Annotated in this window: 108 protein-coding genes and 5 pseudogenes (2 of these 113 only partly in view); 59 read left to right on the top strand and 54 right to left on the bottom strand. The window is 69.5% G+C overall.

Features of this window, described 5'->3' with window-relative positions; all coding sequences use genetic code 11:
- From OG866_RS01600 to OG866_RS45200, 4 genes are all read left to right on the top strand, one after another.
- Window positions 1-671, top strand: partial view of a glycosyl hydrolase 53 family protein gene (locus OG866_RS01600; RefSeq protein WP_329331446.1) — the 3' portion only. 385 nt of this gene lie to the left of the window's left edge; the window shows 671 of its 1056 coding nt (coding positions 386-1056); its start codon lies beyond the left edge, outside the window; it ends in the stop codon at window positions 669-671.
- Between the two features lie 111 nt (window positions 672-782).
- Window positions 783-1859, top strand: coding sequence for a rhamnogalacturonan acetylesterase (locus OG866_RS01605; RefSeq protein ID WP_329331447.1), 1077 nt, complete (start codon window positions 783-785; stop codon window positions 1857-1859).
- A gap of 36 nt (window positions 1860-1895) precedes the next feature.
- Complete coding sequence (locus tag OG866_RS01610; protein WP_329331448.1) at window positions 1896-2759, top strand: GDSL-type esterase/lipase family protein; 864 nt, start codon at window positions 1896-1898, stop codon at window positions 2757-2759.
- Between the two features lie 87 nt (window positions 2760-2846).
- Window positions 2847-3245, top strand: a complete 399-nt coding sequence (locus OG866_RS45200; RefSeq protein WP_443063486.1) for a poly(ethylene terephthalate) hydrolase family protein — start codon at window positions 2847-2849, stop codon at window positions 3243-3245.
- On the opposite strand, the gene OG866_RS01620 is transcribed toward OG866_RS45200, so the two are convergent.
- Window positions 3242-3871 carry a helix-turn-helix transcriptional regulator gene (locus OG866_RS01620; RefSeq protein ID WP_329331449.1) on the bottom strand — a complete coding sequence of 210 codons (630 nt, stop codon included), beginning with the start codon at window positions 3869-3871 and terminating at the stop codon, window positions 3242-3244. The two genes, OG866_RS45200 and OG866_RS01620, sit on opposite strands and share 4 nt — an antisense overlap.
- 83 nt (window positions 3872-3954) lie before the next feature.
- Here OG866_RS01620 and OG866_RS01625 point away from each other — a divergent pair, with 83 nt between their 5' ends.
- Together OG866_RS01625 and OG866_RS01630 are read left to right on the top strand one after the other, a co-directional pair.
- Entirely contained in the window at window positions 3955-4659 is a 705-nt protein-coding gene (locus OG866_RS01625) for an ABC transporter ATP-binding protein (protein WP_329331450.1), read from the top strand.
- A 5-nt stretch (window positions 4660-4664) separates the two neighbouring features.
- Window positions 4665-7490 (top strand): ABC transporter permease, encoded by a 2826-nt coding sequence (locus tag OG866_RS01630; protein ID WP_329343870.1) that lies wholly within the window; start codon window positions 4665-4667, stop codon window positions 7488-7490.
- 231 nt (window positions 7491-7721) lie between these two features.
- Here the strand turns inward: OG866_RS01630 and OG866_RS01635 are convergent, their stop codons facing one another.
- A complete protein-coding gene (locus tag OG866_RS01635; RefSeq protein WP_329331451.1) occupies window positions 7722-8180 on the bottom strand; it encodes an SRPBCC family protein in 459 nt (152 codons plus the stop codon).
- Between the two features lie 122 nt (window positions 8181-8302).
- On the opposite strand from OG866_RS01635, the gene OG866_RS01640 reads away from it, so the two are divergent.
- Complete coding sequence (locus tag OG866_RS01640) at window positions 8303-8710, top strand: hypothetical protein (protein WP_329331452.1); 408 nt, start codon at window positions 8303-8305, stop codon at window positions 8708-8710.
- Window positions 8711-8749: 39 nt separating this feature from the next.
- On the opposite strand, the gene OG866_RS01645 is transcribed toward OG866_RS01640, so the two are convergent.
- Window positions 8750-9478: an SDR family oxidoreductase gene (locus OG866_RS01645; protein ID WP_329331453.1), complete on the bottom strand. Its 729-nt coding sequence runs from the start codon at window positions 9476-9478 to the stop codon at window positions 8750-8752.
- 75 nt (window positions 9479-9553) lie between these two features.
- Here OG866_RS01645 and OG866_RS01650 point away from each other — a divergent pair, with 75 nt between their 5' ends.
- From OG866_RS01650 to OG866_RS01660, 3 genes are all read left to right on the top strand, one after another.
- The gene (locus tag OG866_RS01650) at window positions 9554-9931 is read left to right on the top strand and encodes a MerR family transcriptional regulator (protein ID WP_329331454.1); all 378 of its coding nucleotides are present in this window, start codon (window positions 9554-9556) and stop codon (window positions 9929-9931) included.
- Between the two features lie 257 nt (window positions 9932-10188).
- On the top strand, window positions 10189-10950 hold the full coding sequence (locus OG866_RS01655) for a maleylpyruvate isomerase family mycothiol-dependent enzyme (protein ID WP_329331455.1): 762 nt from the start codon (window positions 10189-10191) through the stop codon (window positions 10948-10950).
- A gap of 589 nt (window positions 10951-11539) precedes the next feature.
- Window positions 11540-13429: a propionyl-CoA synthetase gene (locus OG866_RS01660; RefSeq protein ID WP_329331456.1), complete on the top strand. Its 1890-nt coding sequence runs from the start codon at window positions 11540-11542 to the stop codon at window positions 13427-13429.
- A gap of 211 nt (window positions 13430-13640) precedes the next feature.
- On the opposite strand, the gene OG866_RS01665 is transcribed toward OG866_RS01660, so the two are convergent.
- The 3 genes from OG866_RS01665 to OG866_RS01675 form a co-directional block, all read right to left on the bottom strand.
- On the bottom strand, window positions 13641-14663 hold the full coding sequence (locus OG866_RS01665; protein WP_329331457.1) for a LacI family DNA-binding transcriptional regulator: 1023 nt from the start codon (window positions 14661-14663) through the stop codon (window positions 13641-13643).
- 263 nt (window positions 14664-14926) lie between these two features.
- Complete coding sequence (locus OG866_RS01670) at window positions 14927-16051, bottom strand: GH12 family glycosyl hydrolase domain-containing protein (protein ID WP_329331458.1); 1125 nt, start codon at window positions 16049-16051, stop codon at window positions 14927-14929.
- Window positions 16052-16299: 248 nt separating this feature from the next.
- A complete protein-coding gene (locus OG866_RS01675) occupies window positions 16300-19218 on the bottom strand; it encodes a glycoside hydrolase family 48 protein (protein WP_329331459.1) in 2919 nt (972 codons plus the stop codon).
- Window positions 19219-19837: 619 nt separating this feature from the next.
- Here OG866_RS01675 and OG866_RS01680 point away from each other — a divergent pair.
- Window positions 19838-21586, top strand: a complete 1749-nt coding sequence (locus OG866_RS01680) for a glycoside hydrolase family 6 protein (RefSeq protein WP_329331460.1) — start codon at window positions 19838-19840, stop codon at window positions 21584-21586.
- A 157-nt stretch (window positions 21587-21743) separates the two neighbouring features.
- Here OG866_RS01680 and OG866_RS01685 read toward each other — a convergent pair whose 3' ends face one another.
- Window positions 21744-24629 (bottom strand): GH32 C-terminal domain-containing protein, encoded by a 2886-nt coding sequence (locus tag OG866_RS01685; protein ID WP_329331461.1) that lies wholly within the window; start codon window positions 24627-24629, stop codon window positions 21744-21746.
- Between the two features lie 106 nt (window positions 24630-24735).
- Complete coding sequence (locus OG866_RS01690) at window positions 24736-27669, bottom strand: GH32 C-terminal domain-containing protein (RefSeq protein WP_329331462.1); 2934 nt, start codon at window positions 27667-27669, stop codon at window positions 24736-24738.
- Between the two features lie 269 nt (window positions 27670-27938).
- Between OG866_RS01690 and OG866_RS01695 the strand changes: the two genes are divergently transcribed.
- The 5 genes from OG866_RS01695 to OG866_RS01715 all read left to right on the top strand — a co-directional run bounded on the left by OG866_RS01695 (window position 27939) and on the right by OG866_RS01715 (window position 33843).
- Window positions 27939-28973: a LacI family DNA-binding transcriptional regulator gene (locus tag OG866_RS01695; RefSeq protein ID WP_329331463.1), complete on the top strand. Its 1035-nt coding sequence runs from the start codon at window positions 27939-27941 to the stop codon at window positions 28971-28973.
- A 146-nt stretch (window positions 28974-29119) separates the two neighbouring features.
- Window positions 29120-30424 carry an ABC transporter substrate-binding protein gene (locus tag OG866_RS01700; protein WP_329331464.1) on the top strand — a complete coding sequence of 435 codons (1305 nt, stop codon included), beginning with the start codon at window positions 29120-29122 and terminating at the stop codon, window positions 30422-30424.
- A gap of 66 nt (window positions 30425-30490) precedes the next feature.
- Entirely contained in the window at window positions 30491-31426 is a 936-nt protein-coding gene (locus OG866_RS01705) for a carbohydrate ABC transporter permease (RefSeq protein WP_329331465.1), read from the top strand.
- Window position 31427: 1 nt separating this feature from the next.
- Window positions 31428-32300, top strand: coding sequence for a carbohydrate ABC transporter permease (locus tag OG866_RS01710; RefSeq protein ID WP_329331466.1), 873 nt, complete (start codon window positions 31428-31430; stop codon window positions 32298-32300).
- 76 nt (window positions 32301-32376) lie between these two features.
- Complete coding sequence (locus OG866_RS01715) at window positions 32377-33843, top strand: glycoside hydrolase family 32 protein (protein WP_329331467.1); 1467 nt, start codon at window positions 32377-32379, stop codon at window positions 33841-33843.
- 232 nt (window positions 33844-34075) lie between these two features.
- Here the strand turns inward: OG866_RS01715 and OG866_RS01720 are convergent, their stop codons facing one another.
- Window positions 34076-35050 (bottom strand): NmrA family NAD(P)-binding protein, encoded by a 975-nt coding sequence (locus OG866_RS01720; RefSeq protein ID WP_329331468.1) that lies wholly within the window; start codon window positions 35048-35050, stop codon window positions 34076-34078.
- Window positions 35051-35116: 66 nt separating this feature from the next.
- Window positions 35117-35926 carry an oxidoreductase gene (locus OG866_RS01725; protein ID WP_329343872.1) on the bottom strand — a complete coding sequence of 270 codons (810 nt, stop codon included), beginning with the start codon at window positions 35924-35926 and terminating at the stop codon, window positions 35117-35119.
- 214 nt (window positions 35927-36140) lie between these two features.
- Between OG866_RS01725 and OG866_RS01730 the strand changes: the two genes are divergently transcribed.
- On the top strand, window positions 36141-36377 hold the full coding sequence (locus OG866_RS01730; protein WP_443063487.1) for a hypothetical protein: 237 nt from the start codon (window positions 36141-36143) through the stop codon (window positions 36375-36377).
- Between the two features lie 718 nt (window positions 36378-37095).
- Here the strand turns inward: OG866_RS01730 and OG866_RS01735 are convergent.
- A complete protein-coding gene (locus OG866_RS01735) occupies window positions 37096-37788 on the bottom strand; it encodes a MerR family transcriptional regulator (protein WP_329331469.1) in 693 nt (230 codons plus the stop codon).
- Between the two features lie 278 nt (window positions 37789-38066).
- Here OG866_RS01735 and OG866_RS01740 point away from each other — a divergent pair, with 278 nt between their 5' ends.
- The 3 genes from OG866_RS01740 to OG866_RS01750 all read left to right on the top strand — a co-directional run bounded on the left by OG866_RS01740 (window position 38067) and on the right by OG866_RS01750 (window position 40396).
- Window positions 38067-38681 (top strand): DUF6230 family protein, encoded by a 615-nt coding sequence (locus tag OG866_RS01740; protein WP_329331470.1) that lies wholly within the window; start codon window positions 38067-38069, stop codon window positions 38679-38681.
- Between the two features lie 82 nt (window positions 38682-38763).
- On the top strand, window positions 38764-39222 hold the full coding sequence (locus OG866_RS01745; RefSeq protein WP_329331471.1) for a DUF6114 domain-containing protein: 459 nt from the start codon (window positions 38764-38766) through the stop codon (window positions 39220-39222).
- Window positions 39223-39973: 751 nt separating this feature from the next.
- Window positions 39974-40396, top strand: coding sequence for a hypothetical protein (locus OG866_RS01750; protein ID WP_329331472.1), 423 nt, complete (start codon window positions 39974-39976; stop codon window positions 40394-40396).
- A gap of 76 nt (window positions 40397-40472) precedes the next feature.
- Here OG866_RS01750 and htpG read toward each other — a convergent pair whose 3' ends face one another.
- The 4 genes from htpG to OG866_RS01770 form a co-directional block, all read right to left on the bottom strand.
- On the bottom strand, window positions 40473-42374 hold the full coding sequence (htpG, locus tag OG866_RS01755; RefSeq protein ID WP_329331473.1) for a molecular chaperone HtpG: 1902 nt from the start codon (window positions 42372-42374) through the stop codon (window positions 40473-40475).
- A gap of 105 nt (window positions 42375-42479) precedes the next feature.
- Window positions 42480-43235 carry a DUF4097 family beta strand repeat-containing protein gene (locus tag OG866_RS01760; RefSeq protein ID WP_329331474.1) on the bottom strand — a complete coding sequence of 252 codons (756 nt, stop codon included), beginning with the start codon at window positions 43233-43235 and terminating at the stop codon, window positions 42480-42482.
- Window positions 43236-43453: 218 nt separating this feature from the next.
- Entirely contained in the window at window positions 43454-43693 is a 240-nt protein-coding gene (locus OG866_RS01765) for a hypothetical protein (protein WP_329331475.1), read from the bottom strand.
- Window positions 43694-43948: 255 nt separating this feature from the next.
- On the bottom strand, window positions 43949-44473 hold the full coding sequence (locus tag OG866_RS01770) for an AAA family ATPase (RefSeq protein WP_329331477.1): 525 nt from the start codon (window positions 44471-44473) through the stop codon (window positions 43949-43951).
- A gap of 107 nt (window positions 44474-44580) precedes the next feature.
- Here OG866_RS01770 and OG866_RS01775 point away from each other — a divergent pair.
- Window positions 44581-44701, top strand: a pseudogene (locus tag OG866_RS01775) (transposase); the annotation flags it as partial.
- 107 nt (window positions 44702-44808) lie between these two features.
- On the opposite strand, the gene OG866_RS01780 reads toward OG866_RS01775, so the two are convergent.
- Entirely contained in the window at window positions 44809-45384 is a 576-nt protein-coding gene (locus OG866_RS01780; protein ID WP_329331478.1) for a CGNR zinc finger domain-containing protein, read from the bottom strand.
- 103 nt (window positions 45385-45487) lie between these two features.
- On the opposite strand from OG866_RS01780, the gene OG866_RS01785 reads away from it, so the two are divergent.
- Complete coding sequence (locus OG866_RS01785) at window positions 45488-46663, top strand: epoxide hydrolase family protein (RefSeq protein WP_329331479.1); 1176 nt, start codon at window positions 45488-45490, stop codon at window positions 46661-46663.
- Between the two features lie 90 nt (window positions 46664-46753).
- Here OG866_RS01785 and OG866_RS01790 read toward each other — a convergent pair whose 3' ends face one another.
- Both OG866_RS01790 and OG866_RS01795 read right to left on the bottom strand, forming a co-directional pair.
- Window positions 46754-47167, bottom strand: a complete 414-nt coding sequence (locus OG866_RS01790; RefSeq protein ID WP_329331480.1) for a VOC family protein — start codon at window positions 47165-47167, stop codon at window positions 46754-46756.
- Window positions 47164-47748, bottom strand: coding sequence for a dihydrofolate reductase family protein (locus OG866_RS01795; RefSeq protein ID WP_329331481.1), 585 nt, complete (start codon window positions 47746-47748; stop codon window positions 47164-47166). The genes OG866_RS01790 and OG866_RS01795 overlap by 4 nt, the downstream gene beginning before the upstream one ends.
- 274 nt (window positions 47749-48022) lie before the next feature.
- On the opposite strand from OG866_RS01795, the pseudogene OG866_RS01805 reads away from it, so the two are divergent.
- Window positions 48023-48415 (top strand): annotated as a pseudogene (locus OG866_RS01805) (PucR family transcriptional regulator); the annotation flags it as partial.
- Between the two features lie 95 nt (window positions 48416-48510).
- Here OG866_RS01805 and vanX read toward each other — a convergent pair.
- Genes vanX through OG866_RS01820 form a run of 3 tightly spaced genes read right to left on the bottom strand, consistent with a single transcriptional unit; the run spans window position 48511 to window position 51180 of the window.
- Entirely contained in the window at window positions 48511-49119 is a 609-nt protein-coding gene (vanX, locus tag OG866_RS01810; RefSeq protein ID WP_329343874.1) for a D-Ala-D-Ala dipeptidase VanX, read from the bottom strand.
- Window positions 49120-49142: 23 nt separating this feature from the next.
- Complete coding sequence (gene vanA-Sc, locus OG866_RS01815) at window positions 49143-50198, bottom strand: D-alanine--(R)-lactate ligase VanA-Sc (protein ID WP_329331482.1); 1056 nt, start codon at window positions 50196-50198, stop codon at window positions 49143-49145.
- A complete protein-coding gene (locus tag OG866_RS01820) occupies window positions 50191-51180 on the bottom strand; it encodes a D-isomer specific 2-hydroxyacid dehydrogenase family protein (protein ID WP_329331483.1) in 990 nt (329 codons plus the stop codon). The genes vanA-Sc and OG866_RS01820 overlap by 8 nt, the downstream gene beginning before the upstream one ends.
- A 127-nt stretch (window positions 51181-51307) precedes the next feature.
- Here OG866_RS01820 and OG866_RS01825 point away from each other — a divergent pair, with 127 nt between their 5' ends.
- Window positions 51308-52651: a UDP-N-acetylmuramoyl-tripeptide--D-alanyl-D-alanine ligase gene (locus OG866_RS01825; RefSeq protein WP_329331484.1), complete on the top strand. Its 1344-nt coding sequence runs from the start codon at window positions 51308-51310 to the stop codon at window positions 52649-52651.
- A 1-nt stretch (window position 52652) separates the two neighbouring features.
- Here the strand turns inward: OG866_RS01825 and OG866_RS01830 are convergent, their stop codons facing one another.
- Window positions 52653-53810: a lipid II:glycine glycyltransferase FemX gene (locus tag OG866_RS01830; RefSeq protein WP_329331485.1), complete on the bottom strand. Its 1158-nt coding sequence runs from the start codon at window positions 53808-53810 to the stop codon at window positions 52653-52655.
- Window positions 53811-54082: 272 nt separating this feature from the next.
- Here OG866_RS01830 and OG866_RS01835 point away from each other — a divergent pair, with 272 nt between their 5' ends.
- The 4 genes and pseudogenes from OG866_RS01835 to OG866_RS01850 all read left to right on the top strand — a co-directional run bounded on the left by OG866_RS01835 (window position 54083) and on the right by OG866_RS01850 (window position 56059).
- Window positions 54083-54979 (top strand): alpha/beta hydrolase, encoded by an 897-nt coding sequence (locus tag OG866_RS01835; RefSeq protein ID WP_329343876.1) that lies wholly within the window; start codon window positions 54083-54085, stop codon window positions 54977-54979.
- A gap of 1 nt (window position 54980) precedes the next feature.
- Window positions 54981-55156, top strand: a pseudogene (locus OG866_RS01840) (IS256 family transposase); the annotation flags it as partial.
- 48 nt (window positions 55157-55204) lie between these two features.
- A complete protein-coding gene (locus OG866_RS01845; RefSeq protein WP_329331486.1) occupies window positions 55205-55588 on the top strand; it encodes a VOC family protein in 384 nt (127 codons plus the stop codon).
- 45 nt (window positions 55589-55633) lie between these two features.
- A complete protein-coding gene (locus tag OG866_RS01850; protein ID WP_329331487.1) occupies window positions 55634-56059 on the top strand; it encodes a hypothetical protein in 426 nt (141 codons plus the stop codon).
- Window positions 56060-56111: 52 nt separating this feature from the next.
- Here OG866_RS01850 and OG866_RS01855 read toward each other — a convergent pair whose 3' ends face one another.
- Entirely contained in the window at window positions 56112-56678 is a 567-nt protein-coding gene (locus OG866_RS01855) for a TetR/AcrR family transcriptional regulator (RefSeq protein ID WP_329331488.1), read from the bottom strand.
- Window positions 56679-56826: 148 nt separating this feature from the next.
- On the opposite strand from OG866_RS01855, the gene OG866_RS01860 reads away from it, so the two are divergent.
- From OG866_RS01860 to OG866_RS01870, 3 genes are all read left to right on the top strand, one after another.
- Window positions 56827-58296 carry an MFS transporter gene (locus OG866_RS01860; RefSeq protein ID WP_329331489.1) on the top strand — a complete coding sequence of 490 codons (1470 nt, stop codon included), beginning with the start codon at window positions 56827-56829 and terminating at the stop codon, window positions 58294-58296.
- A gap of 81 nt (window positions 58297-58377) precedes the next feature.
- Window positions 58378-59262, top strand: a complete 885-nt coding sequence (locus tag OG866_RS01865) for a virginiamycin B lyase family protein (RefSeq protein WP_443063634.1) — start codon at window positions 58378-58380, stop codon at window positions 59260-59262.
- Window positions 59263-59330: 68 nt separating this feature from the next.
- Entirely contained in the window at window positions 59331-59678 is a 348-nt protein-coding gene (locus OG866_RS01870; RefSeq protein ID WP_329331491.1) for a YciI family protein, read from the top strand.
- Window positions 59679-59882: 204 nt separating this feature from the next.
- Here the strand turns inward: OG866_RS01870 and OG866_RS01875 are convergent, their stop codons facing one another.
- The 4 genes from OG866_RS01875 to OG866_RS01890 form a co-directional block, all read right to left on the bottom strand.
- Entirely contained in the window at window positions 59883-60299 is a 417-nt protein-coding gene (locus tag OG866_RS01875; protein ID WP_329343877.1) for a pyridoxamine 5'-phosphate oxidase family protein, read from the bottom strand.
- Between the two features lie 329 nt (window positions 60300-60628).
- On the bottom strand, window positions 60629-61192 hold the full coding sequence (locus OG866_RS01880; RefSeq protein WP_329331493.1) for a dihydrofolate reductase family protein: 564 nt from the start codon (window positions 61190-61192) through the stop codon (window positions 60629-60631).
- 56 nt (window positions 61193-61248) lie between these two features.
- Complete coding sequence (locus OG866_RS01885) at window positions 61249-62202, bottom strand: sigma-70 family RNA polymerase sigma factor (protein ID WP_329331494.1); 954 nt, start codon at window positions 62200-62202, stop codon at window positions 61249-61251.
- A gap of 102 nt (window positions 62203-62304) precedes the next feature.
- Complete coding sequence (locus OG866_RS01890; RefSeq protein WP_329331495.1) at window positions 62305-63735, bottom strand: endo-1,4-beta-xylanase; 1431 nt, start codon at window positions 63733-63735, stop codon at window positions 62305-62307.
- Window positions 63736-64521: 786 nt separating this feature from the next.
- Between OG866_RS01890 and OG866_RS01895 the strand changes: the two genes are divergently transcribed.
- Together OG866_RS01895 and OG866_RS01900 are read left to right on the top strand one after the other, a co-directional pair.
- Window positions 64522-65988 carry a non-reducing end alpha-L-arabinofuranosidase family hydrolase gene (locus OG866_RS01895; protein ID WP_329331496.1) on the top strand — a complete coding sequence of 489 codons (1467 nt, stop codon included), beginning with the start codon at window positions 64522-64524 and terminating at the stop codon, window positions 65986-65988.
- A gap of 796 nt (window positions 65989-66784) precedes the next feature.
- The gene (locus OG866_RS01900; RefSeq protein ID WP_329344595.1) at window positions 66785-66931 is read left to right on the top strand and encodes a hypothetical protein; all 147 of its coding nucleotides are present in this window, start codon (window positions 66785-66787) and stop codon (window positions 66929-66931) included.
- 205 nt (window positions 66932-67136) lie between these two features.
- On the opposite strand, the gene OG866_RS01910 is transcribed toward OG866_RS01900, so the two are convergent.
- Entirely contained in the window at window positions 67137-68102 is a 966-nt protein-coding gene (locus OG866_RS01910) for a glycoside hydrolase family 6 protein (protein WP_329331497.1), read from the bottom strand.
- A 122-nt stretch (window positions 68103-68224) separates the two neighbouring features.
- Window positions 68225-69835 carry a glycoside hydrolase family 43 protein gene (locus tag OG866_RS01915; RefSeq protein WP_329331498.1) on the bottom strand — a complete coding sequence of 537 codons (1611 nt, stop codon included), beginning with the start codon at window positions 69833-69835 and terminating at the stop codon, window positions 68225-68227.
- A 299-nt stretch (window positions 69836-70134) separates the two neighbouring features.
- On the opposite strand from OG866_RS01915, the gene OG866_RS01920 reads away from it, so the two are divergent.
- Both OG866_RS01920 and OG866_RS01925 read left to right on the top strand, forming a co-directional pair.
- Window positions 70135-71781: a glycoside hydrolase family 27 protein gene (locus tag OG866_RS01920; RefSeq protein WP_329331499.1), complete on the top strand. Its 1647-nt coding sequence runs from the start codon at window positions 70135-70137 to the stop codon at window positions 71779-71781.
- 88 nt (window positions 71782-71869) lie between these two features.
- Entirely contained in the window at window positions 71870-73108 is a 1239-nt protein-coding gene (locus tag OG866_RS01925) for a cellulose binding domain-containing protein (protein ID WP_329331500.1), read from the top strand.
- Window positions 73109-73225: 117 nt separating this feature from the next.
- On the opposite strand, the gene OG866_RS01930 is transcribed toward OG866_RS01925, so the two are convergent.
- Both OG866_RS01930 and OG866_RS01935 read right to left on the bottom strand, forming a co-directional pair.
- Window positions 73226-73690 carry an Lrp/AsnC ligand binding domain-containing protein gene (locus OG866_RS01930; RefSeq protein ID WP_329331501.1) on the bottom strand — a complete coding sequence of 155 codons (465 nt, stop codon included), beginning with the start codon at window positions 73688-73690 and terminating at the stop codon, window positions 73226-73228.
- 52 nt (window positions 73691-73742) lie between these two features.
- A complete protein-coding gene (locus OG866_RS01935) occupies window positions 73743-74849 on the bottom strand; it encodes a hypothetical protein (protein WP_329331502.1) in 1107 nt (368 codons plus the stop codon).
- A gap of 133 nt (window positions 74850-74982) precedes the next feature.
- Here OG866_RS01935 and OG866_RS01940 point away from each other — a divergent pair, with 133 nt between their 5' ends.
- Together OG866_RS01940 and OG866_RS01945 are read left to right on the top strand one after the other, a co-directional pair.
- Window positions 74983-76005 (top strand): LLM class flavin-dependent oxidoreductase, encoded by a 1023-nt coding sequence (locus tag OG866_RS01940; RefSeq protein WP_329331503.1) that lies wholly within the window; start codon window positions 74983-74985, stop codon window positions 76003-76005.
- Window positions 76006-76198: 193 nt separating this feature from the next.
- Window positions 76199-76540, top strand: a complete 342-nt coding sequence (locus OG866_RS01945; RefSeq protein ID WP_329331504.1) for an SCO0607 family lipoprotein — start codon at window positions 76199-76201, stop codon at window positions 76538-76540.
- A gap of 254 nt (window positions 76541-76794) precedes the next feature.
- Here OG866_RS01945 and OG866_RS01950 read toward each other — a convergent pair whose 3' ends face one another.
- The 4 genes from OG866_RS01950 to OG866_RS01965 form a co-directional block, all read right to left on the bottom strand.
- Entirely contained in the window at window positions 76795-77127 is a 333-nt protein-coding gene (locus tag OG866_RS01950; RefSeq protein WP_329331505.1) for a putative quinol monooxygenase, read from the bottom strand.
- A 137-nt stretch (window positions 77128-77264) separates the two neighbouring features.
- Window positions 77265-78296, bottom strand: coding sequence for a C40 family peptidase (locus OG866_RS01955; protein WP_329331506.1), 1032 nt, complete (start codon window positions 78294-78296; stop codon window positions 77265-77267).
- A gap of 262 nt (window positions 78297-78558) precedes the next feature.
- A complete protein-coding gene (locus OG866_RS01960; RefSeq protein WP_329331507.1) occupies window positions 78559-79533 on the bottom strand; it encodes a CU044_5270 family protein in 975 nt (324 codons plus the stop codon).
- Entirely contained in the window at window positions 79530-80126 is a 597-nt protein-coding gene (locus tag OG866_RS01965; protein WP_329331508.1) for an RNA polymerase sigma factor, read from the bottom strand. The genes OG866_RS01960 and OG866_RS01965 overlap by 4 nt, the downstream gene beginning before the upstream one ends.
- Before the next feature lie 455 nt (window positions 80127-80581).
- On the opposite strand from OG866_RS01965, the gene OG866_RS01970 reads away from it, so the two are divergent.
- Window positions 80582-81568 carry a hypothetical protein gene (locus tag OG866_RS01970; RefSeq protein WP_329331509.1) on the top strand — a complete coding sequence of 329 codons (987 nt, stop codon included), beginning with the start codon at window positions 80582-80584 and terminating at the stop codon, window positions 81566-81568.
- A 101-nt stretch (window positions 81569-81669) separates the two neighbouring features.
- On the opposite strand, the gene OG866_RS01975 is transcribed toward OG866_RS01970, so the two are convergent.
- Window positions 81670-82383 (bottom strand): TetR/AcrR family transcriptional regulator, encoded by a 714-nt coding sequence (locus OG866_RS01975; RefSeq protein ID WP_329331510.1) that lies wholly within the window; start codon window positions 82381-82383, stop codon window positions 81670-81672.
- Window positions 82384-82439: 56 nt separating this feature from the next.
- Here OG866_RS01975 and OG866_RS01980 point away from each other — a divergent pair.
- Window positions 82440-83575, top strand: a pseudogene (locus OG866_RS01980) (beta-galactosidase); the annotation flags it as partial.
- A 90-nt stretch (window positions 83576-83665) separates the two neighbouring features.
- Here the strand turns inward: OG866_RS01980 and OG866_RS01985 are convergent.
- Both OG866_RS01985 and OG866_RS01990 read right to left on the bottom strand, forming a co-directional pair.
- A complete protein-coding gene (locus tag OG866_RS01985; RefSeq protein WP_329331511.1) occupies window positions 83666-83842 on the bottom strand; it encodes a hypothetical protein in 177 nt (58 codons plus the stop codon).
- A gap of 56 nt (window positions 83843-83898) precedes the next feature.
- Entirely contained in the window at window positions 83899-84777 is an 879-nt protein-coding gene (locus tag OG866_RS01990) for an alpha/beta fold hydrolase (RefSeq protein ID WP_329331512.1), read from the bottom strand.
- Window positions 84778-84997: 220 nt separating this feature from the next.
- On the opposite strand from OG866_RS01990, the gene OG866_RS01995 reads away from it, so the two are divergent.
- The 4 genes from OG866_RS01995 to OG866_RS02010 all read left to right on the top strand — a co-directional run bounded on the left by OG866_RS01995 (window position 84998) and on the right by OG866_RS02010 (window position 89095).
- Window positions 84998-86521: an MFS transporter gene (locus OG866_RS01995; protein ID WP_443063488.1), complete on the top strand. Its 1524-nt coding sequence runs from the start codon at window positions 84998-85000 to the stop codon at window positions 86519-86521.
- 100 nt (window positions 86522-86621) lie between these two features.
- Window positions 86622-87191 (top strand): TetR/AcrR family transcriptional regulator, encoded by a 570-nt coding sequence (locus tag OG866_RS02000; RefSeq protein ID WP_329331515.1) that lies wholly within the window; start codon window positions 86622-86624, stop codon window positions 87189-87191.
- 118 nt (window positions 87192-87309) lie between these two features.
- Window positions 87310-88434: a 4Fe-4S binding protein gene (locus tag OG866_RS02005; protein WP_329331516.1), complete on the top strand. Its 1125-nt coding sequence runs from the start codon at window positions 87310-87312 to the stop codon at window positions 88432-88434.
- Window positions 88435-88525: 91 nt separating this feature from the next.
- Complete coding sequence (locus OG866_RS02010) at window positions 88526-89095, top strand: TetR/AcrR family transcriptional regulator (RefSeq protein ID WP_329331517.1); 570 nt, start codon at window positions 88526-88528, stop codon at window positions 89093-89095.
- Between the two features lie 24 nt (window positions 89096-89119).
- On the opposite strand, the gene OG866_RS02015 is transcribed toward OG866_RS02010, so the two are convergent.
- The 7 genes from OG866_RS02015 to OG866_RS02045 all read right to left on the bottom strand — a co-directional run bounded on the left by OG866_RS02015 (window position 89120) and on the right by OG866_RS02045 (window position 95430).
- Window positions 89120-89644 (bottom strand): TetR/AcrR family transcriptional regulator, encoded by a 525-nt coding sequence (locus tag OG866_RS02015; RefSeq protein WP_329331518.1) that lies wholly within the window; start codon window positions 89642-89644, stop codon window positions 89120-89122.
- Between the two features lie 91 nt (window positions 89645-89735).
- Window positions 89736-90065, bottom strand: a complete 330-nt coding sequence (locus OG866_RS02020) for a DUF1330 domain-containing protein (protein ID WP_329331519.1) — start codon at window positions 90063-90065, stop codon at window positions 89736-89738.
- 99 nt (window positions 90066-90164) lie between these two features.
- Window positions 90165-90860: an SDR family oxidoreductase gene (locus OG866_RS02025; protein ID WP_329331520.1), complete on the bottom strand. Its 696-nt coding sequence runs from the start codon at window positions 90858-90860 to the stop codon at window positions 90165-90167.
- Between the two features lie 125 nt (window positions 90861-90985).
- Entirely contained in the window at window positions 90986-92905 is a 1920-nt protein-coding gene (locus tag OG866_RS02030; protein ID WP_329331521.1) for a hypothetical protein, read from the bottom strand.
- Between the two features lie 302 nt (window positions 92906-93207).
- Window positions 93208-93642 (bottom strand): hypothetical protein, encoded by a 435-nt coding sequence (locus tag OG866_RS02035; RefSeq protein WP_329331522.1) that lies wholly within the window; start codon window positions 93640-93642, stop codon window positions 93208-93210.
- A 169-nt stretch (window positions 93643-93811) separates the two neighbouring features.
- Window positions 93812-94813: an ArsR/SmtB family transcription factor gene (locus tag OG866_RS02040; protein ID WP_329343879.1), complete on the bottom strand. Its 1002-nt coding sequence runs from the start codon at window positions 94811-94813 to the stop codon at window positions 93812-93814.
- A gap of 209 nt (window positions 94814-95022) precedes the next feature.
- Complete coding sequence (locus OG866_RS02045; protein ID WP_329331523.1) at window positions 95023-95430, bottom strand: MarR family winged helix-turn-helix transcriptional regulator; 408 nt, start codon at window positions 95428-95430, stop codon at window positions 95023-95025.
- Window positions 95431-95494: 64 nt separating this feature from the next.
- Between OG866_RS02045 and OG866_RS02050 the strand changes: the two genes are divergently transcribed.
- The 3 genes from OG866_RS02050 to OG866_RS02060 all read left to right on the top strand — a co-directional run bounded on the left by OG866_RS02050 (window position 95495) and on the right by OG866_RS02060 (window position 97926).
- Window positions 95495-96256, top strand: coding sequence for an alpha/beta fold hydrolase (locus tag OG866_RS02050; RefSeq protein ID WP_329331524.1), 762 nt, complete (start codon window positions 95495-95497; stop codon window positions 96254-96256).
- Between the two features lie 238 nt (window positions 96257-96494).
- A complete protein-coding gene (locus tag OG866_RS02055) occupies window positions 96495-97115 on the top strand; it encodes an SUKH-4 family immunity protein (protein ID WP_329331525.1) in 621 nt (206 codons plus the stop codon).
- 70 nt (window positions 97116-97185) lie between these two features.
- Window positions 97186-97926 carry a class I SAM-dependent methyltransferase gene (locus OG866_RS02060; protein WP_329331526.1) on the top strand — a complete coding sequence of 247 codons (741 nt, stop codon included), beginning with the start codon at window positions 97186-97188 and terminating at the stop codon, window positions 97924-97926.
- Between the two features lie 7 nt (window positions 97927-97933).
- Here the strand turns inward: OG866_RS02060 and OG866_RS02065 are convergent.
- The 3 genes and pseudogenes from OG866_RS02065 to OG866_RS02075 form a co-directional block, all read right to left on the bottom strand.
- Window positions 97934-98101 (bottom strand): annotated as a pseudogene (locus OG866_RS02065) (RNA-guided endonuclease TnpB family protein); the annotation flags it as partial.
- A gap of 182 nt (window positions 98102-98283) precedes the next feature.
- Complete coding sequence (locus OG866_RS02070; RefSeq protein WP_329331527.1) at window positions 98284-98637, bottom strand: hypothetical protein; 354 nt, start codon at window positions 98635-98637, stop codon at window positions 98284-98286.
- 36 nt (window positions 98638-98673) lie between these two features.
- Entirely contained in the window at window positions 98674-99261 is a 588-nt protein-coding gene (locus tag OG866_RS02075; protein WP_329331528.1) for a 3'-5' exonuclease, read from the bottom strand.
- A 94-nt stretch (window positions 99262-99355) separates the two neighbouring features.
- Here OG866_RS02075 and OG866_RS02080 point away from each other — a divergent pair, with 94 nt between their 5' ends.
- Both OG866_RS02080 and OG866_RS02085 read left to right on the top strand, forming a co-directional pair.
- A complete protein-coding gene (locus OG866_RS02080) occupies window positions 99356-100234 on the top strand; it encodes a hypothetical protein (protein WP_329331529.1) in 879 nt (292 codons plus the stop codon).
- 146 nt (window positions 100235-100380) lie between these two features.
- Window positions 100381-100914 (top strand): CbrC family protein, encoded by a 534-nt coding sequence (locus OG866_RS02085; RefSeq protein WP_329331530.1) that lies wholly within the window; start codon window positions 100381-100383, stop codon window positions 100912-100914.
- 44 nt (window positions 100915-100958) lie between these two features.
- Here OG866_RS02085 and OG866_RS02090 read toward each other — a convergent pair whose 3' ends face one another.
- Window positions 100959-101342, bottom strand: coding sequence for a hypothetical protein (locus OG866_RS02090; protein WP_329331531.1), 384 nt, complete (start codon window positions 101340-101342; stop codon window positions 100959-100961).
- Window positions 101343-101527: 185 nt separating this feature from the next.
- A complete protein-coding gene (locus OG866_RS02095) occupies window positions 101528-102181 on the bottom strand; it encodes an NADPH-dependent F420 reductase (protein ID WP_329331532.1) in 654 nt (217 codons plus the stop codon).
- Between the two features lie 74 nt (window positions 102182-102255).
- Here OG866_RS02095 and OG866_RS02100 point away from each other — a divergent pair, with 74 nt between their 5' ends.
- Entirely contained in the window at window positions 102256-102660 is a 405-nt protein-coding gene (locus OG866_RS02100) for a winged helix-turn-helix transcriptional regulator (protein ID WP_329331533.1), read from the top strand.
- A gap of 78 nt (window positions 102661-102738) precedes the next feature.
- Here OG866_RS02100 and OG866_RS02105 read toward each other — a convergent pair whose 3' ends face one another.
- Together OG866_RS02105 and OG866_RS02110 are read right to left on the bottom strand one after the other, a co-directional pair.
- Window positions 102739-103218, bottom strand: coding sequence for a hypothetical protein (locus OG866_RS02105; protein ID WP_329343881.1), 480 nt, complete (start codon window positions 103216-103218; stop codon window positions 102739-102741).
- A 192-nt stretch (window positions 103219-103410) separates the two neighbouring features.
- Window positions 103411-104625 (bottom strand): MFS transporter, encoded by a 1215-nt coding sequence (locus OG866_RS02110; protein WP_329331535.1) that lies wholly within the window; start codon window positions 104623-104625, stop codon window positions 103411-103413.
- An 89-nt stretch (window positions 104626-104714) separates the two neighbouring features.
- On the opposite strand from OG866_RS02110, the gene OG866_RS02115 reads away from it, so the two are divergent.
- From OG866_RS02115 to OG866_RS02125, 3 genes are all read left to right on the top strand, one after another.
- A complete protein-coding gene (locus tag OG866_RS02115; RefSeq protein ID WP_329331536.1) occupies window positions 104715-105476 on the top strand; it encodes a DeoR/GlpR family DNA-binding transcription regulator in 762 nt (253 codons plus the stop codon).
- Between the two features lie 127 nt (window positions 105477-105603).
- Window positions 105604-105915, top strand: coding sequence for a hypothetical protein (locus OG866_RS02120; RefSeq protein ID WP_329331537.1), 312 nt, complete (start codon window positions 105604-105606; stop codon window positions 105913-105915).
- A gap of 27 nt (window positions 105916-105942) precedes the next feature.
- Window positions 105943-106668, top strand: a complete 726-nt coding sequence (locus tag OG866_RS02125; protein ID WP_329331538.1) for an alpha-L-rhamnosidase-related protein — start codon at window positions 105943-105945, stop codon at window positions 106666-106668.
- Window positions 106669-106714: 46 nt separating this feature from the next.
- Here the strand turns inward: OG866_RS02125 and OG866_RS02130 are convergent, their stop codons facing one another.
- Window positions 106715-107158, bottom strand: coding sequence for a MarR family winged helix-turn-helix transcriptional regulator (locus OG866_RS02130; RefSeq protein WP_329331539.1), 444 nt, complete (start codon window positions 107156-107158; stop codon window positions 106715-106717).
- A 148-nt stretch (window positions 107159-107306) separates the two neighbouring features.
- Here OG866_RS02130 and OG866_RS02135 point away from each other — a divergent pair, with 148 nt between their 5' ends.
- From OG866_RS02135 to OG866_RS02160, 6 genes are all read left to right on the top strand, one after another.
- Window positions 107307-107867, top strand: a complete 561-nt coding sequence (locus tag OG866_RS02135; protein ID WP_329331540.1) for a quercetin 2,3-dioxygenase — start codon at window positions 107307-107309, stop codon at window positions 107865-107867.
- Window positions 107868-107872: 5 nt separating this feature from the next.
- Window positions 107873-108019, top strand: a complete 147-nt coding sequence (locus OG866_RS02140; RefSeq protein ID WP_314207512.1) for a DUF1427 family protein — start codon at window positions 107873-107875, stop codon at window positions 108017-108019.
- Window positions 108016-108315, top strand: a complete 300-nt coding sequence (locus OG866_RS02145; protein ID WP_329331541.1) for a DUF1427 family protein — start codon at window positions 108016-108018, stop codon at window positions 108313-108315. Before OG866_RS02140 ends, OG866_RS02145 begins: the two co-directional genes overlap by 4 nt.
- A 45-nt stretch (window positions 108316-108360) precedes the next feature.
- On the top strand, window positions 108361-109269 hold the full coding sequence (locus OG866_RS02150; RefSeq protein WP_329331542.1) for an alpha/beta hydrolase: 909 nt from the start codon (window positions 108361-108363) through the stop codon (window positions 109267-109269).
- 145 nt (window positions 109270-109414) lie between these two features.
- Window positions 109415-110311: an aminoglycoside phosphotransferase family protein gene (locus tag OG866_RS02155; protein WP_329331543.1), complete on the top strand. Its 897-nt coding sequence runs from the start codon at window positions 109415-109417 to the stop codon at window positions 110309-110311.
- 78 nt (window positions 110312-110389) lie between these two features.
- Window positions 110390-110737: a DUF6401 family natural product biosynthesis protein gene (locus OG866_RS02160; RefSeq protein WP_329331545.1), complete on the top strand. Its 348-nt coding sequence runs from the start codon at window positions 110390-110392 to the stop codon at window positions 110735-110737.
- Window positions 110738-110903: 166 nt separating this feature from the next.
- On the opposite strand, the gene OG866_RS02165 is transcribed toward OG866_RS02160, so the two are convergent.
- Entirely contained in the window at window positions 110904-111803 is a 900-nt protein-coding gene (locus OG866_RS02165; RefSeq protein WP_329331546.1) for a helix-turn-helix transcriptional regulator, read from the bottom strand.
- A gap of 215 nt (window positions 111804-112018) precedes the next feature.
- Here OG866_RS02165 and OG866_RS02170 point away from each other — a divergent pair, with 215 nt between their 5' ends.
- A protein-coding gene (locus OG866_RS02170) for an aldo/keto reductase (protein WP_329331547.1) crosses the window boundary here: on the top strand, window positions 112019-112866 show its 5' portion. 130 nt of this gene lie beyond the right edge of the window; only the first 848 of its 978 coding nucleotides appear in the window; it begins with the start codon at window positions 112019-112021; the stop codon falls past the right edge of the window.

The following is a 112866-nucleotide window of genomic DNA, read 5'->3' on the forward strand; positions in this document are numbered from 1 at the left end:
TGTTCGGCGACACCTGGAACTCCGTCGGCGTGCAGAACCCGCCGGCCGCCTGGAAGAACATGAGCTACAGCCAGATGCTCAGCGCGATCAGCACGTACGTGAACCAGACGATGACGGTCCTGAAGAACAACGACGTGCTGCCCACCTGGGTGCAGATCGGCAACGAGATCAACAGCGGCATCTGTCGCCCGGTCGGCAGCGTCTCCAACGGGGCGCAGATGACCGGTCTGCTCAACGCGGCGTACACCCAGGTCAAGGCGGTGTCACCGAACTCGACGGTGTGCATCCACCTGGCCCAGCCGCAGAAGTACGACGTGATGACGACGTTCTTCAGCCGCTTCGCCGCGAGCGGCGGCAAGTGGGACATGTCGGTGTTCTCCTCCTACGGCAGCGCCGACCTCGCCCCCGGGATCGTGGCGAACATGAAGAAGATCTCCGACGCCTACGGCAAACCGTTCCTTCAGAGCGAGTTCGGCGGCCGGGTGGACCGGGTCTCCTCCACCCAGGCGTCGCTGGTCGCCTACATCAAGGCGCTGAAGGCCAATGGCGGGCAGGGCCTCTTCTACTGGGAGCCGGCGTGCATGTCCCCCTTCACCGGCTACAACATGGGCGCCTGGGACTCCTCCACCAAGCGGCCCACCGCCATCATGAACGGCTTCACCCAGGCATGAGCGACCGGCCGTAACCCCTCCCCCACTCGCGCACGGTGGACCAGACGACGGGCGAGTACGCCGCCGCGTCCCGGCCCACGGCCAAGGACTGGAGATCAGATGGAGATGGGCATGCCATTACGTTCCTTCGGTAGGCGCACGGCCCGGCCGGGAGCGGCAGGCCTGCTGACCCTCGCGGCACTGACCGGCGCCGGATCGGCGCATGCCGGGACCGCTACCGCGCAGGCTCTGCCGGCCGGGTGCTCCGGCACCTCACCGATCACCTGTCACTACGCGGTCTCACCCGGCACCTACGACGTGACCGTCTCCGTCGGCGGCACCTCGGCGGGGCAGACCGAGATGTGGGCGGAGGCCCGGCGGCTGATGCTCCCGGCGACGAGGACGAACGCCGGAGCCACCGCCACCTACTCGTTCACCGTCAACGTGCGCCAGCCGGAGGGCCAGCCGACCGGCCAGGGCGGCACCGGAAACCCCGGTCTGGACATCCGGTTCTCGGGGACCGCCCCGCAGGTCTCGGCCGTCTCGGTGAAACCGGCGTCCCAGCCGCTGGTCGCCTACCTCGCCGGGGACTCGACCGTGTGCGACCAGCCCGCCGCCCCGTACACCGGGTGGGGCCAGATGATCACGACCGCGGTCCTCCCGGGTGCGGCCATCGCCAACTATGCGGATTCCGGGGAGAGTTCGGGGAGTTTCCTGAGCAACTCGGCACTGTTCCCGACGCTCTTGGCCAAGGTCAGGGCGAACGACCCGGTCTTCATCCAGTTCGGCCACAACGACAAGCAGACCAGCGCTTCCGCGTACCGGAGCAACCTCACCTCCATGATCACGCAGGTGCGCGGCAAGGGCGGCGTCCCCGTCCTGGTGACTCCGCCGGTCCGCCGGCTGTTCGACGGCAACCGCCTCACGCCCACGGCGCTGCATGTCAACGGCCTCGGCGTGGACCTCCCGGCCCAGATGCGCGCGGTCGGCGCGGCACAAGGGGTGCCGGTCATCGACCTGACGGCCCAGAGCAAGACGCTGATCGAGTCGCTGGGCCCGACCGCCTCCGCACAGCTGTATCTGCGCTCCTCCGTCGACGGCGTCACGGACAACACCCACTTCTCGCAGTACGGCGCGACCCGCATCGACGACCTGGTGCTCCAGAGCATCCGGGGCCAACACCTGCCCCTGGCCTCGTACTTGCGCTGACCCGTACCCGTAACGCCTCTCCCGGGAAGAAGACCGATGAAGAAGTTACGGATCCTCCTGACGACCGCGTTGCTGATCGCCTTGTCGAGCCTCGGCGTTCACACCGCATCGGCAGCCGACAGCACCGCGGCGCCCTGCGGCGGCGGCTCGCCCGCCACCGCTCAGGCCGCACGAGCCGCGGCCGAACCGGTCACCGTCTGGCTGGCCGGTGACTCCACCATGGCCAATCCGAGCGCCCGTTGCCCGGTCGGCTGGGGCAGCCAGTTCGCCGCCCTGTTCAACAGCGAGGTGACCGTCAAGAACCAGGCGGTGGGCGGACGCAGCATCCAGACCTGGCTGTACGACCCGAACGTGACCAGCACCAAGGGCGCCGACGGCGAGTGCGTCATCAACCCCGGGACGTACTCGGCCCGTTGGCAGGCCATGCTGAACGCGAGCACCGGGATGAAGACCGGCGACTACCTCTTCATCCAGTTCGGCATCAACGACTCGTCCTCGACCTGCCCCCGACACGTCGGCCCGGCCCGCTACCAGCAGTTGCTGACCATGATGGCGCAGGCCGCGCTGGCCCGCGGCGCACACCCGATCGTGCTCACCCCGGTGGCCGCCATCACCTGTTCCGGCGGTACGGCGACCAAGAACCGCGGCTTCGCCACCGAGACCTTCGCGGCCGGAGCCGCCACCGGAGCACCGGTCATCGACCTCCAGACCCTGAGCGTCTCGCTCTACAACAGCCTGCGCTTCTGCCCGAACAACGGCGACTACGGATCAGGTCCCGTCGGCGCCTTCTTCTGCGACGACCACACGCACTTCGAAACGTACGGCGCACAGCGGATCGCGGGGCTCGTCGCCGACGACGTACGCCGTCAGAACCTCCCGCTAGCCGCACATCTCAAGTAGCCCATGCCGTCTCCGTCTCGGCGTCACACCCCGCACCACACCCGCCGCGCCCTGTCATGCGCCCGTCACTCGCGAGAGGAACGCGCAATGCCCCCGTCCGTCACCGGGATCCCCGTCGCAGCGAAGCTCAGAGCGGTCGTGGTCATGGCCGTGCTCGGTCTCATCGCCGCCCTGTTCTCGCTCCAGCCCGCCTCGGCCGCGGACAACCCCTACCAACGCGGCCCGGACCCGACGGTGAGCAGCGTCGCGGCCCAACGAGGCACGTTCGCCACCAGCCAGATCAGCGTGCCGCCCGGCAACGGCTTCAACGGCGCGAAGATCTACTACCCGACCGACACCAGCCTCGGCACGTGGGGCGCGGTCGCGGTCGTACCCGGCTACACCGCCAAGTGGGACGCCGTCCTCGACCGGCACGAGGCCGGACGCAGTCTGTCGGTCGAGGCCCTTGCACCGTCACCCACGTACCGCAACTGCACACCTGGCTAGGCGGACTCCGTACGGTCCCCTCTCATCCCGCTGTGACCGCCGGCCTCGCCGGTGTCGCCCTGCGCCTGTGAGCGTGAGGGCTCCGACGGCTGCGCGCTCTGTGCCGTGGCGAGCGGGCCCAGATGCTGTGCGGCGCTGTCCAGCAGTCCCAGGTCTGCCTTGGTGTGCGCGATGGCGGCGTCGATCAGGACGGCGACCAGCGGCTCGGCGGCGTGGGCGCGGCGCTGCTGTGCCAGGCCCGCGAGCTCGGACAGGTACGTCTGCCGCTGTGACTCGATCAGCGTGGTCAGGGCCTGCGGCCCCAGCGCGACGGCGCCGAGCAGCTTCAGGAACAGCTCGTCGCGGAAGCCGCCGACGCGCACCCAGGCGGTGGTCGCCCACGAGCGCAGCTCGGCCTCGCCCGCCTCGGTGAGCGTGTAGAGGTTCTTGTCGGGCCGGTCGGCCTGCGTGACCTGCGAGCGCGAGACATAGCCGTCGCGGACCAGCCGTTCGAGGATCTGGTAGAGGTGACCGATGTTCAGGCCGCCCCACTGCGGGCCGACGGCCTCCTCGAACCGGGCCTTGAGTTCGTATCCGTGATTCGGTCGCCGGGTCAGCAACGCGAGCACGGCGTGGTGGAGCGGCATATACGTCCCTTCTACATTGTGACAATATACCGCTGCATTGCCGCAATGTATGTGGCGCGATGTACGAGGGCGAGGCTGCATCAATGGCTGTGAGCGTGGCGTTGCGCGGGGTGAGCCGGCGGTATCCCGGGCTGACCGCTCTGGACGAGGTCGACCTGGAGGTCGCGGCCGGCGAGGTGGTGATGCTGACCGGGCCGTCCGGCGCCGGCAAGTCCACCGTCCTGCATGTGACGGGCGGCATGGACCAGCCCGACGAGGGGCACGTCGAGATCGACGGCACCCAGTTGGTGCCCCGGGACCTGGACCGTCACCGGCGGCGTATCGGCTTCGTCTTCCAGCGCTTCCACCTGCTGCCCGCACTGACCGTGCTGGACAACGTGCTCGCCCCCGTCCTGCCGCGCAGGGTGGACTTCGACCGGCGTGCGCGCGGCATGGAGCTGCTCGAAGCCGTCGGCCTGGACCAGCGGGCCGACGCCCTGCCCTCGCAGTTGTCGGGCGGCCAGCAGCAACGCGTCGCCGTCGCACGCGCGTTGATCAACCGGCCGGGACTGTTATTGGCCGACGAGCCCACGGGCAACCTGGACAGCGTCATCGGACGGGAGATCATCGACCTGCTGATGTCGCTGCGCGAGCGCTACGGGATGACGATGCTGATCGCGTCCCACGACGCGGAAGTCGCCGCCAACGGCGACCGGGTGGTGCGTTTGCAGGACGGCAGGATCACCTCGGACCAGCGGGTCACGCCGTCCGGCGACGTGCTGGACCGGCTGGGGGGCCTGCGCCCGTGATAGCGATGATCCTCGATCAGCTCCGGCGGCGGCGCGGGCGCGCGCTGGCCCTGGCCGCCGGCATCCTGGTGGCGGCGACCAGTTTCACCCTGCTGACCGCGACGGTGAGCACGAGCCAGGCGACCACCGTGGGCACGGTACGCAAGAACGCGCGGTCCGCGTACGACGTCCTGGTACGCCCGCCCGACTCGCAGACGGACGTGGAGCGGCAGAGCGGTCTGGTCACGCCGAACTTCCTGTCCGGCACGTTCGGCGGCATCACCATGGACCAGTACCGGCGCATCGACGACATGCCCGGGGTCGACGTGGCCGCGCCGGTCGCCAACATCGGCTACCTCATGGTGGCGAGCACCGTCACCGTGGACGTGTCCCGCTTCCTGGACGGCACGGCGTCCCGGCAGATCCTGCGCATCAGCCCGACGCTCACCTCCGGACTCGGCACCTACCGCACCTCCGACGAGTACGTCTACCTCACCCGCTCCCCCCTGACGTCGGCGTCGGAGTCGGACGGCCTCTTCGAGTCCGACACCCTGGAAACGGGCGCGGCGGACAAGAGCACCCAGCGGTATCGGATCAAGGGGAAGTACGACGTCTGCTTCTACTTCAACTGGGACAAGTCAGAGCAGACCGAGTTCAACTTGGATCTGCCGTTGAAGCCGAACATCATCGCCGAGGACCTCAGGGACAGGTCGCCGTTCGACCCGGACCTGAGTTCGCGGATGAACTGCCAGTCCGGCCAGGACAAGGCCACCATCGACGTTCCGGTCAGTTACCCCGTGCTGCTGTCCGCCATCGACCCGGTGGCCGAGGACCGGCTGGTGGGCCTGGGCGACACCATCGCCTCGGGCCGGATGCTCACCGAGCAGGACAAGCCGTGGAAGGTGTCGGGCGCCAAGAGCGTCCACGGACAGCGCGACTCCTACATCCCGGCGCTGCTCAGCGACAACCCGCTGACCACCGGCACGCTCGACGCCACCGTCGAACGGCTCGACGTCGGCGACCCGGCCGCGCTGCCCTCAAAACTGGGCAACCCGACGGCCAGCAGCTTCGTCCGAGGCCTGCACGGCACAACGGTGGGCAGGACCCGAGTCGACCTGAGCAAGGGCTACCGGAAGGCACTGACCGAGGACTCGTTCGACACCGGCAGCTACTGGACGGTCGGCCCGGTCACCTACCGCCGGACCTCCGACGGCGACCTCGCCGCGCAGCCGCGGCCGCCGCAGAAGCCCAGCCTGTGGGTCACCAACTCGAACGAGCAGCCGTTCCCCAACGTCCCCGAGGAGAACCACCAGGGCACCCAGTACCGGAAGGTGACCAGTCACGCCGCCACGAACTGCATCGGACTGGGTACGTGCGACGGCGTGGACTCCGGACGCCTGCCCAATCCCTTCGTCCACCTGGTCGGCCGCTACGACACCGGCAAACTGCCCGGCTTCTCACCCCTGTCCGACACCCCGTTGGAGACCTACCAGACGCCACAGGTCACCGGCGCGGACAGCGCGACCCGAGCGAAGCTCAACGGCAAGCCGCTGCAACCCGACCGCAACCTGGGCGGCTACGTCAGCCCACCGCCCACCATGCTGACGACGATGCAGTCCATCACCGCGCTCACCAAGAGCCGCCGCGTCGCGGGCCTTCAGGACAAGGCGCCGGTCAGCGCGATCAGGATCCGGGTGGCCGGAGTGACCGGCGTCGACACCGCCTCCCGGGCACGGGTGAACGCCGTGGCCGGGGCGATCCGGACCGCCTACCCCCAGCTCCAGGTCGACGTCACCGTCGGCAGTTCGCCCGCACCGCAGACGGTGACGCTGAGTGCCTCGGCGCAGGTGACGGAGGGCTGGGTCGCCAAGGGCGTGGCACTGCGCATTCTCAGGGCGGTGGACACCAAGAGCGCGGTGCTCTTCGTGCTGGTCCTCGTCGTGTGCGCGCTCTTCCTCGGCCAGGCCGCGCTGGCCTCGGTGCGCTCACGTCGCAGCGAGATCGGCACGCTGCGCTGCCTGGGCTGGAGCCGTGGCGAAGTGCTCCGCCTGGTCCTCGGCGAACTGGCGGTGATCGGCCTCGCCGCCGGAGCCGCGGGCACGGTGCTCGCGTACGTACTGGGCCGAGTGCTGGGCCAGCCCGAAGCCGGCCCCAAGTCACTCCTCGTGCTCCCGGTGGCGCTCCTCCTGGCCACGGCGGCGGGACTGATCCCCGCCTGGCTCGCCACCCGGCTGGGACCGATGGAAGCCGTCCGGCCCCCGGTGACGGCGGCCCGCCGCACGCGCCCGGTGCGTTCGGTGGCCGGACTGGCCGTTCTCAACCTGCTGCGGGTGCGGGGCCGCACGCTGCTGGGTGCGGCAGGACTGGCGCTGGGAGTGGCCGCCTTCACGGTGCTGCTCGCCCTGACTCTGGCCTTCCGGGGCGAGGTGGCCGGGTCGCTGCTCGGCAGCGCCGTGGTGGCGCAGGCCCGCGAGGCCGACTACCTCAGCGTCGCCCTGTCGTTGCTGTTGGGCGCCGCCGGCGCCATCGACGTCCTGGTCATCTCACAGCGCGAACGCGCCGCCGATCTCGCGGTGCTGCGGGCGACCGGCTGGACCAACCGCGAGCTGGCGAAGCTGACCCTCTACGAGGGAATCGGACTGGCTCTGCTGGGCGGCCTGTCCGGTGCGGTGGCCGGCCTGGCCGGGGTACTGACCCTCGGCCGGGGCGTGCTGCACGGACACCTGTTCACCGTCGCCGGCGCCGCACTGCTGGCCACGCTCGCGGCGACCGCCCTGGTGGTGGCGGCTCTGACGGTGCCGATCCGGGGTCTGTCCCGGATCGCCCCCGCCCACCTGCTCGCCGCCGACTGAGCCGACCGCCGCCAACGCCGGCGGCTTCGCACAGGGGCCGCAAGACCCCGGCCGTGTTCACGGGCCGGGGTCTCAGCAGTCGACGAACGCACGTGATCGTCTGCCGATGGTCATCGGCGCCGGCGCGCAGAACTGCCAAGCTGTCTCCTGGAAAAAGACCGGCGGTTGTCCCCGGCAAAAGGACCAGTGGCTGCCGCCGGCAGCAGGACGGATGGCTGTCTCCGACCGAGTTCAGCCAGGCGAGATCGCCGTCTCCGCGGCAGCCTTGATCCGGGCCCCGAAGGCAGGCGCGTCCTTGCGGGCCGCGACCAGTGCCAGACCGACCAGCAGCCTGCCCAGTCCATGGCCGTCCAGGACGTTGAAGATGCGGACACGAGTCCTGCCATCGGGCAGGGACTCCAGGTCGTAGCCGCCCTCGCGCACCGTCACGCTGTTCTTGGACACCTCAGCCCAGCGGATCCTCACCGGAGCGTCCAGTGCGGTGATGCGGAACTCCCGAGCGGTCTTCATGCCGGCGTCCTTCACGGTGCTCCGGAAGACCGTGCCCACAGCGGTCGGCTCGTCCGGGACCCGCTCGATCCCGAGGACCCGGGGGCTGAACTGCGGATCGTTGCGCCCGTCGGCGAGGTAGTCGTACACCTCCTTCACGGGCCGGTCGATCTCGACGACCGCTTCGAACTGTCCGGACATGGGCACTCCTCATCGGTCGAGCCACGACGGATGCGCGACTTGCCTTAATGAGCGGTTCTGCCATGGCGGCACAGTGACCCTACGGGAGGGCGGGCCACCACGCGAGACATGCGGAGCCCGCGGTGCATGCGCGCAGGGAGCAGGCACGGAAGCCCTCTGTACAGCCCACCGAAATCCCACCCGGGACGGCCTGCGCGGAATGGGTCGCGGGGACCTCACGGGCCCACGCCGACTCGGGCGGCACGGCGCGCATCGCGATCGAGCTGCGGGAGTGGGGCGAGCACAGCCTGGTCATCGTGGACGAGCACCCCTTGCGGGAAGCGGCCATCACGCTCCACGACGTCGGATTCGACGCGCTGCTCCAGCTGCGCCACCGCACCGTGCTCGCCCAGCTCGCCCGGCTCTGTGAGAACCCGAAGCCGGACGAGCGGAACGTCCGCCCCAGGACGCACGCCCGTCAACCAGCCCTTGGGGGACACTACGGACGACGAGCGTGGCGACGATACGATCGAACTGCCCCTCGCCGCTGACGCCCATCACCGACTGGGACTTGTTTCAATCGGGACCCCTCACGCCGCCATCAGCGCAGCCAGGGCGCGGCCCATCGCGGCGTTGAACTCTTCCGGCGCCAGCGGCAGACGGGACTTGACGTCCCGACTCCACTGGTCGGCGAGGACCTCAGCGGAGCCCGCCTCGACACCGTCCAGCGCCGCGTCGGCCAGGTCCGACGGAGCGATCTTGTCCACCGGCCAGCCCGCGGCCATGTCGGTGTCGGCCAGGCCGAGGTGCACCGCCGTGACGAGCGTGCCCTGCTCGGCGAGTTCCAGGCGGACGCCGTTGGTCATGGCCCATGCGGCGGCCTTGGTCAGGTGGTAGGCGCCTGCGCCCTTGCCCCCGAACCACGACATGGCGGAGAGGAGGTTGACGATCGCGCCCCCGCCGTTCCTGGCGAGCGACGGCGCGAACTCCCGGATCATTCCCAGGTGGCCGAACATGTTGGTCTCCAGCTCGTGCCGCACCGCGTCCAGCGAACCGGTCACCAGGTCGGTCCCCGTACTGATTCCCGCGTTGTTGATGAGGAGCGAGACGTCCGGGGCGGCCTCGGCGGCGGCCCTCACGGATGCGGGATCGGTGATGTCGAGGGCCAGCACCTCGACCCCGGGCAGGTCCACGGTCTCCGGTCGGCGGGCCGTCGCGTAGACCTTGCGGGCGCCCCGTTCGAGCAGGCGCTGGGCGAAGGCGCGGCCCAGGCCGCGGTTGGCTCCGGTGACAAGGGCAACTGAGTTGTTGATGTCCATGCCCGGTACGCTAAAACCTGACGTTGACGTCAGAGGCAAGGGCTGCTCGTCAGGGCCGGAGTGAGAGGGATCACCATGACCGTCACCGAGACCGCGACCGAGCGGCTGATCCGCATCGGCGAGGTGGCGCGGGGTGCCGGCGTCTCGGTTCGCGCCGTGCGCTACTACGAGCAACAAGGGCTGCTCATCGCGGAGCGCAGCCCATCCGGCCAGCGCCTCTACCGACAGGACGCCATCTCCCGGGTCCGCTTCTTCCAGCAGATGTTCGCCGCCGGCCTGACCAGCCGACGGATCACCGAACTCATGCCGTGCTGGGACGCCGGGCACACCGACGCCGACCAACGAGCCATGCTGCGCGCCGAACGCGACCGCATCCAGGCCAAGGTCGATGATCTACAGGCCGCCCTGAACCGCCTCGACGAGGTCATCGCGATCACGGACACCCACCCCTAGGCGAAGCGCGCGCAAGCCCCGTACGAGTCGTGAAGTCGGCCGCCCACGATCAGCTGCACGGCAGTGGGAGCGGGCTGCGGCTCCGGCTCCGACAGTCCGAACGACGGGCCATTCCTCTTCCCCATGACTCGTTCAATGAGCCAGCCAGGAAGGGGACATGGCTACGGCCCGGCCTTCTATCAGCTGCTCCAACTCCCGCAGCTGACGGCCTGGAAAATCGGGTGCGGTCGGCTGAACTGGGGTGATAGGTAAGCGATGTGACAGACAGCCTCGAGTATTCCGCCCTGCTGCAACTGATCGACGAGCGGTCGGCCGCGTTCCGGAGCGCGGTTGCCGCCGCGCCCAGCCTTGACGCGCCGGTGCCGTCCTGCCCCGAGTGGACGTTGTCCGATCTGGTGCAACACCTGGGTACGGGCCAGCGCTGGTGGGCCGCGATCGTCACTGCGGGCCCGGCCGAGGCTCCGCCGGCCAAGGATGCCGCGAAGGCGCCGCGCGAGCCCGAGGCACTGCTGGCCTGGTACGCCGAGTCGAACGAGCTGCTCCTGCGTGCGCTGCGCGAGGCCGGCCCGGAGCGTGAGTGCTGGGCGTGGTGGCGCGCCGGTGTGTCGCCGGCGAATGCCTGGGGCGTTGCCCGGCGCCGGGTGCACGAGGTGCTGGTGCACACCTACGACGCCCAGCTCGCCGCAGGCGCCGTTCAGCCGATGCCGTCGGACGTCGCGATCGACGGCGTGGCCGAGTTTCTCGACACCTGCAACTCCACCCCGGCGGCCTGGCCGCACGAAGCCGCCACCATCCACTACCACGCCACCGAGGGCCGCTCCTGGCTCCTCACGTTGGACGACACCGGCGCCTGGCCCGCGCCCCTCACGGACGATGCCGCGCCCGCCTCCGCTTCGGCCACGGGCACGGCCGAGCAGCTGCTCCTCTTCGTCTGGGGCCGCCGCACGCTGAGCGACCTGAAGATCGAGGGCGACCAGCAGGTGTTCGAGCAGCTGATCGCCTGGGAGCCCGAGGAGTAGCCACTCGCCACCGTCGGCGGACGACCTCGATGACGTCCGCGTCGATGAACACCGCGGACAGCTCCGCCGGCTTCCGCGGGGGAAGCCTCGTCGCGTGCCCGTCCGAGAAGGAGTACCGCCGTGGGAGTACGCCCAGGGGCACACGAGTCCGCGGAGTTCCTGGCGAGCGTGAGCGCGAAGCCTTCGACGCGAACGGTGCCCCTGCCCTGTGGGCCATCCCCAAGGGCGCCGACCCCGCGATCAGGATCGCGAACGCCGATCCGACCGGCCTGCCGCCCACGACCGTCCACTACGGCGAGTACGAGACCCTCGCCGATGATGGTGTCGAACTCGGCCGCCCCTCGCGGGACTTCAAGGTCACCTCCGAGGTCCACCCGCTGCCCGAACAGCGGCACTCGTTCGTCCTTGGCGCCGGGCGCGTACCCAAAGGGGACCCGGCCAGGCCGCCGCATCACCGTGATGCCGGCGACCGGTACGCCGGTCTCCGGTGTCTTGCTCGACCATGCCGGGCGGCGTGCGGTACTTGTGTCCGGCACCGTTTCCGCAAGCAGCCCCACCACCGTCCCTCGAAGCCACAAAGGAGTGCGCGATGGGAACGTACGAGGATGTCTTCCGCTCCAGTACCGAGGACCCGGAGAGCTTCTGGCTGAAGGCGGCAGAGGGCATCGACTGGGATGTCGCTCCGCAACGCGCCCTGGACTCCTCGGGCGCGCCGTTCTATCGCTGGTTTCCCGACGGGCGGCTCAACGTCTGTTTCAACGCGCTCGACCGCCATGTCGCGGCCGGCCGGGGCGAGCAGCCCGCGCTCGTCTACGACTCGCCCGTGACCGACACCCGCCGCGTCTACACCTACGAACAGCTGAGGAACGAGGTGGCGGCATTCGCCGGCGCGCTCGCGCAACTCGGCGTGGGACACGGCGACCGCGTGGTCATCTACATGCCGATGGTGCCCGAGGCCGCCGTCGCGATGCTGGCCTGCGCACGCATCGGCGCTGTCCACTCGGTCGTCTTCGGCGGCTTCGCCCCGCGCGAACTCGCCCTCCGCATCGACGACGCCGCCCCCAAGGTGGTCGTGTCCGCCTCCTGCGGCATCGAGGGCAAGCGGGTCATCGCCTACAAGCCCCTGCTCGACCAGGCCATCGAACTCGCGGTCCACAAGCCGGAGAAGAGCGTGATCCTGCAACGCCCGCAGGAACACGCCGAGTTGGGGCCCGACGATCTCGACTGGGGCGATCTGGTCGCCGCCGCGGCGTCGGCCGACTGCGTTTCCGTCGCCGCCACCGATCCCCTGTACGTCCTCTACACGTCCGGGACGACCGGAAAGCCCAAGGGAGTTGTGCGTGACTGCGGCGGCTACGCGGTCGCCCTGCACTGGTCGATGGGGGCCGTGTACGACGTGGGCCCGGGCGAGACGATGTTCACCGGTTCAGATGTCGGCTGGGTCGTGGGGCACTCGTACATCGTCTACGCGCCCCTGCTGGCCGGCGCGACGACGGTCCTGTACGAGGGCAAGCCGGTCGGCACGCCGGACGCGGGCCAGTTCTGGCGCGTGGCCGCCGACTACCAGGTCAAGACCATGTTCACGGCGCCCACCGCCTTCCGGGCGATCAGGAAGGAGGACCCTAAGGGAACGCTCACCGCGGGCTACGACCTTTCCCACCTCCGCTACCTTTTTCTGGCCGGTGAGCGCCTCGACCCCGAGACGTATCACTGGGCGAGCGACCTGTTGGGTGTCCCGGTGATCGACCACTGGTGGCAGACGGAGACCGGCTGGCCCATCGTCGCCAACCCGGCCGGCATCGAAGTCGCTCCCCTCAAGCCCGGTTCCCCGACCCGCCCGCTGCCCGGGTGGGACGTCCGCGTCCTCGACACTTCGGGACAGCCGGTGCCCGCGGGCGTCGACGGTGCGATCGTCGTCAAACTCCCCCTGCCGCCCGGCGCGCTCCCCACCCTCTGGAAGGACGACGACCGCTACGTCGCTTCCTACCTCTCCACCTACGACGGCTACTACCTCACCGGCGACAGCGGCCACATCGACGACGACGGCTACGTCTTCGTCATGGGCCGCACCGACGACGTCATCAACGTCGCCGGACACCGGCTGTCCACCGGCAGCATGGAAGAGGCCCTGGCCGCCCACCCCGATGTCGCCGAGTGCGCCGTCATCGGCGTCGCCGACGCACTCAAGGGACAGATCCCGCGCGGTTTCGTCGTCCTCAAAGCCGGCGCCGACCGCGAACCGAGCGAGGTCGAGGCCGAACTCGTCCAACTCGTACGCGAACGCATCGGCGCCGTCGCCTCCCTCAAGGACGTCACGGTCGTCGCCGCCCTGCCCAAGACCCGCTCGGGAAAGATCCTCCGCAAGACCATGCGCGGCATCGCCGACGGCCGCGACGAACCCATCCCGTCGACGGTGGACGACCCAGGCGTCATCGAGGCCCTGCGCCCGGTCCTCCACCGCCCTGGTCACACCCCGTGAAGAGCTGACAGCGCCCGCACCTCGCAGGAACTGGCGGACGTCGGTATCCCAGCCAGGGCAATCGCAGGACGCGGAATTCCGCACTTTGACGTGCAATTGTCGAGCAAAGTGGCCTCGATGGCGACGTCGGTCAGGAATCTGCTCAGTCGGACCGGATGCCTCCACGGTCCTCCACGACGGCACAGGCATGACGCTGTCGGACGGAGGGCTGTCAGGAGGACTCCCGGACGACCAACTCTGTACGGAGTATGACGTGGCGCCAGGCCACGGACTGCTCCTCCATCTCCTCCAGCAGCAGCTTGATCATGGCCCGCCCCATCTGCTCCAGTGGCTGCCGCACTGTGGTCAGGGGCGGCTGGGTGCGCTGGGCCAGGGGAAAGTCGTCGAAACCGATGACGGCGACATCCTCGGGGATCCGGCGTCCGGCCGCGCGCAGTGCGTGCAGCGCCCCGGCGGCCGTGGTGTCCGAGGCGGCGAGGACGGCATCGATCTCGGGGTGGCGTTCGAGGAGTTCCCTCATGGCGCGGCGACCGCTCTCCTCCGAGAAATCGCCCTCCGCGACCCAGGACCGTGATGTGTTCTGGCCGGCCAGCGCCAGCGCGTCCTGATAGCCGCGCAGTCGGCACTGCGCGGCGTACATGTCCAATGGCCCGGTGATGGTGGCGATCGCCCTGCGGCCCTGTTTGAGGAGGTGGGATACGGCATTTCGGGCGCCACCCACGTTGTCCGCGTCGACGTAGCTCACGTACTCGTCACCCGAGCGACGCCCCATCAGCACAGTCGGCACCCGCGCCTCGGCGAGCATGTCCGGCAGCCTGTCGTCCGCATGCACCGACATCAGCAGCACGCCGTCGACGCGGCCTCCTCGCGCGTACTCCAGGAAGCGCTGCCGTTCGATCTTCGAGCGGACCAGGGTCAGCATCAGCTGCATCCCGGTGTCCGCCAGCGCATCGCCGAGTGAGCGGACGATCTCCGAGAAGAACGGCTCCGCGAACTGTCTCCAGTCCGGCTCGGTGAGTACGAGGGCCACAGCGTCCGCGCGCCGGGCGGCCAGGGAACGGGCCGCGAGATTGGGCACGTACCCGAGTTCTTCGATGGCTCGCTGGACGGCCCGGCGCGTCGACTCCTTCACACCGGCCGCGTTGTTGATCACCCGGGAAACCGTGCCCCGTCCCACCCCGGCGTGGGCAGCCACCTCTTCCAGAGTCGGCGCTCCAGGTCGTCGCCCGGTCATGACCACCTCTCCCACCCGCGAGATCACCGATCTTACGGGGCGGAGCACCTGGGCACATGGCTTCCGTACATGATCGACCGGGCTCGGCCGGAAAGGACAGTCTCGATCGTGGTGTCCGCTGCGGCGGAGCCCGCCGGAAGCAACCGCGGACCCGCCCAGCCGTAGACGTGTCAGCCGGGTGGATCCGCGGTGCCGGGGTGCGCGCGGTGGTACGCGGGCAGGCCCTCAGGACGGCCGGTACCGGACGGTCCGTACCGGTGTCCTCACGCGGTGGTGCAGGACGTGCCGTTGAGGCTGAACGTGGACGGCTTGGCGAAGGCTCCGTCATACGTACCCTGGAACCCGAAGGAGACCTGGCCGCCCGGTGCGATGGACGCGTTGTAGGCCATACCGCCGGCCGTCACAGCTCCTGACGAGGGGGAGATCCCGGCGCCCCACGCACTCGTGACCTTCTGCCCGGACGGCAAGGTGAACGCGAGTTTCCACGCGTCGACGGGCGAGGAGCCCGTATTGGTCACGGTGACGTCCGCCGTGAACCCTCCCTGCCACACGTTCGTGCCGTAGGCCACCTTGCAGGCCGACGAGCCGCCCGTACCTCCGCCGGTGCCGCCGCCGAGGTTCACACTGGAGGAGAACGAGTTGACTGCCAGCCCCGCGCCGTTCTGCCAGGGCTCGAAGCCTGCCTGAATGCTCGTCAGGTACCAGTTGTCCTGGGCGAGTCCGCGGGAGACAGCCTGGCGGACGAAGTCCATCACGTCGAAGTTCCAGCTGTCGATCGCCGACGGCGCGACGAAGGACAGGACGTCGTTGCCGCCGTTGTTGCCGGACCACACCTGCCACTGACGCCCGGCCACGGTGGCGGAACCGACGGGTGAGCCCACCGGCTGCACGGAGCCCACACGGTTGAACCAGATCATGATCTCGGTGCGGTTCACACCGTCGGTGCGGGGTGTCGGGTCCAGCCAGATGTCGTACGCGGCGTCGTAGACCGCACCGCTCACATAGCTGTAGGAGATGCCCGTGGGCGCGCTCGCGATGGAGCTGAGCCGGGCCGGGAGGTTCGTGCCGGGCGAACAGTTGGTGTAGTGGCAGCCGTTGTACACGGAGGGGTACGACTTCGGGGCACCGTTCGTCGGAACCGAGCCGTCGGCCTGGGTGATCCTGAATCCCGAGTCCGTGACGGAGATGCACTGAGTGGCGCTGGTCCCCCAGCGGTTGTTCTGCACGACGTAGCGGCCCTGGATGGTGGTGCTGCCGAACGTCTCGCAGATCGTCGTGTCGGCTTGCGATGCGGGGGCTGAGCCCAGCAGCGCCGCGAGTGCGACGAGAGCGGTCAGCACGGCGCCCCACAGGGCTCGTGTTCCTGACTTGTGCTGTACGGGTTGCATGCAGTTCCTCCGCGGGTGCTTTCAAGAAGTGGCAGAGCGTTGGCCAGAGATTTGGGAGCGCTCCCAAAATGCGGACCATCACGATTGCGTGCATGCCCCTGACAAGAGCGTGAGGGGTCGTCCTCTAGCAATTCGGGTGCGCCGTCACTGATTTCGGAGTGCCGGACAGCCCCGGGGGGCGGGGCCGTCCGGCCAGGTGACCCCGTCCGCCTGCGGCTGGGGTCATGTACGCGGAGCCGTGGCGGGGGCTATTCGAGGAGCTCCGCGTACGAGCCCATGGCCAGTGCGATGTCGGCCTGGGCCCAGAACCGGTGGTAGGTGAAGACGGGGGCGGCTCCGCCCTTCAGGTAAGCCTCGATCTTCGACCATGCCGGATCGTTCTTGTAGAAGGACCGGAGGGAAAGGAAGGTCGACGAGGAGTTGATCGCGTCACCGTTCGGCATGGTGCCGGTCCAGCCGCTCGGCACGTCGACGCTGTCATTGAACCTGCCGTAGTCGGTGCGGGTCTCGGGGACGGCTATGCCGAGGCTGTCCCGGTAGTTGTTCCACATGCCGTCCAGCAGGGCCTTCGCCGTCGACTTGGCCGTCGCGTCACCGGATTTGGCCCCGTAGTAAGCGAGCGTCTTGGCGTACGCGGCGGCCACGCCGACGTCGTTGGTGTAGTCAGCGACAGTCACGTGAAGTCCACTGTTGGAGCCGGGACTTGACGCGTTCCACGTGTCGGGCTTGCCCGACCACTGGAGCGTGGAGGGGATCTGGTAGGTGCCGTCCGGGTTGATCGTGGTCTTGGACAGCGCCCACTTGACCCACTTGTCGAGGACCTGCTTGGCCTGGGCGTTACCCGTCTGCTGGTAGAGCTCGGCCACCCGCTCCATCGACCACGCCTGGAACCCGAACCACTGGTTGGAGGGCGGGTCGTGGTAGACGGGCTTCTCGTCGTAGTACATCCCGTAGAAGGTCGGCGTGCCCGACGGCGGCGTGGCGTAACGGCCCTGCCAGCTGTTGGTCGCCCCGCCCGCGATGGCCCCCTCGTCCGACTGCAACCACCGGTAGAACTCGATCTGGCGTTGCAGTGACTTGCTCCAGTCGCCCGCGCCCGTCGCCGACTTGGGCTTCAGGTCGGCGTAGGAGCTGAGCGCATAGGCCGCGAGAGGGTTCTGGTAGCCGCTGTGGGCGTGACTGGAGCCGATGCGCCAGGCCCAGCCGGCGCTGGTGTCGGCGGCGCCGCCCCAGGCGTAGTACCAGGACAGCAGGTAGTGCAAGGCGTCCTTGCCGGTGCCGGCCGGGCAGGCGGTCGGGCCTACGCAGTTGCCGATCTTCTTGAAGTACTTGTCGAACATGGCGTACCGCAGGTAGTCGCCCATCTTGGCCGCCTTGGCGACGGTGGCCGACACGTCGCCGCCCTTGCCCTGTTCCTTCGCCCAGACGTCAGCCCAGTACGCGGCCTGCACGGCACGCGCGTCGGCGTCCGGTGCGTCCGTGTACTTCCACTGCTTGGCGTAGGAGCTGTCTCCGGTGAACAGGTCCAGATAGCCGTTCTTGCCGCCGTACTTGAAGGCGTCGCAGGTCGGCTGCGGCACCGTCTCCCAGACCGATTCCTGAGGACCGCGCTGGAAGGTGTTCAGGTACGACGCCCCGCTCGCCGTGGGGCCGGCCTCGCAGTCGCCGCCCGGCGTGTTGCCGAAGCCGTAGACGTTGTCCACGTCCTCGATCCAGTGCATGCCGTAGACGTCGTCCGTGCCGTACGCCGACTTCAGCTCGCCCGCGATCGGGTCCGTTCCGACGGAGACCGACGCATCGAGCTTCACCGGGTACTCGTTCGGTGTGTCCGCCTCCGGCGCGTAGGTGGCCGGCTTGGAGGCGTTGTAGAAGCCGCTGGTGGGCTGGTCGGCATGGGTGGGGATCATGTACTTCTCCATCAGGGCCCAGGCACCGTTGAACTTGGACCAGTCCCCCGTGACCCTGCCGTACATCGCCTGCAACCACAGCAGATAACCGTAGGCCTCCGATGTCGTCTCGTGGCCCTGGTCCGGCGCCTCGACGATCAGCGTCTCCACCGAGTGGTACGGAATGCCCTGCGGGGAGAAGTAACCGTTCGCAGGATCGGTGATCTTGCCGTAGAGGTCCAGGAAGCGCGCGTCGTACGTCTTGGACGCGGCCAGCTCCGTGACGGCGACGGTCGCCTTCGCGTAGCCGGTGGCTGTTGCCGTGAACGTGGCCGCGCCGGTCCCCGAGGAGTCCGCGGTCACGGTCACCTGCTGCGCGGTGTTCCAGTTGGACGGCGTGAAGGTCAACGACGAGCCGCTGGTCACGGACAGACCGGTGTTGCCGCTTGTACGCTCCACGCTCACGGTCACGTTCGAGGCCGGCTGCGTGGAGAGCTTCACCGAGAAGGTTCCCGTCTTGCCCTGCTGCACGGCGAGTTGGCCGGGCGACAGGACAAGGGCCGGCCCCGCCGCGACATTGACGCCGACCGGCGTGGACTCTCCGGAGGCGCCCAGGCTGTCGTACGCCTTCGCCACCAGGGAATGACTGCCCACGGTCAAATCTGAAACGGACAGCGAGTACGGGGCACTCGTGTCGGTCCCGAGCAGGGTGGTGTCGTCGTAGAACTCCACCTTGCTGATCGTGGCGTTGTCGGCGGCCACCGCGGTAGCGGCGAGCGGGACCGGGTCTCCCTTGGTGTAGACCGCACCCGGCTTGGGGCTGGTCAGCACGGTCATCGGGGGCTGGTGCGCACCGTTGCAGGGCGTGCCGTTGACCGCGAAGGAGGTGGGCGCGGCGTTGGTTCCGCTGTAGCCGAACTGTGCGCCCGCGGACACGGCGGCACCTGCGGCGATGGTGGCGTTGTGCGAGGCGTTCTGCACCGTGACCGTCTGGCCCGACTGCGACCACGTGCCGTTCCAGCCGTTCACGAGCTTCTGGTTGCCCGTGTAGCCGTACGTCACGGTCCAGCCGTTGATGGCGTCGGTGCCGCGGTTGGTGAGGGTGAGATCGACGGTGAAGCCGGAGCCCCAGTCGTTGGTCCTGTAGTCGACGCTGCACTGAACACCCGCCGCCTGAGCAGGCGTTGGGCCGGTCGCGAGCATGGACAGGGGAAGGGCGAACGCGGCTGCGACGGCAGTCCACAACCGCCGCGCGGCTCTGCGATTACGTCCGGGATCCATGTGCTGGTTCCTCCTCGCCGTATACGGCTCGGTGGGGGGTCAAGGCCTGAACCAGTGGGAGCGCTCCCATATTGAGGACGGACACCGTTCACGTCAATACGTTGAGGAGTTGAATCGTTCGAACCGATTCGCTGTACAAAAAACTTAGCAACCACCCTGTGAAACTGCGGCCGTTGGCGCTAGCGTCCGTCGCACCAGTGGGAGCGGTTCCATCACTAGGCGCAGCCATCACGATGCGCCCGGCTGAAAGGACTCGCTCATGCGGCACCCCCCGCACACAGCACCTCTCATCGCCGCCCCTGCGGGCTGCGCTCATTTCGGCCTCGTCGACGCCTGTGGCACACGGCGTTCGTCGGCGAACCCGCACACGGCTACCGCTTCAGCGCTGCCCAGCGCCTGACCGCAGGCCGCCCAGCACGCCATCACCCCAACACCTGTCCACCACCGGGCACATGGCCGCCGCGCAGTGATCCGACGGGACCGCTTTCACTCCGTGGGCATCTCGACCGAACGCCTGCCCCTGCCCTGATGGCGGCAGTTGCACCCTTACCGCTCCGGGCAGGCGATCGCCTGCCCGCGTTGGAGCCGCTCGCACCCAGAAGGAGAAGGAACTCCTCTCATGAGTCGCACAAGAATGTCACTGCTCACCGCGCTGGCCCTGCTCACCGGGACCTCCGGCGCCGCGCTCATCGCCGGGCCTGCCGGCGCCAGCACCGCGGCCGCGCCCTGCACGGTGGACTACAAGGTGCAGAACCAGTGGGACACCGGCTTCACCGCCGCCGTCACCATCACCAACAACGGCGCGGCCAAGTCGAGTTGGTCGCTGAAGTGGTCGTACGCCGGGAACCAGAAGATCAGCAACGGCTGGAACGCGAAGGTCAGCCAGAGTGGCGCCTCCGTCACGGCCGCCAACGAGAGCTACAACGGCACGCTCGGCACCGGTGGTTCGGCCAGCTTCGGTTTCCAGGCGTCCTACAGCGGGACCAACGCGATTCCGGCCACGTTCACTCTCGACGGCGTGGCCTGCAACGTGGACGGTGGCGGGCCGACCGACCCCGGACCGACGGACCCCGGACCTACGGACCCCGGGCCGACCGACCCCGGACCCGGCGGGTCGAAGGCGGCCAACCCCTATGTCGGCGCCAAGGTGTACGTGAACCCCGAGTGGTCCGCGAAGGCGGCCGCCGAGCCGGGCGGCAGCCGTATCTCCAGCCAGCCGACCGCCGTGTGGCTGGACCGGATCGCCGCCATCAACGGCGTCAACGGCGGCATGGGTCTGCGCGCTCACCTGGACGAGGCGCTGAAGCAGAAGGGGAGCGGTGAACTCGTCGTCCAGCTGGTCATCTACGACCTGCCCGGTCGTGACTGCGCGGCCCTGGCCTCCAACGGCGAACTGGGACCGAACGACCTCGACAAGTACAAGTCCCAGTACATCGACCCGATCACCTCGATCCTGTCCGAGTCGAAGTACGCGGGCCTGCGGATCGCCACCGTCATCGAGCCCGACTCGCTGCCCAACCTGGTGACCAACGCGGGCGGGACCAACACCACCACCGACGCGTGCGTGACCATGAAGAGCAACGGCAACTACGAGAAGGGCGTCTCCTACGCCCTGGACAAGCTCGGTGCTCTGGCGAACGTCTACAACTACATCGACGCGGGCCACCACGGATGGCTCGGCTGGGACAGCAACCTGGGCCCGTCGGTACAGGAGTTCGCCAAGGTCGCCACCTCCAACGGCGCGAGCATGAGCGATGTGACCGGCTTCATCGTCAACACCGCCAACTACAGCCCTGCCAAGGAGCCCAACTTCAAGGTCACCGACTCGGTGAACGGGCAGACCATACGCCAGTCGAAGTGGGTGGACTGGAACCAGTACGTGGACGAGCAGTCGTTCGCGCTCGGGCTGCGGGACAAGCTGGTCGCGGCCGGGTTCGACTCCGGTCTCGGCATGCTGATCGACACCTCGCGCAACGGCTGGGGCGGATCCGCCCGGCCCGCCGGCCCCGGCCCGCTGACCTCCGTGGATGCCTACGTCGACGGCAGCCGCGTCGACCGGCGCATCCATGCCGGCAACTGGTGCAACCAGAGCGGTGCCGGAATCGGTGAGCGACCCACCGCGGCGCCCGCCGCCGGGATCGACGCCTACGTGTGGGTCAAGCCCCCGGGGGAGTCCGACGGCAACAGCGCCGCCATCCCCAACGACGAGGGCAAGGGCTTCGACCGGATGTGCGATCCCACCTACGGCGGCAACGCCCGCAACGGCAACAACCCCACCGGCGCGCTGGCCAACGCACCGCTCGCCGGGCACTGGTTCTCCGCCCAGTTCCAGCAGCTCATGCAGAACGCCTACCCGCCCCTGCCGTAACCCTGTCCCGCGCGGCCCGGTACCACCGGCGCATGTGATCCCCGTAGTGCGCCAACTCAGCGGAAGGCAGGGCCCGGTCCCCAGTGAAGTCTGGGGACCGGGCGCGGTGGGTGTCCGAAGTTGCTGAACGGCTCGTGCGGTCGGTCGGGCTAGGTGGTCATCCGGTCATGTTGCCCATCTTCCAGATGGTCATGGACTTGACGGTGCTGCCGTCGCCGAAGAGGCGCAGGCCGAGGGAGTCCTGTCGGAAGGGGTAGGCGCGGGTGGTGATGGACTTGTGGTTGTTCGCGTACGCCTCGATCATCGAGCGGTCGAGGAACACGTCGAGGGTCAGGGTGCCGTTGGAGAGAGCCAGCGGGCCCTTGTGGATGCCGAAGCTGGGCTCGGCGCTGGAGTTGTTCCCGGACCGTGTCCGGTCCACGCCCAGCTGTCCCGCAGGGGCGTCGTAGAACAGGCGGGTCCGTTCCTCGTCTGAGGGACTGCGGAGCACGTCGAGGCCGAACATGTCGGCGCTGCCTCGCTCCAGAGTCAGCTTGATGTGGAGCATGTCCCCCTTGATGCCGGCCAGCCGGGTGTTGGCGTCGGCGAGGGAGGTCGGGGCGCTGATGTCCAGGAGCGGCTCGCCGGTGTGAAGGCGGGAAACCTCCTCCACGGGGCGGAATCCGAGGTCCCCGTCCGGCCGCATGGACAGCTCGATGGGCAGGCCCGCGTTGTGGGCCCAGCCGGCGTCGTAGTGGGCACGTTCGGTGCGTCGGTCCTGGGCGATGCTGAAGACGAGGGAGCGGCCCTTGTCGTCCACCGTTCCGCTGGGGCCGGTGAAGTGGTCGCCGTAGTCCATGAGCCGGGGCTCGGTGGTGTCGGGGGTCCAGCGGCGGGCCTGGGCGTCCCAGGTGCCGACCCAGTAGTAGACGTACTTGCTGCTGTACTCGCCGGGGCCGGCGGGGAAGGCCGGGTTGATGAGCAGGGCCCGGCGCTCGCGGCCTTGGGCGTCCTTTCCGATGGGCAGGAAGGTGGGCAGTTCCCAGACCTGGCCGGTCTTGGGGTGGGCTGCCACGTCGCCGACCATGAGGGGGCCGGAGTAGGTCCAGTCGGTGAGGTTCTTGGAGGTGTAGAGGAGGGCGGTGCCGCCGACGTCGGTGCCCGAGGTGGTCTGGATGCCGGAGCCCATCAGCTGGAACCAGGTGTCTCCCTCCTTCCAGACGAACGGGTCGCGGAAGTCGCCGAAGCGGACCTTGCGTCCGGCGCCGACGTTCAGGTCGGCGCTCTGGCTGGTGACGAGGGTGGGATGCATCTTCCACTCGACCAGGTCGCTGTCGGCGGGGTCGACGGGGCGGGCGAGTCCGGTCGCCTGGTTGGGGCGCTGGGAGTCGTTGCCGGCGGTGAAGAGCAGGACGGGCACGCCGTTCTCGTCGTAGGCGGCGTCGCCGGACCAGACTCCGTCGGGGGCCACGCTGTCCTCTGTGGGCGCGAGGGCGACGGGCAGGTCGCGCCAGTGGACCAGGTCCTCGCTCACCGCGTGTCCCCAGGCGATGTTGTGCCAGTAGGGGCCGTGGGAGTTGTGCTGGTAGAAGAGGTGGTACTTGCCCTTGTACTGGATGGGGGCGTGGGGTTCGTTCATCCAGTGGTTCGGGGCGGTGAAGTGGTAGCCGGGACGGTAGCGGTCACCGTCGTAGCGGGAGCGGTCCATCTCCATCCGCGCCTTGGGAGTGATGCCGCCCGCGAAGGTCTGTACGTCCTTCTGGTGCCCGGCTGTGACCGACGCCGGGGTGAGGGCGCTGTTGTGGACCTTCACCTCGTCGATGAGCCCGTTGAACATGTTGACGGCGAAGGTGCCGTTGATGATGGCGGGCTGGTTGTGGCGGCCGATGATCACGGGAACGTCGGCCTCGGCCAGCCGCGCGTTGGTGGGGATGGCGGTCTGGGCGACCTGCTCACCGTTGAGGAAGAGCCTGATGGCCCCCTCGCCCGGCGCGAACACGGCCGACAGGTGCGCCCACTTGCCCGCGGCCAGGGCCGCCGACTTCGGGACCGTCACCTCGTACCATGCGTCGCCGGTTCCGATGCCGAACTGCCACCTGCCGTGTCGGCCGACGCCGAGGGAGAATCCCCGCTTGGCCGCCTTGTCCTGCTGGTTGACGACGGCGGACGGCTTGCCGTCGTCGCCCCATTCGAACGCACGCGGCGCGACCCACGCCTCGACGGTCAGGCCGTCGGTGGACAAGTGCGTCTGCGACGCGGCCCGGGTGACCCAGGTGGAGTAGCCGTCGAAGAGCAGGGCGCCGGAGAGCACACCGTCGGCCTCGTTCTTCGGGCGCCAGAGCGGGTCGCTGTCCGGCTTGTACTGCGCGTCGTTGAAGACGTAGCTGATGGGGTCGGCGGCCTGGCTGACCTTCTCCCTGGTCGTGGTGCCATGGCCCTCGCTGAAGTCCCAGTGGGCGGCGAGTCCGCTCTCGGAGGGATCGGGTGCGGGGTCGGTGCCGACGCGGACGTCGTCGAGGTTGATGTGACCCCAGCCGCCGGTGGCCCTGTCCACGGCGGTGACGCGCAGTTGCTCGCCGAGGTGTTCGCGGGCGTCCCAGGTGACGCGGCGATACGCTTCGTCGTCGGTGCCGGTGGCTTTGTACAGGACGGTTCCGTCGAGGGTGGTCAGGGCGACGTGTAGATCGTTCTCGTTACGGCCGCCGGAGACCAGGACGCTGACCATGCCGGTGCCGGTGAGGGTGAACGGCTCGGACGTCACCGTCCCGGTGGCGGCGTCACCACCCGCGGCGAACCCCCACACGTGGTAGGAGCCCTGCTGGTTGAAGCAGCAGCCCCACCCCCAGCCCGGGGCGTCGGTGACGGCCCCGGTGAAGGCGGTTCCGGTGGTGGTCCAGCCGCTGAGGTCGCCGGTCTCGAAACCGGGGTTCGACAGGCTGGTTCCGGTCGCGTCGGCGCTCTGCGTCATCAGGGGAGACGTCAGGCCCAGGCATATCGCGAGCGCGAGCAGCAGCCGTATCAGACTGCTTCTGGTCGTGGACCGCGATGGTGCACGGGTTCGCATACGAACCTCCGTCGGTGTGGGGTGGGGTTGGTCGGGCGGAGCGGGACGCCGGCCCCGAGGCGCGGCACTGCCCGGGTGCTACGCGTATGTGGGGCGGGGCCGGGGTTCAGGAGCGTCGGACGGGGACGTTGACGTCGGCGACGTTGATGTGGCCCCAGCCGCCGTCGGCCCGGTCGACGACCTCGATGCAGATCCGGTCGCCGATGTGTGCGGAGAGGTCGAGGACGACGCGGCGGTACTGCTCGGTGCTGCGGCCGGTGGCCTTGGCCAGTACCTTGCCGTCGTCGGCCCGGACGGCTGCCGCGTAGAGCCGGTCGGGGTCGTCGCCGCCGGACACGAGCAGGTCGATCACGCCGTCGCCGCCGAGGACGACGGTGGTGGAGCGCAGGACGCCGGTGGCGCCGTCGCCGCCTCCAGAGGGGTTGAAGCCCCACAGGTGGTGGCCGGTCGGGTCGTCCTCGGTCTCGGCCTGGTAGAAGGGTCCGCCCCAGCCCCAGTCGGTGCGGGTGGTGACGTTGGCGTCGCTGAAGGTCGTGCCGGAGACGACGGTCCATCCGGTCAGGTCGCCGGTGGCGAAGTCGTGGTTGGGCAGTGCGTCGACGTCCGCCGGGCGCGGCGGATCGTACGCGGCGGGTGCGGCCGGCGTGTCGTAGGCGCCGTTCATGCGCCAGACGTCCAGGGACACGACGCGCGCCGATCCGCCCTCGCTGGTCAGGCGCAGGCCGGTGGCGTCCTCTCGGGTGGGGTAGACACGGCTGGTGATGCTGTTGGTGCCGTTGACGTACGCCTCCAGCATCGAGCGGTCGAGCAGGACCCTGAGCGTGAGGAGCCCGCCGTCGAGGTCCACGCTGCCGCCGTGGATGCCCTTGCGGACGTCCGGGTCGAGGCTGGAGCGGCCTCGGTCGATCAGGAAACGCCGCTCGACCGTGTCGTAGGTCAGCAGGGTCTCCTCGGTGCCGTCGGCGCAGGCCCGGACCGCCAGGGTGATCGTCCGTGCGCCGCGCGGCTCGATGACGGCGCTGATGTCCAGCAGGTCGCCGCGGACGTCGGCGAGGCGCCGGTTCGCTTCCGCCACCGAGGTCTGCCGGATGCGGGCGAGTCGCGGGCCCCGCAGACTCGCGGCCTCGGCGATCGGTTCGACCCCGAGGGTGCCGTCCTGGCGCAGGGAGACGGACACGGGCATGCCGGCGTTGTGCGCCCAGCCGGACTGGGCGTGCTGCTGCTCGGTGCGACGGTCCTGGGTGATGCTGAAGACCACGGACCTGCCGTCGGGGGTGACGAAGCCGGACGGGCCGGTGAAGTGCTCACCGAAGTCGAACTCGCGGGGCTTGTCGTGGTCGGGCACGAAGCGGTGCTCGCGCTTGTCGAAGGTGCCGATCCAGTAGTAGGTGTGCTTGACGGCGTTCGGGTTGAATCCTTCCCACCATGGAGAGATCAGCAGGATGTGCTTGCCGGTGCGCCCGCCGCGGGGGCCGGGGAGCGGGAGAAGCACCGGAAGCTCCCACACCTCACCGGGCTCGGGCAGAGCGGCGAGGTCGTTCCAGTGCAGCGGACCCTGGTACGTCCAGGGCCCTTCGGGTCTGCGGGCGGTGTGGAGCAGAGCGGTTCCGCCGTACTTGCGGGTGACCTGTGCGCCGTCGTAGTCGACGATGCCGCTGCCGACGAGCTGGTACCAGATGCCGTCCTCCTGCCAGACGAACGGGTCGCGGAAGTTCTCCGCCCACGCGGTTCCCGGGCCGGCCGGGAGACCGGCCGGGGCTTCGGTGACCGGTTCGGAGCGCATCGTCCAGGTGGGCAGGTCGGTGTCGGCGTCGGCCTGATAGGTGGACACGGCGAGCCCGGTGCGCTGGCGGTAGGGCAGCCGGTCGTCGCCGCCGGTGAAGAACAGGACCGGTCCGCGCTCGCCGTCGACGCAGGCGGAGCCCGACCAGATGCCGTCCGGGCCGGCCGAGTCCGCGGCGGGGGCGAGGGCGATGGGGAGGTCACGCCAGTGCACCAGGTCGGTGCTGACGGCGTGCCCCCAGTGGATCTGGCCCCAGAACGGTCCGAGCGGATCGTGCTGGTAGAAGAGGTGGTACTTGCCCTTGAAGTACACGGGCGCGTGCGGCTCGTTCATCCAGTGCCAGGGCGGCAGCAGGTGTAACTGGGGACGGTGCCGGTCGCCGTCGAAACGGGTCCGGTGGGGGGTCAGGTCCGGGCGGGGCACACGGTGACCGGGCAGTGCGGCGACCTTCTCGGCGTGCTCGCGCTGGGCCGTCGCGTCGTCCAGGGCGCCCGGGCGGATCACGAGGCTGTCCATCAGGCCCATGTACATGTTGGCGTGGAACTCGCCGTTGAGCAGGGTCGGACGGTTGTGCTTCCCGATGAGGAGCGGTTCGCCGGGAGCCGGCTCGGGGGTCTTGTCCGGGGTGGCGGCGGTGCCGATCAGGTGTCCGTCGAGGTAGAGGCGCAGTTGGTGGGCGGGCGGGTCGTAGGTGGCCGTGACGTGGCTCCATCTGCCCTTGGCGGCCGGCCGGTCCGGGGCGCCCTTGACCTCGATCAGGTCGGTGCCGAAGCCCAGCTGGAAGACGATCTGCCCGAAGCGGCGCAGTCCGAGCAGGAAGCCGGTCCTCGCGCCCGGGTCGTGCTGGTTGACCAGGGCCTGAGGCTTGCCGTCGATGCCGTGCTCGTAGGCGTAGGGGGCGATCCACACGTCGACGGTCATACCGCCGGCGAGGTCGAGCCCACCGGGCCCCTCGGCGGTGACGCAGGTGGAGTAGCCGTCGAAGTACAGGGCCCTGCCGCGCACGCCACGGCGGCGTACGGGGTCGCTGTCGGGCTTGTACCGGGCGTCGTTGAAGACGTAGTCCACCGGGGTGGCCGATCCGGAGACCGCCTCGCGGGTGAGGGCGCCGGACCGTTCGTCGAAGTCCCAACGAGCGGTGGGCTCTTGAGGGCCGGACCGATCGCCGGTGGCGGCGAAGGCGGGGGCGAACGAGAGCGGTACGACGGCACCGCCGACTGCGGCGGATACGACCCCAAGGGCTGTTCTTCTCCTCATGCTGCCTCCTGGGCTGCGTGACAGAGGGCGACCTGACGGCCTGCCAATTCGATTTAGGTGATGAGTCGGCATGGTTCGGGCGCCGTCGCCGCTAAAGCAAGAGCTAACGCATACGAATTTCGACTTCGCGCCACCCAGAGGTGCGCAAATCGCTATGAAAAGGCACCGTTACGCAGGCGAGATGTCCGGGGTGTTGACACCGCATGACAGGTGAAGCACTCTCATCGCATCTTGCTAATCCGATTTAGCCGAGCGGAGCTGATCCACCGATGTCCGAACGCCGCGTGACCATGGCCGACGTCGCCCGCGAGGCGGGCGTATCGCCGACGACCGCGTCGTTCGCCCTGTCCGGCCGCACCGACATGCGCATCTCCGACGCCTCCCGGGAACGGGTCCTGGAAGCGGCCAGGCAGCTGGGCTACCGCCCGAACGTCACCGCACGAAGCCTGCGGACGAAGTCCACGCAGACCATCGGACTCGTCTCGGACCGGATCACCACCACTCCGTTCGCCGGCGACGTCATCCGCGGCGCCATGGAGGCCGCCCGCGAGCAGGACCACCTGCTGTTCATCACGGAAGCCGGCGGCGACCGCGCCGCCGAGTCCTCGCTGGTCCACGCGCTGCTGGACCGCCAGGTCGACGCGGTGATCTACGCGACGATGTTCACCCGGTACGTCACTCCCCCCAAGGAGCTGTTCGGGCGCCGCGTCGTGCTGCTGAACTGCCTGGCCCCCGGCTTCGACGCGCCCTCCGTGGTCCCCGACGAACTGGAGGCCGGCCGGGACGCGGCCCGCGCCCTGCTGACGGCCGGTCACACCGAGGGCATCTGGGCGATCGGCGGCCACCAGGCCGTCCCGGCCACCCCCGAGGGGATCATCGCCGGCAACGAGCGCATGCGCGGCCTGGAGGAAGTGCTCCGCGAGGGCGGCGCCCGCCTCGACGGCGTCATCGAGTGCGACTGGGACACCCTGGACGGCTACCGGGAGGTGTCCGCCCTGCTGGCGGCCGGGACCCGCCCCCGGGCCCTGGTGTGCCTGGCCGACAGGGTGTCCTTCGGCGCCTACCAGGCACTGGGCGAGGCGGGACTGTCGGTGCCGGGCGACGTGTCGGTGATCTCGTTCGACGACCAGGACATCGCCTCCGTGCTGCGGCCTGCGCTCACCACGCTGAAACTGCCGCACCACCAGCTCGGACGCCTCGCCGTGGAACTGATCCTCCGCGGCGGGCCGCTTGAGGCGGCCGTACACCGCGTGCCCATGCCGCTGCGGGAGCGCGCCTCGCTCGGGGCCCCCGCCGGGCGGTGACACCGGCACCGCAAAACAGTCGTCCCGCCGCCCGTTCCGATGGTTCCGGAGCGGGCGGCGGGACGGCCACCAAGAACAGCGACCGTCGCAACCGGTCGCCCAGGGCGGGTCCTGCAAGACCCGCCTCCGTGAGATGGAGGAACCTCGTGGTGTTCAGAACAAGGCGCCTCGCTGCTGCGAGTGTAGCCGCCGCGGCGGCGACCGCACTCGTCGCCGGCTGCGCGTCCGGCAGTGGCGGGAACTCGTCCGGGGCCAGCGGTGACACGCTGACCCTGTGGACGCACAACGCCGGCAACTCGGCCGAGCTCGATGTCGTCAAGAAGATCATCAAGGACTTCAACGGCTCCCAGGACAAGTACACGGTCAAGTTGCAGTCGTTCCCACAGACCGACTACAACAACTCCGTCGTGGCCGCCGCCTCGGCCCGCAAGCTGCCCTGCCTGCTCGACGTGGACGGCCCCAACGTGGCGAACTGGGCCTGGGGCGGCTACCTGGCCCCCATCGACGTCGCCGGCAGCGAGGTCCCGGTGTCCGACCAGCTCGACAGCACCGTCGGAACCTACCGGGACAAGCTCTACTCCTTCGGTTTCTACGACGTCTCCTTGGCCTTCTTCGCCCGCAAGTCCGTCCTGAACGAGAACGGCATCCGCATCCCCACCATGGACAAGCCCTGGACCAAGGGCGAGTTCGACGCCGCCCTGGCCAAGCTGAAGAAGAGCGGCAAGTTCGCCTACCCGCTGGAGATGGGCACCGGAGGCAGCGGCGAGTGGTGGCCGTACGCCTACTCCCCACAGCTTCAGAGCTTCGGCGGCGACCTCATCGACCGCGACGGGTACAAGACCGCCTCCGGCACCCTCGACGGCAAGGAGTCCGTGGAGTGGGGCAACTGGTTCCGCTCGTTGGTGACCAAGGGCTACCTGGCCAAGAAATCCGGCGCCGACCCCAACAAGGACTTCCTGGCCGGCAAGAGCGCCATCCAGTGGGACGGCAGCTGGAACGCGGCCAAGAACGCCGAGAAGCTCGGCGACGACCTGGCGATCATCCCGCCGGTCGACTTCGGCAAGGGCCCGAAGATCGGCGGCGCCTCCTGGCAGTGGGCCATGAGCTCCACCTGCTCCAACAAGGACGGCGCTCAGGAGTGGCTGAAGTTCTCCCGCCAGACCAAGTACTTCGTCGACTACGCCAAGGCCACCAGCACCATCCCCGCGACCGACGAGGCAGCCACACAGATCGAGGACTACCGGCCGGGCGGAAAGTTCGCCGTGCTCGGCCGGTTCGCGCAGAAGTACGCGACGCTGCGCCCGGTCACCCCGGCCTACCCCTACATCTCCACCGAGTTCCAGAAGGCGGCCCAGGACATCCTCGCGGGAGCCGACCCCAAGACCGCCCTCGGCCAGGCCGCGAAGAACATCGACAACAACCTGAAGACGAACAACAACTACTCAGGCTGACCCGCCCCGGTCCGGTTCGGGCCCCCGACCGCACCGCCCGAACCGGACCGGCTCCCTGGAGATACCGTGACCACCAACACCGCAGCCCCCGAGCGGCTGCGTCCGGTCCGGCGAACCCGCACGAACAACGCCCGTCGCCGTGAGAGCCTCACCGCCCTCGGCATGGCCACCCCGGCCGTCGTGCTGCTGATCGTCTTTCTCGTCGTACCGGTCGCCCTCGCCTTCGCTCTGGCCTTCACCGACGCGAGGCTCATCTCGCCCACCCCGGCCCGCTTCGTGGGCCTGAGGAACTTCACCCAGCTCTTCGAAGACCCGGTCTTCTACAAGTCCCTGCGCAACACGGTGTACTTCGCCGTGGTCGTCGTACCGCTCCAGGCCGGCCTCGCCCTGGTCCTGGCGCTGCTCGTCAACGCGAAAGTGCGGGGCGTCAACTTCTTCCGCACCGTCTACTTCCTGCCGGTCGTCACCTCGATGGTTGTGGTGTCCCTCCTGTGGACCTTCCTCTACCGCGAGGACGGCCTGGTCAACCGCGTCATCTCGACGCTCACCCTCGGCCATGTCCAGGGCCCGGACTGGCTGGGTGACCCGGCCACCGCGATGCCCGCCATCATCTTGATGTCGGTCTGGCAAGGCGTCGGCTTCCACATGATCATCTGGCTGGCCGGTCTCCAGACCATCCCCGCCGAGCTGTACGAGGCCGCCGAACTCGACGGAGCCACCCCCTGGCACCGCTTCCGCCACGTCACCTGGCCCGGACTGCGCGCCACACGCACCTTCGTGCTCGTCACCATCACCATCGCGGCGTTCAGCCTCTTCACCCAGATCAGGGTGATGACCCAGGGCGGCCCGCTCGACTCCACCACCACCGTCGTCTTCCAGGCGGTGCGCACCGGCTACGACCAGCAGCAGACCGCCTACGCGGCGGCCATCTCACTGGTCTTCTTCCTGCTCGTCCTGACCGTGTCGCTCATCCAGCGGTTCCTGACCCGGGAGAAGGACTGACATGACCTCCCTCCTCAAGCGGATCAGCGGCCACGCCGGCCGCATCGTCCTGGCCCTGGTCTTCGCACTCCCCCTGCTCTTCATGCTGGTCTCGTCGCTCAAGACCGACGACCAGATCTTCGGCGACCTCGGCTCCCCGCGCGCCTTCCTCCCGGTCGGCGCCCTGTCGCTGGACAACTACACGGCCATGTTCGACCGGGTCCCCGCGGCACGGTTCCTGCTGAACTCCGTGCTGATCTCCTCGATCACGGTGGTCCTCGGCGTCATCATCAACAGCCTGGCCGCCTTCGCGCTCTCACGCATGCAATGGCCGGGCCGCAGGCTCGTCCTGACCACCGTCATCGCCACCCTCATCGTGCCGTTCGAGACCTTCGCGCTGCCGCTGGTGTGGTGGGTCAACCAACTGCCGCTGCTGCGCGTGAACGGCTTCCACCTGGAGTGGACCACCGGATGGATGGACACCTACCAGGTGCAGATCCTCCCGTTCGCCGCCAATGCCTTCTCGATCTTCTTCTTCCACCAGTTCTTCCAGAGCATCCCCAAGGAACTCGACGAAGCGGCGATCATGGACGGCGCCGGCTGGTTCACCATCTACCGCCGCATCGTGATGCCCCTGTCCGGCCCGGCCGTCGCCACCGTCGCCATCCTCACCTTCCTGCCCGCCTGGAACTCCTACCTGTGGCCGCTGATGGTCGTCCAGAGCGAGGAACTGCGACCGGTGATGGTCGGCATCTCCTACTTCTTCCAGCTCAACGTGGGCTGGGGCCAGATCATGGCCTACTCGTCCATGATCACCGTGCCGATCCTCGCCCTGTTCGTGGCGTTCCAGCGGTCGTTCGTCAACAGCATCGCCTCCACCGGCGTCAAGGGCTGACCCCCGCACCGCACTGACGGTTCCGCCGCGTCCTCATGACTTCCGTGCGCTTCGCACGCCCTGAGAAAGGCTCCGTGTGTCCACGTCGCCCGCCGACCCCCACCTGCCCGCGGTCCATCTGCGACCGCCCCGCAACTGGATCAACGACCCCAACGGCCTGGTCTTCCACGACGGCTATTACCACGTCTTCTTCCAGTACAACCCGCACGGCCCCCAGCACGCGAACATGCACTGGGGCCACTACCGGAGCCCCGACCTGCTCACCTGGGAGCCCCTCCCCGTTGCCCTCGCCCCCACGCCCGGCGGCTACGACGCCGACGGCTGCTACTCGGGCAACGCCGTCTCCGTCGAGGGCCGCATCGTGGCCTTCTACTCCGCCCACCGCGACGACCGCTGGTGGCAGCCCGTCACCACGGCCGCGTCGCACGACAACGGCCGCACCTGGGCCAAGCGCCCTCACCTGCTCATCCCCGAGCCACCCGCCGGCACCACCATGTACCGGGACCCCTACGTCTGGCGGCAGGACGACCGCTGGCGGATGCTGGTCGGCTCCGCCCTCGACGACGGCCGCGCCGCGGCGCTGCTGTACGAGTCCGACGACCTGGAGCACTGGTCCTACCGAGGCCCCTTCCACACCAGCGACACCACCGCCGGCACGGGCCCGATCGGCTGGGAATGCCCCCAGTACGCCACCTTCGGCGACCGAAGCGCCCTGATCCTCAGCGACTGGACCCCTCAGGGCGGCCCCAGCCACACCACCGTCATCACCGGCCGGGAGAACGACGGACGCTTCGAGGCGGCCACGGCTCCCGTGCCACTGGACCACGGCCCCGACTTCTACGCCCCCGCCCTGCTCAAGGCCCCCGGAGAAGACCGCTGGCTGATGTGGGGCTGGGCCTGGGAAGCCCGGGACGACGCCTGGACGCACGAAGCGGGCTGGGCAGGCGTCCTCACGCTGCCCAGAGAGATCAGCCTCACCGCCGACGGAACCCTCGCCCAGCGCCCCGCCCGCGAACTGCTGGCCCTGCGCGGCCCGCGCGTCCTCCACGGAACCGGCCACATCACACGGACCGAGCCGGCCGAACTCGGCCAGGTCAGCCACACCTTCGACCTCACCGCCGCCCTGACACCGGACCCCACCGGCACCAGCGGGCTGCGCCTGATCACCTCGACCGACGACTCCGAGTACCTCGACATCAGCCTCGACCCCACGACAGGCCGCCTCGTCGTCGACCGCACCCACGCCTCGCCGGACACTCGGGCACGGGGAGGGACGTACACCGCGCCGTGCCCTGCTGCGGCACGCCCCAACACCCCGGTCGAACTCCGGGTGATCGTGGACCGCTCGATAGCCGAGGTCTACCTGGCCGACGAACAGGTCCTCACCCTGAGGTTCTACCCGTCCACTGACGGACCGTGGCGGCTCCAGGCCCGCACGACAGGGGCAGGGCGCGGAGAGTTCGCCGTCGCGGCATGGAACCTGTCCGCGCATGACCTCCCGCAGAAGGCCCAGTTGGCGGGCCGGGGCGCACAACGCGCCTGATCCCCGGGGCGCACAAGCCCTGACGGCAGATACGTCCGCCTCGGCACCCAACGCCCTCACAGCGCCGTTGGCCGCGATCCGTGGCGCGGGGCGACAGCCCCGCGCCCTCCTTGAGAGGCAGCCAACCACCACGGCTCGGTCTGCCCCTGACCGGCCGGCCTTGCGTGCGCTGCCCGGTGAGGCCCGGCCAACACCGCTGCCGCTGTCGCTTCCTCGCTGGGCCGCCGACGGCTCAGGCAGCGGCCAGCTTCCGGATGCGCGGATGGTTCTCCAGTGCCCAGCGCACCGTCTTCGGCGGGCGCCCGAGCAGCGTCGCGAGTTGGTCGGTGGTGCCGCGATAACCGCCGCCGCCCATCAGCCTGGTCAGCGTCTTCAGATGCTCCGCGGTGTGCGGGAGCGCGCCCAGGGCGGTGTCGATGTAGGTGGCGTTCCAGGTCTCGACGTCTTCGGGAACGTAGGTGACCGGGCGTCCCAGTACGGCGGCGTAGTCCTCCGCGAAACCGTGCATGTCCTTCCACTCCGGGCCGTTGAGGTCGTAGGACTTCGCGATGTGCGGCTCCGGGTCGGTCAGGATCTTCACGCACAGCTCCGCCACGTCGTAGCCCGCGATGGGTGCGAGTCGGTGGTCGGCGAAGGGCAGGCGCAGTTCGCCCCGACTCAGCGGCTCGAGGGCCAGCCAGGTCATCAGTGGGTTCTCGACGAACATGGCGCCGCGGATGTTGACGGTCGGCAGGCCGGACCAGTCCAGCACCTGCTCCGCGACCCAGTGGGCCCGCTGCTGCGGTGACCAGTCGGCGATGAGTCCGCCGAGCCACGCGCGCCGTTCCTCCTCCGGCGCGGTCATCTTCTCGAACGTCATGAACGACTGCTCGTACTCGGAGATGTTGACGAACACCTCGATGTCGCCCTGGGCCCGCGCCGCTGCGGCCATCAGGCTGACGGCGTCGGTGTAGTACGGCGACAGGCTCATGCTGAAGTAGATGCGTCGGACGCCCCTCAGCGCGGCGGTGACGTCGGCGATGGTGAGCAGGTCACCGACGAAGACCTCGGCGCCGGCCTGGCGGAGCGAGTGCGCGCGTTCGTCGTCCTGGCGCACGAACGCCCGTACCGGGTGCCCTTGTTCGAGCAGCATGTCGACCATCGTGCGGCTCACTCCACCGATCTCCCCGGCGGCTCCGGTGATCAGGATGGGGTTGCGCTCTGACATCAAGGTGTCCTCTGGTTGCTGGGAATGGTGTGTTCGGACTGGGTGTTGGGTCCGAGCGCCGGTGCGTCAGCCGGACAGCTGGTTCATCTTGCGGATCTGCTTGTCGAAGACCGCGGCGGGAGCGAGGCGGCGCAGCAGGCGTGCGCGTCCGGCCAGGGGACCGGCGGTGTAGCGCGGCTTCGGGTCGGTCGCGGCCGCGACGATCGCCTGGGCGACGACGGCCGGGGCGTCGCCGCCCCTGACCGCGTCCGCCATCACGCGGTCGACGGTCTGCCGCTGCTTCGCGTACGCGTGCAGCGGGGTGTCGGGTTTCGCGCTGTTGGCCTCGAACCCGGTCCTGGTGTAGGCGGGTTGGACGATGAGTGCCCGGACGCCGTGGTCACGGACTTCGTGGTCCAGGGACTCGGTGTAGCCCTCGACCGCGTGCTTGGAGGCGGCGTAGGCGGCCATGTACGGCTGGGGCAGGAACCCGAGCACGGACGAGATGTTGATGATGCGCCCGCGCCCCTGAGCGCGCATGTGCGGCAGGACCTCGTTCACCATGCGCATGACGCCGAAGACGTTGGTGTCGAAGACGGCCCGGGCCTGTGCGACGGAGGTTTCCTCCGCCGCCCCCATCGAGCCGACGCCGGCATTGTTGACCAGGACGTCGATCCGCCCGAAGCGCTCGCTCACCTCCTGGACCGCTGCGGCGACCGAGGCGTCATTGGCGACGTCGAGGCCGAGGAGCGTCACACCGCCGAGAGGGGCGACGCCTGAGGTGTTACGGCTTGTGCCGACCACGTCGAAACCCGCCGCGACGAGGGCGAGCGCGGCTTCCTTCCCGATGCCGGACGACGCGCCCGTCACGACTGCCACCGGCTTGCCTGTCAGCATCATGGACTCCAGCACTCGTTGAAACCGATCGGTTTTCCCCACAGTAAACAGATCGGTTTCCGCATGCAAGTTCCAACAGGGAGGATGAGGGCATGGTCAGGGTCAGCCCGTCGGACAGGCGTGAGAGCGTCATCCGTGCGGCGATCACCGAGTTCGCGCGTACGGGCTACCGCGGCACCTCCACCGCGGCGATCGCCCAGCGGGTGGGTCCCGCTTGGCTTTCGAGCGGGCGGCCGACGGGGCGGAGGACATCGAGCAGGCCACCCAGGCGATGACGCAGGCTTACGCGCAGCTGATCTCACACCCCGAAACGCTCCTGATGCCGATGCAGGGGTATGCCACCGTGACGGCCGCCGAAGCGCAGGGCGATGAGCTGATCGGCGAGCTCGTCCGGGCCGACTGGATGAGCATCTGGGAAACCGTGCACCTGCCGCTGGACGCCGGGAAATGAGAGGGCTCCGGGAACGCGATGCGTCAGCGCACGCCTGCCGCGTCGCGCAGGGTGGTCACGGTGGGCGCGACGAGGCCGGTCAGGTTGTCGGCTGGACTCCCGCACGGGCAGGTGAGCCCCGATGCAGGCTCGACGACGGCCCGGGGGAAGGCCGTCGCCGAGCCATGAGGGTGTGCGCGCCCGTCGTCCCCGGCAGGGCGACGCACACCAGGGCCACTCCGAGCAGTGGCCCGTCTGGGATGACCCGCCGTCACACCGGCACGGCGGTCCCGCGCCGGGCGATTGCAGCCTGCACCGACGGGTGGGCGGTCGGCTTCGCCGGAAGCCTGGGGGGCGGAGCCGTCGATGGCCCCTCGGCGTCACGCGCGGAAGCCTTCCCCGCTCCTGCGGGTTCGAGCCTCGCCAGCACGGCGAGGAACCGACCGGTTTCGTCACTGTAAACCGATCGGTTTTTGTGCGCAAGCCTGAGCCGTGGGTCAGCCCCTGCCCGGCCCCGCCCTATCGAGGTACGACCCACAGTCGGCACTCACATCGGCCGTGCCGCCGACGGCAGGGCGCTGCCGGCGACCCGCTCGGCTTCGATCCGAGGCCGCTGCACAGGGCGGCTCGGTGACCTCCGCCGCTGGCGCGCTTCTGCGACCTTTCGGCGTCAAGGACTACCCCTGTCGCACTCCCCCGCCGCGGTGCCGTCGGTCGCCGCGGGCATCCGGTCGAGGACTCACGCTGCCGGATGCCCGGACCGTCCACACGTATGGCGATCATGGCGCCGGTGATTCGCGTCCTCCTGCGCGAGGCGCCGCAGCAGGCTGACGACCGGCTCGAACAGCACACTGAGGACCACCGCCCGCTCGGCCAGGGCGATCTGGTCCTCGATCCCTTCGAGCTGCGCGAGATCCAGGTCCGCGGTGGAGGTGGCGAGCCGCGCGTAGGGGATGAGGTCGTCGGCCGTGTAGTCGGTGCCGAGGTGGCTCAGTGCCGCGAGACTCTCGGCGAGCGCCGGGCGGTGCGGCGAGGCGTCGGAGATCCGCCAGCCCATGCTCTCGATGAGAGCCTCGACCCTCGCGGCGGCTCCACCGGGTGCCGCCTCCTCGACGGCACCCTCAGGACCCTCGCCGCCCCTCCCGCGCGTCGCCGCGGCAGGAACCGGCAGAGCATGGTGGACGACCCCCAGGGTCTCGAACGCGTCCAACGGCTGCTCGACCGCTTCGAGCACTTCCCGGGCGCGAGCGACGGACAGACCGCCGAGCTGGATGAGGGAACGGATCAGACGCAGCCGTTGGATGTGCTCCTCGTCGTACTCGACCGTCGTCGGGTTCAGTACGCGGCCCTCAGGGAGCAGCCCCTCCCGCCGGTAGTACTTGATGGTCGCCACCGGCACCCCGGACCGTCGACTGAGCTCCGAAATCTTCATGCGCTCCCTCACGCTCAACTGCCCCAGCAGTATCGCAGTTACCTGGGGTTGCACTCGTGATCTCGATAGTGCCAGTATCGGGCACTCGGTAGTACCACTATCGAGCGCTTCTTCGGCATGCCCGCTTCTCAGTGCGCGTGGACAACATGCTCCTGCGCGAGCGCGTGCAACGCCGTGGCCGCACCCGGCCGCAGCTCTTCCCCCTACCTCGGGCCCGGGCACCCGTGTCACCCCCGGATCCGGTCATCTCGTACGCCTCGACAACGGAGAACCTCACCATGTCCCAGCGCATCGGCAAGACCCACTGGAAGCGTTTCGCGATCGGTGCGGTGCCGACCGTGGCCGCCACCGCGGCGGTCGCCGTCTCCATGGCCCAGGGGGCACTCGCCGCTTCGTTCAGCATCTCCGGTTCCGACTTCAAGGTCTCGGCCGGGAAGTTGAGCGGCACCGGCTTCGGCAACTACGCCACGGTCGACGTCGCCAAGAACGGCAAGCACGTACCCGTCTCCGTCTCGTCCATCAAGGACGCGGAGGTCACCGACATGTGCCAGTCCGTGCCGGTGGACATCCCGGTGCTCGGGACCTACACGATGACACTGGAGGCCGGTGGGTCGGGCACACCGGTCAAGGCCAAGGACCTGTACATAGACATGACCGACCTCAAGGCCAAGAAGGGCACCTTCACCAACATCGACATCGGTGTCGCCACCGGTTCCATGACGAAGAGCCAGGTCAACCCGAAGGACAAGGTCGATCCCAACGGCTACGCCCAGGAGGCGGACAAGGTGGAGATCATCGACGCCCATCAGACGGTCTGGGCCACGACCGCGGGCACATTCGAACTGTCAGGCCTGCACATGAACATCGCAGCCGGTCGCCACGACTGCTTCTGAACTCGCTCCCGCTCTCTCCCCCCACACACACAGCCCCCCTCCTTCTCCTTCCTTCTCCTTCTTACGATCTGGGAGTTGCCACATGACGAGTGCCGACGCGCCTGCGCACCCCCACAGTGACAGCGGCTTCGCCCGCGCTCGCCGTGACTTCCGGGCCTGGCGGCGCACCCGCCCCTTCTGGGCGGGCCTGCTGGTGCTGCTCGCCGCCGCGCCGATCATCTACCTCCCGTACTTCAACCTCTCCATAGGCGCCCTGTCCGTGGCGATGTCGACCACTGCGGGTGCCGGGTCCCTGGTCATCGGCCTGACGCTGATCGTCCTCGGTGGACTCCTCTGGTTCCAGCCGATCATCAGATTCTTCGCCGGCTGCGTCGCCATCTTCCTCGGCGTGCTGTCGTTGCCCATCTCCAACTTCGGCGGGTTCTTCTTCGGCACACTGTTCGCGGCCACGGGCGGACTGCTCGCTCTGGCCTGGGGTCCGGTGGACGACGGCATACCCGGCGGCACCATCGCCTCGGAGGGAGAGCCGGCCAATGACTGACAAGTCACCCGACATCCGCGGCGAAGCCGTTGAACCCGTCTTGGTGCCGCCCCCGCGAGGCCGCCATGCCGTTCCCCGTACGTCCGCGCTCACCCGCCTGCGACTGCCGCTCGGGAAGGCCCTCGCACTGACCGCCCTGCCGACCGCCCTGGTCCTGGGAAGCCAGCGCCTGCCCGCCGTAGACGCAACTGCCACCGCGGCTCAGTCCGTTCCCGACGAAGGGGCCGACCGCGGTGTCGACTGTGCCCGTCCCGACGACACCGCATCCCCCGCCGCAACGTCCACTCCACCCACTCCACCCACTGCTCCCAGCACGCCCGGCGCCCCCGCCGCAGACGCTTCCGTCACGCCATCGGATCACGGGGCCGACGAGGGAGCCGCGCCCCTCCCGGGTCCGACGACCGCCCCGACCGCCTCGCCCAGCGCGAGTGCCGCTTCCACCGGCCTCGCCGACATCCTCGCCCCCCTCTTCCGCGGCGACACCGAGCAGCAGAGTCCGGCACCCCACACGAGCCCATCGCCGAGCCTGACCGCTCCGACACCCACTGCCACGGAGCCATCCGATCCGGCACCGGCGACGCCTCACGCATCACCCACCCCCAGCCACCGGACCACCGAGCCGCCCTCCCGGCCGACGCCCGCCCCAGGGGCCTCCCGCACCTGTGACATCAGCGATCTCAAGGCTCCCGAGGACACCGGTGCCGGCCGATTCGCCGCCGAGTCCTGGAACATGAAGGGGAGCCACCTCGCCTTGCGTGACCTTGTCTTCGGCGGCGTGGTGACCGTGGACACAGCCGCCGGGCCCAAGCGGGTGCTCAAGTTCTCCACGGCGGCCGTCACGATCCGGGACCTGAAGATGGCCGTACCCGTCGGCCCGCAGATCCAGCACATCGACGGAGCACCCGGCTCGACGTCCGCGCTGCGTGGCGACCGCATCACCATGTACGTCGAGAGCCTGACGGGCACCCTCTCCGGGGTCGAAGGCGTCCCGCTGCCCCCAGTCCTCCGCCTCCACCTCACACCCGAAACCGTCCCGGAGTGGCTCTACGACACGCTCGGGAAGCTCGACCTCAAGCTCCAACTCGGCTTGGACGACGCCGACATCGACCAGGCCGGACAGACAGGCGGAAAGCTCGTCATCCCAGGGATCCACGGGTACGGAACGCCCCGCTGAAGCCAGGGCCCTGACGGGCTTGCGCTTGAAAGCCGATCGGTCTCCCACGACGGAAACCGATCGGCTGCCTCGTGGCTCAGCGGAGCGTGCGCTCCAGCCGTTCCGCCACCAGCTTGACGAACCGGGCGGGCTCCTTGGGCTGTCCGCCTTCCGCGAGGACGGCGAGTCCGTGCAGCAGTTGGGCCGTCTCGACGAGCTCCGTCCGGTCCTCCTGCTCCGCGTAGGCCTGCCGCAAGCCACGGACGAGCGCGTGACCGGGGTTGAGTTCGAGAATCCGCTTGGTGACCGGCACCTCCTGCCCCATCGCCCGGTACATGTTCTCCAGCGCCGGGGTGAGGTCATGGGCGTCGGAGACGACACACGCCGGTGAGACGGTCAGGCGCGTCGACAATCGGACGTCCTTGACCTCCTCCCCGAGCTGCTCCTTCATCCACTCCAGCAGGCCGGCATAGCTCTCGTCCTGCTCCTCCCGTGCACTGTCCTCCTGTTCGTCGCCCTGGACGTCGAGGTCGATCTCGCCCTTGGCGACGGACCGCAGTCGCTTTCCCTCGAACTCGCCCACGGCGTCGACCCACACCTCGTCGACGGGGTCGGTCAGCAGCAGGACCTCGATGCCTCGGGCCTTGAACACCTCCATGTGCGGGGAGTTCTCGATGCTCTGTCGGGACTCTCCGGTCAGGTAGTAGATGTGCTCCTGACCGTCCTTCATCCGCTCCACATACTCCTGGAGCGTCGTCGGCTCGTCCCCGTCATGGGTGCTGACGAAGGACGCGACCGCGAGGATGGGGTCGCGGTCGTCCGGGTCACCGAGCAGTCCCTCCTTCAGCACGGCGCCGAACTCACGCCACAACGTGGCGTACTTCTCGGGGTCGTTGGCCTTCATCGCCTTGACCGACGACAGGACCTTCTTGGTCAGCCGTCGCTGGATCATCCTGATGTGGCGGTCCTGCTGGAGGATCTCCCGGGAGACGTTGAGCGACAGGTCCTGCGCATCGACGACGCCCTTGACGAAGCGGAGGAACGGCGGCAGCAGCGCCTCACAGTCGTCCATGATGAGCACGCGTCGGACATAGAGCTGGAGGCCGCGCCGGAAGTCCCGGGTGAACAGGTCGTGCGGAGCGTGCGCCGGGAGGAACAGCAGCGCCTGGTACTCGAAGGTGCCCTCGGCCTGGAACCGGATCGTCTCCAGAGGGTCGCGCCAGTCGTGGCTGACGTGCTTGTAGAGCTCGTGGTACTCGTCGGCCGAGACCTCCTCGCGCGAGCGTGCCCACAGGGCCTGGCGCGAGTTCAGCGTCTCCGGCTCGGCCGTCTCCTCGCCGTCGCCGGCCTCGGGGACGAGGCGGATCGGCCAGGTGATGAAGTCCGAGTACCGCTTGACGATCTCCCTGATCTTCCAGGTGGAGGTGTAGTCGTGCAGCTGGTTCTCGGGGTCGGCGGGCTTGAGGTGGAGCGTCACGGACGTGCCCTGGGGCGCCTCCTCGACCTTCTCCAGCGAGTAGGTGCCCTCACCACGGGAGGACCAGCGCGTGCCGCTGCTCTCGCCGAGGCGCCGGGTGACCAGGGTCATCTCGTCGGCCACCATGAATCCGGCGTAGAACCCGATGCCGAACCGGCCGATCAGCCCCTCCGCGCCGGCCTCGTCATGGCCCTCCTCCAGTTCCTTGAGGAGGGCGGCCGTGCCGGAGTTGGCGATGGTGCCGATCAACGTGCCGACCTCGTCGTACGACATCCCGATGCCGTTGTCCCGCACGGTGAGCGTACGGGCCTCCGGGTCCACGTCGATCTGGATGTGCAGGTCGGACAGGTCCACATCGAGACCGTCGTCGCGCAGGGCAGTCAAACGCAGCTTGTCGAGCGCGTCCGAGGCATTGGAGACGAGCTCGCGCAAGAAGACGTCCTTGTTCGAGTAGACCGAATGGATCATCAGCTGGAGCAGCTGACGGGCCTCTACCTGAAACTCAAACGTTTCGGTGGACATGGTTCGCGTGTCCCTCACAGGTCCCTGAGTCGCGGAATACGAGTGACAGTCACTCTAAAACACCACGTCAGGGTGTTTCACGTGAAACTGACAGCTCGTCACGCCTCAGTCCCGGCGGGCCGTGACGTCACCGTTGACCGTGGTCAGGGTCATCAGGCGGTTTCGGTCGGCGTCCTGGGCGTGGACATCGGTCATGGTGCGCCCGTTGTCGGTGCTCATGGTGACGCGGTAGGCCGGGGCATCACGGGCGACCGTGACGTCGACCGAGCCGTTGACGGTCCTCGCGGTCACGCCCGCGGGCGCGGCAGCGCACTGCATCTCCACATCGCCGTTGACGGTGCTCGCATACAGCCGGCCGACCTCGAGGGATGTCGCGCGCACCGATCCGTTGCGGGTGGTCAGCCGCAACGGGGCGTGCTCCTGACCGGAGTGGGTCACCGTCACATCGCCGTTGACGGTCGTGACGTCCAACGCGGCGGCGACGTCCACCACGTCGACGCCGGCGTTGCGGGCAGTGACGGTGACCTTCGCGCCGTCGGGGATCTTGACGTACGGCATCCGTGGGCAGCCGTGGTCGTCGGCGCAGTCCAGATCCAGGGTCCAGCGGTCGCCGTGGTGGGACCAGTGTCCGTCGATCCGGTCGTCCACGGTGATGTGGTCGCCGCCGGCCGGGCGCAGCCGTACTCCGTTGTCGGTGCTGATCACCACTTCGTCCCCGGACGCAGCCGCACGCAGTGCGTTGTCGGCTCGGGGGGCGTCGGTGCCACCGCTGTCGCAGGCGCCCGCGAACGACAGCGCCAGCAGCAGTACCAACGTCGGAGGCATTCGGTGCCGTGGGGCCATCACCTTCATCACCTTCATGCCCCTACGGTTGCCCCGCATCGACGAGGCCATGGCGGCGTGCGCGGTGTCGGCTGGACGGGCAGACAGGGGCAGGCCGAGGCCGGGCCCAACGCGTTGCGCGAACCGGCAGATTCCACACCCGGGGCAGCATGCCCGGCAGGTGGGCCCGCTGGCGCCGCCCCGGCGAAGCACCCCGGCCGGGTACGGCGGCCCGGATATTTATCGGCCTGGCAGCGTCAGGGGGTGGGGTTGAGGACGTTGCCGTTGACGCAGCGGTTGACCGTGTTGGCGTTCCAGGCGCCTCCGACGGGGACCACGGCGAGCTCCTGGAAGCAGACGGAGGCCGCGCTGAAGTTCCAGTTGTTGGCGGCGTTGACGCCGGGGCCGAGGTTGCTGTCGCCGTCATCGGCGTTGGCAGGGGCGGCAAGGGCGAGGCCGGCGACGGTGAGCACGACCAGCGAAATGATCTTCTTCATGCCCGGGCAACGACGACATCGGCGCCTGGGCGCGGCGTGCGCCCCAGCTGGCGCAGTGGGGGCGTGACCCACACACCAGTACATCCCCACCCGTCCCACAGATGGGGGGATCAACCGGTGCGAAGGGCAGGCGGCGTCGTGTCGGCGATTCGACCTCGGTGTGCCCGTCTTCACCGACGATGGACCAACCCCTCGACCGGATGAAGGACAACCACGCCACGAGGCTGATCACCCCGCATCACCGTGCCTCGGCCATCACGTGAGGGATGGCCATCGGTCGGCGGCCCACTCCAGCCATCCGGCCCACCCCGGAGGCGGACTTCCTACCTCATGCCCTTCGAGTTCCGTGGCATCGGGCTCCTCGAACAGCGTCCTCCAGTGCAGGAGGTCCGTCTCGCTCATCACGAACGTCTGATCAGGGGTGGTCGCCTGTCGATGGGCGATCCGAGCGCGTTGGGTCTCATGGTCCACCGGCACGTACACGAGTTGACAGGACGCGCCCACGGACATCGCCAACCAGCGGATCGCGGACCTCTCGTCGCGAGACCAGCATCCGAAATCCAGGACCACGTTCGTCCCCAGCTTCAGCCCCTCCAGACCCAGCCAGAGCAGCCGTCCTTCCAGCACATCGCGCTTCCCGGCCGGCTGCGGATCGCCGAACAGCGGGCGCATCCACTCATCCGGCGTCAGCCGCAGCGCGTGGTGCTCCTCGGCGAGCTGTCGCGCTCGCGTCGTCTTCCCGGCCCCGGGCAAGCCGACCGTCAGGAACAACATCGTCACGCCCAGATCTTGTCACGAAGGCCAAGTGATCACGGCTTCAGCCGAAGGCCGATCCAGGCCAGACGATCTGCCCCTGCACGTCCTCGCCGAGGACAACCTCGCCGCGGCGCCCGCGCGAGTGGGACACCAGGGCCGGCGCCGTCGAACTGGCCAGCCTCCAGCTCAGGAGCGGGAGTTACTTCCCGCACCGGCTTCTGGGAGCGACGTCGCCGGGCCGATCAGGCCCTCGGTGGTGGTCGCCGCCTTCCGCAACCGGCCGCACGAACCCACCTCACAGACGGACGCCCGCGGCGAGCATGGGCCGCCCTGCCGCAAGACCCGTACCGAGGTGACGATCACTCCGCCGATCTGGGGTTTTTGCGGTGGTTGGCATGGAAGCGCGCCTTCTTCTGACGATTCCCGCACGTGTTCATGTCGCACCATCTGCGAGTACGACTTTGGCTGGCGTCGAAGAAGGCGGCCCGGCAGGTGGGTGACGCGCACAAGGCCAATTTTCCGTCTCGTTCGCCGGCGATGATGCTGATCGCGTCGGCGGCGATCACGCCGAGGGCGTCCTCCACACGGGAAGTCGAGCTGAGCCGCCATCGCCGCTTGCCCTCGGCCGTCAGGATCGCCGCGGCCCGGCCCTGAGCGCTGGAGTCATTGATGACTTGGACAGCCGATGCGGGGAGAGCGTCCCCGATCGCGGCAGCTGTCGCGGTGGCGTGAATGGACTCCCTCAGTTCCCGAGCGAGGTCGAGCTGGGCAGTGGTGCAGGAGTCCACGGCGAGGCCGTTCACCGCCAGCCAGTCGATGAGTCGCTGCGGTGTGGGAATGCGCTCCACAACGTCGCCGTGACGCTCCGACAGGGTCCCCGTGAAGCTGGTGGCCAGCACGTTACCGAGGCGGAAGTCAGGGAACTCAGCACGCATGGAACCACCTTAGCCGGTTGCAGACAGGCATGAAGACACGCTAGAACCGTCTTAGCCGGTTCGCGATGGTTCGCAGCCGGTTCCGCGACGGCCAGGAGGCCCCATGCCCTGTCCAACCACCAGCGACGTGCAAGCATTTGAAGCCCGCGCGACTGACGCCGACCTCGACGATCTGCGCGCGCGACTGGCCGCGGCGCGGCTGCCGGAGACCGAGACAGTCCATCGCCCCGCGCCCGACCCGCGCCGATGGGAACAGGGCGTTCCGCTCGCTGATCTCGTCGATGTCGTGAACTACTGGCGTACCGGGTACAACTGGCGGTCGTTCGAAGAGCGCCTCAACCGGATCGGCCAGTTCCGCACGACCATTGATGATCTGGGAATCCACTTCCTGCACCGCCGATCCCCGCGCGCAGACGCCACTCCTCTGCTCTTGACGCACGGCTGGCCGGACAGCATTGCTCGGTTCATCGACGTAGTGGACGAGCTGGCAGATCCGAAGGACGCCGACGCGCCGGCCTTTCACGTCGTGGTCCCTTCACTGCCGGGCTTCGGTTACAGCGACAAGCCGACCACCACCGGGTGGGGAGCCGAAAAGATCGCGGCCGCATGGGTGGAACTGATGGGAAGGCTCGGCTACAGCAAGTTCGCAGCCCACGGCGGCGACTGGGGAGGGAACATCACCACGGTTCTCGGCGGCAGGTTCCCGGCGCACGTTCTCGGCATCCACACAACGTCCGCGGAGGCACCGCCCGGCTTGACAACGGACGGGCTGACCGCGGCCGAGCGTGAATGGACTGAGGAAACGCGCGATTTCTGGCTCCACCACGCGGCGTACGCGAAGCAGCAGGCGACCCGGCCGCAGACCATCGGCTACTCGCTCGTCGACTCACCGGTCGGGCTTCTTGCCTGGATCCTCGACAAGTTCGCCGAGTGGTCAGACACCGAGGACAGCCCGTTCGAGACGATTTCCCGAGACCGCGTTCTCGACAACGTCACCCTGTATTGGCTGACGCGGACCGGCGCATCGGCGGCCCGCATCTACTACGAGAGCCACCGATCGCTCGACCCCGAACTCCGGGTCGACGTCCCGTCGGCACTCACCATGTATCCCCGCGACGCCGAGAAGTGTCCGCGCCCCTGGGCACAGGAACGGTACCGACAGATCGTCCGGTGGACGTTGCCCAAAACCGGGGGACATTTCCCGTCGCTGGAGGTTCCGGAGTATTTCGTCAAGGACCTGCGAGATGGCCTCTCGGCAGTACTGGCCGCTCATCGGTGAACGCGGCTGGGTGCCGGCGCTCGATCACCGCCTGATCCGGCCGCGTCGTCCATGATCGGGAGTTGCACCGAGCAGCGTCTTACAGTCCCCTCAGGCGAAGTCCGCCGCGGTGATGCCGTCGGGATGTCCGGACGGCCACTCCACCAGCTCGATCCGGTAGCCATCGGGGTCTGTGAGCCATGACGTCTTCGGGCCATGAGGGCCACCGGGGTACTGGAGGGGTTCGGGACTCAGCCCGGCTTCGGTCAGCGTCTCCAGGGTGGTGGCGAGTCTCTCCACTTGAATCGCAAGGTGGTCGAAGCCGCTGCCCACGTCGACGGGTCCGTCGCCGGCGCGGTGTACCAGTTCGAGCGAGGCGGCTGGTTCGTCGGGGAACTTGAGGATCACGAGGTGAGCCCCCTCGCCGATCTCGACCCTGCCCAGTTCGGTGTAGCCCAAGGCGGTGTAGAAGCCGAGCGAGCGGTCCAGGTCGGTGACGCGGTAGGAGACGAAGAGCGTCTTCACGCGGCCTCCTCAGGTCGCAGCACCCGGTAGCGCAGATGCGTCACATCGCGGTCCTCAAGCCGTCGGACGAGGTCGAGTTCAATGTGATCGCCACCCAGGTGGTCGAACAGCCGTCGTCCGCCGCCGAGCAGGGACGGAACCAGGTGGATCTCCATCTCGTCCACCTGACCCGCTCGGAGAAGCGCTTGGGCCGCCCCCGCCCCGTGGACCATGACCGGCCGGTCCCCCGCGGCTGCCCGAGCCTGACGGGCGCAGTCCTCGACATCGGTGACGAAACGCGCGTGACCCGGTGGGACGTCCCCGTCATCCACCTGGTGAGTGAGTACGAAGATCGGCACGCCGTCATGATGGTCGCCCCGCCAGCGCCCGGCGAGTTCGAAGGTACGACGGCCGGAGATCAACGCGCCGGTCGCCAGCGCCTCGCGATAGACCTGGCCGCTGGGACCGTCGGACTCCCGGTCGTCGAGCCAGTTGAAGAGCCGTCCGCCGTCGCGTCCGAGCTCCTGTCCTGGCCGATCGTCAGGGCCGGCGATATAGCCGTCGAGCGACATCGACATGTACAGCCGAATCGGATTCTTCATCCTGGCCTCCATCTCTCCTGCATGACAGCGGGAACCGGGGGTTTCCTGATCCGCCGACGGATCGCGAATGTCAGAGGACAGAGGACAGACTTCAGGCAACCGGCAAACTCATCGGCCCGCCGCGCCGCCACGCCGCGGGCTGAGAGAGCAGGAGTGGCGAAGGCGTCGACGACCTGCTGTACGGCGGCGAGAGTGCTGTCGGCCGAGCCGGGGACGTCCGGCGCGGGCCGCGGCGAGGTGCGCCACGACCAGGGCGCGCAGACCGTGCCCGGCGTCCGCGGAAGAGGCCCTGAGCGCCCTGGAACTGGCGGAGCGCCTCGACCTCGACGAACCGGTCCTGCGCGCCACCGACCTGCTCGTCTACCCCGTCCTCACCCGCGACCGGCAAGCCATGGCCGACCTCGTGGCGAACGCGCTCGGCCCGCTCACCACCGCCCGCGGCGGCGCCCAGCCCCTCCTCGACACTCTCACCGCCTATTTCGACTCCGGCTGCGTCGCCGCCGAGGCCGCCCGTCGCCTCTCGCTGAGCGTGCGGGCGATGACGTACCGCCTGGAACGCATCCACCAGCTCACCGGCGCCGACCCGTCCCACCCGGCCCACCGCTACATGCTCCAGACCGCCGTCATCGGCGCCCGGCTACTGGACTGGCCGACCGTGAAGCTCTGACAGTGGAACCGTACGGCGGCAGCCGCTGCAACGTGCTCCCGCCCGCACAACGGGGGTGGTCGGGGAGGAAGCACAGCCCGGGCGTGCCGGGCGGCCTATGTGATGGGGAAATCGAAATAGGTGTCCGGATAGGGTTCATCGACGAGCGTGTAATGCCACCACTCGCGCTCGTACGCGCTGAATCCGCAGGTCTCCATGATGGACCGCAGCTGCTGACGGTTACGTGCTTCGACGCGGGTGATCCCTTGTGCGCCGTGGTGCGAGACGGGGTCCATCAGGTCGTGGTCGCCGCCCATGGGGACGAGTTCACCCGTGGCCCGGTGATAGAGCGTGAGGTCGACGGTGCTGCCCCGGCTGTGGCCAGATCTGGCGGCCACATAGCCCTGCTCGAACATCTCGGTCCTGCCGATATGGGGATAGTGCCGTGACTTCGTCCGGCCGTCCTCCTGCTGCTGCGCCCAGCGCAGAAAGCAGTCGACGGCGTGCTGCGGGCGATAGGCGTCCCAGAGCAGCAGGCCGAAGCCCAGTGATGCGGCCTGCTCCCGGGCGTTCTCCAGGGCCGCGCACAGTGCCCTCGTGCCGACGACTCGGTTGACCAGATATCCGTCCACCGGTTTGCCGGTGAAGTTGTCCCATGTGGCGTACTTGGCGTCCCAGCGTATTCCGGATGTCAGGTCGTCCACATAGACGAAGTCGTCCTTTATCGAATGGATCGGCTGCGTCGGCCTCATCGAGTCTTTCCCGTCAAGGCGAGGGAGACCGCCCGGTCGATCACCTCGGAGAGGGGGAGACCCGCGGCCGCCATCATCCTCGGATAGCGGCTGTACAAGGTCATGCCGGGGAAGGTGTTGACCTCGTTGAGGACTATTTCTCCGTCCTCCTTGAGGAACATGTCCACCCGCGAAAGACCGCGGCACCCCAAGGCGCGGTACACGGTCTTGGCCGCCTCCTGGACGAGCAGCCGTGACTTTTCCGGGATGTCGGCGGGAACGATGGCCGTGGAGTTGTCGGAACCGGTCTCCGGGTTGTCTTCCTGGTGGATCCGGAAGAATCCGTGCGAGAGCGCGATACGGTCCACCTCGCCCGCGACGAGATCCGAGTCGTTCCCGAGGAGGGCGCAGCCGATCTCGCTGCCGACGACGGCCTCTTCGATCAGCACCTTGGAGTCGTACTGCCGGGCCGCCAGCACCGCACTCGGAAGTTCCTCTTGTCGGGACACCTTGGTGACGCCGAAGGACGACCCCGATCGGGCCGGTTTCACGAAGACCGGATAGGTGAGCTGGGCGGGGTCGATGGTTTCGTCCGCGGTGACGGTCCAGAAGTTCGGCGTGGCGATGCCCGCGCTTCGGGCGACGACATAGGCCAGGGATTTGTCCATGCAGAGAGCGGAGCTCTGGACGTCGCAGCCGACGTAGGGGATGCCGGAGAGCTCCAGCAGGCCCTGCATCGCGCCGTCCTCGCCGAGGGTGCCGTGCAGCACGGGCAGTACGACGTCCAGCCGGATCGTTCCGTAACGCCCCTGCTCCAGCGTGAGAAGTCCGTGGACGTCGCTGTCCGGAGACAGTACGACGGGGCGGCAGTTGCCGTTCTCCCACCGCGCGTCGGGCCCGTCGCCGCCGTCGCCGTCGCAGAGCTTCCAGGCACCGTTCTTCGTGATGCCGATGTAGAAGGGTTCGTACTTCTCGGGATCGAGGTTCCGGGCCACCTCGCGCGCGGACTTGACGGAGACGGGGTGCTCCTCGGAACGGCCCCCGAAGATGATGCCGACCTTGAGCCTAGGCATGCTGATTCCTGCTTTCGAATGTCAGGCAGTTGGTGAGAGAGTTCTGCACGGTGTCGCGCAGGGCGTGATCCGTGTAATAGGCGGTGTGCGGGCTGATGAGCGCGTTCGGCAGCTCTTGCAGCCTCAACAGGGCTTTGCTTTCCAGGGGTTTGTCCCGGCAGTCGGCGTAGAAGATGCCTTCCTCGCCTTCGACGACGTCCAGCGCCGCGCCGCCCAGCCGGCCGCTCTCCAATTCCTGGAGCAGGGCTTCGGTGTCGATGAGCGCACCGCGTCCGGTGTTGACGATCAGCGCGTCGTTCTTCATCTGCGCCAGGCGCTGCCGGTTCAGCAGATGGTGCGTTGCCGCGGTGAGTGGTGCATGGAGCGTGACCAGGTCGCTGTGGCGCAGGAGTTCATCGAGGGGAACGTATTCGACAGCGGCGGCGGGGCGGGACAAGGGACGATGGTCATGAGCCAGGATGCGGCAGCCGAAACCACGCAGCCGGTCCATGACCGCGGCGCCGATACGGCCCGTACCGATCACCCCGACCGTCAGGTCGCGCAGTTCCTTTCCGCGTGCATCGCTCAGCCGGTAATCGTGCGTGTCGGTGCGCCGGACGAGGGATTTCGCGTCCCGTATCGCCATCAGCATGAGCATGAGCGTGTAGTCGGCGACGCTGTCCGGAGAATACGAGACGTTTTCGACCAAGATGCCGATGCTGTCCGCGTGTTCCAGGTCGATGTGGTTGTATCCGATGCTGCGCGTGGAGATATACATGACGCCGGCTCGACCGAGCGCACGCAGTGCGCCATGGGTGATCGGCGTTTTGTGGCCGACACTGATGCACCGGCTGCCGGAGGCCAGTTCGGCATTGGCTTCGGACACCGGTGCGTCGGTGATGGTCGGCTGCACACCGAGGCCGGGCGCCAACTCGCGGAACAGAGCGGCTTCGTCCGGGCCGCACCCGTACATGGTGATGCGGGTCGTTTCGCTGGGGGTCATGTCTGAAGTCAAGGCGGGGTGCTGTTGCCGGAACGTATGGGCTTTTCGATATGCCCGCGATACGTCCAACTCCCTTGACTGAGCACATGACTTACTCACTGCCGGACATGACCTCCGGGGAATCGGCGTGATCCCGCTCAGGCTCGCCGAGATCGCCGAGATCGTCGGCGGAACGACCGTGGGCGACAGCTCTGTGACCGTGACCGCGCCGGCCGTGCTCGACAGTCGGCAGGCCGATCCGGGTGGCCTTTTCGTCGCCTTCGCCGGCGCGCGGGCCGATGGCCACGACTACGCGGAACAGGCCGGGCGGGCCGGTGCGGTGGCCGTGCTCGGCTCCCGGCCCACGCCACTGCCCACCGTCGTCGTCAAGGACGTACGGAGCGCGCTGCACATGCTCGCCGCGCAGGTCGTGGCCCGGCTGCGCGAGGGACTGACCGTCGTCGCGGTGACCGGCTCGCAGGGCAAGACCGGCACCAAGGATCTGCTGGCGGCCGTGCTTTCGGAGGCCGGACCGACCGTCGCCACAGTCGGTTCGCTCAACAACGAGCTCGGTGTGCCGCTCACCATGCTGCGCGCCCAGGCGGCCACGCGGTTCCTCGTCCTGGAGATGGGTGCCCGTCATGTCGGAGACATCGCCGCGCTCACCGGACTGGTCGCGCCCGACATCCCCGTCGTCCTCAACGTCGGTGTGGCCCACCTCGGCGAGTTCGGGTCGCGCGCCGCCATCGCCAGGACCAAGAGCGAACTGGTGCAGGGGCTCGCGCCCGGCGGCACCGCCGTCCTCAACGCGGACGATCCCCGGGTGACCGCGATGCGCGCGCTCACGGACGGGCCGGTAGTGACCTTCGGCCGGGCGGCCCATGCCGACGTACGGGTACTCGACCTGAGTCTCGACCGGCTCGGCCGACCGTCCTGCACACTGCGGACCCCCACCGGCTCGGCTCACGTCACCCTGCCGCTCATCGGCGCCCACCAGGCACTCAACGCGGCAGCTGCCGTGGCGGCAGCGCTCGCCGCCGGTGTACCGCTCGCCCTCGCCACGGCGGCACTGACCACCGCCACGCTGTCCCCCTGGCGCCTGGAGCCCCGCGACCTCGCCTGCGGAGCGACGCTGCTCAACGACTCCTACAACGCCAACCCCGACTCGACCCGCGCCGCCCTGGACGCGCTGGCGGCCATCGAGGGCGAACGCCGCATCGCCGTACTCGGCGCCATGCTCGAACTCGGCGACGACAGCGAGGCCGAGCACCGTGGCGTCGGGACGTACGCCGCCGCCCGGGCGGACGTGGTGGCCGCCGTCGGCGAGGGCGCCCGCCCGATCGCCGACGGCGCGGGAGAGCGGGCGTTGGTCCTCGCCGACAACGACGCGGCCGTCCACTGGCTGCGCGATCACCTCGCCACCGGCGACGTCGTCCTGGTCAAGGCATCACGCGGGGCGCGCCTCGACGAAGTCGCCGCCGCGCTGCGCTAGTTCAGCGCCCGCGCCGCCTCATGTAGAGATCGAAGGCCCGGTAGACCATCGGCCGCAGCGGCAGGTCCCACTCGCCGACGTAGCGTACCGCCCGCCCGCCGGTACCGACCTTGAACCGGACCAGGCCGACGTGCGGGTCGTCGGCGTCGAGGGTCGGGGTGATGCCGCGCAGGTCGTAGACATCGCAGCCGGCCGCGAGGGCATCGCGGATCATTGACCACTGACAGGCGTGGGAGCCGCGCACCTCGCGTTTGTCGGTGGCGGAGGCGCCGTAGGCGTACACCGCATGGGTTCCGACGCGGACCAGGACGGTGGCGGCGACCAAGTCGCCCTGATGATGGGCCAGATAGAGCGTGATGCGTTCGGGGGCCTCGGCGCTCAGCGCCGCGAACATGGTCTCGAAGTAGTGCAACGGCCGGGGCGTGAAGCGGTCGCGCTGCGCGGTGTGGACGTACAGGTCGTGGAACGCCTTGAGGTCTTCCGGGCCCCCGGCGTCGGCCGTGACCTCGACGCCTTCCTTGGCCGCCCTCTTGATGTTCCGGCGCCACTGCTGGCTCATGCCCCTGAGCAGGTCGTCCTCGGTCCTGCCCGCCAGCGGGATCTCGTACTTGAACTGCGGATGCCCGACCCCGAACCCGTCCTGCGGGTTCTGCGGCATCCAGCCCGCCGCCCTGAGCTCGCTGCTCACGCGGGCCCCGACCGGATCGCCGCACTGGCCGGGCAGGTCGGTCAGCCGCCGGACTTCCGGGGCGGAGATGCCCTCCTTGACCTGGGCGGCGCTCCACATGTCGGTGACCACCGGTGGGCCGAGCCGGATCGCGAACGCGCCGTGCTGCTTGAGGTAGGCCGCCAACGGATCGAGCCACGCGCCGATCTCGCCGCTCCAGTCGATGACCGGGCCCTCGGGCAGATACGCCAGCGTGAAGCGGTCGAGCCGCGGCACCGGGCGGTGCAGGACGAGCCCGGCGCCGACCAGGCGTCCACCGTGGAACCAGCCGAGGGATTCACTGCGCCACTCGGTCTTGACGCGACCCCAGGCCGGCGTCTGCAGAAAGCTGACCGACCGCTGGTCCCGCACGAACGCCAAGTGCTCGACGGCGCTGATCGCCCTGACGACCGGAGTCCCGGCTGCTGCTCGTACTGTTTCGCTGGAGGACATGCCGGGAGTCAAGGCGGCGGGGTGTTGCCCGGGCGTATGCGGTTCTCGATACGCGGACGACATGTGGCGCCTCGTAACGTCAGTGCCGTGGGCGCGTCCTTCGCTTCCGTGTTGGAGGGTGGTGCCAGGCCCACCCCCGCCGGGGTGCTGGGCGGCTGGTTCGCCCAGCGGGCCGCTCATAGCGTCGGAGCATGACGGATGCCACGAACGACCAACGAACCGGTACTACCAGGCGGACGGCACTGCGCGGTCTGGGACTCGCGGTGGGAGGTATGGCGCTGGCCGGCGGGCTCGGAACCTCACGAGCGGCGGCGGCGCCACGTCGAGGGCCCACCACCTACGTGCTGGTGCACGGTACTCACAGCGCGGGCGCTTTCTGGATGCCGATCGCTCGAGAGCTGACCCTGCGCGGTCACCGCGCCGTGATGGTGGATCAGCCGCGACACGGGGCGGAGGCCTTCGTCCCGGAGTCGTACCAGCGGCAGGACCTCGACGCGATGGCGGTCGAGCCCTCGCCGCTGAAGGGACTCGGGCTGGAGGACTACGAAGCGCGCGTCACGGGTGTCGTGCGGCGCGCGGCGCACAACGGCCCGGTGGTGCTGGTCGGGCACAGCCTGGGTGGCGTATCGGTCAGCCGGGTCGGCGACGCCGTCCCGCACCTGCTTCACCACATCTGTTACATGGCGGCCTTCTGCCCCAGCCGTACGCTGCCCACCGCGGACGCCTGCACGGCGGCACCCGAGAACGCCAACGCCGTCAGCCCGGTCGAGCTGACAGTCGGTGACCCGGACCAACTCGGGGTGCTGCGGCTGAACTTCCGGACTGGCGACAGCCGTGCCCTGGCCCTCCTGAAGGAGATGATCTGCGCGGACTACCCTGACGCCGACTCCCGCCGGATTCTGGCCGGCATGCAGACCGACGAGCCCATCACCGCGTACGCGGGCCGAGCGGTCGGCCGAGCTGACAGCTGGGGGCGCATTCCCCGCACCTACCTGCGCTTCGGTCAAGACCGGACGATCGCCACCGCGCTTCAGGACAGGATGGTCGCGGAGGCCGACGCGCTCACACCGGGCAACCGCTTCCGTGTGTGTGACTTTCCCGAGGCGTCACACGTGGGCCCGCTGGATCCCGCCTCCGTCGCGGACGCGCTGGACGCACTCGCGGCATGACACCCGTGGTGCGGGCAGCCCCACGGCAGCCCTGGCGATGGTGTCCAAGCTGGTCGAGTCCGCTCAGGAACGGTGGCGCGGCCGATGACCGGGGCCCAACTGGTGGCCCTGGTCCGCGCAGGCGCCAGGTTCGAGGACGGCGTCCTGGTCGAGCGCAACGAACTCACCGCCGGCTGACCGCATCTCATCCGCGACAAGCGCGGGACCATGAGGCAGGCTGCCGGGATGAAATCTCGAACTCATGGCATGTGGTGGGGAACGGCGATCGAGGCGCCCGACCCCAGCGGCTTGGCGAGGTTCTACGCTGAACTCCTCGACTGGACCATCGGACACGAGGAACCCGGAACCACCATCGTCGCCGCCTCCCCGCAAGGGCCGTTCTTCGTATTCCAGCAGGCCGAAGGCTACCGGGCTCCGGTGTGGCCACCGATCGACGGCGAACAGCGTCCGATGATGCACTTCGACTTCCAGGTCGGCGACCTGGACTCAGCGGTCGCGGAGGCCGTCGCCCTGGGCGCCACGATCGCCGAGGACCAGCCGCGGGAGAACGTCCGAGTGCTTCTCGACCCCGCCGGCCACCCCTTCTGCCTCTGTCTCGACGAGGGATGACCGGCTCACCGACACTGGGCTCCCCTCACCGCGCCGGAGGCGCTGATGCCCGCTGCTGAACTGCGGGACCAGATCGACCGGGCCCGCCGCCTGATCGTCGATCACTTGAGCCACCCCGACGCGCTGCGCCGCCAGGAACAGCGGCTTGTTGCCTGGGGCGAGCCGGCCGGCGGTTTCCTGGAGACTGTCGGCTTCGTCCTCGGCCTTGCCCTGTTCCAGGCGCAGCGCGGGTCAGCCCAAGCGGCCTGTCCGCAAACAGGCCAGGCGATGTGGCAGAGCGTCACCCGCCTCCTTGATCCGCAAGCAGCCGGGCCGGACCTCTTCGCAGACCTGCCCACCGACCTCGATTCGGACGTCCGCCGCCAGATCCAGGCTCTGCGCCTTGCCTCCACCGGCATCTCCCCGGCCTCAACCATCCGCTGGGTACGCCTCCTCAGCACGGCATACGCCATCGCCGAGCACCAGGCCTGAGCAGGCCGCGGAGCCGCAGGGTGGGGGACCTCCGCGGTCGGACCCGGTGCGGTCACAGCAGTCGGTCGACCAGCCCGTCGATGTAGTCCGGCGTGAGCGGGACCATGCCGAACAGGACGCGGATGTACATCGGGGCCAGGATGTGGTCCAGCACGTCGAACGCGTCGGGTGCGTCCTCGCCGCGTTCGCGGGCACGATCGAGCATGGCCTGCAGTTGCCGGGTGCGTTCGGCGCGCAGGTCGGCGCCGGCCTGCATGCCCTGCTGACCGCTGCTCGACAGGGCGACGGCGAGGTGCAGCACCGCCGGACCGTCGGGTCCGGTGATCTCGCGGGCCACTTGGGCCGCGTACGTGCGCAGGTCGCCGTCGAGGCTCCCGGTGTCGGGCATCGGCGACTGCGCGTTGAGGCGGGTGAGCGCGACCTCGGCGAGCAGGGTTTCCAGGCTGCCCCACCGGCGGTAGATGCTGCTGTCGGCCACTCCTGCGCGGGCCGCGACCTCGCCGACGGTGAAGTTGCCGTAGCCGCGCTCTCCGACCAGGTCGGTGACGGCCTGGTGCACCTGCGCGCCGACGCGGGCGCTGCGTCCGCCGGGCCGCCGGGCTCGCTGTCCCTCGTTCATACTCCTCACCTTAACGCAGTTATCGCTTGCGTTTATGGCGCGCACCTCCCTACAGTGCTCTAACGCAGCCAGCACTTGCGTTAGGGAGTTGAGCTGTATCGCCGTCCGTACCGCCCTGGCCGGCGCGGACAACCAACGAGGGGGATCCATGGCCGTATCGCACGCGACGGCAGGCAGTCGGTCGAACCAGACCCTGCTGCTCGCGCTGACCTGTCTGGGCCAGTTCATGATCCTGCTCGACAACACGATCGTCGGGGCGGCGCTGCCCGACATGCAGCACCGGCTGCACACCGAGCTGACCGGTCTTCAGTGGATCGTCGACGCGTACGTACTGCTGGTCGCCATGCTGCTGATGTCCGGCGGTGTCTTCGCCGACCGGTTCGGCCGCAAGCGGGTGTACCTGACCGGCGTGGTGGTGTTCACGGCCGCGTCCCTGGTCTGCGCTCTCGCGCCCACGCTCGGCTGGCTGGTCGCCGGCCGGGTGGTGCAGGGCATCGGGGCCGCCGCGCTGAGCCCTGCCTCGCTGGCCCTGCTCACCGCCGCCTATCCCGTGCCGCAGGAACGGATGAAGGCGATCGGACTGTGGGCCGGATTCAGCGGGATCGGTCTGGCCGCGGGACCCGTGGCCGGCGGCGTGCTGACGGAAGCCTTCGGCTGGCCCGCGATCTTCCTGGTCAATCTGCCCATCGGTGTGGTCCTGCTGCTGGCCGGCCTGCGCCACCTCGGCGAGTCCCGTAATCCCAACGCCCCCGCGATCGACATCCCGGGCACGGTGCTGTCGGTGCTGGCGGTGGGATCGCTGACCTACGGGCTGATCGAGGGCGGCACCCGCGGCTGGACCTCACCGGTCATCCTGGGCAGCTTCGCCGCCGCGGTGATCCTCCTCGCGGCCTTCATCGCCGTAGAAGCCCGTCGTCGCGCGCCCATGCTGCCGCTGCGGCTGTTCGGGCAGCGCCTGTTCACCGTGTCCAACACCGCCATGGTCGTGGTGGGGTTCGCGCTCATGGGTTCGTCGTTCTTCTTCTCCCAGTTCTTCGTGTACGTCCAGGGCAGCTCGATCCTGCGCGCCGGCCTCCAGACCCTGCCGATGTCCCTCGCCATGGTGATCGTCAGCCCGTACGCGGGCCGACTCGCCGCCCGGTACGGCTTCCGCGTCGTGGTCACCGTCGGTCTGGCCCTGGCCGGAGGGGGGTTGGTGGCGCTGGGCATGGTGCACGCCGACACCGGTTACGGGAACGTGTGGTGGCGGCTGGCAGTCGTCGGCGTCGGCTTCGCCCTGACCCTGTCCCCCCTCACAGGCGCCGCCATCCAGGCGGTCAACCCGCAGGAAGGCGGCCTCGCCTCAGGGGTCAGCAGTACCACCCGGCAGATCGGCGCGGTGCTCGGCGTGGCGCTGCTCGGAGTCGTCGTCCGCACCCGACAGTCCGGCGGCGCCTCCTTCGAGACCGGCCTCAACAGCGCTTTCGTCGCGGCGGGCGCCGTCACACTGGCCACGGCCGTGTTCACGGGTCTGTGGCTGGCGAGGTCCCACCCCGCGAAGGGCCCTGCGGCGACGTACCGTTCCACCGATCCCGATACGGTCACCTCCTCGAACGAGGCATCTGTGAACAGCCGTTGACACCGGCGCCGCCGGCATCGCACGCATCTCCACCGAGCACGGAAACGGGAATCCCCTTTGAATCATGTGACCCAGGTGTCCATCGAAGAGCACACAGTGGCCGACAGCGCCGCAGGGCCTTACGCCCTCACCACGGGGCCGGACGGCGCCCTGTGGTTCACCCTCGTCCACAGTGGCCAGATCGGCCGGCTCGTCCCCGGCGAGGAGCCGACGCCTCACCGGCTCGACTCCGACAGCGGGCCGACCGTCATCGTCCCCGGCCCGGACGGAGCGCTGTGGTTCACCGAGTACCGGGCGGACCGGATCGGGCGGATCACCACGGACGGCGTGATCGACGAATTCGGCCTGCCCACACCCGGCTGCGGGCCGTTCGGCATCGCGGCAGGACCCGACGGAGCCCTGTGGTTCACCGAGACCGCCGCCGACCGCATCGGCCGCATCACCGTCGACGGCGGTGTCACCGAGTTCCCGCTGCCCGTCACCGGCGCGTTCCCTTCGGCGATCACCGCCGGCGGCGACGGCGGGATGTGGTTCACCCTCAACCAGGCCAACGCCCTCGGGCGGATCGGCATGGACGGCACGGTCACCCTGCATCCCCTGCCGACGGAGGCCGCGGCACCGGTCGGGATCACCGCGGGCCGTGACGGAGCACTGTGGTTCGTCGAGATCGCCGCCGGGCAGATCGGACGGATCACTCCCGACGGGAAGATCACCGAGTTCCCGCTGCCCGACCGCACCGCCCGACCGCACGCCGTCACCATCGACGGCGACGGCGCCGTCTGGTTCACCGAATGGGGCGCCAACCGCGTCGGCACGCTCACCTCCGACGGCTCCGTCACCGTCCACGACCTGCCCACCCCCCGCTCCGAACCGCACGGCATCACCGTCGGCCCCGACGGCGCCCTGTGGACCGCGCTGGAGATCGGCTCACTCGCCCGCATCGCCCCAGACGACGGCATCGCCTGAACAGGCCACCCCCTCCCCCATCCATCAACAGCAACGGTCGTCCGTAGGACGGCCGGAGAGGAGTTCCCATGAAATACGCGCTCGTGATCTTCGAGACGGACGAGTCGCGCCGCCGGATCCAGGAGGACCGGGCCGCGTACCGCAAGGAGTACGAGGGCTGGATCGGCGGACTCGCCGCGGCCGGAAAGCTGGTCGGTGGCGATGCCCTGGAGACCGAGCTCACGCCTCCCGCGACAGTGCGCACTGCGGCCGACGGGACGTCGACGGTGACCGACGGCCCCGCTCAGGCCGGCGAGGAGACCCTCGGCGGCTGGTTCATCGTCGACGTGGCCGACCGCGAGGAAGCCCTCGAACTGGCCAAGAGCCTTCCCACCCCGGAGACCGTCGAGATCCGCCCGCTCCTCGAATCCGCCTGAGCGACACCGGGGATTATCCCGACGGCACGACAGCGCCCGGCGGCCACAGGGCCGCCGCTGTCGTGCCGTCCGGCTTCGTCAGATCATGCCCTCCGGGACGGGCAGGCCGTCGCCGCATGGGAGGTCGTCGGGCGCACGTCAAGCAGCGTCCCGCGCCAGAACGTGCTCCGGCAGCGATCACGGGGAGCCGGCCGTCATGGTCGGTCATCCGGCGCTGGAGTAGCTCAGATCCTGTGCCGTGAGGGAGTCGGGAACCAGCCGCAACCACGCGGTTCCTCTCTCACTGGGGTTGTCGTGCAGGTAGTGGACGAAGCGTTCGTCCCAGCGGGACTCGTCCGTGCCCAGGTAGCGAACGAGCTTGCGTCGGCCTCGCGGTACGTCGAAGGGGACGAGCTCGGCATCGCCACGAGCAATCACCTGTTGGACAAGGCCCGTTGCGATGTCGCAGACGTCAACCACGAGGGCGACCCTGGGGTGTGACCTGACGTGGTCGAAGAGCCTGGCCCACGGTCCCGTCAAGACCCAGAAGGCTCCGTCCTCCCACAGGAACCACACGGGGCGCACAGCCGGCCCGTGGGTCGCGATACGCGCGGTGAGCGGCTGGCTGAGGAAGGAATCCACATCGAACGCAGGAGGAGTCACCCGTCTATCTTCTTCTCTCTGGGGTCGTGGAGATCACGAGAGCAGGATCATCATCCGCAGAAGGTCGATCCATGCGGATGCCCGGCAGCGGAGACGTCCCTTCGCCTGTTGCGATGAGAATTCCCGGCGCCAATGCCGGACACGTCCCCACCGGCAACGGTCGGTGGTCCGCCGGCGGGCGCGTTGCGCCGACCGGCCCAAGCGTCGGTAGTTGATCGCTTCGCAACGCTCGGGCGAGCCGGGGGCTCAGCGTGGTTCGTTCAGCGGTCAGGTCTCGGCCGGTCGTGCAGGAGCGCGGCCTACGACTGTCATCGGGCCGCCCTGCGGTAGCGCGTGAGGAGGGCGGCCCCGGACTGCTCAGCGGACAGGCACTCCCAATTGGTGTGGGGGCTTTCGGTGGGGAAGAGCCGTCGGCCTGTGCCGAGGACGGTGGGGAAGGTCAGTAGCCGGTACTCGTCGATCATGTCCGTGGCCATCAGCCGATCCACGATGCTCAGGCTTCCGGTGACGATCACCTCCCGGCGCTCGCGTTTGACGGCGTCGGCCAGGTCGCCGTCAAGGAGCTGGGAGTTCGACCACGCCGACAGGTCGGCGTCGGTCAGGGTGCGGGAGGCGACCAGCTTGGGCACGGCGTTCATCCGCGCGGCGAACGGGTCGTCGCGGCCCGGCCACAGCCGCGCGAACAGCTGCCACGTGGCGCGCCCGAGCAGCAGCACCCCCTCGTCCAGCGTGCGGCCGAGGCGGAACTTGTCCCCGGCGACCGCCTGGGGGCCGTGCCGGAACGCCCAGCCGCCCAGCGGTGTGCCGGCGGATCCGTCCGGGTCGGAGACGATCCCGTCCAGGGTGGTGAACTCGATGACGATGACACTCACGGTGAGACTCCTTCGGTTCGGTGCTCACCGGTACGTACCGGCCGCACCGCCCCGACTCATCGCTCGCGGCGAAACTCGTCCGCGTCGATCTCGCCCGGCAGGTCGAAGGCGTCGAAGACGCGCGGATCGGCGAACACGACGTTGTGCGCGATGCGGCCGCCGGTGACGGTGAAGACCTGAAGGGTGTGCAGACGGAGCCCGCCGCCCTGCTGCGGCGCGTACGCGGCGAGCGCCGGCTGCCCTCCGGCGGTCAGCTCCCGCATGCCCCAGCCGGTGCCCCGCATCGCGAACACCCGCTCCATGAACCGTCCGTAGTGGTGACTGCCCCTGAACCACAGCGGCACGGGCGGCATCTCCAGCACCGCGTCATCGGCCAGCAGCCGGACCAGCGCGGGCACATCCGCCGCCTCGAACGCCTCGATGTAGCGGCGGATGACCGCCCGTGTCTCGGGATCGTCCGGTTCGACGACGGCACCCGCGTCGCCCACGCCGGCGAGAGCGGCACGGGCCCGCTGCAACGCGCTGTTGACCGCGGCCACCGTGCTCCCCAGCTGCTCGGCGACCTCCGCGGCGCTGAACGCCAGCACCTCGCGCAGCACCAGCACCGCCCGCTGTCGCGCCGGCAGGAGCTGCACCGCCGCCACCCACGCAAGCCGCAGATCGGCACGCGTCTCCACATCCAAACGCGCGTCGGGAAACGGCTGAAGCCAGGGAACATCCGGGGCAGGGACCAGCGGCGCCCCGGGGTCGTCGCTCGGCACACCAAGCCCGGACGGCAGCGGACGCCGCCCGCGCCCTTCCAACGCGGTCAGGCACACGTTGGTCGCGATCCGGTACAGCCAGGTCCGCACCGACGCGCGTGCGGGGTCGTAGCGGTCACGAGCCTTCCACGCGCGCAGCAACGTCTCCTGCACCAGGTCTTCGGCGTCGTGCACCGAACCCGTCATCCGGTAGCAGAACGCCACCAGCTCACTCCGGTACGGCTCGAAATCCACAGGCTCATCATGCATACCGCACACCCGTCGTCGAACCGTCTGGCCGCAAGCACGGTATCGAGGCTGACGTCGGACTTCTCGCCCGTGACGGGCGAGAAGTCCGACGTCAGGGGTTCATCAGGTGCGGGTCCAGCGTTGGTTGCTGCCGTTCGAGCAGGTGTACAGCTGGATCTGGGTGCCGTTGGCGGTTCCGGCCCCGACGGCGTCGAGGCAGAGGCCGGACTGGACGCCGACGATGGATCCGTCGGAGTTGAGGCGCCATTTCTGGTTGTCGCCGCCCCAGCAGCTGTAGATCTGGACTTTGGCGCCGTTGCCGGTGCCGGCGGCGTCCAGGCACTTGTTGCCGTAGACCCTGAGCTCACCGGCCGCGGTGGAGGTCCACTGCTGGTTGGTTCCGCTGTTGCAGTCCCACAGCTGGAGCTGGGTGCCGTCGGTGGTGCTGGTGTTGGGCACGTCCAGGCAGCGGCCGGAGCCGACGCCCTTGATCTGTCCGCCGTCCGAAGGGGGCGTGGTGGTGCCGCCGTTGAGTGCGTTGAGGACGGCGGTGTAGGCGGGCTTCTTGCTGCCGTCGCCGTTGAACAGAAGCGGTGTGTCCTGCGATCGCCAGGAGTCGGTGTCGCGCACACCCCAGACGGTGATGCCGAGGCAGCGCGGGACGGCCAGGCAGTCGTTGGTCACGTTGGCGTAGGTCGTGGCCGAGGCGCCCTGGATGTCGAGTTCGGTGATGGCCACGTCGACGCCGAGGGCGGCGAAGTTCTGAAGGGTGGTGCGGAAGTTGCTGTTGTAGGGGCTGCCGCTGTTGAAGTGCGACTGGAAGCCGACGCAGTCGATCGGTACGCCGCGCTGTTTGAAGTCCCGGACCATGGCGTACATGGCCTGGGTCTTGGCCCAGGTCCAGTTCTCGACGTTGTAGTCGTTGTAGCAGAGCTTGGCGGCCGGGTCGGCGGCGCGCGCGGTACGGAAGGCGACCTCGATCCAGTCGTTGCCGGTGCGTTGCAGGTTGGAGTCGCGCCGGGCGCCCGAACTGCCGTCCGCGAAGGCCTCGTTCACGACGTCCCACTGGGCGATCTTGCCCTTGTAGTGGCTCATCACACCGTTGATGTGGTCGATCATCGCCTGGCGCAGTGTGCTGCCGCTGAGGCTCTGCATCCAGCCGGGCTGCTGGGAGTGCCAGGCCAGGGTGTGTCCGCGGACCTTCTTGCCGTTCTGCACCGCCCAGTTGTAGACGCGGTCACCGGCGGTGAAGCTGAACTGGCCACGCTGCGGTTCGGTGGCGTCGATCTTCATCTCGTTCTCGGCCGTCACCATGTTGAACTCACGGCCCGCGACGGTCGTGTACGTCGAGTCGCCCAGCCTGCCCGAGGCAATGGCGGTGCCGAAGTAGCGGCCGCTCTGCGCCGCCGCGGCGCCGAGTGTGCTTTCGGCCGCGTGTGCGGCCGGCGGCGCCAGCAGTGCGGCGACGGCGCCGAGGACGGCGATGAGCAGCGCGAGCGGCGCCGTGCGGATTCTCCGGCGGTCACCGGGTCCGGGTAGAGCGTTCAAAGCCATGGCTGTGCCTCCAAAATCGACATCACGGGATGGCTGACGCGCAGAGGGAAGTTCGACCCCGCGGTTTTGAGAGCGGGACGATTTCGACCGGCTTGTACGGCACTTGCCGGCCGGCGGGTGAGGTTCGGCGCGCGGCAGCGCTGGTTCGGCACAGACACGGGCACAGGCATGGGCACGGAGATACTCCAACGCGGCTCAGCCGGGAGGTGTCACACGGCGTCGCCTACCTCTCCGCGTTCACGAAGAGCCAGCTGCGCCGGCGAAACCTCACCGGAACGAACGGGGTGGCGCGGCACTGTTCGACATTTCGAACTCTGGTCGACCCTTGGTGAGGGATGATTGAGGCATTGACGGTGGATCGTCAATACATTGCACAGGGAAAGTTTCCACAGTCTGATCGAAACATTCGAATCGGGATCGAGCCGGGAAATAGATCTCGCGCGCCCCCATTGCTGGATGCGGCGAGACCCAAGCCGCCGTCAAGGCCGACGCCCGAAGCCCCCACTCCATCGCCACACCCCTGGTCAACGCCCTCGTATCGGAGCGTCGGGCCGCGCTCTGCCCGCGCGGTCCCGACCCACGCGGCACCTCGCCCCACTCCGGACGGGCGGATCCGATTGAAGACAGAACAGTGACAGGCCTTGACCGAAGCACCTCGCATTTCTATCTTGTGGCGTCGAAAGATCCGAGAACTCCTCGAATGTTTCGAAGAGTCATTCTTCCCCGGCACAGCCGCTCCGCGGTTCGCCGACGCCACCTCGCCCCGCCCCCTAAGGAGGCCCCCAGATGTGGTTGCGCCACCCGTTCACGGCCCCACTCAGACGCTTACTCGCCGTCCTTTCGCCACTGCTCCTTGTGGCGACCTTCCTCGGCGCTCAGCCCGCCAGCGCGGCGACCGTTGACCCCAACGCCTCGTACGTGCTGATCAACCGCAACAGCGGCAAGGCCCTGGACGTCTACAACATGGCGACCAACGACGGCGCCCGCATCACCCAGTGGACGAGAAACGACCAGAGCCAGCAGCAGTGGCAGTTCGTCAGTGCGGGCGACGGCTACTACCGCATCAAGTCCCGCCTCTCGGGCAAGGTGCTGGACCTGTACAACTGGTCCACCGCCAACGGCGGTTCGATCGTCCAGTGGACCGACCTGAACGCCACGAACCAGCAGTGGCGGCTGGCCGACAGTTCGGACGGCTACGTGCGGCTCATCTCGCGCCACACCAACAAGGCCCTCGAGGTGCAGGGCGCGTCCACCGCCGACAACGCCAACATCGTCCAGTACGACGACTGGGGCGGCACCAACCAGCAGTGGCAGCTCGTGAAGGTCGGCGCCGACACCCCCGGCGCGTGCGATCTTCCGTCGGCCTACCGCTGGTCGTCAACGGGCGCCCTGGCCCAGCCCAAGTCGGGATGGGTGTCGCTCAAGGACTTCACCGTCGTCCCCTACAACGGCAAGCAACTCGTCTACGCCACGACGCACGACACGGGGACCAGTTGGGGTTCGATGAACTTCAGCCCGTTCACCAACTGGTCGGACATGGCCTCGGCCAGTCAGAACACGATGTCGTCCTCCACCGTCGCACCCACGCTCTTCTACTTCGCGCCGAAGAACATCTGGGTGCTCACCTACCAGTGGGGCGCGACCGCCTTCTCGTACCGGACATCGAGCGACCCGACCAACCCGAACGGCTGGTCGTCCCCGCAGGTGCTCTTCTCCGGAAGTATCTCCGGCTCCGGAACGGGTCCGATCGACCAGACACTCATCGGTGACGGCACGAACATGTATCTGTTCTTCGCCGGCGACAACGGCAAGATCTACCGGGCGAGTATGCCGATCGGGAACTTCCCGGGCAGCTTCGGGTCGACCTCCACCGTGGTCATGAGTGACACGACGAACAACCTGTTCGAAGCCCCGCAGGTGTACAAGCTCCAGGGCCAGAACCGTTACCTCATGATCGTCGAGGCGATCGGCTCGCAGGGCCGCTACTTCCGCTCGTTCACGGCCACCAGTCTGAACGGCACGTGGACGCCCCAGGCCGCGACCGAGAGCAACCCCTTCGCCGGAAAGGCCAACAGCGGCGCCACCTGGACCAACGACATCAGCCATGGCGAACTGATCCGCACCACCGCCGACCAGACCATGACCGTCGACCCCTGCAACCTGCAACTGCTCTATCAGGGGCGCAGCCCCAGCTCGGGCGGCGACTACGGCCTCCTTCCCTACCGTCCAGGGCTGCTGACACTGCAACGCTGACGGCATGACACAGGTCCGGCTCCCGTCAGGGAGCCGGACCTGTGTCATCGCGTCACTTCCGGCCGACGCAGGTCCGAGGCGGCAAACCGCTGTGCCTCCGTGCCTCGTACGTGGGCCATCGCCTCGGCCGCCGGGGTGGCGGGGCGGGCCGCGGCATGGGCGAGGAGGATGCGGCGGGTGGAGGCCGGACGTCGGAGGCGAACGGGAGGAGAGGTACGTCGCTGCGTCGGGTGGTGAGAGCCAGGCGGGGGCGAGCGCGATACCGAGACCGGCGGCGACCATGGCGCACGGAGGGATGGGTACGCAGGGGCGAGACGGCGGGGACCACCAGCACGGTGGGGTCGTCCAGCAGGTGAGTGAGGGCGAGCACCGGATCGTCGAGGCGGCTCCATTCGTAGTCCCAGAAACGGCTACGACGGATACCGCGTGGCAGCCGCTCGATGAGGGACCGAAGGACTGGTTCCGGTCACCGGCGAGAAGACGCGCCTGGTGATGCGCAACACCGATAGCCGCGCGGTTCTCTGAGGGTCGTCGACACCCCTGGAGGCGCCGGCACCGGGGACGTCACCGCGCGGCCGTGTTCATGCTGCCGGATGGCAGGTCGCGGTTGGGGCCCTGAGCGCGATGCGCCACGGCCAGGTCGCCCATGCGCAGGAGGAGGCCAGACTGCGCGCCACCCTCGGTGTGCTGCGCGAGGTCGACGAAGAAACTCCCGCCGCTCCCCCACCCGGGCTGTCCAGGATCGACGAGCTGGTCGCCTCAACAGCCCGAGCGGGCCGACCAGGACGACCTGTACGTGGCCGCCGACGGGCGCGTCGCCCCCCTCCTCGCCTGCCGCCGACTACGGCCCGACGTGGTGCTGATGTACATCCACACGTCCGCCATGGACGACCTCGAAGGCGCCGACGAGCGGCAGGCGGCGGTGCAGGTGGTCACGCGCTGACTACGTGCGACCTGATCGCCGCCGGGTGCACCGACGACGTGATCGCCGCGCGACTCGTGGTCTCACCTCTGACGGTGAAGACCCGTGTCAGCCGCATCATGGCCAAGCTTGGCGCGCCCGGGACAGGTCCCAAGTCGTCGTCCTCGCCTATGAGTACCGCAGGGTCACCCCCGGTTGGCTCACGGACTGACTCCCCCGTCCTGGATCAGTATCCGTAGATCATCTTGTAGGCCGCCTCGGGGAGGAACTGTCCCGCCCTGGAGCCGGTTCCGATGCCGCAGTTGCCGTCGGACTCCCCCGGCGTCTTGATCCACAGGAGCATCTCGGCGCCTCCTCCCGTCCGGGTGGGCGTGCCGATGCGGCGGCCGGAGGGGTTGCACCACTGGCCGTTGGAGCCGTTTCCGTTGCGGCTGGTGTCCACGACGAAGGGCTTGGTGTAGCCGTAGCGGGCGCTGAGTTCACGGTTGACGGCGTCGCCGAAGGCGGTGTTCTCGGCGGTCGTGAAGTAGTTGGAGACGTTGAGCGAGAAGCCGTGGGCCTGGCGGAGGCCGGCTTCGTGGAGGCGGCGGGCCATGGTCGCCGCGTTCGCCCAGCCCGGGTTGCCGGCGTCCAGGTAGACCCAGGTGTTGGGGGCCTGACGGCTGAACTCGGTGAGAGCACCGGTGAGCATGGCCTCGCGTTCGTCGATCTGGGCCTGGGTCATGCAGCCGTAGTCCCCGAGGGAGTCCGGTTCCAGGACGACGACGGCCGGCCGGCCCGATATTCCGCCGGCGAACTGGGCGATCCAGTTGGCGTAGGCGGACGGTGACGCGGCTCCGCCGGCGGAGTGGCCGCCGCAGTAGTCGCGGTTGTAGACGTTGTAGGCGACGAGGACGGGCAGCTTGTCGGCCTGGTCCGCGGCCCCGACGTACGCCCCGGTGGCGGTGCCGATGGTGCCGCTCCAGGAGCCGAACCAGCGGGCCATCGGGGTGTTGGCGATGGCGGCGTTGATCGCGGGGGCCCGGCCGTCGCCGGGGTTGGCGGCCACCCACTGCTTCGCCGTGGAAGCGGGGTCCACATAGAACCCGCTCGTCATGGTGGTGGGGTCGGCCGCATGCGCGGACGGTGCGGCGGCGAACGCCAGCGGCAGGGCGCAGAGTGCTGCCGCCAGGGTGCGGAGTCTGCGGCTCATCACGGGACCTCGGTTTCCTGGTAGGGAATGTCGGGGGCGGTGGGAACGCTTCGACGGGTTCGTGCTGCTCCTCGCACCGCGGAGTGTGGGGTTGGGTGTGCGATGCGCGATCCATTGCTCGTTCAGGGTGTGGACAGCTCGAAACGTGTGACGCGGACGGTGCCGCCGAGTGCCTGGGTGGCGTGGTTGAAGAGGGCGAATCGGTAGCCCATGAAGAACCGCCAGTCGTTGCCCATCGAGAAGGATGGGCCGAGGCGGGTGAAGGTGGTGCCGTCGGTGCTGTAGGAGAAGGTGCCGGGGCGGGCCGCACCGGGGCGGATGTCCGCGCTCGCGCGCAGCCAGACGCGGTTGCCCGGGGCGGGTGCGCTCGCGGCCTCGGTGCCGGTGCCGGTGGTGTTCCAGTTGGCGTCCATGGTCAGCCCGTTGACCATCACCACACGTGTCGTACCGCCGTCGCGTTTGAGGCCGATCCAGGCGGAGGAGTCACGCAGCAGCGCGAGTCCGGCCCGGTCGCCGTCCCGCATCGCGGAGTGGTCCAGGAGGACCGTGGCGGTGGAGGTGGGGCCCTGGATGCGGTGGGTGAGGGTGTTGCGCGCCCAGTAGAGGTCGTTGGTGACGGTCGCGGTGCGCAGGGTCAGGCCGTTGCCGACCGCCCACTTGGTGGTGTCCGGGTTGTGGTTCCACTCCCACCTCGGTTTGAGGGTCGTGCCGTCGAAGGTGTCCACGCCGGTCATGGGAGTGACCTCGCGGGGCGGTGCGGGCAGGGCCGGACTCGGATACGAGGTGCCCCATGCGCCGCCGACGAGTTGCACGACGGGCCAGCCGTCCGGGGTCCAGGTGACCGGTGCCAGTGCCGGCACCCGTCCGCCGGGGTAGGCGTCGACGAAGGCCAGGTAGTACCAGGCACCGCGCTGTGTCTGCACCAGTCCGCCCTGGTGCGGGACGCCGCCACCGGGGATCGGCCCGGGCAGGTCGAGAAGGACCTGCCGCATCGTGTACGGACCGAAGGGGCCGCCCGAGGACTTGAGGATGTACTGGCCGTTGGCGGGTCGGGTCAGGAAGATGTAGTACTGCCCGTTGATCTTGTAGAAGCGGGAGCCTTCGAGGGTGCCGACGCTCGACGGTGTCGTGAACACCTGCTGGGTGCGGACCTGGGTGCGGCCGTCGGGCGAGAGCTGGGCCACGCTGATGGTCGTGTTGCCGTAGGCCACGTAGAGGGTGTCGTCGGTGTCGACGAGCAGTCCCGCGTCGTAGTAGGGCGTGCTGATCGTCGTCAGCCTGGTCCATGGCCCCTCGGCGGCGGTGGCGGTGTAGAGGTACGTCCGGGCGAAGTCGATCTGGCCGAGCCAGTAGAAGGTCCTGTTGCTCGGCCGGTAGGCCAGTGACGAGGCCCAGATGCCGCGGACGTAGCCGCGCGCACCGTTCAGGTCGTACTTGGCGCCGAAGTCGAGGGTGGGTACCGAGTGACCGGCGATCTCCCAGTTCACCAGATCGTACGAGCGCAGGACGGGCGCGCCCGGTGAGTAGTGCATCGTCGAGGCGGAGGCGTAGTAGGTGTCACCGACGCGGATGACGTCGATGTCGGCGAAGTCCTGCCAGATCACCGGGTTGGTGAAAGTCGCCGCCCGGGCGGAGGCCCGGGCCGCGGGGAGGAGGGCGCCCGCGGCGAGGCCGGTGGCGGCCGCCAGCGCGTGCCGCCGGGAAAGTTCTTGATGAGTCCATGACATATTCATGTGGGGCGTCCTCCTCGTGGTTCGTTTCCAGAGGGAGCGGCTCGCGTCATTCGGAATCTCGAACATGGATCGGCACACCGAGCAACCTGGATGATAGAAGCCCATGAAGGAACGTCAAGACTTCTCGCACGATCGCATGACACGTCGAAACATTCGGGCCGGTTGAGGCAGTGTTCTCGCAGGTCAACGGCCACCCGTGTCAGAAGTGTTGACATGTGCGCGCACCTCTCTAACATCCCTGTCACCGCGAGTTTCCGAACGAGGCTCGAAATTTCGAACCTCCTCAGAAGGAGCCCCTGGTGCCCAGACGTTCACGCGGACGACTGCTCCGCCTCCTCGCAGCCGCCGCCCTCACCATCACCGCGTCCGTGACAGCCTCCGCCCACTCCCCCGCCTCGGCCGCGCCGGGCAGTCCGGCCCTCACCCCGCCGCTGGGGTGGAACAGCTGGAACAGCTTCGGGTGCGGGATCACCGAGACCCAGGTCCGCCAGGCCGCCGACGCGATGGTGTCCTCGGGCATGCGGGACGCCGGCTACCGCTACGTGGTGGTCGACGACTGCTGGTTCGACCCGCAGCGCGACGCGACCGGCAACCTGCGGGCCAACCCCACCAAGTTCCCCAGCGGGATGAAGGCGCTCGGGGACTACATCCACGGCAAAGGCCTGAAGTTCGGCATCTACCAGGTGCCGGGCGAACGCACCTGTGCCCAGACCAGCGGCGCCTATCCCGGGTCGACGGGCAGCAAGGGCCACGAGACCCAGGACGCCGCCACGTTCGCCTCGTGGGGCGTCGACTACCTCAAGTACGACTGGTGCTCCTCCAGCGGCACCCGTGACGAGCAGGTCGCGCGGTTCACGCTCATGCGCGACGCCCTGCGCGCCACCGGACGGCCGATCGTCTACTCCATCAACCCCAACAGCTTCCACGCCATCACCGGCGCCACGTACAACTGGGGTGAGGTCGCCGACCTGTGGCGGACGACCGAGGATCTGCTCGACATCTGGCAGAACGGCAACACCAACAGCTACCCGATGGGCGTCGGCAACGTCCTGGACGTGACCGCGCCACTGGCCGCGCAGTCGGGTCCGGGCCACTGGAACGACCCCGACATGCTGGTCGTCGGGCGGCCCGGCCTGTCGCTGACCGAGTCCCGCTCCCACTTCGCCCTGTGGGCGCTGATGGGTTCCCCGCTCATGGCCGGCAACGACATCCGCACCATGTCCGCCGACGTCAGCGCGATCCTGCGCAACCCGCGCCTGCTGGCGGTGGACCAGGATCCGCTGGGCGCGGGCGGACGCCGGGTGCGTGACGACGGCGCCACCGAGGTCTTCGCCAAGCCCCTCGCGGACGGTTCGGTCGCCGTGGGCCTGTTCAACCGTGGCGACAGCACCGCGACGGTCACCACGACACCCGCCCAAGTCGGCCTGTCCGGTGGCCCGTTCACCCTCACCGACCTGTGGACCGGCGCCACGTCCAGCGCCTCCGGGCAGATCTCGGCGAGCGTCCCCGCGCACGGTGTCGCCGCGTTCCGGGTGACCGGCGGCAGCCCGCTGGCCGCCACCACGTCCCGGCTGCGGGGCAACGCGTCCGGGCGCTGCGTGGACGTGGACAACGCCTCCACCGCCGCCGGGGCCACGGTCCTGCTCTGGGACTGCCACACGGCCGCAAACCAGCTGTGGACCACCTGGGCGGGCGGCGAGATCCGTGTCTACGGCGACAAGTGCCTGGACGCCTACAACCAGGGCACCGTCAACGGAACCCGGGTCATCACCTGGCCCTGCAACGGCCAGAACAACCAGAAGTGGACGCTCGGCTCCGACGGCTCCCTCCGCAACGCCCACTCCGGCCTGTGCCTCGACGCCAGCGGGGCCGGCACCGCCAACGGGACCGCGCTGGTCCTGTGGACCTGCAACGGCCAGGCCAACCAGAAGTGGTCCGGCGCGTGAGCAACCACGCTTCAAGAAGGGGAGTTTCATGACGAGGACAAGAACCCTCTTATGGCCCGCCGTGGTCGCGGCGCTGGTCGTCCTGAGCATGGCAGGCACGGCGCTGGGCCAGAGCCAGAGCCAGGGCCAGAGCAGCAACGCCTCGCGCGCGGTCTCCGCGACGGCGGGCGCATCCGTCGGTGCCGCCGCCCCGAGTTCCGGCTGCGGCAAGACCCCCACCCTCACCAGCGGCACGCACACGATCCTCAGCGGCGGCAAGAACCGCAACTTCATCCTGCGCATCCCCGACGGCTACGACCGCAACCGCCCCTACCGGCTGGTGTTCGGATTCCACTGGCTGGGCGGCACCTCCACCGACGTCGCCACCGGCCGCACCGTGGAAACAGGCACCTGGGCCTACTACGGACTCCAGCGACTGGCGAACAACAGCACCGTCTTCGTCGCACCCCAAGGCCTCAACAACGGCTGGGCCAACACCGGCGGCGAGGACGTCACCTTCGTCGACGACATGCTCAGGCGCCTCGAAGCGGACCTGTGCGTCGACACCACCCAGCGCTTCGCCCTCGGGTTCAGCTACGGCGCCGCCATGTCGTACGCCCTTGCGTGTTCGCGTGCGACGGTCTTCCGCGCGGTCGCGGTCCAGAGCGGCGGGCTGCTCAGCGGATGCAGCGGCGGCACCCAGCCCATCGCCTACCTCGGGGTGCACGGCCTCAGGGACAACGTCCTCGGCATCTCCGGCGGGCGGGCGCTGCGGGACAGGTTCGTCACCAACAACGGCTGCACCCCCCAGAACCCGCCCGAGCCCGCGCAGGGCAGCCTGACCCACCGGATCACCACCTACTCCGGCTGCTCGGCCGGACATCCGGTCGCCTGGGCCGCGTTCGACGAAGGACACATCGCCGCGCCCCAGGACGGCGCGCCAGGAGACAGCGGCTCCAGGACCTGGCTGCCGGCGGAGGTGTGGAAGTTCTTCACCCAGTTCCAGACCTCCGAGCCACCACCCGGCACCGCGACCTGCCGGGTCACCGGCACCGTCAGCGCCTGGAACACCGGGCTCACGACGAGCATCACCCTCACCAACACCGGCACCACGGCCATCGACGGCTGGTCCCTCGGGTTCACCCTGCCGAACGGCCAGACCATCACGTCCGGCTGGAACGCGGAGTACTCCCCCGTCTCCGGCCGGGTGACCGCCAAGAACGCCGCTCACAACGCCACCATCGCCCCCGGTGCCTCCGTCGACATCGGTTTCCAGGCCACCCACACCGGCGACACGGCCCCGCCCGGCTCCTACACCCTCAACGGCACTGCCTGCACGGCGTCCTGACCCCTTCTGTGACACCGCCTCGCCCCGGCCAGAACGCCGGGGCGAGTGCGGTGGCGGCTGCGGGCCGAGCGCGACGAGCCCCGGCCGGGCACGTCACACAGGCCAGGCCGCAGGCGGTCAGGCACCGGGCGCGGGCCAGGAGTTGAGGGGAAGCGGGCCGCGGTCGATGACGGTGCGGACGCAGAAGGTGCTGCGGGCGTCGCGCACCGGACCGATGGCCAGGATCTGGTCGGTGAGCACCTTTTCGAAGGTGCGCAGGTCCGGCACGGCGAGTTCGACGAGGAAGTCGGCGTCGCCGGAGACCACGTGGCAGGCGACCACGTGGTCGATCGCCTTCAGCGCCTCCTCGACGACCTGGGAGGTGGTGCGGGAGTGCTCGACCTTGAGGGAAGTCCCGCAGCACCCCGACCTGTCCACCGTGATCTTCCGCGTCCGCCCCGCCGACGACAGCGAGGGCGCCGCCCGGGAGGCCGATGAGGCCGGCCGACGCCTGCTGGAACGGATCAACAGCCACCGGCGCACGTGCTCTCCAGCACCGTCGTCGACGCCCGCTGCACCCTCCGCGTCTGCGTCGTCTCCCACCGCACCCACCACGACCGCATCGCCGAAGCGCTGGACATCATCGCCACCGAAGCTAGAACAGGTGGGCCGCGCTGCCCCGCGTGAGGTCGTCGAGGATCGTGCGCAGCCACGGGCTGCGCACGGCCGGCAGCCGGACCAGGGTGCGCCGGAACGTTCCCCCGTCCGCCCGGAACTGGTGATTCGGGAGCAGCGGGAGCGGATCGTCGCGGAGGACGTCTCGGGGGATGCGGCCCGACGCGGGGTACGGCAAGCAGGGCTGGGGAGCGACCAGCCACAGCCATACGTCCAGGGGCAGAGGTACCGGGTATGCCGGCGCGGTCGGGACAGGAGGGGTCCAGGTCAGGCCCGTCTGGGGGTGGACCGGTACGAGGAGGATGTCTGCGGCCGGGTCCGGAGCGGGCTGTCCCGGTCCCGCCAGGACGGCGCGCCGCTTCGGGAGGCCTGCGGGCAGCAGGGCATCGAGCGCGCGTTGGAAGACGTCCGCGGTCAGACCGTCCGGGACCTTCACCGGCTGCCCTTGGGAGGCGACCAGCAGATGAGCGAGCGCCTGGCCGGCTGCCGCCTCCCACCGCGGACTCCACGACCAGTAATGATTCGTCCCCGACCGTCCTCCCCACGTGGCGACCGGCTCGAACGGGGAGGTTGGCTCCTCCCGCTCCACCAGCTCCGCCCAAGGGGCGGGCGCAGCGCGGACGCCGTCGACAGGGACGCGGTGCACGGTGTCCGGGCCAAGGCGCACCACCTGCCACAGTGAGCAGTCGTCGACCCTGGTCGCCACGGGGAGGTCGCATCCGGCGCAGGCCATGTTGGGCCCGTCGGCTCCGTCGAGGCCACAGCAGGCACCGCCGCGCTTCTCAGGAATCAGCCGGGTCCCACGGATGTCTCCGGGCGCGATGACACTCGCCCCGGGCGTGCCGTCGGAGAGGGCGTGGACCGGCGCGTAGATGCCTCGTGCCTCCGCCTCGCCGGGATCGATCTCGTCCCACATCCGCCACGGCCCTCCCCAGGGCTCCGGGTCCACGGCAAACGTCCCTGACCGCATGAGCACGGGAAGCTGGGCCCCGTTCCCGTACTTCTGACGGGCGTGCACCGGCAGCGCGACCTGGGACAGCGGGGCGGTCAGCTCGGCGCCGCATCCCGCGCATACGAAAACGAACAAATGTCCTCCGCCTGGGAAACAGACGCATACTCCCAGCTCGTCGGCGGCCGACCAACATGTTTTCTCCTCCAGGACCGTCGGCCCCCTTCGTCCCGGCGGGGAATGAACACCGACCTTGATTGTTGAAAGCGGTATGAAGAAGATCGGGTTCCTCTCCTTCGGACACTGGACACCATCGCCGCACTCGCAGACGCGCTCCGCCGGGGACGCCCTGCTCCAGGCGATCGACCTCTCCGTCGCCGCGGAGGAGCTGGGCGCCGACGGCGCGTACTTCCGCGTCCATCACTTCGCCCGGCAGTACGCCTCGCCGTTCCCGCTGCTCGCCGCCATCGGCGCACGCACCAGCCGGATCGAGATCGGCACCGGCGTGATCGACATGCGCTACGAGAACCCGCTGTACATGGCCGAGGACGCGGGCGCCGCGGACCTGATCTCCGGCGGCCGGCTGCAACTCGGCATCAGCCGGGGATCCCCGGAGCAGGTCATCGACGGCTGGCGCCACTTCGGGCACCTGCCGCCTGACGGGGCCACCGACGCCGACATGGCACGCGCCCACACCGAGCGGCTCCTCGACGTGCTGACAGGAGAGGGATTCGCCGAGCCCAACCCCAACCCGATGTTCTCCAACCCGCCGGGGCTGCTGCGCGTCGAGCCGCACTCCGAAGGCCTCAGGGACCGTATCTGGTGGGGATCCAGCTCCAACGCCACCGCGGTCTGGGCGGCCACGCTCGGGATGAACCTACAGAGCTCGACCCTCAAGGACGACGAGAGCGGCGAACCCCTGCACGTCCAGCAGCGCAAGCAGATCGAGGCCTACCACAAGGCCTGGCGGGAAGCGGGCCACACCCGTGTGCCGAGGGTGTCCGTCAGCCGCAGCATCTTCGCGCTCGTCGACGACCGCGACCGCGCCTACTTCGGCCGTGAAGGCAACTCCAAGGACCAGATCGGCTACATCGACGCCAACACCCGCGCCATCTTCGGCCGCTCCTACGCCGCCGAGCCCGACGTACTGGTCAAGCAGCTCGCCCAGGACGAAGCGGTCGCCGCCGCCGACACACTCCTCCTCACCGTGCCGAACCAGCTCGGAGTCGCTTACAACACCCACGTGATCGAGAACATCCTGACCCACGTCGCCCCGGCCCTGGGCTGGCGCTGAGCAGAGCGGGAGATGGAACACGGGAGGGTGTGAGTCCGGCGCGTCCGCACACCTGATCCGTGGATACCGCTCACGCGGGCGACGTCCTACGGCACATTGAGCATCATGACGGCTGTCTCTGAGTACATGTACTCAGGAAGCGGCAGCCATCCGGCGACGAGAGTGGAGGCACACCGAACGAGGGAGAGACACCATGATCACGCCGCGCAGCAAGGGCCGCGCCGCTTCCGGCTCGCGGCCCCAAAAAGTGCGCGTCGCCGCCGTGTTGGCGAGCGCGGCCGCGGTGCTGACGCTCACCGGATGCGCGGGCTGGGAATACCAGGAGAACATCTGCGGCGGTGGCGAGTACCCCGTCCTGGCCGTGGGTTCGACCGGCTCCGCCTGCGTCCCGGACGACGAAGAGCCCTCAGCGGGATACGCGCGATATCCCGCGGGGAAGGTGCCGCAGGAGGTCGGCGACAAGTGGGACGTCTACTGGGAGACCCACACGCTCGACGAGGACGGCAACATCGTCGACCTACCGCACGCACGCTGATCGCAGCCACCTCGGCGGCAGATGCGTGAGAGCAACTCCCGCCGCTGCGAGGCCAGTTGTCTCTGCCTCCCTCGGCGGTGCGGAGCATGCCGCGTGCCCAAGGCGGGCGGGCCGCCCTCCGTGATGCCCGCGTTGGCCACCACCACCGACGGCTGCTGCTGCTGCTGCGCAAGAGATGCCCTTCCCTTCGGCTCAGAGGCGCGTCCTGACCTCCTCACCTCTACCTCCGCAGGGAAGCGGCGTTCGGATGCGCCTCAGTCCCGTTCCGCCACGGCCATCTCACCCAGCTCGGACCAGTCGTCCTGCGGGATCGTCGCGTTGACGATCCGCGGTGTCTCGGCGAGATATGGCGGCAGAGTCCGCTGCGCGGCACGGAAGTGCTCGGAGCCGACGTGCGCGGCGCCGGCCTCGCCGTCACGGAAGGCTTCTACGAGGACGTACTCGGTGGGGTCCTCGACACTGCGGGACCAGTCGAACCACAGGCAGCCCGCTTCAGCTCGGGTGGCGCGGGTGAAGTCCTCGCTGATCTGCGGCCATTCGTCCGCGTGCTCGGGCAGGACCCGGAACTTGGCGGTGATGAAGATCATCAGGTCTCCTCTGTGGTGGCGTGAGTCCAGGATGGATCACCCAGCCCCCGTGTCGCACCCTGCGACTGCCGGCGCCGGGATGATTCACGCGAGGAGCCCAGGGAAGCGGCGCCCAGGCACCGGATGTGTGCCGGGGCTCAGCCTGCCACGCGTACGCCGAACTGGAACGATCCGATCGTGCTCATCGACTCGTAGCGCACATAGGCGCCCGGGTACGGGGCGTGCAGGACCTGGTTGTTGCCCGCGTAGAGGCCGACGTGCTCGGTGTTGTTGAAGAAGACGAGGTCACCGGGCTTGAGCGCGCTCATGCCGATGTGGGTTCCGTCGTTGACCTGCGTGTAGGTGACGCGGGATATGGGGATACCGGCCTGCGCGTAGGCCCACTGCGTCAGGCCCGAGCAGTCGTAGGAGTTGGGGCCCGTGCCGCCCCGGGCGTACGGCTTGCCTACCTGAGTGGCGGCCGCGTTCAGGGCGGCGGCACCGAAGGGAGAGGCGGCCACCTCGCCGCCGAGGTCGACACGTTCCGAAGCGGTGCGGCTGGCACGCTCCTCGGAATCAGCGATCTCCTGACGCTCGGCGGCGGTCAGGGAGTTCAGCAGCCGCTGCGCCTTGCCGAGTTTGGCCTGGATCTCCTTCTTCTTCTCGCCGAGCTCGGTGCGGGTATCGGCGAGGTCCTTGAGCTTCTCCGTGGCCTCGGCGCGCCGCTGGGCCAGCTTGCGCTGCTTGACCTGGACCTTCTTCAGCGACGTCAACTGCTGCGCGGACAGCGATTCAAGCGTGGAGGCCTGGTCGAGGTAGTCGTCCGGGTCGGCGGAGAGAAAGAGCTGGACCGAGGGGTCGATGCCACCCGAGCGGTACTGGGCGCTGGCCATCGAACCGAGGCCCGCACGCAGTTCATTGAGTTCGTCCTGACCGCGGGCGACCTCGTCCTGGAGCGCGCCGATCTCCTTCTGAAGCTTCTCCTGCTTCTCCTTGGCCCCGTCGTACTGGTTGGTGGCCCGCTCCGTCTCTTCGTAGAGCTTGTCGACCTGCGCCTTCACCTCGGTCTTCGTGGGCTTGGGGGCCGCGTTGGCGGCCTGCGAGGTGAGAGCCACCGCGGCGGCTGCGGTCGCGGTGAGCACGCTCACGCGGGTGCGGCTCTGCGGCTTGGGTCGGCGGTGAAGCGCCACGGGGACGAACTCCTTCTCCCTCCACCGCCACCCACCTCGTGTGAGCGATCATCTGTGCGAAGGTTCGAGACCTCACCTTAGTGATCTTCTTGTGACCATTTCAAAGTTTGGAGCGCACAATTTCAGTCGCGTTCTGCACTGTTGGCGCAAAAATCGCTCACAACCCGCCCATCACAGCGTGTTCTGCGGCGCGGCCTCGGTGACCCGGCATCGGTATGACGAGGGGCGCGGGCAGGACACCGCGCGCCCCTCACGGGTGTGCTCAGGGGCGGGCGCCGGGCTTGTCGACGACGCCCCAGGCGGCGCGGGCGCTGACCATCTCTCCGTCGTCCCGGGACTCCCCGAGGTAGGCGTAGCTCCCAGGCTCGAAGAAGAACTCCTGCTTGCCCTGCCAGCCCGAGGGCGTCTTCTCGGCGTAGGTCACGCGCACGCCGATCGCCGCGCGGCCGAGCGGGTCCTTCACGCCGGTCGTCACCCGGGCTCCGGGGATCTTCGCGAGAGCACGGAACAGACCCGCCTGGGCGTTCGGCGGGATCAGCACCGACCGGTACAGAACGGAGATCTCCCGCCAGTCGCGCTGCGCGCGCGTCTCCCCGTCAACGGAGCCGATGGCGTGCTCCTCACGGATGCGCTTCATCATCCGGTCGGGGTCGGAGGGGAGGGTGGCGAGGAAGCGGTAGAACTGCCGCTGGGAGCGGTCGTCGTAGCCCTCCTTCTTCCACTTCTCCTCCTGATTGGGGCCGTACCAGACCTGGAGCTCGTCGGGGTCGAAGTCCGAGATGTCACCGGACGGGGGGATGCCGGGCAGATTGGCGTGCCCGGTGCCGTCCCAGCGGGTCCACTCCTCACTGCTCTGCGGCTTGCCCTGGACGAAGACCGCGCTCTTCTCGTACACCCACTGCTTCGGGCCGGGTTCAGTGCCGTCGTGCCGCTCGACGGTGGCGGCGGCCAGTTCCAGGGCGTCGGCAGAGGCTCCTGCCGACAGCACCTGGGGGCCCTTCCTCCCGGAGGCGCGGGTGCCGTCCTCGGGCAGGGTCGCGACGATCCCGGCGGTCACGGCGAGGGCCCCCGCGGTGGCAGCGCCGACCAGGAGCGTCCGGCGCCTGGCAGGCGCGGCGCGCTGAGGGCGGGTCTCCCGCAACACCGCGGTGAGCCGGGCCCGCGGCGCGGCGAGCTCGTCCGGGTCGGGAAGGGGTGCGTCGGCGCGCAGGCCGCGGAGTGCGGAGAGCTCGTTCATGCGGGGTCACCTTCGTGGATGCGAGCTTCGATGAGGGGGCCGTCGGCCGCGCCGGCGGCGGTGCGCAGCTTCCGGCGGGCGCGGTTGAGGCGGGAGCGGACGGTGCCGACGGGGATGTCCAGGGCTTCGGCGATCTCCTGGTAGCCGAAATCGGCCCAGGCGAACAGCAGCAGGACGTGCCGGTCGCCTGCGGAGAGACGGGCCAGCGCGCCGGCCAGGGGGCGGGCGGCGGCCTCGGCGGCGATGCGGTCGTCGGCCAAGTCGGTCCAGCTGTCGGCGACCGGGTCATGGCCGGTGCGGGCCAGCAGCTTCAGGGCCCTGACCTCCTCCCGGCGCTGCCTGCCGATCTGCTTGGCGGCGATGCCGTACAGCCAGGGCCGGACGCCGGCGCGGGCCGGGTCGAACCGGTCCCGTATCCGGAAGGCCGTCAGAAACGTCTCGGCGGTGACATCTTCAGCCACGTCCCGGCCGAGCCGGCGGGCTACGTACTGGTGGATCGCCGGGGCGTGACGGTCGAAGAGCGCCGCGAAACGCTCGGGTTCCTCGAGTGAGGCGGCGATGAGCTCGGCGTCGCTGCCGGCCAGGTCGGTCATGGACGGTCCGTCCGTTGGTCGCGTCGGTGAGTGCCAGGATGGCAGTGAGTGTTCACACCCTGTACTTGCCGAGTCGCGGCGAACGGGTTCACGCCGTCGCCCCGGGCGCCGCAATGTGCCGGGCCGGTCGGGCAGACGCCGCAGTCACCGTCGTCGGCTGACCAGTCCGCAGAACAGCACCCCTCCCCCACGACGGGCGCCCGGCATGTCAGCTGCGGCGAGCGTGTCGCTGTCGAAGAGTTCGCTGGGGTCCCGGTCGATCAGTCGGCCCTAACGCATCGTCCGATCGAATTCAAACTTGAACTCTTCCTTGGTCGCCAGGCGAATCCCATGGGCAGGTTTGACGCTCCGGCGTGGTGAACCGCCCTGCCCAGCGCATGCCGAAGCTTCGCAGAACCGTACCCGGTCCGCTCGGCGTCCTTGGGGAAACGCATCCGCACCACCGAAGGCCGCCCATGCCCCCGCAGCACCACGGCACTGTTCCTTCGACGCCCAGCAAGCCGCAACACGGCGTCGCCGCCACCACGTTCGCCGTTCTACTGCGCCACCGAGACACTCTGGCTGCCGCGACGGTACGTGTCGTCAGCCTGACCGCGCTGGCCGGGCTGCTGATGACGGCCACGGTCTTCGCCCTCTCGTGGCCCCTGTTCACCCACATGCGAAACGAACGCATCCGCTACCACCACCTTGAGGACCCCTACTCGCACGACCACTCCGATCTGGGGCTGGTGGCCCTGTGGACGCTCCCTCTCTACCTGCTGTTGCTCGGAGTGGGCAGTGCGGCCTTGCAGAACGTGTGCTCCCGGGCGGTCGCGGCACATGTTCAGGGCTCCTCACGGACGCACGGTTCACCTACGACAGCGCGTAGTACACGGTTGCGGCCGATCGTCACCACATACGTACTGCGGGGCCTGATCGTGTGGACCCTGCCGCTGCTCGCCTTCGAGCTGACGCGCCGTCTGACCAGTAATGTGCTCGACACTCCCCTGCCCCTGGCGCGCGGATCATGGCCCTACACCCTCGTGTCGGCCTCACCGGCGGCCGCCGCGTGCCTCGCCGTGCTGCTCCGCCTCGCGCTGGCCCTCGCCCCCGCCGCGGCGTCCTCCGGCCTGAGTCCGCGCGAGGCCCTGCGCCGTTCATGGTCGCTGACGACAAAGACACGTGTGGGCGCGGTCCGCGTCTTGGCGACCGCACTGCCGCTGGCCGCGCTGACCGCCGCGGTCATCCGGCTCGCCACACAACTGGCCCTGCCTCTACGTCCGTTACTGCGCGACCTGCTCGAAGAGGCAACGGGCAATGACTTCGCCGCCTACTACGCCGGCATCCTCGCACCCGTCATCGTCGGCATCCTCACGGCCGCGACCCTGACCTTCCCCGTCACGGCCACCGCCCTCGCCTGCCTCCACGAACGCCTGCGGTCCGACGCGGCACGAACGCGATGAGCATCTGGACGACGTGAGTGAAGCGTGAGTCGACACGTTCCACCACCGAGGCGGCCTCGGACTTCAGGCAGGACTGACCTGCCTGGTCAACGACCGGGCGCTCAGGCCCGTTTCGCGGTCTCTGAGGCGCCCATGCCCTGGCTGGCGCGGCGCATGGCCTCGTACAGGGCTTCGTCCTCCGGTGGTTCCGGAAGCGGTCCGCGGGCCGGGGCCTGGAAGGACTGGATCATCCACGCCACCAGGCGGCGCCAGGCGTCCGGGGCGGCGTCGCAAGTGGCGCTGAGGACGCCGGCGTTGGCCATCAGGAGCAGGACGAGGTCCCGGCTGGTGAAGTCCTCGCGCAGTCGTCCGCTGTCCTTGGCGCGGCTGATGAGTTCGAGGAAGCCCTGGTACGCCTGGGCGCGGAGTTCTTCCAGTGTCGGGGCTCCGGGGAAGCTCATGGTCATCACGTCGGCGAAGCCCCGGTCGGCGGCCTGCATCGTGCAGACCTCCTGGATGTAGCCGGTGAAGCCGTCCCATGGGTCCGGGTTGGCCAAGGCGTCGGTGGCGGCCTGTGCGTACGCCTCCATGCGGTCCGCGAAGACCGCGGCGGCCAGTTCCTCCTTGGCGGGGAAGTGCCGGAACAGGGTGGCGATACCCACCCCCGCCTCCCGCGCGACCGAGGCCATGGACGCGTGCAGCCCGTCGCGTCCGAACACGGTGCGTGCGGCGGCGATGATCCGCCCCCGGTTGCGCTCCGCATCGCTGCGCATCGACGGGCCTGCGGAGTCGGTCGTACCGCCGGCGCCGTGGTTGTTCTGGTTCCGGGAGGTCATGGGCCTCACACTATCAACCGGAAAGGCCGATCCGGTTCCCGCGCTACCTGTGACGGCTCTGCGGTGACCTGGTGCGTTCGATGGCCGGCGGCCCCTGGCTGCTGATGGAGCACTCGACCGGCGCCGTCAACTGGCAGTCCGTGAACCGCGCCAAAGACCCCGGCGAGATGCGCCGCAACGCCCTGGCCCATGTGGCGCACGGCGCCGACGGCATCGCGTACTTCCAGTGGCGGGCCGCCAGAGCCGGCTCCGAACAATGGCACTCGGCCATGCTCCCGCACGCGGGCACGAGCAGTCGGATCTGGCAGGACGTCGTCCGGCTCGGCGCCGATCTCCAAGCATTGGCGGAGGTCCGTGGCAGTTCCGTCGCGGCGGACGTCGCCATCGTCTGGGACTGGGACGCCCGTTGGGCCCTGGAACTCCCGTCCCAGCCCAGCTCACGGCTCCGCTTCCAGCAGCTCGTCCGGGACTGGTACACACCGCTGTGGCGTGCGGGCACAGCCGTGGACTTCGTACGCCCGATGCGGACCTTTCCCGCTATCGCCTGGTACTCGCGCCCAGCCTCTACCTGGTCGACGACGAGGGCGCCGCGAACCTCACCGCCTTCGCCGAGCGCGGCGGCACGCTGGCGGTGGGTTTCCACAGCGGGACGGTCGACGACAACTGCCATGTCCGGCTCGGCGGTTACCCCGGCGCCTTCCGGGACGTCCTCGGCGTGCGCGCGGACGAGCCGTTCCCGCTGCTCCCCGGCGAGACACGGAAGCTGACGGGCCAAGTCCCCCAGGACGCCACCGCCACCCTGTGGTCCGAACGACTCCAGCTCACCGGCGCCGAAGCCGTCGCCACGTACGCCGACGGGCCGCTCGCCGACCTGCCGGCCGTCACCCGGCATGCCTACGGCGCCGGCACCGCCTGGTACCTGGCCACCAGCCCCGAGCCGGCCACGCTGGCGTCCCTGTTGGGGCGCATCTGCGACGAGGCCCGCGCCCGCCCCGTCCTCGCCACTCCGTCGCCCGGCATCGAGGCCGTTCGCCGCAGCGGAACCGACGCGGACTACCTGTTCCTGATCGACCACTTCGGTGCCGGCGCCGAGATCCCGGCCCATGGCGTGGAACTGCTCACCGGCAAGCCCGTCCACGGCTCGGTGACCGTCCCGGCCGGAGGTGTTGCCGTGGTCCGCGAGACGCGCTGAACACCGCCGCGCCGAGACGGACAAGTCCCCGACAGGAGCTGTCGGGGACTTCTCGTCCAGGGGTGTGCGCCGCCTTCCGGCGGGACGGGGTCACCTGTGGGCGGCGCGGTTCATCTCGACGACGTCCTCCAGGGTGGGATCGGCGCCGAGAGCGGCGAAGCGCTTCCCTATGCTCTCCCGGACCGCCGCGTCCTTGACACGATCGGCCGCGGCCAGGGCTGCCGACAGTTCGTCCAGGGTCAGCTCGGTGCAGTAGGCGGGGCCCATCGGCTGCTGACGGGGGTGGAGGCCTCCGTGCCCTCTCGGGCCGGTGACCGCGGGGGTCAGGCCGCCGCGTTCAGCAGGTCGGCCAGCACGTCGGGGCGTTCCAGGGCGATGAAGTGCCCGGCTTTCGGGATCTGGACGAAGTCGGCGGCCGGCAGCAGCCGCCTGTTGGCTTCCCGGTCCGAGGGGCGGGACCAGTCCTTCTCGCCGTAGACGAGGTGGACGGGTGCCTTGATCTCGGGGTAGCGGGAGCGGGCGGCGACGAAGCTGGGCAGTGCCTGGTAGACGGCGCGGGCGACCGTCGGGTAGCCGGGGCGGCCGCCCACCTGAAGGAGTTCGTCCACGTAGTCCTCGCGCAGCGCGCTCTTGTCGCCGAGGCCACCCTGGAGGATCTTGCGAAGGGCCGGCTTGGGCTCCACCCCCGCGATCACCGGGCCCACGCCGGGCGCGAGGACTCCACCGACGACCACGCGGGCGAGGAGGCTCGACCGGGCGATGCCGCCGGGGAAGTCGTAGGTGTTGACCGCGACGACGCGTCGTACCCGCTCCGGCAGATCGGCCGCGGTGGTCAGGGCGAGCACTGCGCCCATGGACTCTCCCGCCAACGTCACGTCGTTCAGGTCGAGTTCGGTCAGCAGCCGTTCGACGCCCGCCCGCATCGCGGGCTCGTCGTAGGACGCACCAGGCACGATCTCGGAGTAGCCCATCCCCGGCAGGTCGAGGGCGTACACGGTGTACCGGTCCGCGATCAGCGGGATGAGGTGGCGGAAGTGCTCGGCCTGGGTGCGCACCGTGTGCAGCAGGACCAGGGGGGCGCCGGTGCCCGCCTTGAGGTAGCGAAGCGTTCCCTCACGGCCGCCGGATCCCGTGCGGGGGACGAGGGTGTGGCTGGTGGTCCCCGGAATGTGAAGCGTGGGACGTGACTCTTGGCTGGGCATCTCGCCGACTCCTTGCGTATGAGGGGTTGCCGAGCCGGTCATGACTCTCGCCGGAGACGGACACACCGATCGGCTCCCCTCACAGTAAACCGATCGGTTTCCAGGCGCAAGCCGACACGGTGCCCCCCAGCCCCGGAAGCGACCCCCCTAACTTGCACACAGGAAACCGATCTGTTTTCCTGAAGTGGAAACAGATCGGTTTCCGACCGACAGTCGGCCCATGACCAGCAACCAAGGGGAAAAAGTGAGTACCACCATCGACCGCGGAGCGCCCGCCTCCGGGAAAACAGACTCGGGCCGCCGCGGCTCACATGCCGTGCGCTGGTGGGTGCTCGTCGTGCTGGGTGTGGCGCAGCTCATGGTCACGCTCGATGCGACCGTCGTGAACATCGCGCTGCCCGAGGCGCAGCACGACCTCGGCTTCAGTGACGGCAGCCGGCAGTGGGTCATCACGGGCTACGCCTTGGCGTTCGGCAGCCTGCTGCTGCTCGGCGGCCGGCTCGGGGACCTGTTCGGCCGGCGTACGACGTTCGTGACCGGGCTGATCGGGTTCGCGGCCGCATCCGTCGTCGGCGGCGCGGCCGGCAGCTTCGAGGTCCTCGTCGCGGCCCGCGTGGCCCAGGGCCTGTTCGCCGCGCTGCTCGCGCCCGCGGCGCTCTCCCTGCTCAGCGTGACCTTCACCGACCCGGCCGAAAGGCCGAAGGCCTTCGGCATCTTCAGCGCGCTGTCCGGTGCGGGCGCCGCGGTCGGGCTCCTGCTCGGCGGCATGCTCACCGAGTGGGCGTCATGGCGCTGGGTGATGTACGTGAACGTCATCTTCGCGGGCGTCGCACTGGTCGGTGCACTGCTGTTGCTGGCCAAGCCCGTGGTCACCGAACGACCCAAGATCGACCTTCCCGGCACGGTCGTGGTGAGCGCCGCGCTGTTCGGCATCGTCTACGGGTTCGCGCACGTCGAATCCACCAGCTGGACCGACCCGGTCGCCCTCGGCTCCATGATCAGCGGCGTGGTGCTGCTCGCGGTGTTCGCCTGGCTGGAGCTCAGGGTCGCGCATCCGCTGCTGCCGCTGCGTGTCGTGCTGGACCGGACCCGGGGCGGTTCGTTCCTGGCCGTGTTCGTCCTGGGCATGGGAATGTTCTCGATCTTCCTCTTCCTGACCTATTACCTGGAGGCCAGCATCGGCTACTCGCCGATCAAGGCCGGGCTGGCCTTCCTGCCGATGGTCGGCGGCATCGTCGCCGCATCGACCACGGTGCCTTCACTGCTGCTGCCCAGGGTCGGCCCGAAGATCGTGGTCACCGCCGGCTTCCTGGTCTCCGCGTCCGGCATGGCCCTGCTGACCCGGCTCACGTTGGACAGCACCTACGCCGCGCACATCATGCCGGGCATGATCCTGCTGGGCCTCGGCATCGGCGCGGTGATGACCACCTCGTTCCAGGGCGCGACCGCGGGCGTGCACCACGAGGACGCGGGCGTCGCCTCGGCACTGATCAACACCAGCCAGCAGGTCGGCGGCTCGATCAGCACCGCACTGCTGACCACCGTCGCCTCATCCGCCGCGACCGACTACCTGTCCTCCCACAAGCCCAGCGCACTGACCGCGGCACAGGCCGGGGTCGAGAGCTACACGGCCACCCTGGCGTGGGGCGCCGGGATCTTCGTGGTCGGTGCGGTGCTCACGGCGTTCCTGATGCCGAATCGGGCTCTGGCGCCGTCGGAGGGCGAGCCTGTGATCGCCCACTGACCCGGAGACCGCGATGGGGGTGCCGACGTCCGGTCGCACCCCCGTCAACACCGTAAACCGATCGTTTTCCAATCGGTCGAAATCGAGTTAGCCTCGCCATATGACCACCGAAGCAATGCCGGGCTCCCGAGAGCGTCTGCTGGAGGCAGCGGCCACGCTCACCTACCGCGAAGGCGTCAACATCGGCGTCGACGCGCTGTGCAAGGCGGCGGGGGTGTCCAAGCGCTCCATGTACAAGCTGTTCGAGAGCAAGGGCGACCTGCTGGCGGCGAGCCTTGAGGAACGCTCCTCCGCCTATGTGGCGGCACTCCTGCCCGCGGCGGACGACAACCGTCCGCCCCGCGAGCGGATCCTGCACGTCTTCGAACAGGCGGAGGCACAGGCGGGCACGCCGGACTTCCAGGGCTGCCGGTACCTCGTCGTGCAGATCGAACTCAAGGACCCGACCCACCCCGCGAGCCAGGTCGCCCATCGGGTCAAGGAGACCCTGACGGCCTTCTTCCGCACCGAGGCCGCACAGGGCGGAGCGAGCGACCCGGACCTGCTGGCCCGGCAGCTGATCCTGGTCTTCGACGGCGCCAGCGCCCGCGCGGGAATCAAAGCCGACACGCAGGCAGGGCTGACCGCCCCCACCGTGACCGCCCTGCTCGACGCGGCGGACATGCGCTGACCGTCACCTGGGCCCGCACGGGCACTTGCGCGCGAAAACCGATCGGTTTACGGTGGTGAAACTGATCGGTTTTCCGCCGGTGGCGGCGAGCCTCGTACCCGCATCCCCAGGAGCACGGATGACTGCCGCGCGCGACACCGAGGGGCGCCCCACCCCTCCCCGGCTTCCGGCGAAGCTGGCGGCCCACCCGTCCGTACGGGCCGTACTCGCCCGGCGCGGGACCGGTGAGGCGCGCCGACCCCCCGCGGTGATCGACGCGGACTGGCTGCGCGAGTTGTGCCTGGCCGCCGGGGCGGACGACATGGCCGCGGTCAGCCTGGACCATCCCGACCTGGCCGGCGAGCGCGAGCACGCCCGGTCCGCGCTGCCCGGCACCCGCACCCTCATCACGATGGCGGTCCGGATGAACCGCGACAACTGCCGCTCCCCCGCCCGCAGCGTGGCCAACCAGGAGTTCCACCAGACCGACGAGCAGGCCAACCACGCCGCCCGCAGCGTCACCCGGGCGCTCCAGGATGCCGGCTACCGCGCGCTCAACCCCTCCGTCGGATTCCCCCAGGAGATGGACCACTTTCCCAGCGAGCGGATCTGGGTGGTGGCCCACAAGACGGTCGCGGTGGCCGCCGGTCTCGGCGTGATGGGCCTGCACCGCAACGTCATCCACCCGAAGTTCGGCAGCTTCGTCCTGCTCGTGACCGTCCTGGTCGACGCGGAGGTGAGCGCGTACGGGCAGGCGCTGGACTACAACCCGTGCATCGACTGCAAGTTGTGCGTCGCCGCCTGCCCGGTCGGCGCCATCGCCAAGGACGGCGCCTTCGACGCACTGGCCTGCACCACGCACAACTACCGCGAGTTCATGAGCGGGTTCACCGACTGGGCGCAGACCGTGGCCGACAGCGAGGACGCGGCCGACTACCGCTCCCGGGTCACCGATTCCGAGAGCGCCTCCATGTGGCAGAGCCTGTCCTCGCCCCCCGGCTACAAGTCCGGCTACTGCCTCGCCGTCTGTCCCGCCGGAGAAGATGTCCTCGGCCCCTACCTGGACGACCGGAAGAGCTTCATGGACACCGTGCTGCGTCCGCTCCAGGACAAGAAGGAGACCCTGTACGTCCTGCCGGGCTCCCCCGCGCAGGAGTACGCCCGGCGCCGCTTCCCCCACAAGCCCGTCAAGGAGGTCACCGGCGGCTGGCATCCTCCGGAGCGGCGCTCCGCGTCCGGCGACCGAGAGACACGTACGTCATGAGGTCACTCGGGGTGGGCCATTGCTCCGCACCCCAAAGCTCCCCGAAAACCGGTCGGTTTTCGTTTTGTCCACGCCAGGTTAACCTCACGACATGAGCACCGAAATGAAACTGAGCCCCAGGGAGCGCCTGCTGGAGGCGGCGGCCACGCTCACCTATCGAGACGGCGTCAACATCGGCGTCGAGGCGCTGTGCAAGGCGGCGGGAGTGTCGAAGCGCTCCATGTACCAGCTGTTCGAAAGCAAGGACGAACTCCTGGCAGCGAGCCTGAAGGAGCGCGCCGCCGGCTATGTGGCGACTCTCCTGCCCGCGGCGGACGCCGGTCAGTCGCCACGCGAGCGGATCCTGCATGTCTTCGAGCAGATGGAATCGCATGCGGGAGCACCCGAGTTCCGGGGCTGTCGGTATCTGGCCGTGCAGGTCGAGCTCAAGGACCAGAGCCACCCGGCGAGCCGCGTGGCCCACCAGGTCAAGGCGAATCTGACGGCCTTCTTCCGCGCCGAGGCCGAGCAGGGCGGGGCAGACGATCCGGATCTGCTGGCCCGGCAGCTCAGCCTGGTCTTCGACGGCGCGAGCGCCCGTGCGGGGATTCAGGCCGACAACCTCAGCGGGCTCGTCGCGCCCACCGTGGCCACCCTGCTCGACGCGGCAGGCGTGCGCTGACGCATCGCCGTTCGAAGCGCCCCGTCACCTCCCGGTGTTCACCGGAAGCCCGATGGCCGTGAGCGTGTTGCCGAGCATGCCGCAGGCGAAGAAGCTCGCGGTCATCTCGGCATCAGCGCCCAGCGACAGGTGCACGGTTTCCCAGATGCTCGTCCAGCCGGCCCGGACGGCTTCACCGATCAGGTCATCGCCCTCCCCCTCGGCGGCCGCCACGGTGACGTATCCCTGCATCTGCATCAGGAGCGTTTCAGGACTCGTCGCGATCAGCCGCACATAGGCGTCCGCCATCACCTGGCGCGCCCGCTCGCCCCGCTCCACCCCGTCGGCCGCTCTCTCGAAAGCCGAGCGAGTGTCCTCCGCGCTCCGCCGCAGGGCGGCGACGAAGATCGCCTTCTTGTCCGGGAAGAGCCGGAAGAGATACGGCTGCTTGACCCCGACCCGCTCGGCGATCGCGGCGGTGGTGGTACCGCGGTAGCCGGCGATCGCGAACTCGGCGATGGCCGCGCGAATGACGCTCTCACGCCGCTCCTGCGCACTGATGCCGCCCATGACCCCATCCTCTGCTTTGACTGCCGGCCGACACCACGGAAAGCGAAAGGGTCCGCCGACTCCGTCGGAGGACCCTCACGAAAGACCGAGGCTAAGGCTTGAGCACTGCCAGTACGTCGTCGAGCGAAACGCCGGTGGGGTCACTCATGTCGGAACCGTCGAACGTCTGCCAGATGTAGGACGCGGTGCCGCTCTCCCGCAGCGGGTGCAGGTCGGCCAGTTCCGGATCGTCCCGGAAGCTGTTGAACGCTTCTTCGGAGTCCCATTCGACGAGGAACAGCACCTGGCGCGGCGTGAGGTCACCGACGACGTTGTCCCGGAAGCGGCCGAACGCCACCATTCGACCGCCGTACTTTGGAGCCACTTCGGGCAAGCGGCTGAAATACGCGAGGTATTTCTCCAGGTCGACCACGTCGAACATGTTCAGAGCGTAGAAGTTCTTCTGATCTGAATTGGCACTCATTGTCACTGCTCTCCAGTCGCGGGAATCCGGTGTCCGGCGCTCCAGGCGGGCGCGAGGTCAGAGCTGGGGGTACAGCGCGGCCAGGTCGCCGGCCAGGCCCGCCTTGACCTGCCGGGAGATGTCGTCGGCGAGCACCTCGTACGCGCCGGCCTCCACCCCGTCGAGGGCGAGGGCGGCGACGTCACGCGGGACGGACTTGGGCGCCTCGACCCCGGCCGCGAGGTCGGTGTCGACGTAGCCGACGTGCAGTCCGGTGACGGAGATGCCGCGCGGCTGGAGTTCGAGGCGCAGGGAGTTGGTCTGTGACCACAGGGCCGCCTTGGAGGCGCTGTAGGAACCGCCGAGCGCGAGCCAGGACAGCACGGAGTGCACGTTCAGCAGGTGGCCGCCGCCGTTGCGTTCGATGACCGGCACGAAGGCGCGGGCGACGAGCAGCGGGCCGTAGAAGTTGGTCTCGAACTCCCGGCGTATGTCGTCGACCGGGGAGTCGAGGAAGGACGCGCCGACCGAGGCACCGGCGTTGTTGATCAGCACGGTGACGTCCTGCGCCTGCGCGGCGGCGGCTGCCACGGAGGCCGGGTCGGTGACCTCCAGCGCCACCGGGACCGCGTCGGGGTGCGTCACCGTGCGCGGGTCGCGGGCCGTGGCGTAGACCTTGCCGGCACCGCGCGCGTACAGCTCCTCCACCAGCGCCTTGCCGATGCCGCGGCTGCCGCCGGTGACGAGGACGTTCGCGCCCTTCAAAACAGTCATGACTCTCTCCGGAGAATTAGAAACCGATCGGTTTCAAGAAGAGTAAACCGATCGGTTTCATGACGCAAGCGCGGGTCGACGGATCGGCGGCCCCGCCCTCACCTGCGTGCGGGGGGGGGCAGAGTTCAGCTCCGGGCGGCCACGGCTGCCGCCGCGGCGGCCAGGATGCGGTGCAGAACGGGGACCGGGATCGCCGGGTTGGTGACCGCCGTGCGTGCGGTGTCGCGGTCGTGCAGGAGCCCGGCCAGGACGCGGGCCGGCAGCCGCGGACTGCGCACCGCGGTGTCGCGGACGTGGGCCGCCGGATCGTTGAGCAGCCGTACCGCGTCCTGCGGTGACAGTCGGGGGTCCTCAGCCGCGCGGCGGCGCACCTCGGCTTCGGGATCCCGGGCCAGGCGGGCGACGTCGGCCGCGGTGGACCGCGGGTCGTCCAGGGCCAGGCGGCGCATCCGCCCGCTGTGGTCGGTGAGGTGGCGGAGCAGGCCCTCGCGCGGGAAGTTGGGGTGGTTGCGGGGCCGGCCGGGGTGGCTGAAGCTGCCGTCCCACCAGCGCCAGACGTCCAGCAGCATGTCGGCCGGCGCGTCCTCGCACGACTCGGCGAGGAACAGGCGGACCACCCGGTCCTCGTCCCGCGCCAGCCGCGCCACGACATCCGGCGGGAGGTGGCGGGCGCGGGCCACACTGCGGCGGACGAGCGGGTGGGACGACGCGGCGAGACGGCGCATCGCGTCGGCGTCGCCGTGCAGGTCCTCGACCCAGGCGAGGGTGCGCGACATCGACGTCGGGTCGAAGTCGTGGCGCACCGCGGCACGTTGCTCCTCGGTGAGGTCGCGGCGCTGCGCCACCGCGGCGCGGATCTCGTCCTGCGGGTCCTGCGCCAGTACGGCGACGCCGTGCGCACCCAGGGCCGGATTGGCGGCCAGCGCCCGACGTGCCTCCACGTCCCCGTCCCGCACCAGCTCTGCCTCCAACTCGGGCTCCAGGCAGCACCGTTCGAGCGCCCGTCGCGGGTCGGGCAGGCCGGCGAAGACCTCGCGGGGCATGGGTACGGCGGTGTGGTGGGCGAGCAGCGCGGTCGTTCGTACCGCGTCGTCGGTGTCGGCCAGCAGCCGCTCCCGCAGCGGCGCGGCGAGGTCCTGCCACCGGGCACATGCCGCCGCCCGCACCCGGGCATCGGGGTCGGTGGCGAGATCGGGGAGGTGTCGTGCGGGGAGTTCCGGGAGTTCGGCGGCTTCGGCACGGGACGGGCCGGCGAGGAGGTCGTCGTACACGTCCTCGGGGAGTTCGGCGCCCCAGCGGCAGGCGTGCTCCGCCCACAGCACGCGTCGGCTCGGTGACGGCTCGGCGCGCACCACGCTTACCCACTGATCGGAGGTGAGCTTGGGGCGGAAGGTGTCGGCGGGCCTTGACCGCACGCGCGGATCGGAGTGCGCCACGGCGGCGTCGAGGACGGCGGGCCTGTCGCAGCCGTGGAGGAAGCCGTCCTCCACGTCCAGCAGGCGGATCAGGAGTTCGTCCGGCGCGGCGGGGTTGGACCCGATCCCCTCCGCCCAGTGCAGGGGCCAGGCATGCCGTCCGGGCACTGCCGCCCATATCTCGGCGCGCTCTGTCTCCGTCTCGCGGCCGGCGGCCTCGGCGGCCTCCTCCAGGCGCTCCGGCAGTCGGTCGAGGGCCGTCACCCGAGGCCCGTCCGTGCCGGGCACCGCCGCCAGCAGCACCTGTCCGTCGAGGGAGAGCGCCACGAACCCCGGGTCGCCGGACAACTCCGGCGCCCCGCCGCCGGTCTGCCGGACGCGGGTCCACCAGGAGTCGTTGCCGCCGATCCGGTGCCCGTGGACGGCCACGAGGAATTCGCCGTCGCCCCCGGAAAGACCGCGCCACCAGGCGGCATCGAGCCCTTCCCGGGCACCGCCGTCCGGCGCCGCGGTGCCCCGCGCGATCCGCCAGGCGGCCTCCGGCGGGAACAGGCTGCCCGGGCGCACCTCCTCGACGACCGTGAGTCCGGCGTGTGTCAGTAGTTCCTGGAGTTTCCCTCGGCGCTGCACGCGGTCATGATCCCCGGCGGCTCGCGAGGCGACAAGGCCCGCAGACCGGGCCTCACCGGCTCTCGCTCGCGTACCACCGGGCCGACGCTGCGACGGCCGTGCGGACCCTCCTCGACCTGCCCGAGCCACCCGCCGCGGTGTTCTGCTGCGCCGACGCGACGGCCGAGGTCGCCCCGCACGCCGTACGGCCACGGCGTCTGTCCGTGCCGGTCCCGGTGAGGCGCTGCCGAGGGGAACGGATTCGGGGTTCAGGCGCCCTGTGCGGGTGGCCTGAACCCCGAGTCGTAGGCCGATCAGATGGCTCACGGCCGCCGGATAGGCCGGCAGAGCAGGTCCTTGAGATTGCCGTCGTCGAGGCAGACGCGCACGAACGCGGCTCCGCCGGGGACATCGGCCGGCACGACGAAGCTGGTGTAGTTCTTGGTCGTGCCGCAAGCCGTGTCGGAAGAGGCGGATCCCGCCGAGCCCAGCTTCGCGCCGGCGGCGTCGTAGGTGTACACCCAGGTACGTCGGCAGTACTCAGGGCCGGCCGCGCTCACCGACTTGTGCGTCCCCGTCACCGCGACCGACCGGTTGTACCAGGTGACCGTGCCCGTCGTCCATGTGTTCCCGACCGCGATGGGCTCGAAGGCAGTGACGGGGTAGGCGGAGGTCTGAGCGCCGGCGGCGGGAGCGCCCAGCAAGGTGCCCGCGGTCAGCACGACGGAACCGAGCGCGGCGGCGAGATGAGTCTGCATGTGTTCTCCAGGGTGAGGGGAGCCGGTTGCGACGCCACATCCTGGACGGGCCTCCCACCTGCGGCCCACCTCTTAAGGCACGGCTTAAAGGGGCGCCGTGACGGCCGGTGCGGCGGCCGGGCCCGCCCGCCGTGGCCGCGGTTCGTCGGCAACGGCACCCGCTCGGGGATCACCCCTGTGTCAGGGTGCCGGTCCGCAACAGGGCCAGTCCGAGCGGGGTGATGAGGTGCAGCACGGACCCGCCCCGGCGGCTGGTGGTGATGAGGTCCGTGTTCCGCAGCACGGTCGCGTGCTGACTGGCCGCCGCGGCCGTGACGTTGAGGCGGCGTGCCAGCTCGGTCGTCGTGCACCCTTCCGCCGTCACCTGTAGGGCGGCAGCTCGCGTACGGCCGAGCAGGGACTCCAGGTTTCGGACGGTGGAGTCGTCCGGTTCGCCCGGCCCGGTACCGGTCAGCGGCCGGCGCAGGGCCGGCACCGTCAGCCGGGGTGGCTGGGTGGTGTCCAGCGGATCCCACAGAAAGCTCACCGGGAGCTTCGAGAAAACCGTGGGCGTGATGATCAACCCCCTTCCCCGCAGGCGCACTTCGACCTGTCGCGGGTAGGGAGCCTCCAGCACGGGCGGACGCCAGCGGACCAGAGGTGGGCAGATCGAGCGCAGCAGCAGATCGATGCCGCCCTCCAACACCAGGTTCGCGCAACGGGTGGACAGCGCGACCAGCTCGGACCGCCCTTGATGCCAGTAGGGCTCCACGGTCAGCCGATGGCAGGCCCGCACGGCCTCGGCGAGCTCCCGCCGCGCGTCGCGGCCCCCCTCGGACACGCGTCTGGCCCATGGCAGGTGTGCGGGGTGGAAGTCGAGACCTTCGAACTCGCGTCGCAACCTGGCCGCTGGGGTGTGCAGCAGGTTGTCCACGGCGTGGTCGAGAGAAGACACGTCTCCCATCAGCGCCAGCAGATCAAGCCCGGGACCGCGCACCGGAACCAGAGACGTCAGGGGGCGCGTGTCCGCTCCCATCCGGCCCGCGACCGCCGCCCGCCACGAACGCAGGTGAGGAAGGTCCCGCTTCTCCCTCAGCAGCTCCAAGCTGTAGTAGATCTCCGCCGCGACGCCGATCGTCGCGGCCACCCGGGTCCGGGCGAGGTCTTCTGCCGTGAAGTGAACGCGTAACACCAACTGGCCCCCTGTCACCGCGACAGAGCGCGTGACCGCACCCTCAGCATGCCTTTACCCGGCGCACCCCAGGAGGCACTCCCGAGACAGGAGCCGCCGCGGCGCATCTGCCGGCGCGCTGAGGCAGTACCTCCAGCAGGCGCACCGGCGGCCGACGTTGACGAGTCCTACGAGGATCGCATCCCGCCAACAGCCCTATGCCGGCAGGATCACTGGTCGATCTTCCTCAGCAGGTGCAGCAGTGTGTCCCGCTCCGCATTCGACAGCACGCCGAAGCATTCCGCGAGGACCTCGTCGGCGATCGCATGACCGGCCGTCAGGACCCGTTCGCCCTCGGCGGTGAGATGGTGCTCGATGCGCCGCCCGTGACCCGGGCGCCGTTCCAGCAGCCCCTGGGCCGCCAGCCGGCCGGCGAGCGTACCGAACGCCTGCTCGGTCTGGAAGGTGGCCGCCGCCAGTTCCCGGGCACTGGCCCCCGGCGTACGGGCGACCGCCCGCAACGCGTCCCACTGGGCGAGGGTGCTGCCGACGGCGGCGAGGCGGCTGTCCAGTGTCCGGTGCTGCCGGTACTGGGCCGCCTTCACGGCCCGCCCGAGGATCTGCAAGTCTGCGGCCATGCCACCCACCCTAACACTCTGACTAAACTTGTTTAATTAAACATGCTTAGTTAGAGTCCCGGGCATGACCTCACACCTTGAACTCCTCGTGTCCGGCCCCGCTGACGCCCGCCCCGTCCTGATCCTGCACGGCGGAGGCGGCCCCTCGACCGTCGCCCCGATCGCCCAGCACTTCACCGCAGGCACCCACACCCTGCTCCCCACCCACCCCGGCTGGAACGGCACCCCCCGCCCCGCCGACTGCACCCGCATCAGCGACCTCGCAGCGCTCTACCTGCGTCTCCTGCGCGACCAGAATCTCTCCGACGTCCTCGTCATCGGCTCCTCACTCGGCGGCTGGATCGGCGCCGAAATGGCGGCGGCGGACACCGAGCGCCGCATCAGCCAACTCGCGCTCATCGACCCGGTCGGCATCCACGTCGAGGAGGAACCGGTCCAGGACTTCTTCGCCCTCGACGCCCGAGGCGTCGCCGAGCACGCCTACCACGACCCCGACCGCTTCTACGTCGACCCCGCAACCCTCCCGGCCGAACGCATCGCCGCCGTCCAGGCCAACATGCGGGCCCTGCGCCTCTTCTCCGGCGGCCCCGCGATGAGCGACCCCACCCTGCGCCGGCGCCTGGCCACCGTCACCGTGCCCACTCTGGTCCTGTGGGGCGAGAGCGACCGCATCGCCACCCCCGCCTACGGCAAGCACTACGCCGCCGCCATCCCGAACGCCCGCTTCGAGCTGATCGACCGGGCCGGGCACCTGCCCCACCTCGAACAACCCGCCCCCACCTTCGCCCGGCTCGACGCCTTCGCCGCCCGGCAGCAACACCGCTGAGCAGTCCGAGCGGTGCCAGGAACCGTTTCCGCAGCGGCCGGCCCGGTCCACGCTCCAACTGGCCCTGCCTGAACGGCTACCGTGTGCGCACCCGAGGATCCACTGGCAGTGCGAGCAGACCGGCGATGCCGAGCCCGAGGCCGACTTCGCCGGCCCGAGAGCGGGATACCGCCGCAGGAGCGCTCGGGGAGCATGTCCGCAAGGTGTATGCGCCGCCACGGAGTTCGGAGTCCCAGCAGTGCTCTTTGACGTCAGCCGCAGTCAAGTCGCCGACATCTTCGGCAAGGACCGCATCGCGACGCTGCCCGCCTCCGCCTTCCCGCCCGCCACCGCGAACACGGAGGGCGCCCGTCTCCTAGAGAGGGTCGGCATCGCCACGGGGACACTCTGGCTGCGTGAGCCCGACGAGGACACCGGTCGACTGCCCCTCCTCCACGACGTCGTGAACGCCGAGCACTTCGTGGACGCGCCGGTGGGTGCGGGCGAGTGGCCCGTCGTCGGCTGGCTGCTCAACGCCCATCTCGCCCTCGACCCCGTGTCCGGCAAGGTGTACGCGGTCGACAATGACGACGAGATCATCCAAGAGCTCCATACGGATGTCTCCTCCCTCGTGCACGTCACGGTCCAAGTCCAGCGCCTGCTGGAGGAGTTCACCTTCAGCGGCGGGAACGACGGCGACGAGGAAGCCGACTTCGAGCGTCTGAAACGGGAGACAGAGCGGATCCGCCACGATACGAGCAGCGTTGACCCGCTCCCCTTCGAGCACGACGAGACCGTCTGGTGGGTGGTCTGCGACGAACTCGCCGCAGGGCAGCGGTTCCGGGGCGACAGTCCCGGTGCCCGCTCGCTTTACGGGTGATCATCGGGCGCGTGCATCCACAACGCACGGACCCGCCCTCCGGCGCCGCTGGGAGGGGATACTGCGGAAGGTGGCGACCTACAACCGCATCGGCGCGACCTACGCCCACACCCGGCGTCCGGACCCCCGCATCGCCGCCAGAATCCACCAAGCCCTCGGCGACGCCACCACTGTGATCAACGTCGGGGCCGGCACCGGCTCCTACGAACCATCAGAAACGGTGTGGGCCGTGGAACCCAGCACGGTGATGATCGCCCAGCGCCCGGCCGGATCCGCGCCTGCTCTTCAGGCATCCGCGGAGGCGATCCCCCTCGCCGACGGCTCGGCCGACGCTATGATGGCGCTGCTGACCGTGCACCACTGGGCCGACCTGGAAGCCGGCATCGCGGAGCTGCGCCGTATCGCCCGGCACCGGATCGTCATCCTCACCTTCGACCCCGCCGTCAACCGCCGGTTCTGGCTCCTGGACGAATACCTGCCCGAGGCAGCGGCGATCGGCGACACCCGAGCAGTCGCCCTCGACCGGCTCGTCACACTGCTGGGCGGCGCCCGCATCGAGACGGTCCCCGTCCCGCACGACTGCACCGACGGATTCCTCGCCGCCTTCTGGCGCCGCCCCCAGGCCTACCTCGACCCCCATGTCCGGGCCGGAATCTCACTGTTCGCCCGGATCAGCGACGACGTCATCCAGCCCGGCCTGGCCCGCCTCAACGACGACCTGGCCGCCGGCCGCTGGCACCACCGCCATGCCGAACTCCTCCACCTCGAAACGCTCGACACCGGCTACCGGCTCCTCATCACCGACCTTTGATTCCTGTCTACATCGCTGCGGCGGGTTTGACGGTTTTACCCGCCCTGCGACCGCACCTTCCGGCGGCCGGGACCTCCACGATGACGTGGCCGATCCGGTACAGGTGCAGGGTGTTCCGGGCCGCGTTCCGGTCGGCATTGCCGACGAAGCCGCAGTCGGGGTTCTTGCACACGAATTTCTCTGCGGCAGAAGCGCCCCACAGGCTGAACTTGATACTGCGGCCCCGTGCTCATGCGCGGGTCAGAGCAGTTCCGAGATGGCCTTCACCATCCGGCCTGAAGGCCGGAGCACTGGCCAAGAACACAGGTAGAGCCAACGCGACCAGCTCACCGCCCGGCAGGTACACGTTGGCGCAGGTCAGCGGCCGGGCCTCAGGCGATCGACCCAGCGGCCAAGGCCCCGTCGTGACCGGCGGGGTTGCCGCCGGATCTGTCGACGACCTTCCGTTGCCGCCTCTCCGGCTTCGCCTGGACGGCGCCCCCAGTGGTCGTCGGGCAGCAGGAGCGGTGCCTTGCGCTCTGCCTGAGCGCTGATCTCGACATGGGATTCGTGAGCGGTGACGCGGAACGCCTCCTCGTACGAGGCCAGGGCCGCACTCATGGCGCCGCCTGCAAGACCCCGGCGGCGCACACGTGAAGCCAGCCAGGTGAAGGCCCCCAAGACCGCGGCAAGACCACCGATCAGGATCAGGAACGGCCAGAACGCATCCATGGACGCGAGCCTAATGGCCGACGTGATGCTCCGGTCCTAGACAGGTGTGGTCCTGACCGGCCATGCCCCGCGGCCCAACAGATCGAGGACGAGGGCCGCGATGTTCCACGCGTCGTCCTCGCCTCGGTGATGACGTCCCTCCAGAGGCAGTCCGGCGATCTCCAGAGCCTGCGCCATGCCCGGCTTCCTGCGCAGCCCGTACGCCTCGGTGAAGACGGCCTTGGCGTTGGTGTGGGTGCGTTCCGTCGGATAGCCGAACGGATAGGCCACCCCGTCAGCCTGACTCTGTCGAGCGAACTGCCGACGGTCGTACTCGCCCCAACTCGCCCAGCAGCGCTCCCCCGCACCGTACTCCTCGACAAGGATCCGGCACGCCTCGGCGAAGCTGACCCCCCGTTCCACCTCGGCCTGCGTCAGACCGGTCAGCTCGGTGCAGAAGTCACTCACCGCCGACCGGACAGGGCGGACCAAGAGACGGTGCCGGGACACCCGGCGCACTGCCGACACGTCCACGACGGTGAGCCCGATCTCGATGATCTCATTCACGGCACCGGGCGGTGGCTGGCCGTCCCAGCAGGTGGCTTCCACATCGATGACGTTCAACAGGGCGGGTTGGTGGGGCATGGAGCGAGGGTAGGGATGCGCGTCCGCGTCCGGCACCTCGTTTTCGCCCGCCGAACTCCCGCCACCAGGTGCCCCGTTGCTAGGCTCCCGGTCCGTGAGCCTCCCGCCCTCGACCGACTGGGCCGGGCTGTACCACGCCTACGGCCGGGCCGCGGACGTCCCAGGGCAGTTGGCGGCTCTGTCCGCTGCCGACCCCGCCGTACGTCGTGCGGCCGGATCGGCCCTCGTCGGCAGCGTCTGCCACCAGGGCACCCGCTGGCCCGCGAGCGCGCCCGCGGTGCCTGCGCTCGTCGCCCTCGTCGACACTCCCTCGACACCCGCCCGGGGCACCGTCCTGCACATGCTGCACGCCGTCGCCGTCGGCGACCTGCGTGATGACGAACTGCCGTTCAACCCCACGCGAGCCTTCGCCAAGGCCGACGGGGTACGCCCGCCGGACGAGGACGCGGTGCTCCGTGTTCTCTTCGAGGAGGAGGACCCGGACGTCGATGCCGTCGCCGACGTGGCCGACGCCGTGGCCGTGCACTGGGCCGCGGAGGCCTACCGCGCGGCCGAGCGCCACACGGCGTCCTTCCTGACGTGGCTGCGCGATCCCGACCCCGCCGTGGTGACCCTCGCGGCGGCGTTGCTGGTCTGGTTCGCCCCGATGCCGGGGGTGTCGGGCGCGCTGGCCGCCGTGCCGAGTGACACCGCCGACGCCCGGGCATCGGCGAACCTCGCGCTGGCCCACCTGCCCGGCCACCCCGGCTCCGATGAACTCGCCGCCCTGACGACGGGCCTTGCCTCGCACCACGAGGCGGTACGGGTCACGGCCGCCGTCGCCCTGGCCCGCCGACAGGCGACGGCACTGCCGGACGCCGCACTGACCGTCCTCGTGCACGCCGACGCGGTCGAGGTCTCCGGCACCGTTCGAGGGTGGGACCGTTCCCTGCGGGGCCACGTCGCGGTGGCGCTGCGTCGCCTGGGCCTGTAGCCGCCTTCGCATGAACGGGCGGAGCGCCGCTCCTGCCGGCATCGCCGCACCGTACGCGAGCAGCAGCATCGCTGTCCGGCGGCCAACGCGCAGGAACGCGCCCTCACTTCTTGATCGCGGGACTGTCAGCCGTACAGACTGCACCGGTGAGTCCCGAACTTCCCGCCTTCCGCTATCACCCCGATCCGCTCGCCAGCGGCTCCATCCGCGCGAGCGCGGAGACCTGCGCGTGCTGCGGCCGAGCCATGGGGTGGATCTACACCGCGACCTTCTACACCGCCCACGAGGTCAGTGGACCCTTCTGCCCGTGGTGCATCGCAGACGGCAGCGCGGCGGCACGGTTCGACGGCGAGTTCATGGACGCGTACGGACTCGACGGCGTCAGCGAGCAGATCCTCCATGAGGTCAGCCGCCGCACCCCCGGCTTTCACGCCTGGCAGGATCCGCACTGGCTCGTCCACTGCCACGACGCAGCCGCCTTCATCGGTGAGGTCGGATACACCGAACTGGCAGCCCACCCCGAGGCCCTCGACCAGCTCAGGCAGGACCTGCGCATCGGTGGTTGGCACGACCCGGCCCAACTCGAGCAGTTCCTCACCCACCTCGGCGAAGCCGCCACCGCGATGCTCTTCCGCTGCACCATCTGCGGCACCCACCTCGCCTACGTCGACGCCTCGTGACCGCCGCTGAACATGGTCGTGGTGAGTGCGTAACGCCGGCCATGTCAGCCGAAGACGAGGGGGACATTTTTCTCGACGCAGTGTTGCAGGACCACCACCAGTTGGCGGGTGTCGTCGATGTGCCGTTGGACGAGCGGATCGACGGTCACCTCTTGGGGTCGGTCGGCCACCTCCCGCAGGCGGGGCAGGATCGCGGCGCACTGGACCGGCGTGAGATCGGGTCCGTCGTCGTCGGGATGGTTGAGCAGGGGCGCGAGGGTGGTGGGGACATCGCCCCAGGGAGCCTGTCCGCCGAAGCCGTCCATCTCGTCCAGTTCGAACCCCTCGGCCCGCGCCAGCCACCTCCGGAACACCCCAAAGCCCGTGTAGGACCACTCCACGTCCGGGCTGCTGATGTCGCCGTCTCCCGGGAACAGATCAAGTCCCACGACCCCTCCTCGCCCACCGGACCCACAGGATCGTCGCCAAGGAAGGACGCCGGCAACCGGAAATGCTCTCGCCGTAGCCGGTGCGATCAACGCGCTCTCGCGGCTGGGCGCCGGTTCCCGGGGGCACTTCCCCGGCGCTTCCCATCGGCCCGAGGCCGTGTGGCGCGCCGGCCGGGGGCCTCCTCCTAGTGGCTCGGGGGTCCGGCGGCGTATGCCAGCGGTGGGGCGATGGCCTGGGCGTCCGCTCCCTCGCCGACCCACGGCGCGATGAACAGCGCGGCGGTCGCCTCCAGGAGTCCCGCGCGTTCGAGACCGCCGCCCGCCACGGCCTCACAGCCCACGTCGCGTACCAACTCGCGCGCCCGGGCGAGGGCCGTCTCGTCGTCTCCGCAGAGGGGAACGGACAACGGTCGTCCGTCGAAGACGGGCGGACGCATGCGCCACACGTCCTCGTGGCAGAGGTTGAAGGCCTTGACGACGTGGGCTCGCGGCGCCGCCGCAGCCAGTTGCTGCGCGGCTGACGGGCCGCCTTCCGTCAGCAGCCGGAACCCCGGCCCGACCGGGTTGGAGCAGTCCAGCAGGACTTTGCCCGCCAGGGCCGCGTGCAGGTTCCGCACCACGTCCGCTCCCGCCCCGAAGGGCAGCGCGGCCAGTACGACGTCAGCCGAGTCGGCAGCCGCGCGCAGGCCGGCGGACTTCGCTCCCCCTCCGATACGCCTCGCGAGCCGCCCTGCCTTGTCCGCGTCCCGTCCTCCGAGGACCACCTCGTGCCCGGCCCGCACCCAGTGGGTGGCGAGCGCGTCGGCCATGTTGCCCGTGCCCAGTACACCGATTCTCATCACGCGGCCCCTCTCCATGCCTGCTTCGACCGTTCACACCGACGCTAGAAGGCTGTTCGGGCACCATTTGGTACGTGCCCACCGATGCCTTCCTTGCCGACTGCCGCGCCCGCCTCGCCTTCGACCTGCTCTCCAACACCTGGAACGCCGTGGTCCTCTGGGCCCTGCGTGACGGCCCCAGCCGCCCGGTCGAACTACGGGAGCGGATCGGGGGCATCAGCTCCAAGGTCCTGACCGAGACTCTGCGCCGGCTTCAGTTCAATGGACTGGTGGACCGGCAGGCAGACCCTGCCGCGCCATCGCGGGTCGAGTACCAACTCACCGCTTTGGGCCGCACCTTGCTGGCGCCCATCGACGCCGTCGGCGCCTGGGCCTTCGAGCACGGCGACGAGGTCATGGCCGCGCAAGAAGCGGGGGCGGAAGGTGCTTCTGCCGCGCCGCCCTCAGACCCAACTTGCCGGACGGATCAGCAGCCTTGAGCGCAGGGGTCACCGGCAGGTGAGTACACGCCAGGGTGAGTAAGGCCTCAGTACACGCCGGGGTCAGTAAAGGCCTCGTCAGTCCTGGTTCGAACCGGACAACGCCTCGGAGATCAGGCGGATGGCGAAGTCGCGGTCACCGGTGATCCGGTTGATGTGCTCCGCGAGCAACAGGGCGGTGGCTTCCAGGGCGTTCATCTCGCTTGCGGTCCAGTCTCCGTACTGCCGGCGCCACAGGCTCGGGCTCAGGCCGGTGCCGGCCGCGAGGACCAGCCCGGCCATGGTGGGGATGGCCTCGGGTCGGACGCTCTTGGGCATCTGGCGCAGTGAGGCCACGAGGCTGGGCACGACGTACTCGATGACGTCCTTGTCCTGGTTCTCGTGGGCCAGTTGCAGCCACCGCATGAACATGTAGATGAGCGTGCAGGAGCCGTCGATCAGGTCCCGCGCTCCTTGGGGGCCCAGGGACGCGGTGAACTGGTCGGTGAGCTGCTGCTGTTGGGGATCGGTCGTGGGCTGCCCGTCGTACACGGCTTTGAGTCGGGAGTCGATCATCATGAGGGCCGCGCCCACATCGCCGACCGGGGCATGCTGCGGGTCGCAGGGTGATGACCCAGGGCTCCTCCACGATCGACGGGCGGCAACTCAGTGTGTCCGTACGGTAGCCCACGGCTTCACGGCCGGTCAGTCGAATCCCGTGGTTGGATCTCGGCGACCCGCCTCAGGCTCCGTTGGCGCCGGGATCCCGCATCACGCCGACTCACGCACGCGGTCCGAGGCCACGCGCGCCTGGGAGCGGGCGTCTCCGGTGCGCAGGATCCCGGCGGCGGCAGCGGTGGCCGCGCACAGCAAGGTCAGCAGGACGAAGGCGTGGTTGAGGGCGACGACGTGGGTCAGCCAGCCGATGACGGCGGGGCCGGCGAGCATGCCGACGTAGCCGAGCCCGGCGACGCGGGAGACATTGGCCCCGGCAGCCGCGGGGTCGGCGTGCCCGGCCGCGCTGAACAGTTGCGGGACACAGCCCGACAGCCCGAGGCCGAACAGCGCCCAGCCGGTGAAGGCGGCCCATATCCATGGGCCGAGCGCCACGAGGGTGATGCCGACGGCGGCCGTGGCCGCGCCGTAGCGCAGGATCGCCGGGGAGCCGAACCGGGCCACGAGGCGGTCGGCGAGCAGTCGGCCGATGGTCATGGCCGCGGCGAAGGTGCCGTACGCGAAGGCGGCCGTGGCGGCGGACGCGCCCAGGACGTCTTTGAGGTGCAGGGCGCTCCAGTCGTTGGCGGCGCCCTCGCACAGCATGACCATGAGCGCCAGGACGGCCAGCATCCAGATACGGCCCTTGGTGCCGCGGGGCTCGACGGCGGCCGATGTCTCGGCCGCCTCCGCGGAAGGGGAGTCGGGGTTGCCGGCGGCGGGCAGCAGGGCGCGCGCCGACACGACGGCGATCACGATGCCGACGGCTCCGATGGCGGCGAGGCCCGCGGCCGGGTTGAGACCGGCGCCGGCCGCGCCCGCCCCGACGAGCGCGGCGAGGACGCCGCCGACGGAGAACGTGGCGTGGAAGCCCGACATGACGGGTCGGCCGTACGCCTTCTCCACGTGGACGGCGTGGGCGTTCATGCTCACGTCGAGGCAGCCGTTGCAGAACCCGAAGACCAGCAGTGCGCCGGCCAGGGTCCACGGGTCGTGGGCGAGGCCGGGCAGGACCAGGGTCGCTCCGCACAGGACAGCGCTGGCGGGCACCACGAGGCGCGCGCCCAGGCGGTCGGTCAGGGGGCCGGCCACCTGCATGCCGATGAAGGCCCCGAGCCCGAGGAGGACCAGCAGGCCGCCGAGTGTGGCGTGGCTGATGCCGACGCGTTCCTCGATGGCGGGGATGTGCACCACCCAGGCGCCCATCAAAGTGCCGCACAGGACGAAGTAGACATAGGTCGCCACACGGGCGGCTCGCAGCGAACGTTCCATGCCGGCACTGTAACGAACATTCATCATGTTCGTACAGCGCGCAAATGAACAGCTTGATTGTTCGTTTCGTGGTGGTGTTCAATCGCGGTATGAGCAACGCAGACCGGCACGGGCTGATCGCGAAGACGGTCAGGGACTCCGGCGGCGCCACCGTCCAGGAGCTCGCGGAGCTGACCGGGGCCTCCGAGATGACCATCCGGCGCGACCTTGACACACTGGCCGCCCAGGGCGTCCTCGAACGGGTCCGCGGCGGCGCCCGCACCCTGCTGCTGCGGGGCGAGGAACCCCCGTTCGCCCTGCGCGCCCACGAGGCGGTCGCCGCCAAGCAGCGCATCGCGGCCGAGATCTGCGCGCTCGTCGCCGACGGTGAGAGCGTCCTGCTGGACAGCGGAACCACCTGCCTGGAGGCCGCCCGTCTGCTGCGTGAGCGGCCGGTCACCGTGATGCCGCTGTCTCTTCAGGCCATCCACCTGCTCGGCGAGACCCCCGGACGGGCCACCCTGATGGTGCCCGGCGGCCGGCCCCGCGCCGCCGAAGGAGCCCTGACCGGTCCGCTCACGCTCGCCTCCCTGGCCGCCCTGCGCTTCGACACGGCGATCATCGGCTGCTGCGGACTGAGCGCGGCAGACGGTCTGACGGCCTACGACCTCGACGACGCCGCCGTGAAGAAGGCGGGTATCGCGTCGGCCCGCCGCGTGATCGTCGCCGCCGACGGCAGCAAACTCGGCCACACCGCATACGCCCACGTGGCCCCGGCCGGCCTTCTGCACACCGTCGTCACCGACGCCACCGCGCCCGCCGACGAAGTCACCGCGCTCGAGGCGGTCGGCACCCTCGTCAAAACCGCCTGACCAGCCCGCCGCGCCACCCTCTCGACACCGCCCCGTCGACACCGCCGTCCCGAAGCCACGGTGCAGCTCACCCCGGCCGATCCGGTCGGCATCACCGGAACGCGCGCGTCGCGAGAGGGGACGCGGAATGAACAGAGAGAGCGCCAGGGCCGCCACGGTCTCCAGGGATCCGAGCCAGAAGATCCAGGTGAAGCCCCTGTCGAGAGAGAACGCGGTGCCGTCGACGACCGTGCTGTCCGCGGCCAGGATGGCGTACACACCGGCGGCGACGAGGGCTCCGAACAGGCTGATGAGCATGTTCAGCATGCCGCTGCCCAGGCCCTGCTCGTCGCGCGAGACGACGCCGACCACCAGCGCAGGGGCCCCCGCGACGACGATGCCCGCGCCGACGTCGGCGATGCAGGAGGTGACGATGAGCTGGAGTTCGCTGCCGTGGTAGAGGCCGACGAGGCCGTAGCCGACGGCCATGACGGCCAGGGCCGCGCACCAGATGCGGCGTACGTCGAGGTGGCGCAGGGCGCGGCCGATGAGCCACGGCGCCGTGGCCACCGCCTACCTGCACCGCTCGGCCGACCTGCCGGCCCGCACCGCGGCCCTGCTCGGGCACCCGGCCGACGAGGCCCGCTACCGCCGCATCGTCGAGGGCGCCCGGGTCGCATGGCAGTGCGAGTACCTCTCCGACGACGGCACCGTCACCCCCGACACCCAGGTCACCCTGGTCCGCGCGCTGGCCTTCGGCCTGGTCCTGGCCCCGCTGCGGACCCGCACCGCCGACCGGCTAGCGGCCCTGATCCGCGCCGCCGGCACCCACCTGTCCATCGGCTTCCTCAGCACCGGCCTGCTGCTCCCCGTCCTCGCCGAGACAGGTCATCTCGGCCTCACCTACGAACTACTGCGCCAGGCCACCGCGCCCTCCTGGCTGACCGCGACCCCGGCCGCGTGCGAAGCCGGATACCGGCGTTTCGTCATCGCCCGGCGGCCCGGCGGCGGGCTCAGCTCCGCATCCGCCCGCCACGAATCACCGCACGGCCTCATCGCGAGCCAATGTCACCTCCACGACGGGGAGTTCACCCTCACGACCCGGATCCCGCCGGGCACGGAAGCGGAGATCCGCCTCCCGGGAGCCGACACCGTGACCGCAGGACCAGGCACACACACCTACACGATCGACATGTGCCATGAGGACAGCTGACACGCGGGTGTGCCGGAGTGTGCACGCACCTCTGGGCGTCAGAAGGTCAGGGTGCCTCGACCAGGGGCGGTTCGCCCCACGGGGTGGCCAGCGCCTGTCGCAACGCGCCGACGGCGTCGGTGCCGATGCGTTCGGCCAGCACACCTTCGATCACGGCGAGCGCGGCCTGGGCCCGGTGATGGACGCGGATGCCTTCGCCGGTGGGGCGGATCAGGCGGCTGCGGGCGGAGGCGGGGTCGGGGATCTGTTCCAGCAGCCCCATGCCGATCAGTCCGTGCACGGCCTGGTGGACGGTCTGCCGGGTGACGCCCATTCGGCGGGCGAGCTCGGAGATCGTGGTGCCCTGCTCGTCCAGGGCGGCGAAGACGGCCGCCTGGGCGACGGTCACCGCCTGCTCGCCCGCGGCCTCCATGCTGGCCAGCAACGCGTCGTCGAACCACCGCTTGGCCTCGGTGAACAGCTGGGGCAGGTTCGGCGCGGGCGTGGTCATGGCTCCTCAGCAGGACGGGATGCCGAGCATAGCGACCCTTTGCCCGCGGCCCCGATCCGGCAGAACCCGCCGCGTCACTGAGGGTTCCCCATCCGTGAACGTCAGGTAGCCTGACATTCATTGTCGCCTCGTCGCACCGGAGGTTTCCATGACCATGGAGTTCGCCACCCGCTACCGGTCCCGCTCGCGCATTCCCGCCGAGCCGGGCAAGCCCTACTTCATCGAGAAGGGCATGGGCGACCGCGCCCACCTCTTCACCGACCTGGTCACCGTCTACGCCGGCGGCGAGCAGACCGAGAACACCTTCAACTTCTTCACCGTCGAAGGCCCCAGGGGCGACCTCATCCCCGCCCACTCCCACGCCGACACCCACGAGATCTTCTACGTCACCGACGGCGCCGTCCGGCTCTTCGTCGAGGACCTCCAGGGCGAGCAGCAGGAGAAGCTCCTCAGCGCGGGCGACTTCGGATTCGTACCCAAGAACTGCCCGCACGCGTACCGCATCGAGCGCCACCACAGCCGGATCGTCGGGGTCGCCGCCGGCCCGGGCAAAACGTTCGAGCGGTTCTTCGAGAGCCTCGGCACACCCACCGAGGAGCTGGGCCTACCGGCGCAGCCGTACATACCCGAACCGCACAAGTTCGGCACCGTCCCGCTCCAGCACGACGTACGGTTCCTGCCCGACCACCAGTGGCGGACCGGGAACTGACCGGGATGCCGTACGTCCAAGCGCTGCTGGCCGGGACCCTGGTCGGCGCCCTGTACGCGGCACTGCGCGTCAAAGCTCCCGCTCCCCCGCCCGTCGCCCTGGCCGGTCTGCTCGGCATCCTGGTCGGGCAGACCGTCCTGGGGAAGCTGTGAGCGGCGCGGCCCGCGCCCGCGTGGCCGCGTTCGGCCGACGCGTCCTGATCTCCTTCGCCGCGGGGCTGGCCATGGGCGCCCTCTACCGGACCTGGGACCTGAGGGCGCCGGCGCCGGCCCTGCTGGGGCTCACCGGTCTGCTGGGCATCGGCCTCGGCGAGCGGGCGGCCACGGCGCTCGGCACACGGATCGCCCTGCGCCGCGCTGCTCCGCGACCGTCCCCAGCCTCGCATCCGACCGACGCTCCGGGGACGGCTTCCGGCTGCACCTGCGTGCCGTCGTCCCCACCTCACTGACCCGCCCCGCACGACGTCCCGCCGTCTCGTTCGGAAAGAACCCTCATGCCGCTGCCGCCCGAGCTCGCCGCCCTGCTCGCCCCGACCGCCCCCGCCCAGCTGCCGCTGCCGCCCGCGGCGCATCCCGCCCCGGCCACACGGCTGTTGCGCGGCGCCGTCTACGCCGCTCCCGACGGCATCCGTCCACTCGAACTGGACCTGTGGCTGCCCGAGTACCCCCACGATCCACTGCCGGTCATCGTCTACCTCCACGGCGGCGGCTGGCGGACGGGCACCCGCACGGACATGGGACCGCGCTTCCGCTCCTGGCACGTCAGCCCCTTCGCCCGCCTCGCCCAGGCCGGATTCGCCGTCGCCAGCCTCGACTACCGGCTCACCGGCGAGGCCACCTATCCCGCCCAGCTGGAGGACGTCACCGCCGCCCTGGCCTGGCTCGACGCCCGCGCCGGCGAACTCGGACTGGACACGGGCCGGACCGTCACCTGGGGCGAATCCGCCGGGGCCCATCTGGCCGCCCTGCTGGCCCTCACCACGCCGGTGCTCGGCTGCGTCGCCTGGTACGGCCCCACGGATCTGACGACTCTGCCCAGCCAGTCCCGGCCCGGCGCCTACGACGCCAACAGCCCCACGACGCGCGAGGCTCTGCTGATCGGAGCACCCGTGGCCACGGCCCCCGATCTCGCCCGTGCGGCCAGCCCGGTCACCCATGTCACCGCCGACGCCCCGCCCTTCCTCATCCTGCACGGCACCGACGACTCCCTCATCCCGTCGGCCCAGGGCGAGCAACTCGCCGCCGCCCTGCGCGCGGCGGGCGCCCAGGTCGACTTCCGCCCCGTCCCCGGCGCGGACCACGCCTGGGCGGGCCTGCCCGACGAGGACGTCGAACGGTGCTTCATCGCGTCGCTGGACTTCGCCCGCGCGCTCACCGCACCGGGGCCCCCGAGCGCGAGGTGACCGGAGCGGTGGAGACAGCTGGGCGGCCGAAACCCACGGACGATCGGGACCCCGGCGTATAACCATTGGCCGTCACCTCCACTGATCTGGTCTGCTTCCGGCGTCTCGAACGTCTGTAACCGCACCAGTGGAGGGGCCCGCGGGCATGACCATGCACGACGACCAAGTGGACGTGACCACCGATACCGTTGCGACCCTGATCCAAGAGCAGTTCCCGCAGTGGGGCGGCGAGCCCGTCCGACTCCTGCCGTCGACGGGCACGGTCAACGCCATCTTCCGGATCGGCAACGACCTCTCGGCGCGCTTCCCCCTGCGTCCGGCCGATCCCGCCGACGCGCTGTGGGTTCTGGAACAGGAGGCCCAGGCGAGCGCGGAGCTGGCGCAGGTGTCCCGGTTCCCCGTCCCCGAGCCCGTCGCCCTGGGAAAGCCGGGTGCGGGTTACCCGATGCCCTGGTCGGTCCAGACCTGGCTGCCGGGAACGGTCGCCTTCGATGCCGACCCGAGTGGGTCGGACGCCTTCGCCGAGGACCTCGCGGCCTTCATCGCAGCGCTGCGCGGCACCGAGACGCGGGGGCGGCGTTTCGGTGGCCACGGTCGCGGCGGCGTTCTCGCGCACCACGACGACTGGATGGCGGAGTGCTTCGAGGCGAGTGAGGGGCTGCTCGACGTCCCCCGGCTGCGCCAAGTCTGGAGCCACTTCAGAGAGTTGCCGGGCGTGGATGCCGATGTGATGAGCCATGGTGACCTGATTCCCGGCAACGTACTGGTCGCGGGAGACCGGCTCAGCGGTGTACTCGACACCGGCGGATTCGGCCCGGCCGACCCCGCGCTGGATCTGGTCAGCGCCTGGCACCTGCTGCGGCCAGGCCCACGGGACGTACTTCGAAGGGCGCTGGCCTGCGACGATCTCGAGTGGGAGCGCGGCAAGGCATGGGCGTTCGAACAGGCGATGGGCGTGGTCTGGTACTACGTCGAGAGCAATCCGACCATGAGCAGGATGGGACGCCGGACACTCGACCGCATTCTGGCGTCGATGGAGTGAGGCCGCTCTGTCGGCCGTGACACAGATCTCGGCGTCCGGGATGCCCGATTCCCAGGAGCCACATTTACGGTGGCTCTCATGTCCCCCCTGGCCCGAATCAGCAGCGCGTTCGAGCCGCGATTCGCGGAGTTCGCGTTCGAACCTGCTTTCACGGCCGCCGTGGACCAGCATGTCGCCGAGATACGTGATCGCTTGTCGGCGGCCCACAGCGGGCTGTTTCCTCCGCCGCCGCGACGCGAGATCCTTGCCGACTACGCCCTGGGCTTTCTCGATGCCCTTGAGGAGATGGACTGGCGCGAGCCGGTCGGCCACGACTACGCCGTGTGCCGTCTGACCGCGATCAGCTGGCTCGCGGTGCGCCACGGCCTCCTGGCCGCGGGCGACGAGTACGGCGACCCTTCAAGCAGCGCCAGCGGCTTGGCCTGAGTCCAGCGGTTCTCATTCGCCTCGCTCTCACGGACCCTCGCCGAAATCGACGAGCTCAGGTCCGCGGACTCCACCGAAGGCAGCGCAGCCGGCGGACGAGCGTTCACAAGACGCGGGCACCGGCATCTTCCCGTCGTGCGCTCAGGGGTCAGTACAGGCGAGGCGCTCAGCTCTGTCGACGCGCTGCGTCTTGCCGCGTGGGGCTGGCGGCAGGCGCAGTCATGTCGAGCAGAAGCAGTGCGTCGTGGTCGGGGCTGCCGGGTTCGACGGTGTAGACGCCGATGCGCTGACCGGGGGTGCCTTCCACATGCAGGGACTGCGACGTGAGCGTGAGCGTTCCGACCTGGGGGTGGCGGAACGTCTTGGTCGCGGGTTTGCGTCCGGTCACTTCATAGCGTTCCCACAACCGTGAGAAATCGGGGCTTTTGAGGAGGAGCTCGCCGACGAGGTTGGTGAGGTCGGGGGCATCGGGTGCGGTGCCGGCGACGGCGCGCAGCCGGGCGACGCAGGAGGTGATCTGCCGGTCCCAGTCGGTGAACAGGTCGCGGGCCGAGGGGTGCAGGAAGATGTAGCGGGCGAGGTTGCGGTGCTTGGCCGGCCACTCCTCCAGACCCGCATAGATGGCGAGGCCGCCGGGGTTCCAGGCCAGCATGTCCATGCTGCGGCTGATGACGTAGGCCGGGTTCGGCCGCAGCGATTCCAGCAGCAGTTTCAGGTGGGGGCGCACGGTGCGGCTGGGCGCCGGGGGTGGTTCGGGGGTGTAGCGGGCGGCGCGGGCAGCAAGCTCGCGCAGGTGCCGATGTTCCTGGTCGTCCATGTGCAGGGCGCGGGCGAGGGAGTCGAGGACGGCGGGGCTGGGGCGGGTCTCCTTGCCGCGTTCCAGGCGCACGTAGTAGTCGATGCTGATGCCGACGAGGGTGGCCAGCTCCTCACGGCGCAGCCCCGGGGTGCGGCGGATGCCGGCGCCGACGGTGAGGCCGACGTGTTCGGGGCTGGTCTGGGTGCGGCGGGCGCGCAGGTAGCGGCCCAGCTCGGCGCCCTCGCTGTGCGCACTCTCGGATGCCATGTCCCCAGTCTCACCCGCCGAACACCTCTCGCGCGGGCGGGAGGGGGGCCCTGTTGTTCCCCCCGAAGAGCCCGCCCTGCCACACCGGTGCATTCCGGGCGACGGTGAATGAGGAAGACGCCGGCCCCTCGTGCCGCCCGGGCCTCAACCCGCATGACCTGCCGGGCCGGGCGAGAACGAGAGAGCGGGCAACACCATGATCGGATGAGGGCGAGATGCGGTACATCAAGCTGCGTGACCTGGAAGTTTCCCGGATCGGTCTCGGTGCGATGGGCATGTCCCACGGCTACACCGGCTCGGGCACCGACGAGGCGGAGTCGATCAGGACCGTGCACCGGGCGCTGGAGCTCGGCGTCACCTTCATCGACACCGCCGAGATCTACGGCCCGTACACCAACGAGGAGCTGCTCGGGCGGGCGCTGAAGGGCCGCCGGGACCAGGCAGTGCTGGCCACCAAGTTCGGCCTGGTCTCCCACGCCGACGAGGGCGCGTGGAACCTGGACTCCAGCCCGGCCAACATCCGCACCGCGGTGGAGGGCTCCCTGAAGCGGCTGGGCACCGACCACATCGACCTGTACTACCAGCACCGGGTGGATCCGAACACACCGATCGAGGAGACCGCCGGCGCCGTGGGCGAGCTGATCGCCGAGGGCAAGGTCCGTGCCTTCGGGCTCTCGGAGGCCGGTCCGGACACGATCCGCCGCGCCCACTCCGTCCAGCCGGTCACCGCGGTGCAGTCGGAGTACTCGCTGTGGACCCGCGGGATCGAGGAGCGTGTCCTGCCCGTCCTGCGGGAGCTGAACATCGGCCTGGTGCCGTTCTCCCCGCTGGGACACGGCTTCCTGACCGGCGAGATCCGCTCCACCGATGACTTCGAAGAGGGCGACTTCCGCCGCGGGAACCCGCGCTTCACCGGCGAGAACTTCCAGCGCAACCTGGCGCTCGCCGACGAGGTCAAGGCCCTGGCCACCGAGGCCGGAGCCACCCCGGCGCAGGTCGCGATCGCCTGGCTGCTCGCCCAGGGCGACGACATCGCTCCGATCCCCGGTACCAAGCGTGTCAG

Origin of the sequence: Streptomyces sp. NBC_00663 (assembly GCF_036226885.1) — a bacterium.
In the GTDB taxonomy this organism is placed as follows: Bacteria; Actinomycetota; Actinomycetes; order Streptomycetales; family Streptomycetaceae; genus Streptomyces.

Coding starts and splice junctions, on each gene's coding strand:
- OG866_RS01605 (WP_329331447.1), top strand. CDS start 783: ATGCCATTACGTTCCTTCGGTAGGCGCACGGCCCGGCCGGGAGCGGCA.
- OG866_RS01610 (WP_329331448.1), top strand. CDS start 1,896: ATGAAGAAGTTACGGATCCTCCTGACGACCGCGTTGCTGATCGCCTTG.
- OG866_RS45200 (WP_443063486.1), top strand. CDS start 2,847: ATGCCCCCGTCCGTCACCGGGATCCCCGTCGCAGCGAAGCTCAGAGCG.
- OG866_RS01620 (WP_329331449.1), bottom strand. CDS start 3,871: ATGCCGCTCCACCACGCCGTGCTCGCGTTGCTGACCCGGCGACCGAAT.
- OG866_RS01625 (WP_329331450.1), top strand. CDS start 3,955: ATGGCTGTGAGCGTGGCGTTGCGCGGGGTGAGCCGGCGGTATCCCGGG.
- OG866_RS01630 (WP_329343870.1), top strand. CDS start 4,665: ATGATCCTCGATCAGCTCCGGCGGCGGCGCGGGCGCGCGCTGGCCCTG.
- OG866_RS01635 (WP_329331451.1), bottom strand. CDS start 8,180: ATGTCCGGACAGTTCGAAGCGGTCGTCGAGATCGACCGGCCCGTGAAG.
- OG866_RS01645 (WP_329331453.1), bottom strand. CDS start 9,478: ATGGACATCAACAACTCAGTTGCCCTTGTCACCGGAGCCAACCGCGGC.
- OG866_RS01650 (WP_329331454.1), top strand. CDS start 9,554: ATGACCGTCACCGAGACCGCGACCGAGCGGCTGATCCGCATCGGCGAG.
- OG866_RS01660 (WP_329331456.1), top strand. CDS start 11,540: ATGGGAACGTACGAGGATGTCTTCCGCTCCAGTACCGAGGACCCGGAG.
- OG866_RS01665 (WP_329331457.1), bottom strand. CDS start 14,663: ATGACCGGGCGACGACCTGGAGCGCCGACTCTGGAAGAGGTGGCTGCC.
- OG866_RS01670 (WP_329331458.1), bottom strand. CDS start 16,051: ATGCAACCCGTACAGCACAAGTCAGGAACACGAGCCCTGTGGGGCGCC.
- OG866_RS01675 (WP_329331459.1), bottom strand. CDS start 19,218: ATGGATCCCGGACGTAATCGCAGAGCCGCGCGGCGGTTGTGGACTGCC.
- OG866_RS01680 (WP_329331460.1), top strand. CDS start 19,838: ATGAGTCGCACAAGAATGTCACTGCTCACCGCGCTGGCCCTGCTCACC.
- OG866_RS01685 (WP_329331461.1), bottom strand. CDS start 24,629: ATGCGAACCCGTGCACCATCGCGGTCCACGACCAGAAGCAGTCTGATA.
- OG866_RS01690 (WP_329331462.1), bottom strand. CDS start 27,669: ATGAGGAGAAGAACAGCCCTTGGGGTCGTATCCGCCGCAGTCGGCGGT.
- OG866_RS01695 (WP_329331463.1), top strand. CDS start 27,939: ATGTCCGAACGCCGCGTGACCATGGCCGACGTCGCCCGCGAGGCGGGC.
- OG866_RS01710 (WP_329331466.1), top strand. CDS start 31,428: ATGACCTCCCTCCTCAAGCGGATCAGCGGCCACGCCGGCCGCATCGTC.
- OG866_RS01720 (WP_329331468.1), bottom strand. CDS start 35,050: ATGTCAGAGCGCAACCCCATCCTGATCACCGGAGCCGCCGGGGAGATC.
- OG866_RS01725 (WP_329343872.1), bottom strand. CDS start 35,926: ATGCTGACAGGCAAGCCGGTGGCAGTCGTGACGGGCGCGTCGTCCGGC.
- OG866_RS01735 (WP_329331469.1), bottom strand. CDS start 37,788: ATGAAGATTTCGGAGCTCAGTCGACGGTCCGGGGTGCCGGTGGCGACC.
- OG866_RS01740 (WP_329331470.1), top strand. CDS start 38,067: ATGTCCCAGCGCATCGGCAAGACCCACTGGAAGCGTTTCGCGATCGGT.
- OG866_RS01745 (WP_329331471.1), top strand. CDS start 38,764: ATGACGAGTGCCGACGCGCCTGCGCACCCCCACAGTGACAGCGGCTTC.
- htpG (WP_329331473.1), bottom strand. CDS start 42,374: ATGTCCACCGAAACGTTTGAGTTTCAGGTAGAGGCCCGTCAGCTGCTC.
- OG866_RS01760 (WP_329331474.1), bottom strand. CDS start 43,235: ATGAAGGTGATGAAGGTGATGGCCCCACGGCACCGAATGCCTCCGACG.
- OG866_RS01765 (WP_329331475.1), bottom strand. CDS start 43,693: ATGAAGAAGATCATTTCGCTGGTCGTGCTCACCGTCGCCGGCCTCGCC.
- OG866_RS01780 (WP_329331478.1), bottom strand. CDS start 45,384: ATGCGTGCTGAGTTCCCTGACTTCCGCCTCGGTAACGTGCTGGCCACC.
- OG866_RS01785 (WP_329331479.1), top strand. CDS start 45,488: ATGCCCTGTCCAACCACCAGCGACGTGCAAGCATTTGAAGCCCGCGCG.
- OG866_RS01795 (WP_329331481.1), bottom strand. CDS start 47,748: ATGAAGAATCCGATTCGGCTGTACATGTCGATGTCGCTCGACGGCTAT.
- vanA-Sc (WP_329331482.1), bottom strand. CDS start 50,198: ATGCCTAGGCTCAAGGTCGGCATCATCTTCGGGGGCCGTTCCGAGGAG.
- OG866_RS01820 (WP_329331483.1), bottom strand. CDS start 51,180: ATGACCCCCAGCGAAACGACCCGCATCACCATGTACGGGTGCGGCCCG.
- OG866_RS01830 (WP_329331485.1), bottom strand. CDS start 53,810: ATGTCCTCCAGCGAAACAGTACGAGCAGCAGCCGGGACTCCGGTCGTC.
- OG866_RS01835 (WP_329343876.1), top strand. CDS start 54,083: ATGGCGCTGGCCGGCGGGCTCGGAACCTCACGAGCGGCGGCGGCGCCA.
- OG866_RS01845 (WP_329331486.1), top strand. CDS start 55,205: ATGAAATCTCGAACTCATGGCATGTGGTGGGGAACGGCGATCGAGGCG.
- OG866_RS01850 (WP_329331487.1), top strand. CDS start 55,634: ATGCCCGCTGCTGAACTGCGGGACCAGATCGACCGGGCCCGCCGCCTG.
- OG866_RS01855 (WP_329331488.1), bottom strand. CDS start 56,678: ATGAACGAGGGACAGCGAGCCCGGCGGCCCGGCGGACGCAGCGCCCGC.
- OG866_RS01860 (WP_329331489.1), top strand. CDS start 56,827: ATGGCCGTATCGCACGCGACGGCAGGCAGTCGGTCGAACCAGACCCTG.
- OG866_RS01870 (WP_329331491.1), top strand. CDS start 59,331: ATGAAATACGCGCTCGTGATCTTCGAGACGGACGAGTCGCGCCGCCGG.
- OG866_RS01885 (WP_329331494.1), bottom strand. CDS start 62,202: ATGCATGATGAGCCTGTGGATTTCGAGCCGTACCGGAGTGAGCTGGTG.
- OG866_RS01890 (WP_329331495.1), bottom strand. CDS start 63,735: ATGGCTTTGAACGCTCTACCCGGACCCGGTGACCGCCGGAGAATCCGC.
- OG866_RS01895 (WP_329331496.1), top strand. CDS start 64,522: ATGTGGTTGCGCCACCCGTTCACGGCCCCACTCAGACGCTTACTCGCC.
- OG866_RS01910 (WP_329331497.1), bottom strand. CDS start 68,102: ATGAGCCGCAGACTCCGCACCCTGGCGGCAGCACTCTGCGCCCTGCCG.
- OG866_RS01915 (WP_329331498.1), bottom strand. CDS start 69,835: ATGAATATGTCATGGACTCATCAAGAACTTTCCCGGCGGCACGCGCTG.
- OG866_RS01925 (WP_329331500.1), top strand. CDS start 71,870: ATGGCAGGCACGGCGCTGGGCCAGAGCCAGAGCCAGGGCCAGAGCAGC.
- OG866_RS01940 (WP_329331503.1), top strand. CDS start 74,983: ATGAAGAAGATCGGGTTCCTCTCCTTCGGACACTGGACACCATCGCCG.
- OG866_RS01945 (WP_329331504.1), top strand. CDS start 76,199: ATGATCACGCCGCGCAGCAAGGGCCGCGCCGCTTCCGGCTCGCGGCCC.
- OG866_RS01950 (WP_329331505.1), bottom strand. CDS start 77,127: ATGATCTTCATCACCGCCAAGTTCCGGGTCCTGCCCGAGCACGCGGAC.
- OG866_RS01960 (WP_329331507.1), bottom strand. CDS start 79,533: ATGAACGAGCTCTCCGCACTCCGCGGCCTGCGCGCCGACGCACCCCTT.
- OG866_RS01965 (WP_329331508.1), bottom strand. CDS start 80,126: ATGACCGACCTGGCCGGCAGCGACGCCGAGCTCATCGCCGCCTCACTC.
- OG866_RS01970 (WP_329331509.1), top strand. CDS start 80,582: ATGCCCCCGCAGCACCACGGCACTGTTCCTTCGACGCCCAGCAAGCCG.
- OG866_RS01975 (WP_329331510.1), bottom strand. CDS start 82,383: ATGACCTCCCGGAACCAGAACAACCACGGCGCCGGCGGTACGACCGAC.
- OG866_RS01985 (WP_329331511.1), bottom strand. CDS start 83,842: ATGGGCCCCGCCTACTGCACCGAGCTGACCCTGGACGAACTGTCGGCA.
- OG866_RS01990 (WP_329331512.1), bottom strand. CDS start 84,777: ATGCCCAGCCAAGAGTCACGTCCCACGCTTCACATTCCGGGGACCACC.
- OG866_RS01995 (WP_443063488.1), top strand. CDS start 84,998: ATGACCAGCAACCAAGGGGAAAAAGTGAGTACCACCATCGACCGCGGA.
- OG866_RS02000 (WP_329331515.1), top strand. CDS start 86,622: ATGACCACCGAAGCAATGCCGGGCTCCCGAGAGCGTCTGCTGGAGGCA.
- OG866_RS02005 (WP_329331516.1), top strand. CDS start 87,310: ATGACTGCCGCGCGCGACACCGAGGGGCGCCCCACCCCTCCCCGGCTT.
- OG866_RS02010 (WP_329331517.1), top strand. CDS start 88,526: ATGAGCACCGAAATGAAACTGAGCCCCAGGGAGCGCCTGCTGGAGGCG.
- OG866_RS02015 (WP_329331518.1), bottom strand. CDS start 89,644: ATGGGCGGCATCAGTGCGCAGGAGCGGCGTGAGAGCGTCATTCGCGCG.
- OG866_RS02020 (WP_329331519.1), bottom strand. CDS start 90,065: ATGTTCGACGTGGTCGACCTGGAGAAATACCTCGCGTATTTCAGCCGC.
- OG866_RS02025 (WP_329331520.1), bottom strand. CDS start 90,860: ATGACTGTTTTGAAGGGCGCGAACGTCCTCGTCACCGGCGGCAGCCGC.
- OG866_RS02035 (WP_329331522.1), bottom strand. CDS start 93,642: ATGCAGACTCATCTCGCCGCCGCGCTCGGTTCCGTCGTGCTGACCGCG.
- OG866_RS02045 (WP_329331523.1), bottom strand. CDS start 95,430: ATGGCCGCAGACTTGCAGATCCTCGGGCGGGCCGTGAAGGCGGCCCAG.
- OG866_RS02050 (WP_329331524.1), top strand. CDS start 95,495: ATGACCTCACACCTTGAACTCCTCGTGTCCGGCCCCGCTGACGCCCGC.
- OG866_RS02070 (WP_329331527.1), bottom strand. CDS start 98,637: ATGGATGCGTTCTGGCCGTTCCTGATCCTGATCGGTGGTCTTGCCGCG.
- OG866_RS02075 (WP_329331528.1), bottom strand. CDS start 99,261: ATGCCCCACCAACCCGCCCTGTTGAACGTCATCGATGTGGAAGCCACC.
- OG866_RS02095 (WP_329331532.1), bottom strand. CDS start 102,181: ATGAGAATCGGTGTACTGGGCACGGGCAACATGGCCGACGCGCTCGCC.
- OG866_RS02105 (WP_329343881.1), bottom strand. CDS start 103,218: ATGATGATCGACTCCCGACTCAAAGCCGTGTACGACGGGCAGCCCACG.
- OG866_RS02110 (WP_329331535.1), bottom strand. CDS start 104,625: ATGGAACGTTCGCTGCGAGCCGCCCGTGTGGCGACCTATGTCTACTTC.
- OG866_RS02115 (WP_329331536.1), top strand. CDS start 104,715: ATGAGCAACGCAGACCGGCACGGGCTGATCGCGAAGACGGTCAGGGAC.
- OG866_RS02120 (WP_329331537.1), top strand. CDS start 105,604: ATGAACAGAGAGAGCGCCAGGGCCGCCACGGTCTCCAGGGATCCGAGC.
- OG866_RS02125 (WP_329331538.1), top strand. CDS start 105,943: ATGACGGCCAGGGCCGCGCACCAGATGCGGCGTACGTCGAGGTGGCGC.
- OG866_RS02130 (WP_329331539.1), bottom strand. CDS start 107,158: ATGACCACGCCCGCGCCGAACCTGCCCCAGCTGTTCACCGAGGCCAAG.
- OG866_RS02135 (WP_329331540.1), top strand. CDS start 107,307: ATGACCATGGAGTTCGCCACCCGCTACCGGTCCCGCTCGCGCATTCCC.
- OG866_RS02140 (WP_314207512.1), top strand. CDS start 107,873: ATGCCGTACGTCCAAGCGCTGCTGGCCGGGACCCTGGTCGGCGCCCTG.
- OG866_RS02150 (WP_329331542.1), top strand. CDS start 108,361: ATGCCGCTGCCGCCCGAGCTCGCCGCCCTGCTCGCCCCGACCGCCCCC.
- OG866_RS02155 (WP_329331543.1), top strand. CDS start 109,415: ATGACCATGCACGACGACCAAGTGGACGTGACCACCGATACCGTTGCG.
- OG866_RS02160 (WP_329331545.1), top strand. CDS start 110,390: ATGTCCCCCCTGGCCCGAATCAGCAGCGCGTTCGAGCCGCGATTCGCG.
- OG866_RS02165 (WP_329331546.1), bottom strand. CDS start 111,803: ATGGCATCCGAGAGTGCGCACAGCGAGGGCGCCGAGCTGGGCCGCTAC.